105 protein-coding genes, 5 tRNA genes, 1 pseudogene and 1 riboswitch (2 of these 112 running past the window's edge) are annotated in these 115,343 nt (G+C 48.2%); of the genes and pseudogenes, 35 read left to right on the top strand and 76 right to left on the bottom strand.

Annotation, left to right across the window (positions count from 1 at the left end; all coding sequences use genetic code 11):
* Positions 1-102 carry the beginning of an IS630 family transposase gene (locus ACIDITHRIX25_RS82675; RefSeq protein WP_201731892.1) on the bottom strand. 924 nt of this gene lie to the left of the window's left edge, so 102 of the gene's 1,026 nt are visible here — the first part of the coding sequence; its start codon is at positions 100-102; its stop codon lies beyond the left edge, outside the window.
* A 133-nt stretch (positions 103-235) separates the two neighbouring features.
* Here ACIDITHRIX25_RS82675 and moaA point away from each other — a divergent pair, with 133 nt between their 5' ends.
* The 4 genes from moaA (at position 236) to ACIDITHRIX25_RS82655 (ending at position 2,637) form a co-directional block, all read left to right on the top strand.
* The gene (gene moaA, locus ACIDITHRIX25_RS82670; protein ID WP_052605810.1) at positions 236-1,243 is read left to right on the top strand and encodes a GTP 3',8-cyclase MoaA; all 1,008 of its coding nucleotides are present in this window, start codon (positions 236-238) and stop codon (positions 1,241-1,243) included.
* A gap of 61 nt (positions 1,244-1,304) precedes the next feature.
* Complete coding sequence (gene moaC / locus ACIDITHRIX25_RS82665) at positions 1,305-1,811, top strand: cyclic pyranopterin monophosphate synthase MoaC (RefSeq protein WP_052605809.1); 507 nt, start codon at positions 1,305-1,307, stop codon at positions 1,809-1,811.
* Positions 1,812-1,910: 99 nt separating this feature from the next.
* Positions 1,911-2,546 carry a hypothetical protein gene (locus tag ACIDITHRIX25_RS82660; RefSeq protein WP_052605808.1) on the top strand — a complete coding sequence of 212 codons (636 nt, stop codon included), beginning with the start codon at positions 1,911-1,913 and terminating at the stop codon, positions 2,544-2,546.
* Between the two features lie 18 nt (positions 2,547-2,564).
* Positions 2,565-2,637: transfer RNA gene (locus ACIDITHRIX25_RS82655), tRNA-Ala, on the top strand.
* A gap of 1,372 nt (positions 2,638-4,009) precedes the next feature.
* Here the strand turns inward: ACIDITHRIX25_RS82655 and ACIDITHRIX25_RS82650 are convergent.
* Positions 4,010-4,906: a hypothetical protein gene (locus tag ACIDITHRIX25_RS82650; RefSeq protein ID WP_201731891.1), complete on the bottom strand. Its 897-nt coding sequence runs from the start codon at positions 4,904-4,906 to the stop codon at positions 4,010-4,012.
* Positions 4,907-6,265: 1,359 nt separating this feature from the next.
* Positions 6,266-6,338 (bottom strand) — tRNA-Arg (locus ACIDITHRIX25_RS82645).
* An 889-nt stretch (positions 6,339-7,227) separates the two neighbouring features.
* Between ACIDITHRIX25_RS82645 and ACIDITHRIX25_RS82640 the strand changes: the two genes are divergently transcribed.
* Positions 7,228-9,294, top strand: a complete 2,067-nt coding sequence (locus tag ACIDITHRIX25_RS82640; RefSeq protein WP_052604906.1) for an FUSC family protein — start codon at positions 7,228-7,230, stop codon at positions 9,292-9,294.
* A gap of 799 nt (positions 9,295-10,093) precedes the next feature.
* A complete protein-coding gene (locus tag ACIDITHRIX25_RS82635; RefSeq protein ID WP_052604905.1) occupies positions 10,094-10,600 on the top strand; it encodes a MarR family winged helix-turn-helix transcriptional regulator in 507 nt (168 codons plus the stop codon).
* Between the two features lie 114 nt (positions 10,601-10,714).
* Here ACIDITHRIX25_RS82635 and prmC read toward each other — a convergent pair whose 3' ends face one another.
* The 5 genes from prmC to rho form a co-directional block, all read right to left on the bottom strand.
* Positions 10,715-11,545 (bottom strand): peptide chain release factor N(5)-glutamine methyltransferase, encoded by an 831-nt coding sequence (prmC, locus tag ACIDITHRIX25_RS82630; RefSeq protein WP_052604904.1) that lies wholly within the window; start codon positions 11,543-11,545, stop codon positions 10,715-10,717.
* Between the two features lie 65 nt (positions 11,546-11,610).
* A complete protein-coding gene (gene prfA, locus ACIDITHRIX25_RS82625) occupies positions 11,611-12,684 on the bottom strand; it encodes a peptide chain release factor 1 (protein WP_052604903.1) in 1,074 nt (357 codons plus the stop codon).
* Positions 12,671-13,798 carry a hypothetical protein gene (locus ACIDITHRIX25_RS82620; RefSeq protein ID WP_052604902.1) on the bottom strand — a complete coding sequence of 376 codons (1,128 nt, stop codon included), beginning with the start codon at positions 13,796-13,798 and terminating at the stop codon, positions 12,671-12,673. The genes prfA and ACIDITHRIX25_RS82620 overlap by 14 nt, the downstream gene beginning before the upstream one ends.
* A gap of 48 nt (positions 13,799-13,846) precedes the next feature.
* Entirely contained in the window at positions 13,847-14,074 is a 228-nt protein-coding gene (gene rpmE, locus ACIDITHRIX25_RS82615) for a 50S ribosomal protein L31 (RefSeq protein WP_082058518.1), read from the bottom strand.
* 82 nt (positions 14,075-14,156) lie between these two features.
* A complete protein-coding gene (gene rho, locus ACIDITHRIX25_RS82610; RefSeq protein ID WP_082058512.1) occupies positions 14,157-16,352 on the bottom strand; it encodes a transcription termination factor Rho in 2,196 nt (731 codons plus the stop codon).
* Between the two features lie 144 nt (positions 16,353-16,496).
* Here rho and ACIDITHRIX25_RS82605 point away from each other — a divergent pair, with 144 nt between their 5' ends.
* Positions 16,497-16,763, top strand: a complete 267-nt coding sequence (locus ACIDITHRIX25_RS82605; RefSeq protein ID WP_052604901.1) for a hypothetical protein — start codon at positions 16,497-16,499, stop codon at positions 16,761-16,763.
* 506 nt (positions 16,764-17,269) lie between these two features.
* On the opposite strand, the gene thrC is transcribed toward ACIDITHRIX25_RS82605, so the two are convergent.
* From thrC to ACIDITHRIX25_RS82580, 5 genes are all read right to left on the bottom strand, one after another.
* The gene (gene thrC / locus ACIDITHRIX25_RS82600; protein ID WP_052604900.1) at positions 17,270-18,343 is read right to left on the bottom strand and encodes a threonine synthase; all 1,074 of its coding nucleotides are present in this window, start codon (positions 18,341-18,343) and stop codon (positions 17,270-17,272) included.
* A 59-nt stretch (positions 18,344-18,402) separates the two neighbouring features.
* A complete protein-coding gene (locus tag ACIDITHRIX25_RS82595; protein WP_082058511.1) occupies positions 18,403-19,707 on the bottom strand; it encodes a homoserine dehydrogenase in 1,305 nt (434 codons plus the stop codon).
* A gap of 188 nt (positions 19,708-19,895) precedes the next feature.
* Entirely contained in the window at positions 19,896-21,179 is a 1,284-nt protein-coding gene (lysA, locus tag ACIDITHRIX25_RS82590) for a diaminopimelate decarboxylase (RefSeq protein ID WP_052604898.1), read from the bottom strand.
* A gap of 100 nt (positions 21,180-21,279) precedes the next feature.
* Positions 21,280-22,299 (bottom strand): arginine--tRNA ligase domain-containing protein, encoded by a 1,020-nt coding sequence (gene argS, locus ACIDITHRIX25_RS82585; protein WP_201731890.1) that lies wholly within the window; start codon positions 22,297-22,299, stop codon positions 21,280-21,282.
* Positions 22,227-22,901 carry a DALR anticodon-binding domain-containing protein gene (locus tag ACIDITHRIX25_RS82580; RefSeq protein ID WP_201731889.1) on the bottom strand — a complete coding sequence of 225 codons (675 nt, stop codon included), beginning with the start codon at positions 22,899-22,901 and terminating at the stop codon, positions 22,227-22,229. The genes argS and ACIDITHRIX25_RS82580 overlap by 73 nt, the downstream gene beginning before the upstream one ends.
* A gap of 159 nt (positions 22,902-23,060) precedes the next feature.
* Here ACIDITHRIX25_RS82580 and ACIDITHRIX25_RS82575 point away from each other — a divergent pair, with 159 nt between their 5' ends.
* Both ACIDITHRIX25_RS82575 and ACIDITHRIX25_RS82570 read left to right on the top strand, forming a co-directional pair.
* Positions 23,061-23,816, top strand: coding sequence for a class I SAM-dependent methyltransferase (locus tag ACIDITHRIX25_RS82575; RefSeq protein WP_201731888.1), 756 nt, complete (start codon positions 23,061-23,063; stop codon positions 23,814-23,816).
* Positions 23,817-23,998: 182 nt separating this feature from the next.
* Positions 23,999-24,070: transfer RNA gene (locus tag ACIDITHRIX25_RS82570), tRNA-Arg, on the top strand.
* A gap of 321 nt (positions 24,071-24,391) precedes the next feature.
* On the opposite strand, the gene ACIDITHRIX25_RS82565 is transcribed toward ACIDITHRIX25_RS82570, so the two are convergent.
* Entirely contained in the window at positions 24,392-24,751 is a 360-nt protein-coding gene (locus tag ACIDITHRIX25_RS82565; RefSeq protein WP_160291743.1) for a Clp protease N-terminal domain-containing protein, read from the bottom strand.
* 977 nt (positions 24,752-25,728) lie between these two features.
* Between ACIDITHRIX25_RS82565 and ACIDITHRIX25_RS82560 the strand changes: the two genes are divergently transcribed.
* From ACIDITHRIX25_RS82560 to ACIDITHRIX25_RS82550, 3 genes are all read left to right on the top strand, one after another.
* On the top strand, positions 25,729-27,270 hold the full coding sequence (locus ACIDITHRIX25_RS82560) for a UDP-N-acetylmuramoyl-L-alanyl-D-glutamate--2,6-diaminopimelate ligase (RefSeq protein WP_201731887.1): 1,542 nt from the start codon (positions 25,729-25,731) through the stop codon (positions 27,268-27,270).
* On the top strand, positions 27,263-28,168 hold the full coding sequence (locus tag ACIDITHRIX25_RS82555) for a glycosyltransferase family 2 protein (protein ID WP_052604893.1): 906 nt from the start codon (positions 27,263-27,265) through the stop codon (positions 28,166-28,168). The genes ACIDITHRIX25_RS82560 and ACIDITHRIX25_RS82555 overlap by 8 nt, the downstream gene beginning before the upstream one ends.
* A gap of 80 nt (positions 28,169-28,248) precedes the next feature.
* A complete protein-coding gene (locus ACIDITHRIX25_RS82550) occupies positions 28,249-28,986 on the top strand; it encodes an alanyl-tRNA editing protein (protein ID WP_052604892.1) in 738 nt (245 codons plus the stop codon).
* 117 nt (positions 28,987-29,103) lie between these two features.
* Here ACIDITHRIX25_RS82550 and ACIDITHRIX25_RS82545 read toward each other — a convergent pair whose 3' ends face one another.
* The 9 genes from ACIDITHRIX25_RS82545 to ACIDITHRIX25_RS82505 all read right to left on the bottom strand — a co-directional run bounded on the left by ACIDITHRIX25_RS82545 (position 29,104) and on the right by ACIDITHRIX25_RS82505 (position 39,374).
* Positions 29,104-29,781 (bottom strand): DedA family protein, encoded by a 678-nt coding sequence (locus ACIDITHRIX25_RS82545; protein ID WP_082058510.1) that lies wholly within the window; start codon positions 29,779-29,781, stop codon positions 29,104-29,106.
* Positions 29,782-29,923: 142 nt separating this feature from the next.
* Complete coding sequence (ctaF, locus tag ACIDITHRIX25_RS82540) at positions 29,924-30,316, bottom strand: aa3-type cytochrome oxidase subunit IV (RefSeq protein WP_052604891.1); 393 nt, start codon at positions 30,314-30,316, stop codon at positions 29,924-29,926.
* A complete protein-coding gene (ctaD, locus tag ACIDITHRIX25_RS82535) occupies positions 30,313-32,016 on the bottom strand; it encodes a cytochrome c oxidase subunit I (RefSeq protein WP_201731886.1) in 1,704 nt (567 codons plus the stop codon). The genes ctaF and ctaD overlap by 4 nt, the downstream gene beginning before the upstream one ends.
* Positions 32,013-32,798 (bottom strand): cytochrome c oxidase subunit II, encoded by a 786-nt coding sequence (gene coxB / locus ACIDITHRIX25_RS82530; RefSeq protein ID WP_052604889.1) that lies wholly within the window; start codon positions 32,796-32,798, stop codon positions 32,013-32,015. Before coxB ends, ctaD begins: the two co-directional genes overlap by 4 nt.
* A 135-nt stretch (positions 32,799-32,933) precedes the next feature.
* The gene (gene qcrB, locus ACIDITHRIX25_RS82525; protein ID WP_052604888.1) at positions 32,934-34,559 is read right to left on the bottom strand and encodes a cytochrome bc1 complex cytochrome b subunit; all 1,626 of its coding nucleotides are present in this window, start codon (positions 34,557-34,559) and stop codon (positions 32,934-32,936) included.
* The gene (locus ACIDITHRIX25_RS82520) at positions 34,556-35,461 is read right to left on the bottom strand and encodes a ubiquinol-cytochrome c reductase iron-sulfur subunit (RefSeq protein ID WP_052604887.1); all 906 of its coding nucleotides are present in this window, start codon (positions 35,459-35,461) and stop codon (positions 34,556-34,558) included. Before ACIDITHRIX25_RS82520 ends, qcrB begins: the two co-directional genes overlap by 4 nt.
* Entirely contained in the window at positions 35,458-36,354 is an 897-nt protein-coding gene (gene qcrC / locus ACIDITHRIX25_RS82515) for a cytochrome bc1 complex diheme cytochrome c subunit (RefSeq protein WP_201731885.1), read from the bottom strand. Before qcrC ends, ACIDITHRIX25_RS82520 begins: the two co-directional genes overlap by 4 nt.
* 9 nt (positions 36,355-36,363) lie before the next feature.
* Complete coding sequence (gene ctaE, locus ACIDITHRIX25_RS82510; RefSeq protein WP_052604885.1) at positions 36,364-36,963, bottom strand: aa3-type cytochrome oxidase subunit III; 600 nt, start codon at positions 36,961-36,963, stop codon at positions 36,364-36,366.
* 218 nt (positions 36,964-37,181) lie between these two features.
* Positions 37,182-39,374, bottom strand: coding sequence for a HelD family protein (locus ACIDITHRIX25_RS82505; protein ID WP_201731884.1), 2,193 nt, complete (start codon positions 39,372-39,374; stop codon positions 37,182-37,184).
* Positions 39,375-39,800: 426 nt separating this feature from the next.
* On the opposite strand from ACIDITHRIX25_RS82505, the gene hemE reads away from it, so the two are divergent.
* On the top strand, positions 39,801-40,910 hold the full coding sequence (gene hemE, locus ACIDITHRIX25_RS82500; protein ID WP_249685805.1) for a uroporphyrinogen decarboxylase: 1,110 nt from the start codon (positions 39,801-39,803) through the stop codon (positions 40,908-40,910).
* Entirely contained in the window at positions 40,907-42,352 is a 1,446-nt protein-coding gene (gene hemG / locus ACIDITHRIX25_RS82495; protein ID WP_201731883.1) for a protoporphyrinogen oxidase, read from the top strand. Before hemE ends, hemG begins: the two co-directional genes overlap by 4 nt.
* A gap of 42 nt (positions 42,353-42,394) precedes the next feature.
* Here the strand turns inward: hemG and disA are convergent, their stop codons facing one another.
* The 4 genes from disA to ACIDITHRIX25_RS82475 form a co-directional block, all read right to left on the bottom strand.
* Complete coding sequence (gene disA / locus ACIDITHRIX25_RS82490) at positions 42,395-43,489, bottom strand: DNA integrity scanning diadenylate cyclase DisA (RefSeq protein ID WP_201731882.1); 1,095 nt, start codon at positions 43,487-43,489, stop codon at positions 42,395-42,397.
* Positions 43,490-43,500: 11 nt separating this feature from the next.
* The gene (locus ACIDITHRIX25_RS82485) at positions 43,501-44,247 is read right to left on the bottom strand and encodes a magnesium chelatase domain-containing protein (protein WP_201731881.1); all 747 of its coding nucleotides are present in this window, start codon (positions 44,245-44,247) and stop codon (positions 43,501-43,503) included.
* A gap of 32 nt (positions 44,248-44,279) precedes the next feature.
* Positions 44,280-44,867 (bottom strand): ATPase domain-containing protein, encoded by a 588-nt coding sequence (locus ACIDITHRIX25_RS82480; RefSeq protein ID WP_201731880.1) that lies wholly within the window; start codon positions 44,865-44,867, stop codon positions 44,280-44,282.
* 254 nt (positions 44,868-45,121) lie between these two features.
* Complete coding sequence (locus ACIDITHRIX25_RS82475; protein ID WP_052604880.1) at positions 45,122-47,623, bottom strand: ATP-dependent Clp protease ATP-binding subunit; 2,502 nt, start codon at positions 47,621-47,623, stop codon at positions 45,122-45,124.
* A 534-nt stretch (positions 47,624-48,157) separates the two neighbouring features.
* Here ACIDITHRIX25_RS82475 and ACIDITHRIX25_RS82470 point away from each other — a divergent pair.
* Entirely contained in the window at positions 48,158-49,132 is a 975-nt protein-coding gene (locus ACIDITHRIX25_RS82470; protein ID WP_052604879.1) for a polyprenyl synthetase family protein, read from the top strand.
* 117 nt (positions 49,133-49,249) lie between these two features.
* On the opposite strand, the gene cobT is transcribed toward ACIDITHRIX25_RS82470, so the two are convergent.
* A complete protein-coding gene (gene cobT, locus ACIDITHRIX25_RS82465; protein ID WP_052604878.1) occupies positions 49,250-50,308 on the bottom strand; it encodes a nicotinate-nucleotide--dimethylbenzimidazole phosphoribosyltransferase in 1,059 nt (352 codons plus the stop codon).
* Between the two features lie 44 nt (positions 50,309-50,352).
* Positions 50,353-50,862, bottom strand: coding sequence for a GtrA family protein (locus ACIDITHRIX25_RS82460; RefSeq protein ID WP_052604877.1), 510 nt, complete (start codon positions 50,860-50,862; stop codon positions 50,353-50,355).
* A 1,556-nt stretch (positions 50,863-52,418) separates the two neighbouring features.
* On the opposite strand from ACIDITHRIX25_RS82460, the gene ACIDITHRIX25_RS82455 reads away from it, so the two are divergent.
* The 4 genes from ACIDITHRIX25_RS82455 to tesB all read left to right on the top strand — a co-directional run bounded on the left by ACIDITHRIX25_RS82455 (position 52,419) and on the right by tesB (position 57,628).
* Positions 52,419-54,299 (top strand): NHL repeat-containing protein, encoded by a 1,881-nt coding sequence (locus ACIDITHRIX25_RS82455; protein WP_201731879.1) that lies wholly within the window; start codon positions 52,419-52,421, stop codon positions 54,297-54,299.
* Between the two features lie 117 nt (positions 54,300-54,416).
* The gene (locus ACIDITHRIX25_RS82450) at positions 54,417-54,950 is read left to right on the top strand and encodes a sigma-70 family RNA polymerase sigma factor (RefSeq protein ID WP_052604873.1); all 534 of its coding nucleotides are present in this window, start codon (positions 54,417-54,419) and stop codon (positions 54,948-54,950) included.
* Complete coding sequence (locus tag ACIDITHRIX25_RS82445; RefSeq protein WP_052604872.1) at positions 54,951-55,643, top strand: anti-sigma factor; 693 nt, start codon at positions 54,951-54,953, stop codon at positions 55,641-55,643.
* A gap of 1,118 nt (positions 55,644-56,761) precedes the next feature.
* Positions 56,762-57,628 carry an acyl-CoA thioesterase II gene (gene tesB / locus ACIDITHRIX25_RS82440; RefSeq protein WP_052604871.1) on the top strand — a complete coding sequence of 289 codons (867 nt, stop codon included), beginning with the start codon at positions 56,762-56,764 and terminating at the stop codon, positions 57,626-57,628.
* 130 nt (positions 57,629-57,758) lie between these two features.
* Here the strand turns inward: tesB and ACIDITHRIX25_RS82435 are convergent, their stop codons facing one another.
* The 3 genes from ACIDITHRIX25_RS82435 to ACIDITHRIX25_RS82425 all read right to left on the bottom strand — a co-directional run bounded on the left by ACIDITHRIX25_RS82435 (position 57,759) and on the right by ACIDITHRIX25_RS82425 (position 61,084).
* Positions 57,759-59,027: a citrate synthase gene (locus ACIDITHRIX25_RS82435; protein WP_052604870.1), complete on the bottom strand. Its 1,269-nt coding sequence runs from the start codon at positions 59,025-59,027 to the stop codon at positions 57,759-57,761.
* 1,317 nt (positions 59,028-60,344) lie between these two features.
* Positions 60,345-60,785 (bottom strand): GNAT family N-acetyltransferase, encoded by a 441-nt coding sequence (locus ACIDITHRIX25_RS82430; protein WP_249685802.1) that lies wholly within the window; start codon positions 60,783-60,785, stop codon positions 60,345-60,347.
* 83 nt (positions 60,786-60,868) lie between these two features.
* Positions 60,869-61,084 (bottom strand): hypothetical protein, encoded by a 216-nt coding sequence (locus ACIDITHRIX25_RS82425; RefSeq protein WP_052604869.1) that lies wholly within the window; start codon positions 61,082-61,084, stop codon positions 60,869-60,871.
* Between the two features lie 497 nt (positions 61,085-61,581).
* Between ACIDITHRIX25_RS82425 and ACIDITHRIX25_RS82420 the strand changes: the two genes are divergently transcribed.
* The gene (locus tag ACIDITHRIX25_RS82420) at positions 61,582-62,271 is read left to right on the top strand and encodes an NUDIX hydrolase N-terminal domain-containing protein (RefSeq protein WP_052604867.1); all 690 of its coding nucleotides are present in this window, start codon (positions 61,582-61,584) and stop codon (positions 62,269-62,271) included.
* Positions 62,272-62,474: 203 nt separating this feature from the next.
* Here ACIDITHRIX25_RS82420 and ACIDITHRIX25_RS82415 read toward each other — a convergent pair whose 3' ends face one another.
* From ACIDITHRIX25_RS82415 to ACIDITHRIX25_RS82370, 10 genes are all read right to left on the bottom strand, one after another.
* On the bottom strand, positions 62,475-63,371 hold the full coding sequence (locus tag ACIDITHRIX25_RS82415) for a PAC2 family protein (protein WP_160291741.1): 897 nt from the start codon (positions 63,369-63,371) through the stop codon (positions 62,475-62,477).
* Positions 63,372-63,578: 207 nt separating this feature from the next.
* On the bottom strand, positions 63,579-63,818 hold the full coding sequence (locus ACIDITHRIX25_RS82410) for an NIL domain-containing protein (RefSeq protein WP_152625882.1): 240 nt from the start codon (positions 63,816-63,818) through the stop codon (positions 63,579-63,581).
* Between the two features lie 46 nt (positions 63,819-63,864).
* Complete coding sequence (gene larE / locus ACIDITHRIX25_RS82405; protein ID WP_052604864.1) at positions 63,865-64,674, bottom strand: ATP-dependent sacrificial sulfur transferase LarE; 810 nt, start codon at positions 64,672-64,674, stop codon at positions 63,865-63,867.
* An 82-nt stretch (positions 64,675-64,756) separates the two neighbouring features.
* Complete coding sequence (locus ACIDITHRIX25_RS82400; RefSeq protein WP_052604863.1) at positions 64,757-65,467, bottom strand: chlorite dismutase family protein; 711 nt, start codon at positions 65,465-65,467, stop codon at positions 64,757-64,759.
* Between the two features lie 156 nt (positions 65,468-65,623).
* Entirely contained in the window at positions 65,624-68,077 is a 2,454-nt protein-coding gene (locus tag ACIDITHRIX25_RS82395; RefSeq protein WP_200891194.1) for an AAA family ATPase, read from the bottom strand.
* Between the two features lie 5 nt (positions 68,078-68,082).
* The gene (locus ACIDITHRIX25_RS82390) at positions 68,083-68,766 is read right to left on the bottom strand and encodes a hypothetical protein (protein ID WP_052604862.1); all 684 of its coding nucleotides are present in this window, start codon (positions 68,764-68,766) and stop codon (positions 68,083-68,085) included.
* 233 nt (positions 68,767-68,999) lie between these two features.
* Positions 69,000-70,619, bottom strand: coding sequence for a chaperonin GroEL (gene groL / locus ACIDITHRIX25_RS82385; protein ID WP_052604861.1), 1,620 nt, complete (start codon positions 70,617-70,619; stop codon positions 69,000-69,002).
* A 396-nt stretch (positions 70,620-71,015) separates the two neighbouring features.
* A complete protein-coding gene (locus tag ACIDITHRIX25_RS82380) occupies positions 71,016-71,297 on the bottom strand; it encodes a MoaD/ThiS family protein (protein WP_052604860.1) in 282 nt (93 codons plus the stop codon).
* Positions 71,297-72,544, bottom strand: a complete 1,248-nt coding sequence (locus ACIDITHRIX25_RS82375) for a threonine synthase (protein WP_201731878.1) — start codon at positions 72,542-72,544, stop codon at positions 71,297-71,299. The genes ACIDITHRIX25_RS82380 and ACIDITHRIX25_RS82375 overlap by 1 nt, the downstream gene beginning before the upstream one ends.
* Positions 72,545-72,555: 11 nt before the next feature.
* Positions 72,556-72,642, bottom strand: a riboswitch (SAM riboswitch).
* A 172-nt stretch (positions 72,643-72,814) separates the two neighbouring features.
* Entirely contained in the window at positions 72,815-73,813 is a 999-nt protein-coding gene (locus tag ACIDITHRIX25_RS82370; RefSeq protein WP_201731877.1) for a glycerate kinase, read from the bottom strand.
* 131 nt (positions 73,814-73,944) lie between these two features.
* Between ACIDITHRIX25_RS82370 and ACIDITHRIX25_RS82365 the strand changes: the two genes are divergently transcribed.
* Entirely contained in the window at positions 73,945-75,345 is a 1,401-nt protein-coding gene (locus ACIDITHRIX25_RS82365) for a trehalose-6-phosphate synthase (RefSeq protein WP_201731876.1), read from the top strand.
* A 42-nt stretch (positions 75,346-75,387) separates the two neighbouring features.
* On the opposite strand, the gene otsB is transcribed toward ACIDITHRIX25_RS82365, so the two are convergent.
* Both otsB and ACIDITHRIX25_RS82355 read right to left on the bottom strand, forming a co-directional pair.
* Positions 75,388-76,209, bottom strand: coding sequence for a trehalose-phosphatase (otsB, locus tag ACIDITHRIX25_RS82360; protein ID WP_201731875.1), 822 nt, complete (start codon positions 76,207-76,209; stop codon positions 75,388-75,390).
* Positions 76,199-77,023 carry a LytR C-terminal domain-containing protein gene (locus ACIDITHRIX25_RS82355; protein ID WP_201731874.1) on the bottom strand — a complete coding sequence of 275 codons (825 nt, stop codon included), beginning with the start codon at positions 77,021-77,023 and terminating at the stop codon, positions 76,199-76,201. The genes otsB and ACIDITHRIX25_RS82355 overlap by 11 nt, the downstream gene beginning before the upstream one ends.
* A 295-nt stretch (positions 77,024-77,318) precedes the next feature.
* Between ACIDITHRIX25_RS82355 and ACIDITHRIX25_RS82350 the strand changes: the two genes are divergently transcribed.
* Positions 77,319-77,391 (top strand) — tRNA-Thr (locus ACIDITHRIX25_RS82350).
* A gap of 513 nt (positions 77,392-77,904) precedes the next feature.
* On the opposite strand, the gene rlmB is transcribed toward ACIDITHRIX25_RS82350, so the two are convergent.
* From rlmB to ACIDITHRIX25_RS82330, 4 genes are all read right to left on the bottom strand, one after another.
* A complete protein-coding gene (rlmB, locus tag ACIDITHRIX25_RS82345) occupies positions 77,905-78,735 on the bottom strand; it encodes a 23S rRNA (guanosine(2251)-2'-O)-methyltransferase RlmB (protein ID WP_052604854.1) in 831 nt (276 codons plus the stop codon).
* Between the two features lie 184 nt (positions 78,736-78,919).
* On the bottom strand, positions 78,920-79,411 hold the full coding sequence (gene ispF / locus ACIDITHRIX25_RS82340) for a 2-C-methyl-D-erythritol 2,4-cyclodiphosphate synthase (RefSeq protein ID WP_052604853.1): 492 nt from the start codon (positions 79,409-79,411) through the stop codon (positions 78,920-78,922).
* Positions 79,412-79,420: 9 nt separating this feature from the next.
* A complete protein-coding gene (locus tag ACIDITHRIX25_RS82335) occupies positions 79,421-80,110 on the bottom strand; it encodes an IspD/TarI family cytidylyltransferase (protein WP_201731873.1) in 690 nt (229 codons plus the stop codon).
* Positions 80,111-80,123: 13 nt separating this feature from the next.
* Positions 80,124-80,603, bottom strand: coding sequence for a CarD family transcriptional regulator (locus ACIDITHRIX25_RS82330; RefSeq protein ID WP_052604851.1), 480 nt, complete (start codon positions 80,601-80,603; stop codon positions 80,124-80,126).
* A 148-nt stretch (positions 80,604-80,751) separates the two neighbouring features.
* Between ACIDITHRIX25_RS82330 and ACIDITHRIX25_RS82325 the strand changes: the two genes are divergently transcribed.
* Positions 80,752-81,411, top strand: coding sequence for a Crp/Fnr family transcriptional regulator (locus tag ACIDITHRIX25_RS82325; protein WP_235347629.1), 660 nt, complete (start codon positions 80,752-80,754; stop codon positions 81,409-81,411).
* Between the two features lie 89 nt (positions 81,412-81,500).
* Here the strand turns inward: ACIDITHRIX25_RS82325 and lysS are convergent, their stop codons facing one another.
* The 12 genes from lysS to ACIDITHRIX25_RS82270 all read right to left on the bottom strand — a co-directional run bounded on the left by lysS (position 81,501) and on the right by ACIDITHRIX25_RS82270 (position 91,361).
* Positions 81,501-82,925 (bottom strand): lysine--tRNA ligase, encoded by a 1,425-nt coding sequence (lysS, locus tag ACIDITHRIX25_RS82320; RefSeq protein WP_052604850.1) that lies wholly within the window; start codon positions 82,923-82,925, stop codon positions 81,501-81,503.
* Positions 82,926-83,011: 86 nt separating this feature from the next.
* Complete coding sequence (locus tag ACIDITHRIX25_RS82315) at positions 83,012-83,836, bottom strand: type III pantothenate kinase (protein WP_052604849.1); 825 nt, start codon at positions 83,834-83,836, stop codon at positions 83,012-83,014.
* Positions 83,837-83,856: 20 nt separating this feature from the next.
* Entirely contained in the window at positions 83,857-84,717 is an 861-nt protein-coding gene (gene panC / locus ACIDITHRIX25_RS82310) for a pantoate--beta-alanine ligase (protein ID WP_201731872.1), read from the bottom strand.
* Between the two features lie 69 nt (positions 84,718-84,786).
* Entirely contained in the window at positions 84,787-85,299 is a 513-nt protein-coding gene (gene folK, locus ACIDITHRIX25_RS82305; protein ID WP_052604847.1) for a 2-amino-4-hydroxy-6-hydroxymethyldihydropteridine diphosphokinase, read from the bottom strand.
* A complete protein-coding gene (folB, locus tag ACIDITHRIX25_RS82300; RefSeq protein WP_201731871.1) occupies positions 85,296-85,709 on the bottom strand; it encodes a dihydroneopterin aldolase in 414 nt (137 codons plus the stop codon). The genes folK and folB overlap by 4 nt, the downstream gene beginning before the upstream one ends.
* Positions 85,710-85,715: 6 nt before the next feature.
* Positions 85,716-86,489, bottom strand: a complete 774-nt coding sequence (gene folP, locus ACIDITHRIX25_RS82295) for a dihydropteroate synthase (RefSeq protein ID WP_052604842.1) — start codon at positions 86,487-86,489, stop codon at positions 85,716-85,718.
* Between the two features lie 137 nt (positions 86,490-86,626).
* Entirely contained in the window at positions 86,627-87,214 is a 588-nt protein-coding gene (gene folE / locus ACIDITHRIX25_RS82290; protein ID WP_052604839.1) for a GTP cyclohydrolase I, read from the bottom strand.
* A gap of 59 nt (positions 87,215-87,273) precedes the next feature.
* Positions 87,274-87,831: a hypoxanthine phosphoribosyltransferase gene (gene hpt, locus ACIDITHRIX25_RS82285; protein ID WP_052604837.1), complete on the bottom strand. Its 558-nt coding sequence runs from the start codon at positions 87,829-87,831 to the stop codon at positions 87,274-87,276.
* 314 nt (positions 87,832-88,145) lie between these two features.
* The gene (gene tilS / locus ACIDITHRIX25_RS82280) at positions 88,146-89,039 is read right to left on the bottom strand and encodes a tRNA lysidine(34) synthetase TilS (RefSeq protein ID WP_052604835.1); all 894 of its coding nucleotides are present in this window, start codon (positions 89,037-89,039) and stop codon (positions 88,146-88,148) included.
* Between the two features lie 136 nt (positions 89,040-89,175).
* A complete protein-coding gene (locus ACIDITHRIX25_RS82275; RefSeq protein WP_201731870.1) occupies positions 89,176-90,240 on the bottom strand; it encodes an Rv3626c family coenzyme F420 biosynthesis-associated protein in 1,065 nt (354 codons plus the stop codon).
* Positions 90,241-90,529: 289 nt separating this feature from the next.
* Positions 90,530-90,769: a mycothiol system anti-sigma-R factor gene (gene rsrA / locus ACIDITHRIX25_RS000000104330; protein WP_152625880.1), complete on the bottom strand. Its 240-nt coding sequence runs from the start codon at positions 90,767-90,769 to the stop codon at positions 90,530-90,532.
* Positions 90,770-90,785: 16 nt separating this feature from the next.
* Complete coding sequence (locus tag ACIDITHRIX25_RS82270; protein ID WP_052604828.1) at positions 90,786-91,361, bottom strand: sigma-70 family RNA polymerase sigma factor; 576 nt, start codon at positions 91,359-91,361, stop codon at positions 90,786-90,788.
* 364 nt (positions 91,362-91,725) lie between these two features.
* Between ACIDITHRIX25_RS82270 and ACIDITHRIX25_RS82265 the strand changes: the two genes are divergently transcribed.
* On the top strand, positions 91,726-92,640 hold the full coding sequence (locus ACIDITHRIX25_RS82265; protein ID WP_160291739.1) for a DMT family transporter: 915 nt from the start codon (positions 91,726-91,728) through the stop codon (positions 92,638-92,640).
* 326 nt (positions 92,641-92,966) lie between these two features.
* Here ACIDITHRIX25_RS82265 and ACIDITHRIX25_RS82260 read toward each other — a convergent pair whose 3' ends face one another.
* Entirely contained in the window at positions 92,967-93,215 is a 249-nt protein-coding gene (locus ACIDITHRIX25_RS82260; RefSeq protein WP_201731869.1) for a hypothetical protein, read from the bottom strand.
* Positions 93,216-93,487: 272 nt separating this feature from the next.
* Positions 93,488-94,390 carry a transposase gene (locus ACIDITHRIX25_RS82255; RefSeq protein ID WP_201731868.1) on the bottom strand — a complete coding sequence of 301 codons (903 nt, stop codon included), beginning with the start codon at positions 94,388-94,390 and terminating at the stop codon, positions 93,488-93,490.
* 143 nt (positions 94,391-94,533) lie between these two features.
* Here ACIDITHRIX25_RS82255 and ACIDITHRIX25_RS82250 point away from each other — a divergent pair, with 143 nt between their 5' ends.
* The 4 genes from ACIDITHRIX25_RS82250 to ACIDITHRIX25_RS82235 all read left to right on the top strand — a co-directional run bounded on the left by ACIDITHRIX25_RS82250 (position 94,534) and on the right by ACIDITHRIX25_RS82235 (position 96,868).
* Positions 94,534-94,788 carry a hypothetical protein gene (locus ACIDITHRIX25_RS82250; protein ID WP_052607241.1) on the top strand — a complete coding sequence of 85 codons (255 nt, stop codon included), beginning with the start codon at positions 94,534-94,536 and terminating at the stop codon, positions 94,786-94,788.
* A 110-nt stretch (positions 94,789-94,898) separates the two neighbouring features.
* The gene (locus ACIDITHRIX25_RS82245) at positions 94,899-95,261 is read left to right on the top strand and encodes a hypothetical protein (protein WP_052607242.1); all 363 of its coding nucleotides are present in this window, start codon (positions 94,899-94,901) and stop codon (positions 95,259-95,261) included.
* A gap of 3 nt (positions 95,262-95,264) precedes the next feature.
* A complete protein-coding gene (locus ACIDITHRIX25_RS82240; protein ID WP_082058896.1) occupies positions 95,265-95,633 on the top strand; it encodes a winged helix-turn-helix domain-containing protein in 369 nt (122 codons plus the stop codon).
* A gap of 176 nt (positions 95,634-95,809) precedes the next feature.
* Positions 95,810-96,868 carry a WD40/YVTN/BNR-like repeat-containing protein gene (locus tag ACIDITHRIX25_RS82235; protein ID WP_201731867.1) on the top strand — a complete coding sequence of 353 codons (1,059 nt, stop codon included), beginning with the start codon at positions 95,810-95,812 and terminating at the stop codon, positions 96,866-96,868.
* Positions 96,869-96,984: 116 nt separating this feature from the next.
* Here ACIDITHRIX25_RS82235 and ACIDITHRIX25_RS000000104325 read toward each other — a convergent pair whose 3' ends face one another.
* On the bottom strand, positions 96,985-97,494 hold the full coding sequence (locus ACIDITHRIX25_RS000000104325) for an IS1595 family transposase (RefSeq protein ID WP_502756224.1): 510 nt from the start codon (positions 97,492-97,494) through the stop codon (positions 96,985-96,987).
* A 395-nt stretch (positions 97,495-97,889) separates the two neighbouring features.
* Between ACIDITHRIX25_RS000000104325 and ACIDITHRIX25_RS82225 the strand changes: the two genes are divergently transcribed.
* The 5 genes from ACIDITHRIX25_RS82225 (at position 97,890) to ACIDITHRIX25_RS82205 (ending at position 101,013) form a co-directional block, all read left to right on the top strand.
* The gene (locus ACIDITHRIX25_RS82225) at positions 97,890-98,693 is read left to right on the top strand and encodes a WD40/YVTN/BNR-like repeat-containing protein (RefSeq protein WP_201731866.1); all 804 of its coding nucleotides are present in this window, start codon (positions 97,890-97,892) and stop codon (positions 98,691-98,693) included.
* A gap of 143 nt (positions 98,694-98,836) precedes the next feature.
* Positions 98,837-99,703 carry a hypothetical protein gene (locus tag ACIDITHRIX25_RS82220; RefSeq protein ID WP_152626221.1) on the top strand — a complete coding sequence of 289 codons (867 nt, stop codon included), beginning with the start codon at positions 98,837-98,839 and terminating at the stop codon, positions 99,701-99,703.
* Between the two features lie 380 nt (positions 99,704-100,083).
* Positions 100,084-100,290 carry a hypothetical protein gene (locus ACIDITHRIX25_RS82215; RefSeq protein WP_052607245.1) on the top strand — a complete coding sequence of 69 codons (207 nt, stop codon included), beginning with the start codon at positions 100,084-100,086 and terminating at the stop codon, positions 100,288-100,290.
* A gap of 136 nt (positions 100,291-100,426) precedes the next feature.
* The gene (locus ACIDITHRIX25_RS82210) at positions 100,427-100,699 is read left to right on the top strand and encodes a ribbon-helix-helix domain-containing protein (protein ID WP_152626222.1); all 273 of its coding nucleotides are present in this window, start codon (positions 100,427-100,429) and stop codon (positions 100,697-100,699) included.
* A complete protein-coding gene (locus ACIDITHRIX25_RS82205) occupies positions 100,696-101,013 on the top strand; it encodes a type II toxin-antitoxin system PemK/MazF family toxin (RefSeq protein ID WP_201731865.1) in 318 nt (105 codons plus the stop codon). The genes ACIDITHRIX25_RS82210 and ACIDITHRIX25_RS82205 overlap by 4 nt, the downstream gene beginning before the upstream one ends.
* Positions 101,014-101,137: 124 nt before the next feature.
* Here the strand turns inward: ACIDITHRIX25_RS82205 and ACIDITHRIX25_RS82200 are convergent, their stop codons facing one another.
* Positions 101,138-102,583, bottom strand: a complete 1,446-nt coding sequence (locus ACIDITHRIX25_RS82200) for a neocarzinostatin apoprotein domain-containing protein (protein WP_502756223.1) — start codon at positions 102,581-102,583, stop codon at positions 101,138-101,140.
* Between ACIDITHRIX25_RS82200 and ACIDITHRIX25_RS82195 the strand changes: the two genes are divergently transcribed.
* Positions 102,470-102,772 (top strand): hypothetical protein, encoded by a 303-nt coding sequence (locus ACIDITHRIX25_RS82195; RefSeq protein ID WP_201731863.1) that lies wholly within the window; start codon positions 102,470-102,472, stop codon positions 102,770-102,772. The genes ACIDITHRIX25_RS82200 and ACIDITHRIX25_RS82195 overlap by 114 nt on opposite strands.
* Positions 102,773-103,673: 901 nt before the next feature.
* On the opposite strand, the gene ACIDITHRIX25_RS82190 is transcribed toward ACIDITHRIX25_RS82195, so the two are convergent.
* From ACIDITHRIX25_RS82190 to ACIDITHRIX25_RS82160, 7 genes are all read right to left on the bottom strand, one after another.
* A complete protein-coding gene (locus tag ACIDITHRIX25_RS82190; protein WP_349632174.1) occupies positions 103,674-103,955 on the bottom strand; it encodes a hypothetical protein in 282 nt (93 codons plus the stop codon).
* An 8-nt stretch (positions 103,956-103,963) separates the two neighbouring features.
* Positions 103,964-104,254 carry a hypothetical protein gene (locus ACIDITHRIX25_RS82185; RefSeq protein WP_201732154.1) on the bottom strand — a complete coding sequence of 97 codons (291 nt, stop codon included), beginning with the start codon at positions 104,252-104,254 and terminating at the stop codon, positions 103,964-103,966.
* 482 nt (positions 104,255-104,736) lie between these two features.
* Positions 104,737-104,919, bottom strand: coding sequence for a hypothetical protein (locus tag ACIDITHRIX25_RS82180; protein WP_201731861.1), 183 nt, complete (start codon positions 104,917-104,919; stop codon positions 104,737-104,739).
* 995 nt (positions 104,920-105,914) lie between these two features.
* Complete coding sequence (locus ACIDITHRIX25_RS82175) at positions 105,915-106,187, bottom strand: AbrB/MazE/SpoVT family DNA-binding domain-containing protein (protein WP_052604016.1); 273 nt, start codon at positions 106,185-106,187, stop codon at positions 105,915-105,917.
* Positions 106,188-106,738: 551 nt separating this feature from the next.
* Positions 106,739-107,131: a DUF2237 family protein gene (locus ACIDITHRIX25_RS82170; protein WP_082058359.1), complete on the bottom strand. Its 393-nt coding sequence runs from the start codon at positions 107,129-107,131 to the stop codon at positions 106,739-106,741.
* Positions 107,132-108,290: 1,159 nt separating this feature from the next.
* The gene (locus ACIDITHRIX25_RS82165; protein WP_052604020.1) at positions 108,291-108,629 is read right to left on the bottom strand and encodes a helix-turn-helix domain-containing protein; all 339 of its coding nucleotides are present in this window, start codon (positions 108,627-108,629) and stop codon (positions 108,291-108,293) included.
* A 570-nt stretch (positions 108,630-109,199) separates the two neighbouring features.
* Positions 109,200-110,726 (bottom strand): zinc ribbon domain-containing protein, encoded by a 1,527-nt coding sequence (locus ACIDITHRIX25_RS82160; protein ID WP_201731860.1) that lies wholly within the window; start codon positions 110,724-110,726, stop codon positions 109,200-109,202.
* Between ACIDITHRIX25_RS82160 and ACIDITHRIX25_RS82155 the strand changes: the two genes are divergently transcribed.
* Positions 110,727-111,008, top strand: coding sequence for a hypothetical protein (locus ACIDITHRIX25_RS82155; protein WP_201731859.1), 282 nt, complete (start codon positions 110,727-110,729; stop codon positions 111,006-111,008).
* On the opposite strand, the pseudogene ACIDITHRIX25_RS82150 reads toward ACIDITHRIX25_RS82155, so the two are convergent.
* The 5 genes and pseudogenes from ACIDITHRIX25_RS82150 to topA all read right to left on the bottom strand — a co-directional run.
* Positions 111,000-111,625 (bottom strand): annotated as a pseudogene (locus ACIDITHRIX25_RS82150) (IS607 family transposase). The gene ACIDITHRIX25_RS82155 and the pseudogene ACIDITHRIX25_RS82150 sit on opposite strands and share 9 nt — an antisense overlap.
* 216 nt (positions 111,626-111,841) lie before the next feature.
* Positions 111,842-111,917: transfer RNA gene (locus ACIDITHRIX25_RS82145), tRNA-Thr, on the bottom strand.
* Between the two features lie 37 nt (positions 111,918-111,954).
* Positions 111,955-113,034, bottom strand: coding sequence for a DNA polymerase III delta subunit-related protein (locus ACIDITHRIX25_RS82140; RefSeq protein WP_201731858.1), 1,080 nt, complete (start codon positions 113,032-113,034; stop codon positions 111,955-111,957).
* 90 nt (positions 113,035-113,124) lie between these two features.
* On the bottom strand, positions 113,125-113,742 hold the full coding sequence (tmk, locus tag ACIDITHRIX25_RS82135; RefSeq protein ID WP_201731857.1) for a dTMP kinase: 618 nt from the start codon (positions 113,740-113,742) through the stop codon (positions 113,125-113,127).
* Between the two features lie 10 nt (positions 113,743-113,752).
* Positions 113,753-115,343, bottom strand: partial view of a type I DNA topoisomerase gene (gene topA / locus ACIDITHRIX25_RS82130; RefSeq protein WP_201731856.1) — the 3' portion only. It continues 1,187 nt past the right edge of the window; the window shows 1,591 of its 2,778 coding nt (coding positions 1,188-2,778); the start codon falls outside the window, past its right edge — the gene reads right to left on this strand; the stop codon is at positions 113,753-113,755.

Below are 115,343 nucleotides of genomic sequence, written 5' to 3'. Positions count from 1 at the left end.
ATCTTCAAGGGTGAGAACTGCCAGCGCCCGCTTATATTCGTCGATGTTTTCAGTCTTCGCCATGAATGCTTCAATAGTGGCGAGTTCCTCGGGTGTAAGCATGTCATGAGAAGATTAACACACTTTACAAGAAATTAAAAGGGCTCATTGGAGCATTTCAGAGTGTTATGCGAATAGTGCCAGAACCAACCAAACACACTCCGAATTCCAACCATAGTGATAGGCTTTGAATACTATGCAGGAAAAAGCTTTGGTGGACTCATTCGGAAGGGTCGTAAAAGATCTAAGAATTTCAATTACCGATCGATGCAACTTTAGGTGCCTCTACTGTATGCCTGCCGAGGGGATGCAGTGGGTACGTCGAGAAGATGTGCTCACCTTCGAAGAGATCGTTAGAATTGCACGAATTGGAGTCGAAAGATACGGCTTCGACGGGATCCGCTTGACAGGCGGAGAACCGACAGTTCGCGCACAACTTCCACTCCTTGTGGAAAAGCTTTCGTCCTTGCGAAATCCGCTTACTTCAAAACCAGTCGATATCGCAATGACGACCAATGGGGCCACACTCTCCACTTTGGCTGAAGATCTAAAAAAAGCTGGGTTGAACAGAATCAATATATCCCTTGACACTTTGGACCGGAAAAAATTCGCTCAAGTTACCCGACGCGACCAGCTACTAAAAGTAATAGGTGGAATTCAAGCTGCAAAAGCCGTTGGATTCGATCCCGTAAAACTAAACGTGGTAGTAATGAGGGGAATTAATGACGACGAAATACTTGATTTCATCGAATTTGGAGTAGATCTGGGTGTCACACCACGCTTCATTGAATTTATGCCTCTTGATGCAGACGACGCTTGGTCTGAAAATAAGGTAGTGCCCTCCGATGAGATAGTCGACATTATAGCTAGCAAATACTCATTGACAAAGATAAACAACGGTTCAGACCCTGCTAGCCGATATCGCTTAGGAGATACCAACCACGAGTTTGGGGTAATCCCAACTGTAACAGAACCATTTTGTGAGAGTTGCGACAGAGTTCGCATTACAGCCGAAGGACAGTTTCGAACTTGTCTCTTTGCTATCGAGGAATACGATCTTCGTGAGATCATGCGACGCGGAGGCAGTGACGACGAATTGGCTGCGGAAATGGAACGAGCTGTGGGTCTCAAATGGGCAGGGCACCAGATCGGCAACGTCAACTTCTTACGTCCCAATCGTTCAATGAGCCAAATCGGGGGATAAAATCGCGCAAAGATCGCGCTAAGGCATCACAGTGCAAAAATACGATCTAGGCTTAACCCCTATGACAGACTCCGGATTGACCCATCTAGACCCACTTGGACGCGCTCGCATGGTAGACGTCACACCCAAGGAGCCAACACACCGACGAGCGGTTGCGCGCTGCCGGGTTGTGATGGAGGCTGAGACAACGGCTAAAGTTGCCAGTAACGCAATAAATAAGGGTGACGTGCTCGGTGCGGCACGAATCGCCGGGATTCAAGCAGCAAAACGAACTTCGGACCTAATACCCCTTTGTCATCCACTCTTGGTAGGGTCCATCTACGTAAACTTTCTTATTGGAGACGACTTCGTAGAGGTTGAGGCCCAGGTTGAGACGATCGATCGAACCGGAGTTGAGATGGAGGCCATGACGGCGTGTTCTATCGCTGCGCTAACGATCTATGACATGTGCAAGTCCATAGATCGATCGATGACCATAACAGATCTCGCTCTTTGGGAGAAGGTGGGCGGGAAATCTGGAACCTGGAAACGACCCGGCCACGATAAGCTCGCAGATCCGCTTTTTTAACGTCAATTAAAGGCTAATTCCAAAATAGAGATGGACAAACCTAATAAATTACACTAGTGTAATTTATTAGGTTAACGAGGAATTCCTAAAAGGCTGAAAATGAATATTATTTTGGTACTTTCAGGGTGGTTTATTGCCCTAGTTACAATTAGCGCTGTAAAAGTGCATAATAGAGGCGTCGTAACCTCAGTATCACAATTTCACGAACAATTGCTAGTACTTGGCAGGACCTCAACACTGCATAACGGTGAAGATAATTATTCCACGACTCACACCCTTTACATGCGACAAACCCACCTTCATAGCCATAATCATCAGCCTCATAGGGTCCTGACACAAAGCGCCACTGACTCAACCGTGAGAAATCATCCGATCACCGCAGTTGAGCGAAGAACTCGTACGCTTTTCGCACTCTTGACAGCACTGCTATTGATGACCCTAGCTCTTGTAATTTCTGCCTCATTTTTTGCACTTTTAGGATTTGTCGGAGTCTTGGCACTGGTAATCGTTTACATCTTGGCTCTACTTTCAATCAAGCGAAACCGCAAAGGATCCCATTATCGCCGGCAGAACGCCCAACTTCAATATCCGTCGCCGGCTCCTCGCTCGCCACGTGAAGATAGTCCGCAAAGAGCTCCATATCTGTCAAGACAGGCACTAAATGAGGATGTTAGCTACTTTGAGCTAGAGGGCCAACTCCAAAAAGGGGATCCTCTTAAAGTTGGTTACTACTAAGCTAAATAAGTAAATAACGGGGGTGTAGCTCAGTTGGAAGAGCGCTACGTTCGCATCGTAGAAGTCGGCGGTTCGAGTCCGCTCACCTCCACTCGTAATCTAACTAAAAACATTCCCCCTGTTAGACGCGCCATCTCTATTTCTGCTCGCGCTCATACCTAAACTTATTAGCTCCTAGGGAGGGACGAGTATCGCGCCTAACGGTTGCTATCGAATCTTCACAGAAGCGCCACTTTATTTGACAAATCCTAAAAACCCTTGGCTTCTAAACCCTATACGTTGCGGACTAACCACATCTGGGAAGTGAATCTCAAATTCGTGAGATCCTGGCTCAACTACCTTGAATGGAACATTTGAAAACCGGTGATTGCTACTGTGTGGTCGAGACCAAAAGCTTGAAAGCCCATTGGTCGATACCGTAAAAACACCATATCAAAAGGGCATGCGAGAGGTAAGGCCGGACTCTAGGGATCATTTGCGAGTTGAGGATTCTCTTCGGCTTCAAGCTCAAAAGACATATAGTTCTACTTGTGGCGGGAGATAAATCGAGAAGTTGGAAGAGGTGATATCAGTTTGCAAAACCTACCCGCAAGGCGTCCCGTCAACCTTGCGGTTGACGGGACGCTCACAAAAACGAATGCTAGAGGAAGTCCGGTCGTATCCTCGCGAGCTACGTGAGGCTTCTGGGATTGCCCATATCGCGTCTCACCGATCGACCATGGCGACATCAAACGCCTGCAGATCGACGCACTACGCAAATATGTCGAGGTGGTCGGTGGCAGAAAGTCGAGGTGAAAATTAGCGACGAATGTTTTTTGATCGCGTAATTTTCTACATAAGCAATCACCCAGACCGGATCCAACTGGGTTAGACGACGTTCTATCTTTGGCAAACGGTGGTAATTCTGCAGAAACGTGGTCACAATTGCTGGTGACGCCGTACGCGATTTTAGAGCCTAGAATCGCTCATGCCAAAGATTAACCCCAGTTCATCGGGCAGATTTGACTTAAGATTTGAGTAGATTCCTACTTTATCCACAATCATACGTTATTCACGATGAAGCCCACTTGCGGCTTCCGAACAATTCTTCTCATTCGCCAAGGATTCCGGATTTTATACTAACGGCTTCATACAAGATTATCACTCATCTTCAAGGTTTGTCACCTCAGGGTTCGCCAGATTGTGCTTTTATCCGCACCATTTACTTCGCCGATCATCTTCGAAGAGCATCGTCTTAAAATACTTTGATCGAATTTTCTGAGACCTCGAATCGACCTTCAGATGAGCTTCTTTGCCACGGTCACGCCACGAAACAGAGGCTCCGAATATATCCTCTGTTAAAAAAGAGAGCTCAAGGAACCGATCACGACCGGTCCTTGGGCTCTCTTAGTCCACTTGAATTGTCGAGCTAAAGCTCTGCCCCGCAAGGATAACGCTTTGATTCAGTCATGGAACCAAAATAATCAGTGATCACTACTAGAGGTCTTGCTCTTATCTACAGATGTAAAAACCTTAGGTTGACTCTCTGTGAGATGTGCGTTGATCACAGCATCATTGGCTTGTGCTACGGTAACGGCATATTCGTGCCCATTCCCACCAATTACATTGACATCAAAAACAGGTATATGTGATGAGCCTTCGGTATCCGGCTCAGTTTTTATAATTTGAACAGATCCTGCACCTGGTGCGTTAGCATTTACCCAACTTGTCGCTGCCTGGTCCGCTCCCGAAATTGTAGATAGCAAACTTGGCGCAACTGTAGAGCTAGTTGGCGCAACTGTAGAGCTAGTTGGCGCAACTGTAGAGCTAGTTGGCGCAACTGTAGAGCTAGTTGGCGCAACTGTAGAGCTAGTTGGCGCAACTGTAGAGCTAGTTGGCGCAACTGTAGAGCTAGTTGGCGCAACTGTAGAGCTAGTTGGCGCAACTGTAGAGCTAGTTGGCGATATCGAATTTTCAGCCAGATGCGCCGACAATATAGCATCGTTGGATGCCTGAACGGTAATTGAATATGTGTTTGCGTTGGCCGCAATCAATTTCACATCAAAGACCGGTGTGTTTAATGCCCCTTCGGTATCTGACTCGGTCTTTACAATAACGACCTGCCCTGTCCCAGGAGCATTGGTATTAGCCCAGTTAGTTGCAGCTTGGTCGGCGGCGACATTGGGAGTTAGCGAAGAAGTTCCGACAGTTGTAGCTGTCGAAGAAGCGAGCTGTATCCCAATGGTTGGTCCCGCAAAAAGGCCAACTGCTCCTAAAGCAGCTCCACCTACTAGAAAAACAAATGGCCGTCGCTTCATGGAGCTTCCAAGCCGATTAAAGCCGTGCGCTCTGGGCGCTTGTCCGTTTTTCATATCTTTCATTTATCAAACCTCTATCCACACAGGGGTCTAGGCCACAAAGACGAATCGATCCTCAAAAGATTCGACTAGCAAATTTCCTAGCCACTCTCATTATGCTCGCCCTAACAGTAAGAGACAGTGAACGACGTGTGAGAATCAATTTAGATTTGAAGTTATCATTTACTACCGGGTCCAGGCAAACACCAAAAACAATTAAGGTTATAGAACCTTAAAAGCTTATCCATGGACTGTATGCGGGCGAGTCCACTAAATTTCTACGTAATTTTATCTCTTCCAGCCATAGATAAAATTGCCAATGGCTCTCTCCAAAGGAAGAATAAACGTATTCCAAAGATAAATATTGCACCTAATGTCACATTGATCTCTTCTAAATGGAAGTTTCAACCCAAGCCATGAACCTTGTCCATCTTGGAGTAACTCAAAGTCTCAGTACATCCATGAACCGGACCAACCAAATTTGATACTCAAATTCTGCGCGCTTTCGGTCCAAAAATTACCGCGTCATTGGATGGTGAAAGCAATCTTCGATAGTCGTGAACGCAGCACAGGGCATCGTGGGACAGGACCGGACAACGTTATTTGTGCCCCCCATGCGAGTAGAATGCCCAACGAACTACAGCCATTTGGAAGAATCTATCTTTTCGCGATACATAAAAAATTACAAATCGAAATATCCCCGCAATAATCATTACGATTTCACCGAGGTAATGCGATAACGCTAACCAATCATGGGGTGAATTATGTAAAAATCACAGACTACCGATCCTCCTTTTGAAACAAGTCACGGCCATATTCATCGATGATCCATCGCTAAATGAGGATCGCTCCGAACAGGAAGAAGATAGGAAATTACAAATACCAACGACGGATATGGCCTACGAGAAGGAACAGCGGTCGCGGTAGCCGTTGCTTAGTCGAATGAAATTGAAAAGCAAACTGGAAACTACGTCTAACCTTGAACATTCATTATATAGGAACTGTGATTCACACAACTTACCTTGCGTCCCTAAATGTCTATCAAACAAATACGGCTCACAAGACATAGCTGAAAGGACTATCCGTCTCGCACAACCGGAGTGCAAGCAACTACTTCAACTGGAGAAGTAACCCTAGCAAATCAAGTATTGAGAAAGCTAGAAAGGTTATCCCAAACCTGAATAAAACCGCGCAGAACTAACTTAAGAGCACCCGAAGAGCACGAGGGAGCGGAAACTGGATCTCACCGACAACATTTCACTCTTCTCAGAAGGCTAACCCTCATTATTCATTGTTGCAGCGGGGAGACTCATCTAAATCATTGCGACAACGGGAAAAGATTCACTAAAACAAAGTGAAGAAACCTTAATAAGGGACGAATTGCGCGCCCGGAGGGATTCGAACCCCCAACCGTCTGATCCGAAGTCAGATGCTCTATCCGTTAAGCTACAGGCGCGTCAGACAACATCATAGCTGATTTACCCGGTGAATCCCGCTCACATGACATCTAAGAGACAAAGACGCAGCTATCAAAACGACTATTCAAATTGCCCCGAGAGCCTCAATCACCTCGGCGTTGGATATCTTTGGCAAGGAATTGATCCTATGTGTCATAACGATTATCATCACCTTAGAGCCTCTTATGCTTCAGATCTTCCCGAGTGAGATTTGCCTGCTCCTAGGGTACGATGGTTGGGTAAGATGGCACAATTTCTCGTCAACTCCCGAACTTGCTACCTCCTCGAAGCCAGACAATGAAGTCAACGGGAGGGCGAAGGTGTCTAAGGGAACGATAACATATCTCCACTTTGTCTCGAGATGCCTGCTTTGCAATCGCAATCTCTATTACAGGGCCAAAGCGTGCTTGCTCATTATGGGGTCACTAGCAGGAGTGTCAAATCCAAAGGGACAAGTACGACCGCTATGGCATTCGAGACATTGCCTCCAAAAGGTCCTGCCGAATTCTACGCTGAGTGACAACCCTTCGAGAGCAGATTTAGAGCAGTGGAAATCCTAAACTGGCTAAATGCTTATACTGGTAATCTCTCGATGTTGCCGAGCATATATCCATCACGTCGTTTAAAGATTATGCCAATGGTAGCATTTTTACCATAATACTTACCCCATTCTGAGTATCGACAAATCAATTAATCAAATCGTTGGCTGCCAAAACAACGCTGTGAAATTAAAATTACAAATGCGACTAACAGCCCAAACCCGAGCTCATCACCACGGACAGTTATTGATCCAGCCAAAGGAGCGGCAGCATTTCTATTGTAAACGAGATTAGAAGATTCGACTCGAGCAAGTTCTCACCAGGAACTGGACTTAGAGCAGCAGTTGGGATGGCTATTCCACTGGCCGTCGCAATATTAACTAAACATGTGCTTGGCGGCGTAACAATGGCTATTGGCGCACTAATTGCCGGAATGGCCTCGCTGCAAGGCACCTACCGCAGTCGAATTAACGTAATGCTTGCAGTAAGTCTGGGTATGGCAATAGTTGCATTCCTAGGTTCGACAATTGGTCGAACTGTAGGTATCGACCTCTTGGTTATTGCTTTACTGGGTCTTCTAGCAGGACTACTTAGTGCACTTGGTGCAAGCGCGACCACCGTTGGCGTACAATCAATTGTCGGCTTCGCCCTCTTTAGCCAAATTGTGCTAACTCCAAAAGCCGCCCTAATGCAATCGTTATGGATCTTTTCTGGTGGAGTTCTTCAGGCGGTCCTTGTCGCAATTATTTGGCCAGTTTCGCGCTTTCCGGTAGAACGAAAAGCATTGTCTGATGTCTTCAACTCGTTATCAAAATACTCCAGCGATCTTGGTGCTACACCAATTACAATGAACAGACTGCAACTCTCAACCGATATTCGAGCGATCCTAACTGATCCCAAGCCCTTTGGTGGGCGATCAGAGATGGCAGCCTATCGACAACTAGCAGATGTAACAGATCGCCTTCGAACCGAGCTCACAAGTCTGGCCCGTGCTCGAATAAGGTTAGATGACCTCGAGGGCGAAGCCGCTTCAGCCCTGGTGGGTGAACTTCTAGAAATTGTTGGCTCCATTCTCTCTGTGATCTCAGGTGCGATTGCCCAGGCTCGATCACCAGAATTACCTCGTGGGCGAATCGGAAGAATCATGGAAAAGCTAGACGAGTCTCTGGCTGCAAGTCAACAACCCTGGCTAAACGCTCAAATTAGCGAATCCATCAGAATCGCGAACTCGCTTACCGGCCAAGTTAGGCGTTCTGTAAGATTGGCCAAAGCAGCCTCTGGAATGACCTTGATCCCCTATAGCCCTGTCGGAAAAGCACCAACTTCGCCCAGCCCTCGATGGCTAAGAGCTAGTACCGTCTCCCTCTTATCCTCACTCTCCACTCTGCGTGCCAATTTAACACCGACATCTGGCCCACTGAGACATGGCGTCCGTCTCGCCGGAGCATTAGTAATAGCGCAGTCGCTTTCTCACATCTCCCCAATTGGTCATGGCTATTGGTTAATAGTTACGCTAGCACTCGTTCTAAAATCTGACTTCTATACAACTGTCACCTATGGTATTTCAAGAAGTCTAGGAACGGTTCTGGGGGTGACTTTACTAACCCTTTTGATTGCGCTCACTTCGCCATCACCTAGTGAGCTAGCCCTCATATCAGTGATTCTATATGCACTTTCAGTTAGTGTACTTGGCGCAAATTATACGCTATTTAGCGGATTAATGGGAGCACTGATCGTTTCTCTTTTATCTTTTACAGGGCAGCCGGACACGGCACTCGCTGGCGAAAGAGCGCTTTACACCCTCGGAGGCGTTGTGATAGCAATAATTGTCTATCTCGTCTTTCCCACCTGGGAGCGCGATTTCGTCCCTGAAATGTTAGCAACTGTTCTATCCAGCCACGGAATATACCTTCAACGGGTCCTAAATTACTGGCAAAGGGCCTCGGATGAAGATCGAGGAGCGATTCAAAGCGCTCGACTAGAGGCACGACTGTCCCGATCCAATGCAGATGCCTCTATGGAGCGCTGGCTCTTCGAACCAAAAAAACCAGCTCAGATCCAACCAAATATCGCAGCGAGTATCATCTCTGGTGCAGATCAGCTCGCATGGAGTTCTCTGGCGCTACGCGTCAGCGCTCCCAATTCAGATCTCAATCTCCCTACCCTTTTGGAACTCGCGAACGCAATAGATGAAGCACTTGGGATAATTATCGCGCGCATAAGAGATCAAAACGCAGCCACAGTCGTCTTCCCCGACCTCAGGTCCATTCAAATCGCGCTGTTTAGCGACCTAGAAAAAACAAGGAGAAACAGGAAGGACCTCGCAAAGATCGACTCACCAATTGCCGTACTATTGAGCGAAACAGACGTTATAGTCGACACCATCGATACAATCGCACATCTACTCAAATCTTGAAATCGGGCCAATTCTCCCTTGAATCAATAGTGACCCACTAAGTGCAATAAACCGCTTCCAACGCCAAATGGGCAGGCTCAACTATTCAAGCTCCACCGAGTACGACCAACCAACCTTTATCGGCCGCCCGCTAGACGCGATCTTTCAAGCAGCTCAGAAAATCATAGCCCGACCTCCTAAAAACTCAAGTACCAAAAATGTCGTCTTCCCCTTTTCAAATTCATAGGGAGGTCAGCAAAAGATCTCGATGTTGGCACCTGTTAATGGGCCACCGACAACGCAATAAAAGAATGATTTAGCCACATTAAAAGATATCGAGCGACACTACACCTTGTATCTCTTGCGATTGGCATAGAAATTAGTCCTTTGAATCAGCCTGCTTGTTCAATCGCACCTCTTCAAAATCTATTTTCAACTGCCGATTGTCCTAAATCAAATAGAATCCTCGCGGTCTTTAGCCGCAATGTTAAGCACCAATTTTTCGGTTCTGACTCCCCTCACCTTCCATGAAATCAAAAAACCAATCCCTAAATTCATAGGAATCTTAACTTGAATAATCGATCCAGCAAACCAGAAGAGCAAAAAGGCGGCCTTATAATTAGAGAATTACCCAAATAATCATCCCTAAGTTCAAGGGGGATACGATATCGGTCGACTACTTCAATTGTTGGACCCTTTTGAGCAGCTTTTACCCCTCGAGAGGTCCCAACTAGGAGAGCTTTATCGACTTGAAAGAATTATCAACCCAAATAGTCATAGGTGATTCGAGTCGCAATCGCTGAGCCATGGAGGAGGCATTTTGACAACAGACCTGATAGTAAGCGAGCGCGAATCAATGACTTGGCGCGCATTCATGAGAGCCAATCTTCTGCTTGACGCCTACATAGATGCCGGCCTGCAAGCAGCATCGGGAATAACTCACAGCGGATTCATCGTAATCTCCCTATTGGCTGAATCCAACGGATCTGGCAAGAGTATGACCGAGTTAGCAGCACATACCCAATTTTCAAGGAGTCGGCTGAGCCATCTTATTGGACGTCTCGAAACCTCTGGATGGGTGGAGCGTAAATCGTCGTCAAATGACCGCAGGTCACAAATCGCAGTTCTAACCGAAAGAGGGATGGCCATCTACGAAAACACGTCGCCCCTTTATAACTCCATAGTCAAGGAACTCTTTATCGATAAAGTGCCCTACGAAGGAGTGGAGCTTCTACAGCGGATCTTCATCAATATCGTAAACACCACTGGTCCAAAAGTAAGTGAAATAGACCGAGACCGGCCAACTTTTGAGATGGAACTCGGATGACTCTAGATCGATCTAAATGCCCATAAGTGCCAAACTTTAATTTACAAATCAAGGCGTGCGCCAAAGTAGTAATAGGGCTGATCTAATCATCCTAAATAAATCACGGAGACCAGGTCAAGAAGCTATAAGGTATCTATCCTTGCCGACAAGGTCACGCTCGATTCTCACAGATCGAAAACCAGCGCGATTGGCCAACGAGCAAGCAAGCTCCCCTTGTGATTCCCCAATCTCAAGAATTAAGATCCCATCTGGAGCCAGAAATTGAGGGGCACCGGCGACGATTGTCTCTATTTCAACCATTCCGGTACCACCTCCATCCAGCGCAAGGTGGGGTTCCATTCTCACCCGTGGATCTAAAAGATCCAACTCTGAAGTCGCGATATAGGGTGGATTAGAGACAATCATGTCGAATCGTTCGAACTCCCGGCCACTTAGCGCCTCGTACCAAGAGCCTTGTTCGAAGGCGACGCTGGCTCGAATCAATTCTCGATTCAGTTCCAAATTTTCCCGAGCGAGCTCAAGCGCATCATTGGAATAATCGACCAATACAACCTCTTCGCATCTGCCTGAGGCTCCAAGAGCCAGTCCGATCGCTCCAGTACCCGTGCCCAGATCTAAAACTGAATGAATTAATTTTGGCAGAAAACGATCCAATATCACCTCAAGGAGATATTCGGTCTCAGGCCGTGGAATCAAGGCCCGTCGATCACATTTAAGTTCAAGAGATCCAAATGGCCACGATCCAATCACGTATTGCAGAGGTTCGCCGCCGACATAGCGCGCTGAACGGTCTCTAACTTCTTTCTCTATTGCGCCATTCGACTCGATCTCACCAGAAACAACATCTTCGTATTGAATATGTGCCACTGCAGAGATAACCCATATAGAAGGCGTCAATCCATCAAAGAGATCGCTGTAGTGCCGCGCAAGATCAATCAATTTCAAAACATTCACCTAGCAGCTAAGGCCCATCGATAAGGTATAGGGATCAACGATACCGAGGAGGATTACTACCCCTCATTACCCGAAAGTTGCTTAGAGCGTTCGTCGATAAGAAGAGCATCAGAGACTTCGTCCAATTCACCAAGCAAGATCCTATCCAACTTGTACAAGGTCAGCCCAATACGGTGATCGGTTACCCTATTCTCCTTGAAGTTGTAGGTGCGGATCTTCTCACTTCGACCACCACCGCCAACTTGACTCTTTCTGGCACTTGAAAGCGCCTCAGCTTGCTTGTCTTGCTCCATCTTCAGCAGTCGAGCACGCAACACCTGGAGGGCCTTAGCGCGATTTTGAATCTGGCTCTTCTCATCCTGCATGGCAACCACCATTCCAGAAGGAAGGTGAGTAATTCGAACTGCAGAATCGGTTGTATTGACGCTCTGTCCACCAGGACCGGTTGAACGATAGACATCGATTCTCAGGTCATTTGGATCAATATGGACATCGACCTCATCGGCCTCTGGGAGAACTGTAACTGTCGCCGATGAAGTGTGGATCCTGCCTTGGGACTCGGTAACTGGCACCCTTTGCACTCGGTGCGGGCCACCTTCATGCTTTAGTCGGCGCCAAGCATCTTCACCTTTGACCAAAAGCGCTGCCTCGTTATACCCTCCACGCTCAGACGGGTCAGCCCCTAGCACTTCCACCTTCCAACCCATGCGATCAGAAAATCGGAGATACATATCGAGGAGATCCTTTGCGAAGAGGTTTGCCTCTTCGCCTCCTTCAGCTCCGCGAATCTCTAAAATAACGTTCTTGCCATCGTTGGCATCTCTAGGCAAGAGTAAGAGCTCAAGCTCCTCCTCTAGATTTCGTTGTTGGCCTTCGAGGTTTTTCAACTCGTCTTCCATGGCGCTAAGCTCGTCGGCCTCTGAGATCTGAATTATCTCTCGTGCTGAATCGATATCTTCCTTTATGGAGTTGAGCTTTCTATAGGTAAGGACTATCGCCTCTAGCTCTTTGTGGCGACGGCTCAACTCTTTGAAGCGCTTCTGATCTCCATAGACAGAGGGATCGCCAAGCTCTACTACGACGTTCTCATATTCTCGTTCGAGGCTCGCAACCCGATCACTGTATTCCAAAATCCACCACTTCCACTTCAAGCTTCTCTCGCCAAGAAGCCAAGATTTGCCAAAGTGTTACCTTCACCTTGGATAATTTTAATAAGTCAAAGAAGACGCCAACCTTAACTAACTCTACAGTTACGACAAGGTTAAGGCTCAAATCGCCATATAAAGAGCGAATCGAAGCGGCCGCTTGAAGCAGCTTGGCAAGAACAGATATGTCCATCGACGCGCTAATCGCAAATAGTTCAGCGTCTCCTTGGGCATTGACTCCGACTAAAAAATCTACAGGATCCCGACCCTGGCCAAAAAACCCCGACTTGATAGCTTCCAAGTCGCCAAACGGGTCCACGCCTTCGTGGCCTGCTAGATGAAAGTCAATTCGTCGAAACGAGACCATTGCAAAATCGCTCGGTTCCGAACACATACGAGATGCCAGCCACCGCGAACTTAGAGCTGTCGCAACTTCTCTAAAACCACCAGAGCGCCGGTCTCGTGCAATTACATCACGGCATGAACTCAATATTCGGTTCAAATTCCAATCATAGTTATTGACCTCTTCGATCAATTGAGCCTCTGCAAAGGAGACTCCTGGATAGATCTCGTTAGTTATTGCATCTATCCTGGCATAAGGGATACCCTCAAACTCTAGGTATCTCTCGCCAAAACGAATCGAGACGTCCCTGCGAAAGTCCTCTGGGACAAATGACAGCTCTAAGTCGGTAAAGTCTCGTGCTTCCAGCAGTGTAAGGCAATCGATCGGGTGAATAGATTCGATCGATCTGCCTTGATAAAATTGCACATCTAGGTCAAAGCCACTCATCTGAGCACGAAGCGAACCCGCCGCAAGTGTGATAGTCTGGCGATCAAAACGTTGAGCCCCAAGATCTAAAAATACTATCTCTAGCCGTCGAACAAAGCTTCTATGCGATGCGACCACCAAAGCGGTGGCATCAAATTTAATACGGCCACCCACTACAATAACCAAGGAGTCGCCACTGGCGACTCCGGCTATCTTTGAACTATTAATAAATTGCGATACATCGCCCGTGATACTTGAATAGCCAAGCTTGTTGGCCACAGATCGTGCAATGGATGCAAGGGCCAAGGCCGAAACATTGTTACCTTGCACGATGGACTTATCTCCCTTGAGCGCAATTTGACCCTAATAAAGAGTCACTTACTCAGCTGTAACAGGTGTCTGACCCCGACGAACACCATATCGACGCTGGAAGCGCTCTACGCGGCCTCCGGTGTCTACAAGCTTCTGCTTGCCCGTATAAAACGGGTGGCATTCATTGCAGAGTTCAACGTGCATTGAATCTTTGGTTGACTTAGTTGTAAAGGTGTTGCCGCATGAACACACAACCTGTGCGTCAGCGTAATGAGGGTGTATTTCCGGTTTCATAGCCTTAAGGAGTATAGTGGGAGAAATCAAAAAACCTTAGCTTTAGGGTCCAGGACTTCATTACCAACAAAAGTGACTCCTCCTATGCCCCTGGACTCTTAGCGATCTCAGCCAGAAAGTCGTTATTCGACTTGGTTTGCTTGATCTTGTCGATTAGCAATTCAAGGCCCGGAGCACTCGATCCTTCAGATGAAAGAGCATTGAGAACTCGGCGCAGCTTCCAGACTTGATTTAGTTGATCTCGCTGAAAGAGGAGTTCCTCATGACGCGTCGAAGATGAAATTACATCAATTGCTGGATATATTCGCCGTTCTGCCAAGCGGCGATCCAAACGTAGCTCCATATTACCGGTCCCTTTGAACTCCTCAAAGATAACTTCGTCCATCCTGGATCCGGTCTCCACTAAAGCAGTCGCCAAGATGGTGAGACTTCCACCCTCTTCAACATTTCTTGCCGCACCAAAAAACTTCTTCGGAGGATAGATCGCACCTGAGTCAACTCCACCTGACATTATACGACCGGTCGCAGGAAGAGCAAGGTTGTAGGCTCGGGTGAGCCTAGTTATACCATCCAAAATGATAACGACATCGCGCTTCATTTCAACCATTCGCTTAGCCTTCTCAATGGCTAATTCGACTACGGCTACGTGTTCCTCTGATGGTCTATCAAAGGTAGAGGAGACGACCTCACCACGCACAGATCGACGCATATCAGTGACCTCTTCAGGCCTCTCGTCAACGAGTAGAACCATTAGATATACGTCAGGATTATTCGCCTCGATACAATGGGCGATCTCCTTCATTATCGTAGTCTTGCCGGCCTTTGGAGGGGAGACTATCAGCCCTCTTTGACCCTTGCCGATAGGCGCTATGAGATCAATAATCCGAGCAGTAACATTGAGGGGGTCAATCGAGGATTCAAGTTTTAGCCGATCATCTGGAAAGAGAGGGGTAAGTTCTTCAAACTTTGCCCTCAGCTTCGCCTCATCTGGATCAAGACGATTTACCGTATCGAGGCGAACTAGAGCTGGATACTTTTCAGATCCTATCGCGCTTCGAGCACCACCTTCGAGCATGTCACCTCGCCTGAGGGAGTACTTTCGAACTAGGTTTACAGAGACATAGACGTCCTTTGGCGAAGGTAGGTAGCCATTAGCCCGGATAAACCCGAAACCTTCGTCGCGCAAGTCTAACAAACCAGAAAAATCGGTTAACTCTGCATTCGAAGCATCAACAGACCCCCTGGTCTCGCCATCTCGCCCTTCTTGTCTCGGGTTAGTCCTGCCATTGCGACGCTTTTCGCGACGCCTGGTTGAATTGGCATCAATGTCCCGATCGCCGCCACGGTCTGAATCCATCGAGCGATTTGAATCGTTCCTCTGACCATCATTTCTATTTTGGTTATCGCGGCTTTGGTTATCGCGGCTTTGGTTATCGCGGCTTTGGTTATCGCGGCTTTGGTTATCGCGGCTTTGGTTATCGCGGCTTTGGTTATCGCGGCTTTGGTTATCGCGGCTTTGGTTATCGCGCGAAAAACCCTCTCGAGCAAAACTCTCGCGGCCATTGGACTCCCTTTGGCTCTCACGTGGTGCCACTTCACCAAGGACGACCTCCTCGAGCGGTGAATTGCTTTCACTATCACCTTCGTTGGCCGACCGATCTTGACCACTTGTGCGATTATCGTTTCCACGGCGGCGAGGCTGCTGAGGATTCGAGTTAGTGCGATTGTGGTTACGTGACGGAGCGGTAGCTGGATCAAGCTCAACCACGATTGGAGGTAGAATCGCGACTGGTTCGAACTTTACCAGAGGCGATACAGTCGTCTTTACGAGATCGTCGTTCCAAACTGGAGCCGTCTCCACTACTGCATTCGCCGGTCGTTTCGAGCGAATTAGTCGTGCATTACGACTTTGATCCACAGAATCCTCTGAATCACCTACAACTGATGTCGTCGACGCCTTCTCTTGCTTTGGCTCAGTAGAAGAAAACAGATCGCCATCAGATAATTCAGCAACCGGGGCCCTCCTGCTTGCCATACCCGCTCGGGGCCTCGCAGGCCTATTAGCCTGTTCCTGGGGCGACTGTGAGGTGGAACCTTGATCAGATGAGGGAGAACCTACCGGCTGGGAGACAACTACCGTCGACACTATTAGCTCAACCAATTCAGCCTTTTTGCTTCTTGGAGATGGAGAAAGTCCCAACGAATTCGCTATTCCGATGAGCTCATCATTTTTCTTCTTCTCCAAAACGGCCTTATCGGAGATAGTAGGGGTTGTCATATATGAAACCTCAATTCACATTCGTCAGGCAAGAGATATTTGTCGTATTAGTTCTCTTAGCTCTGACGTCTAAACATAAAAAGTGCGTGTTCCAATGTCGCTTGAAAAACCAATTGAACTGTCCGTTTAGGACAAAGGAGCTTAGTGACTGATTCGACAGCCGCCAAAGACGGCTCGGTAAAACCGGGAGTCGTTCCAAATCAGGAACACTTACTATTTATTGAATATAACACAGTTTCTGAAAAAACCATCTTCTGGGAGGAAAAGTGGGGAATATTTTTAGTTCATCCGAGCACCCTGGCTCTGCGAAACAAACGAACAATTCAAAATTCTATCATTTGGAAAAGGTTTTCATTGGTCAGAGATAGGTTGCTTTGCTTAGATGCAACAGTTTGTGCGAAGGTTGAATAAGAGGCAAAGACCTGACAGCATTTACTTTCCACCGACAAGGAGTGTACGAATGTGTGAAGCTGTACAAGCAAGTCAAATAAAAACACAACACGCTATGGTCACCTTCATCAAGTTGACCATAACTTTGGTCGCTCCATCGTGTCGCGAGAGGTAAATGTTATAAGCGATTGGCGCATCTGTTCAGTCTCTCGGTTGATGGTCTTTGGTGCCTTAGCACCACCAGAATCGGAGCAATTTCGCTATTTTGGATTGAACACTCCTGAGACCCCACAATTTAGACAACTAATTGACGATATGTCTCCTTCGTGGCCATAGTGAAGATAGATAGCAAATCGTCACCATTTAATCAAGGAAGACCCACCGAGTCCAACCCCTATGGCAAATATCCCGAAATCTTATTGGTTTACCACTTCAGCTGTACTCCTAAGTGACAGTGGGGCCTTCTTGGTCGATCAGTCTTTTAATCTTTGACTAGGTCTTCATGGGAAAAACTCAGTTCAAGAATACTAGATACCTACAGCTTCTGAAATTGCCTCAATAGTTGCATCCAATGCTGTAGGTACCTGAATTTGTGAGATCGCAGTATCGGGATCCTTCAAACCATTTCCGGTCAGAACACAAACAACCCTGGCACCCGCTGGCACCTTAGACTTCAATAGACCAGCTACCGATGCAGCGGAGGCTGGTTCGCAAAAGATGGATTCGCGACTGGCCAAAAGGCGATATGCAGCAAGTATCTCCTCGTCGGTGGCGGCAAAAATATCTCCGCCAGATTCATCGCGGGCAGCAAGAGCCTGCTCCCATGAGGCTGGATTTCCAATTCGAATCGCAGTGGCTATGGTATTGGGCTCCAAAACTGGATGGCCTAGAACGATTGGCGCAGCGCCTGCAGCCTGCACGCCAATCATCTTAGGCAACGAGTGACTTAGGCCAGCCTTTTCATACTCTTTATAGCCACGCCAATATGCAGTTATATTGCCAGCATTTCCTACGGGTATGAAATGATAGTCCGGGGCAAAACCAAGTTGATCGATCACTTCAAAGGCGCCGGTCTTTTGGCCCTCAATTCGAAATGGATTGATCGAGTTCACGACAGTTATCGCCTTAGTCTCGCCAAGTTCTCGAACGATCTCGAGCGCTCGATCAAAGTTCCCTTTAATCTGGATCACCTTTGCTCCATAGATCAAGGCCTGAGCGAGTTTTCCAAGGGCAATGTAGCCAGCTGGAATAAGGACAAGACAAGACATATCAGCTTTGGCAGCATAAGCAGCCGCCGAGGCGGAAGTATTGCCAGTCGAGGCACATACGACTGCCTTCGATCCAGCTTCTTTGGCCTTAGTAATAGCCATTGTCATTCCGCGATCCTTGAATGACCCAGTTGGATTGGCTCCCTCAAATTTAAGATAGACACTTGCATTTGTCATCCCCGAGAGAACTGGCGCATAAATCAGCGGAGTTGCCCCCTCTCCAAGGGTAACCACCTCTACATCTGGAGCAACCGGAAGAAAGTGCCGATATTCATTTATCAGCCCTCTCCAATTGAGAGAAGATGAGGACAATTTTCCCGTCGAACTTTGCATTTCACACCCTTTTGGCCTTCGCCATCGATCAAATTAAGTTTTAGAAGCTTACTGGCTACCTAGCTAGGATCAAAGACTCGAATAAACCCTGCAACCCGACGTACCGAATCCAGGCTCCTAATTCCTTCTAACGTCGCATTTATAGCGCTCTCTGGAGCCATATGAGTAATAAAGACCAGTCTTGCTTCTTCGTTCATATCTAGCTGCTCCATAGAACGAATTGAGACGTTGTTCTCTCCAAAGAGGGAAGCAACCCCAGCTAAAACGCCTGGCTTGTCCACAACATCCACAGCTATATAAAAACGATTCTCCATCTCATGAATAGAGACGAGATGTGCTGGTTCTCTATCGAGTTGCCTTTCAGTAACGCCGTATCGTAAATTATGGGCCGCATCGATCACATCGCCTAAAACCGCGCTTGCAGTTGGAAGCCCTCCGGCTCCTCGGCCATAAAACATCAGCTCGCCAACCGCTTCTCCGGTGACAAATACCGCGTTGAACGAATCTCTGACCAGTGCAAGGGGGTGATCCTTAGGAACGAGGGAAGGATGGACTCGAACTGCAATCTTTTGCGATGAGTCGCCAGGCTGATCCAGCACCTCACAGATAGCCAAAAGCTTGATCTCAAAACCATGTCGCTTAGCAAAGTCGATATCCATAGAGGTTATCTTGGTAATTCCCTCTCGATACACATCCTCAAAGCGAACCAGCCGACCAAACGCCACAGTCGCTAAAATTGCCGCTTTGGCCCGAGCGTCGTCACCTTCGACGTCAGCAGATGGATCAGCCTCTGCATATCCAGCCTCCATCGCCAGCGCCAATGCATCTTCATAACTCAAGTCAGAGTCAGACATCGCTGAAAGAATGAAGTTTGTAGTGCCATTGACAATTCCAGCGATACGTCTAACTCGCTCGCCAGCCAAGCTGACTCTAAGCGAGCGTATCAGAGGAATTCCGCCAGCTACCGCTGCTTCAAAAAAGATATCTCGACCTACACTATTTGCGATCTGTGTGAGTTCAGCTCCAACCACTGCCAAAAGCGCCTTATTGGCAGTCACAACCGTCTTGCCACTCAAAAGTGCCTTTTCAATCAACTCTCTCGTAGGAGAGATTCCCCCCATAACTTCGACAACGATATCCACATCACTGGAGGCGACTACGTCCTCAGGACGATCTGTAAGCAGTTCACGATCGACGTAATCGGGACGTGGCCGATTTAAGTCCCGAACGGCCACGGCAGTAACAACGAATCGTTCACCTGTTTGAGAGTGAATCAATTCACTATCTCTGGTAAGCAACTTCAGAAGCTCTGCTCCAACGTTTCCACAGCCAAGAAGACCTATACGTACTGGAATTTGACTCACCGCCTGATCGATGAAATTTTATTAATTAGCAACAATTTCGCTCCTACTGGTGAAAAATCATAATCGCCAAAGCTCTAGAGCATGGTTAGCCTTCTCCTAAGAGCGATACCCAACGGGCCAAAATCGATCTCTAGGCATAGTGACAAGTAACGCCCAAGAAGATAGGAGCTTCCCTCCGAGTAACAAAACTAAATCTCGAGTCGAAGCAGATCCTCGTAGGTCTCTCCGCGAATTGCAAGTCGCGGGCCATCGCTATCGACAAAGACGACTGGGGGGCGTGGAACTCTATTGTAATTTGAAGCCATGGAATATCCATATGCGCCAGTAACAGGAGTTGCGATGATATCGCCTTCCGCCAAAGTCCTTGGCAACCAGGCATTCCTAATCAAGACATCACCGCTCTCACAATGCTTTCCGACGATGGTTACGCAGCTATCCCTGATAGCGCTCCCATAGCCTGGCATAAATGCTTCATATCCGCTGTCATACAGGACAGGGCGAGGGTTATCACTCATTCCGCCATCCACAGATACATATGTTCTAAGACCAGGCAAAACCTTGATCGTTCCGACCCGATATAGGGTTAGGGCCGAGGATGCGATCAAAGAACGGCCGGGCTCAACGATTATCTGCGTCTTTGAATCAACCCTAAGATCGCTCAAGGCGCCATAGAGGACCCTCGCCCACTCGTCAAATGTCGGTGTTAGTTCATCACCAAGGTACGCGACACCGAGGCCACCACCTAGATTCACTGTAGCGGGTTGGTAGCGTTCGATGATCCCCGAGAGCGCCTCCACCTCTTTGTAGTACGAATCCAGTAAAAATATCTGAGACCCAATGTGTGCATGGATTCCAACAAAGTCAAGAAAGTCAGATCGGATCGACCTCTCGATCGCTTGTTCGGCCTCTCCTGATTTGAGAGAGAAGCCAAATTTGGTATCTTCCTGACCAGTCATGACGAATTCATGGGTGTGTGCCTCTACTCCAGGGGTTATGCGAATCAGGATCCGCGCCACAACACCCCGGCTTCGACAAATTGACTCGAGTCGCTCAAGCTCCGTCATGGAATCGACCACGACCAACCCAACTCCGTAGTCAATTGCCTCGCTCAGTTCCAACTGCGACTTATTGTTGCCATGAAATATAATTCGCCCTGGATCGAGACCTCCAGAGATGACCACCGCGAGTTCGCCTCCCGAGGCCACATCCATCGACAAGCCCATTCGATCCAAGACTCTCACGAGCTCTCGACATAGAAATGCCTTAGAGGCATAAGCTACAGTCCAAGGAGCAGCACCCCTAGCTTCATTCGCGCGAGCTTTGATGTGATCTAAGTCGTAGACAAAGCAAGGGGTACCAAACTCCTTGGCTATATCTAGGAGCGCCACACCATGCATCTCCACCCTTCCATCTTCACGAATCGAACAGCCTGAAGGCAAGAGATGCGGTGAGATCGCGGTCGAATTGGTCATCAGACTCTATCCATTCAAATTAATTTCAAACCATATATATTTGGCCATCGCCAATAAAAGTAACTTCGCCAGATTGGACCAAGGCACCTTTAGAATCTAGCTACATCCGCTCCAGAGCCTCGACTCCAACTAATGAAAGAGCTACCTTGATAGCGACCTGAGCGCCCCGCACCATGCATAGGCGTGCTTGAGTCAACTCCGGCCCGTCCCCCAAGACAGAGCAATCGTGATAGAAGCCGTGGAAGGCTCCTGCGAAGTCCCGCAGCCAAGTTACAATCTTGTAGGGAGCTCGCTCTGTAGCAGCTATCGAGACCACTTCATCTAGGCGAGATTGTATCTTGAGAAGCTCCAACTCTCGGGGGTGCACTAATAACGAAAGATCGACATCTTCTATCTGTGGCTCTGGAATCTCTCGCTCAATGCGCATCCTCTCTATCGCAGCCATTCGAGCATGCGCATATTGGATGTAGTAGACAGGGTTGTCCATTGACTTAGAGGTCACCACTGCCAAATCAACTACGCTAGAGCGATCGATTGAAGTCTGTAACGACAAAAGCCGCATCGCGCTAGCGCCAATCTCTTTGGTCACCTCTTGAAGATCCACAACGTTACCTTTTCGCTTTGAAAACTTGACAACCTCATCCCCTCTTTGGAGAGAGACCATCTGACCAAGGAGTATTTCAAGGCGCGACGACTCACAACCTAACGCACTCATCGCCCCAAGGAGACTCGGGACTTGGCCCTGATGGTCAGCTCCAAAGATATCAATCGCATAGTCAAAGCCTCGGCGGACAAGTTTGTCATAGTGATAAGCAATATCGCCAGCTAAATAGGTATAGTCTCCGTTTGCCTTTGTCAAGAATCGATCACGATTGTCTCCATAACGAGTCGCCATAAAGACCGACTTACCATCTTGAATCTCTATGGCGCCATTTGCCTTCAAAAGCTCAACTACTTCGCCAACAGCTCCAGACTCTTCAATCGAGGCCTGGGAATACCAGGTATCAAAGGTAATCCCCAAATCCGACAAACTCTCTTTGATCATTACTAGGATCTTGTCGGATGCGAACTTACCAGCGGCAGTGACATCATTGAGGTCGCCATCGTAGCCTCTAGCCAATGTGGAGACGTACTCCCCGCTATATCCCCCTCGGGAACCGCCTCCCCTTTTGCGAGCGCCAACAGAGATTCACCTAGTGCGCGAATCTGTCCCCCTGTGTCATTTACGTAATACTCAGTCGATACGTCATAGTTCACGAAGGCAAGGAGTCGTCCCAAAGAGTCTCCATAGGAAGCCCACCACCCGTTTCCAAGATGAAGTGGCCCCGTTGGGTTAGCCGATACAAACTCTAGGAGAAGTCTTTTACCCTTGCCGATATCGCTTCGTCCATAGCCATCAACCCCCATAGATAAAGCAGCGCTCACGTCCTCATAGAGCCAGCTGTTGTTGAGTCGAAAATTGACAAAACCTGGTCCCGCTAGTTCAGCTCCCCTAAGATATGGGCTTGATGAGTTGAGAATCTGTTCCACAAGTCTGCTGGCTAAATCTCGGGGGTTGGTTCCCAATACCTTGGCGCCCACCATGGCTGCATTAGTGGCGAACTCTCCAAATTCCGCCCGAGCGGGTTCTGTGACATCAAAATTTACGGTGGAAAGGTCGACTCCGAGGTCGCCCAACGCCTGAACAACGAGTCCTCTTAGATGGTCTTTAATCCTTAACAAAGCGGTCTTCTCCTAAACATCTAAAAAATCATCCTATTAGGAAATTGCCTCTTTTACGAAGATCGAACCCCGATGACAAAAAAGCGTTATTTGTCGAGGTGCATCCGGTGACCACACTTGGATGTTATCCTTGTAAAAAAGCAAAAGGCGGTAACTTATTTGTTAAATGACTGGGATTCAAAGACCTACTCGACCCTAGAACTACCCCATTTGAATTGGGGCAAAAAAGCTATAGGCCACCTCGACTTAGCTGGGAATGAGACCATTGCAGACCTAGGAGCCGGGACTGGTCGAGATTCATTTGCCCTAGCCAAACTTCTACCAAAGGGAAAAGTCATAATGGTCGAGCGATCCCGGGCGATGCTAGCGACCCTAAGAGAGCAGCTAAAGGACCACCCTGGCACCTTTGAAGTTATTGAGGCCGACCTATTGTCGCCATTTGGACTGCCAAATAGCTGCGATGGAGCAATTAGCGTTGCTGCATTTCACTGGATTCACGATCATCTCACTCTTTTTAAAAATATCGCCGCGATCCTAAAAGACGATTGCCCTCTAGTGGCTGACTGTGGTGGGGAGACAAATATCGCTCAAGTCATAGCTTGCTATGAAGAGGTCTCTAAAACGAGCGCAGATGCAAAAGAGATTTGGAACTTTTCGTCAGTGGCTGATGCTATAGACAATCTCCAAGCCGCTGGTCTTTCTCCGGAATCTGTAGTTCTGGAGGAAGATCCACTTTATCTAAAGAACAAGGACGAGCTCGAGACCTTTCTTCGAACAATCGTATTAAAAGATCAGATTGCCAAATACGAATCAATAGATCAAAAAAAGATTATCCAAGAAGTGGCTGAGAAGTTACCAAACAAATCTATCGACTACGTGCGCCTCAAGATAATCGCCAAAAAACTAGGATCCTAGCGAGAATTTTGGTCCTATCTCAACCAAATGGCACAACCCTAAATGCCTCTTGAAGCAGATCAATATCAAAACAAGTCGTTGATCTGGTCTTTAAGATCTCTACGGGAGATTGCAAAAAGGCTCAAGTCCAAGTCACGAAGCCATTAGGATTGAAAAGAGATACTCCAAGGACTATTACGATTGCCCTCGTAGCTCAGGGGATAGAGCACCGGCCTCCGGAGCCGGTGGCGCAGGTTCGAATCCTGCCGAGGGCGCACTCTCATCCATTAAGTCAATTGCGCCAATTTACTTAGTAGAGCTCCACAAATTAAAATCAGCAATTTTTCAATTCATAAATCAATTCCAACCATTCCACTCCGCTATTGGCCTCTTGCCCTGATCTTCACAAAATAAATCGAAGAGTCCCCTATTTGTAGGCAAGTCGTTGTTTTAAAAGCCAGATTTACAGATGGAGAAACGATCCTTGCCAAATTGCGATCAAGATATAAAAAATATACACCATTGCTTGAGTGAACTCCGACCTAAGCAACACCTTGCCATCAATTTCAACCTCTATCGTATTTTTATTTGGACTCTCAGCTAAGCGCTATATCAGATTCACCTGGCCTTTGATGAAATTGACGCTCCTGAGTAATTACCCTTATGACAACCGACTCGGCCCGTCCACGCGTAACACCGACTTCCAACAAGATCTCCCCAGCGAGCGAGGTCCCCTGAATAATTAGTCCAAGCGACAGATGCTCCGTGACGATCCAATCGTGGCCCAGTCCTCTCGCAGCGCGTGCGGTCAGCTCAAGAACCTTTTTCGCCTTAGTTGTAGATGCAGGCCTATCAGGCGCCTCACCATCTCGGTCATCATCAAAAACAGACACAACCAGTGAATTAATAGTTACCCGCTTCTCTGAGATAAAACAACTACATATTGTCTTAGCCAAAAAGTCAACCATTGATTGTTTTTACTGGAGAACTATCTTCGAAGCCGCATTAGCCTTTTGAATCGGCAAAGAAATCTCCATGCGAACTTGAAATTTAGCCATCGTCGCCTTTACAGCCAACCATCGCCCAAAGGTCGATCGCTGGCTATAAAGAACTCTCTCTCAATGAAAAGTCAAGCCATAACCGCTCAGAATTATCGGCAGTTCAGACTCTATTAGAGACCAAAGGCAGCCAAATCCCTTGACAAAAGAAGATAGACCCAAATCCTCCAACACGAAAATGGGCTAACCTTAGAACGGCCCGGCCGCCCTCACACAGAAAGAACTAGGTACGCTCTCTATCTAAAGCGCCTAGTCCATGTGAAATGTGCCATCTAAAAAACAAACCATATTGCTCGCAGAAAATGAGCTATGCCCATTGTGCGGATGACGGAGATTTAACTCTTGTCTGGCTTCATCAATTCTCTTAACCTGGTAACAAATAATCATCCACCGCCACGAATCCTTGTACCGCATTTCTATGACGGCCTTGCCTAAAGGTCAATGCCTTGACTTTTAGGCAAGACTCTAGAGGTGAAGAAAACATCGATTCTTCAATAAGGAACAGTTGGCATTACAATAAATTTGGGGTCTTATTTGTCACAACAAATATGGGAAGACAAAAGAGCTTGACCCTGTGAGACAAACCCTTCCACCCCTAATACTTATGCGACTGCTAATTAGGCTTCCTTTGTGGATCCACGAAAAATCATCTATCAACTTATGGAAAAATTGCGACTCGCCACCAAGCACATCCACCTATCGATGGGCTTTTATCGATAAAGAGAGCCAATAGCATCAAAAAAATGGACGAAATAGCCACTTATGCGAATCGAATCCATCATATAAGTCTCAAATGACGAGATTTTCAGCTAATTTTAAATTCAGACAATAGGCTAGATTGAAGTATAAGCTTGATCTAGTCGGAAGCGCAATAAGTGGCAATTCTACTCTCCGAAATAGCAGCTCTGATTGATGGAGCAAGACTTATCGGTAGTGATCAGGTCGTGCATGGGATATCACACGATTCACGCAAGGTCGAACCAGGCTTTGTTTTCGCTGCGATGAAAGGTTCAAACCAAAACGGCTATAACTTTATCCAAACCGCACTGAACATGGGGGCGGTTGGAATAGTCGTCGCACAGGCAAATCTAGATACGATCTCTTTACTTGAGGAGATCTCAATCCTCATAGTTCCATCGGTTCGCCAAAACCTAGGTATTATCTCCTGTGCAATCTATGACAACCCATCCAAAAAGATCAACTTGGTTGGGATTACTGGTACTAACGGTAAGACAACAACATCTTTCCTTTTAGATTCAGCGCTATCGGCAAGCGGAATCCGCACTGGGGTAATCGGCACCATAGAAGTTCGATCGGCAAATAAGCGCTATGGCTCCACCTACACAACACCAGAGGCCCCTGATCTACAGGCGGTCTTGGCCGAAATGGTTGAAAACGATGTAGAAACCGTATCCATGGAGGTCTCTTCGCATGGCATTGACCAAATGCGCATCGAAGGCACGTCGTTTCGAATAGGAATCTTCACCAACCTATCCCCCGAGCACCTTGACTACCACGGAACGATGGAGCAATATTACTATGCAAAGTCCAGGCTCTTTGAAGCAAACCGTTGCGGCTTTGTGATCATAAACATCGACGACACATGGGGACGCCGCCTAGCTCACCAGGTCCAAGTGCCGAGGGTAACTTTTGGCACTTCAGCCGATGCTGACTATCGAATAGAAAACACCAAAGTAAGCACCGATGGCACTAAATTTTCATTGATCCATAAGGACTCAATCTTCGATCTCTCAACCCATATCGTTGGTTCAATAAATGCCCTAAATGCTACAGCCGCCTTCATCGCCGCCACCGAACTTGGCGCTCCTGCGGAGGTAGTCATCCAAGGAATCTCACAATGTTCTTCTGTCGATGGTCGATTCCAATTGGTTGAGGCCGGCCAACCCTCAATGGTCGTCGTTGACTACGCTCACACCCCAGACTCCATAGCAAATCTGATCTCAACGGTGCGCTCGCTCCTTCCACCCAATGGCAAGGTCTTTGCGGTTGGAGGCGCCAGAGGTGGCAGAGATCGCCTAAAACGACCAAGTCTCGGTGCTGCCCTAGCAAGTGCCGATTGCGCCATACTAACCACAGATAACCCAGGCAATGAAGACCCAGAAGCGATCATCACACAACTACTTCTTGGAACTCTCGATATGCCCCCACAAAAGGTCCACATCGAACTCTCACGGTCCAGCGCAATCGAATATGCCGTCATGAATGCATGCGAAAGCGACGGAGTAGTAATTGTGGGACGCGGCCACGAGACAACGATCAGAATCGGCGAAACCACCTCTCACCTCGACGACCGAGAAGAGGTGGCAAGGGCAGCTAGGTTGCTTGCCGCAAAAAACAAGAGCGACTTCAATTCAACATCGCAGCTCTCACAAAGCGACAACTGCGCTCATGCCTAATCCAGCCAGCGATCAAGAATCTATATCGGCCATAGTGACCTCCTATAATTCAAAAGGAACGATCGGCCCAGCAATTGAGTCAGTCCTAGCTCAGAGCTTCAAGCCCCAAGAGATTATTGTCGTAGATGACGGTTCAAGCGACGGCTCAAAAGAGATAATAAATAGCTATTCTGGCGAAATTCAAATTGCTTTTCGTGAAAATGGTGGACCCTCCAAAGCACGAAATCATGGGATAGAACTAGCCAGTGAAAGTTGGTTAGCCTTTCTAGATGGCGATGACATCTGGCACCCAAAAAAACTCGAATTACAGATAGAGGCATCCAGACAAAATCCCGATCTTCAAATAATTGCAACTGATTGGTCTAGAGAGATATCCAAGCTCGACGACCATATCAAATCACAAAGAAGATATTTTGCAGAAGATATTGCAATTCTAAATCGATTCCAGACCTCCACTGTAATGATGAAAAGAGAACTCGCTAGGTCAATCAATGGCTTCGATTCAGAACTGGACTCCGCCGAAGATTGGGACATGTGGCTTAGAGCTACTAAAGATAGATACTCTCTTGTCCTCGGAGCACCGTTGGTCTTTTACAGGGATAGCCCCCAAGGTGTATCAAAAGACCTTCGCAAACTGGCGCGCAAGGCAGATCAGATAATGCTCAGGGAATCTCAAAGCCAAGATCTAGATCCACAGTTGCTGAGAGAACTTCGAATCTGGCATCAACACCGCCTAATAATAGGTCAATTGCTATCAGAGCACCCCTTAGAAGCTTTAGGGATGATTCCCAATTCGATTCGGGCCGGTAGGCCCATGGACCAGATCGCCGCATTTAGACGATATACAGTTCCATTTCTGATGGAGCGGCTAAAGCGACGAACTAAACCAAAATCATAGATAACAAAACCCCAATGAGCGAGTGCAACCAGTCCACAACCTCTCTTGTAATCAACCCTGTGGGCTAAGATTGAAGAGTTATGAGCGACTACGAAGATAGAATTGGCCGAACAATCCGCCTGGAGCTATCAGACCCTGATCTATTGGAGTTCGAGGCCAAGGTGCTCCAAGCAACTCCAGAAGGTATAGTACTTGATCGTTCCGCTTTTTATCCCGGCGGTGGTGGACAACCTCCAGACGAGGGCACGCTAACCTTCGAGGACAAGACCACTTCAATAATCGGCGTCCAAAAAGAGAACGACCTCAGATTGATCCCAGCCCTAGGGGACCCCTTACCACAAGTCAACATGACAGTGACCGCTCGCATCAATGCTCCACGTCGGTTAGCTCTTATGCGCACTCACTCAGCGTTACACCTACTGTCAGGCGTCATCTTCCGTGACTTTGGAGCCTTGGTAACTGGTGGCAACATGGAACCACTATCGGCTCGCGCCGACTTTAATTTAACTGAAATACCTACGGGCTTCAAGGAGACGCTAGAGGAGACATGTAGTCGCGAAATTCTTGAGGACCACCAGATTCTAACCTCACGCCAACCCCGCGAAATCGCTCTTTCGATTCCCAACATCATAAGGACAGCCACCAACTTGCTACCGCCGGAGCTAGAGATCATTCGGATAGTAGATATTGTCGGTCTAGACACCCAAGCCGACGGAGGAACCCACGTAACCTCCACCTCCAAAATTGGCCAAATGACGATAACCAAGATCGAAAACAAAGGCAAGGGTTTCAGACGCGTGCGCTTCACATTGAGCTAACGGCGCCATCGAAGGCACTCCAAAATCACACCAAACGTACCTCAAAGGAGATGTCGACCAAGAACAGAAATCTAAGATATACCCTCTATCTGCTCAACTCTCCTTCGCCGAAGCCGCCTATTCCGCCTCGCTAGATCTCTCTTCGCCATCGTCTGGCCGACCGACGAAAATGGCTTCGGCCCCCAGCATTTTCCTGCCAACGCGCCGCTTTAGCAGGTAAGCAACGACCAAAATCACTAGTATCAAGGCCATGAGGACATAACCCGCAATCCCTGAAATCGATTGTACGCGATGAAAACTCGCTCCCGCTAAATATCCAGCTAGCGAAAATAAGATAGCCCAAGTAGCTCCGCCTAAGACATTAAAGATCGCGAAGGTCTTATAGCGCATACCCGTCATTCCAGCTAGACCAGGAACTATCGCTCGAAGCGTGGCAGCATATCGACCAATAAATATGCTCAGTCCTCCCCTGCGGGCGATAAAGTCTTCGGCCAGTTTAATATGGCGAGCTTTTACAAACCGACCGTATTTCGAAGCCAGGATTCGTCGTCCAAACTTCCTGCCAACGAAGTATCCAATTGAATCACCGATTATCGCTCCCATGACCGAGGCTAATAGTGCAGCCCATAGAGAGATATGGTGCTCATAAGCCAAGACACCACCGACTAGTACTGCTGTCTCCCCTGGAACGATAAAACCAAGAAATACCGAAGACTCCAATGCCGGCAAAAGAAAGATCAATGCAATGGCAGTCCAGCCGCTCAAGGTCAAAAGGTTATTTGTAATAAAAGACACATAGTAATGATAACCTAAAACAACTTTGAATATGATGAGAGGCTAAGGACGTATGTCCTTAGCCTCTCACTTGTCAATCGCCCAATCAAAAGGCGGACATAAAAGAAAAACCTAAAAGCCCGTGAGCAATCTCCAGTTAGGGCTACACTAGCCCGCCCCGCCTTGACTCAAGCACGACCGAGGTAGCTGCAAAGATCAAGAGCGCTCCACCTATAACTAGGGTCCAGGCTCCAAAGGCCAAGGATAGTGCACTAAAAAAGACACCCATACCGAGCACAAATGGCCAAATCGTATGACCTGGAAAGGTTCCGATAGTTCCTTGGCTCTCGGCGATCGTAGCATCCTTAGAATCCTCAGGACGAGGATCCATCCGCTTCCGCCACCAACCCATATAAAGGGCTGGCATAATTCCTAGACCTGCGGTGCCAAACAGCATGGTGGCACCACCATATTCTCTAGCCCAAAAGAGATAGATGGTAGTTATTACGAGGACAAAAAGCCCAATCCCTAGGTAAATTCGAAATTCTACCTTCATTGCTTCTTCGTCCTTTCTGAAGACTTCGAACCCTTGGGGTCGTGACTTTCGAGATAATCGGCATACTCGGGATGATTAGCATCCCAAACCGGCCTCTGGGATCGAATCGGAGGGATTGAGGTGAAGTTATGATGTGCCGGCGGAGAAGTTGTTGCCCACTCAAGAGTGTGGCCATCCCATGGGTTTCCACTCGCCTTCACCGGCTTTTTCCAGGAGACATAGAGATTTACCAACCACACAACGAAGGAGAGAAAGGTAAGGGCTGCCCCAAAGGTCGAGACCCGATTAAGAAAGGTTACATGATCGCTAACTAGATAGACAGGTACGCGTCGTGGCATTCCCCGCAGTCCGATCAGATATTGCGGTATAAATGTAAGTCCAAACCCAATAAAGGCTAGCCAAAATTGGGCTTTGCCCAGTCTCTCGCGAAGCATACGCCCCGTCAGCTTTGGATACCAATAATAAAAACCAGCAAAACCGGCAAAGACCGCTGTGCCTGCAAGAACCTGATGGAAGTGGGCAACCACAAAATAGGTATCGTGAACTGCAAAGTCAATCGGCGGAGATGCGAGCATGACTCCAGTAATTCCACCCATTACGAAAGTTACGATAAATCCAATAACCCATAACATAGGAGTATCAAAGGCAATATTTCCACCCCACATTGTTCCGAGCCAGGTAAAGACCTTTATACCCGTGGGCACCGCAATCAAAAGAGACAACGCCGAGAAGAAGGGGAGCAGAACCGTACCCGTAGTGAACATATGGTGTGCCCATACCCCTGTGGAGAGAGCAGCTATAGATAAAGTCGCAAAGACAAGTCCTTTGTAGCCAAAGACAGGCTTACGAGAAAAGACGGGAATAATCTCAGATACGATTCCAAAATAAGGCAGCGCTAAGATGTAAACCTCCGGATGGCCAAAGAACCAAAACAAGTTCTGCCACATAACAGGAGATCCTCCGCCAGCCACCGTGAAGAAGTGAGTACCAAGGTGACGGTCAGCATAGAGCATTATCATTGCTGCGGTCAAAATCGGAAAAGCGATAAGAATCAGCATTCCGGTCACGATCATATTCCAAGTGAAGATAGGCAGACGAAACATCGTCATACCCGGCGCTCGAAGATAGAACGCGGTAGTGATCAGATTGACTGCAGTGAAGATACCAGAAAAACCCGTAAGCGCAATCGCTATAATCCAGAGATCCGGGCCAACTCCTGGAGCGTTAGTATAACTCGAAAGAGGAGCATATGCCACCCACCCAAAGGCAGCAGCACCACCAGCTGTAAAGAACCCCAGCAACATCGTCGTTCCACCGGTCAGATACAGCCAGTAAGAGAGAGCATTCAATCGTGGAAATGCCATATCTGGTGCACCTATTTGCAGTGGGAGTATGAAGTTTGCAAATCCACCAAAGGCAAAAGGACCCGCAAATAGATAGAGCATTATCGAGCCGTGAATCGTAAACAACTCGTTGTAGGCCTGTTGGGAGATAAAGTGGTTGTTTGGTCCGGTGAGCTGAATGCGAATCAACATCGCCATAGAACCCGCGATCAAAAGAAAGACCAACGAAGTATACATATAGCTCTTACCAATGACCTTGTGGTCAGTGGATGTCAGCCATTGATAGATGCCTCTGGGCTCGTTATGGCCATGGTCATCGGAGCCATGATCAACTCTTTTTTCCTCAGCTATCGTCATGCCGTTGCCGCCTTCTGCTGTGTAAGCCAACTTTGGAACTGAGCGGGAGTTACAACCCGCACACTAAATAACATCTCGCCGTGGTACAGACCACAAAGCTGGGAACAGCGTCCCACAAATGTCCCTGTCGTCGTCGGATTGAAGTCAAAATAATTCGTAACCCCTGGTAGCGCATAGCGCGAGAAATTAAATGCTGGAATATAAAATCCATGCACCACGTCCTGGGAGACCAGAGTGATCTTGGTAGTCTCAGTTTCGGGTAAAACCAATTGCGGATAGTTCGCACCTTGCGAGACGATACTTACACCATTTGCATATGTAAATCGCCATCCCCATTGAAAAGCCGTCACCTTCACAGAGACATTCGGCGTAGAACTCACCGCTGTGATCTTATTCTCGGATCGAACTGTAAAGACAAAAAGGGCAATCACGATCAATGTCGGTATGACAGTATAGATCACTTCAATTGGAACGTTCGAATGGCGTTGGTGTGGAATTGTATCGGTCCTGCGTCTAAAGCGTAAAACGACATACAAAAGGCCGGAAAAAGTAATTGCGCCAACGGCAATAGCAGTGTAGAAAAACCCTTGGTACAGATGGAACATACTCTGACCCTGGGTGGTAGCACCTCGAAAGGCACCAAAAGTTGGACCACACGCACTAAGAATCAACCCGCCCAAAGCCAACGTGCCAAGCGTTCGCGTACGTTTTAATGGTACCCCAGAACCATCCAAAGCCTCTGACGTCTCATCGAACGCTGATTCTCTCTTATAAGAATTCACAGTTCAAACCAAACCCTTTTATATTCATTTCGCAACTTATAATTCACTATTCATAGCATCTCAGCGTCCATAGTTCTAGAGTTGTTAAATCGAAAAGCTAAATTTAGCAACTCTAGAACGAATGTCCGTAGTCTCTTATTCTCTTTTATCTCGCCTAGAAATGCGCCCTCGGGGGTCGCCCGTTCCACCCCTTGGAGTTCGAGGAATCTGATAGACTCCCGTCCCACCGCTTTGTAGCGGTCCAAGGTCGACATCGTTTGTGGAGATCGTTGATCCTCCAGAAGGGGCACCAACGGCAATCGCCGAAGCCAACTCTTCATGACCGTCTTTGATGGCGTGATACCTAATCTCTTCAGGAAGTTCCTCTATAACTTCCTCGTGCATTGGAGCTCTTAGCGCAGTCTCAGTAGTGGAAAACTCACCCTCAGACGAACGAGAGATAATGAGTATCCGTTTGCGTCGACCCGTAGTCGATACCGCACCCGTTTCGGAGGCAACCTTGTATGCGACAAATGCCGCCAGAGGAGGAACCACGAACAACAGGACTCTAAAGGCCCACAGGACAAAGTTCAGCGAGAGGCTGTAGCTATTAGCCAAGACGTCTGTGGAGCTAGCAAAGAATAGCACTACGTAAAAGGCCAATATTCCAACTCCAAGCGACGTCCGCCACGGCACATCTCTCGGATTGTCGAGCAAATGGTGCTCTTCATAGTCCTTGGTGATCTTGCGCTCAATCATCGGCCACGCACCAAGAAGTGTGAAAGTAATACCCGGCAATAGAACCGCTGGGAAAAAGACATTAGGGATCATATGGCCAAAGGCCTGTATCTCCCAAGAAGGCATCAGTCGCAAAGCGCCATCCAACCAACCCATGTACCAGTCTGGCTGAACCGCATATGAGACCCGATAGGGAACGTACTGCCCGTAGAGCCAAATCGGATTAATCTGGACCAATCCACCCAGCGCAGCAATGACCGCCGCAGTTACAAAGAAAAATCCACCAGCTTGAAATGCATATGCAGGCCACATCGCCACACCTACAACATTTCGATTGGTCTTTCCTTTACCCTTGAACTGAGTGTGCTTTTGATGCCACATAATAGCCAAGTGTGCCGTCAGCAGTCCAATGATCAATCCCGGAATAATTAGAATATGCAATGTATAAAAGCGTGGGATGATGGCATTACCAGGGAATGTCCCACCAAACAAGAAGAATCCCAAGTAACTTCCGACCACCGGAACGCTCAAAACAATCGAATAGGCGATTCTAAGGCCAGTTCCAGAGATCAAATCATCCGGCAAAGAGTAGCCGAGGAATCCATTGACAATTGCCAATACCAATAGTCCCGTTCCAACGAACCAGTTGATCTCTCGAGGCTTTCGGAAGGCACCCGTGAAAAAGATACGACATACGTGCACGATTATCGCAGCTATAAATACGTTGGCGGCCCAGTGGTGCATCTGGCGCATTACCAATCCCGCTCTAACCGAGAATGAGATATTCAAAGTTGAAGCAAATGCCTCCGAGACTTTGTGGCCTCGATCTGGGAGATAGGCGCCATGGTAGGTAATCAGCTTGCTAGAGGGTACAAAGAAGAAGGTGAGGAATACCCCTGTGAATAGCAATATCACAAAGGAGTACATCGCGATCTCACCGAGCATGAACGACCAGTGGTCAGGGAAGATCTTATTTAGAGATTTCCTCGTGAACTTAGCAATTCCTAAACGCTCATCAAACCAATCTGTAGTTTGAGTAATCATGGGCGCTCCCAATATCCGGGGCCTACAGGTTGGTCATAACCAGCCTGTGCGTGCATATTACCGTTTGAATCAAAATAAATCGGAAGCTGAGGAAGCGGACGTGGGGCGGGCCCAAAGACTGGAGTTGCTCCAGTTAAAACGTCAAACAACGACTGATGGCAGGGACAGAGCAACTGCTGTGTCAATTCCTCATATAGTCCTACGGGACAACCAGCATGAGTACATACCTTGGAAAAGGCCAGATATCCCAGTGGCCCCCAGGTCTCGCGCCCCGGTCTTGTGGTCCAGTTTGCCGTGCCCACTCTGATCAAGACGGTTTGTGAGATGGCCCCACCTACGTCATTTGATGGAAAGACAGTCATAACGCCACCGACCTCAAGGGTAGAAGAGGTAACTTGCTTTCCGTCTGGGCCAACTACTGCCGACCCTTTCCTCCAAGGTGTAGTCGTCAAAGCTTTCTTAGGTACGGGACCCAGTGATCGCAGAAAAGGAAACAGGTTTATCAGCCCAAAGAGGGCTATCGAAGCTCCCATGAGTTTTCCAAGGAAGGGTCGACGCCCGACCGCCTTGGAACCTCGATCAAGACTTTCCAAGAGAGCTTGACGCTCCAAGATCTCGCTCTTGATGGTATCGCGTTCCTGGACATATGGTCCTTGTGGAACTAGATACTTTCCCCAAGCAACCATTCCAACGCCTATTCCACCAAGTGTGGCAAATAAAAGTCCACCTTCAACTTGGGGTTGTCCACCAAGCCAGTAGGTAACAGCTAAACCAACGGTTGCCAAAACCGAGATCACAAAACACACCGCCACTAAGATCTCAATCGATCTTGTTGAGCGCTCTGGCACCTGTGAATTGGCAACCTCAGGGGGAGTAGGGGATTCGTTATCGACCTTGCTCATTTGTTCTTTCCTCCGATCCAAAAACCTGCGAGCATGATAGAGCCAAGTCCAACAAGGATTCCAACAAAACCTTCGGTAACAGGGCCAACATGCCCTAGTGCAATTCCGCCTCGATCATTAGGATGTTGGAGGTAACCAACATACTTTGCTAGATCGGCAACCTGTTGGTTGGACAGAGTTAAAGGACCAAAGCGAGGCATGTTTCCTGGACCAGTTCGAATGGCTTCAGCGATCTGAGTAGGAGTTGCGACCGAGAGGCTTGGGGCGTAAACCCCAGAAGCTAGCGCATCCCCAGCTCCAGTAATGGTATGACAGGCGGCACAGTTCGTAGAGAACAACGTTGCGCCCGCGGACTCACTGGCAAGAGATAGATTTACGTTGGGTATCAGCGGACCACCACTCGATAGTGAAGCTACGTATGCGTCGATGGCGAGAGTTTGACTCCGTGAAAACCGAGAGGGTTTCTGAACAGCTTGTATAGTAGGATCAGCTAAGGGCATACGCCCCGTTGAGACCCAAAAATCGACAGTCGCTGCACCTAGGCCTTGAAGGTTAGGCGCCCTGGAACTTCCCTGGGCTTGAGTGCCATGGCAGCTCGAGCAGTTCTCCAGAAAGAGCGACTTCCCCAATGGAATCGAGGAGGCGCTTAGAGTCAAATTAGTGATGGCAGCACTATTGGATGATCCGCCACCTGTCTTAGAACCATAGATATACGAACCGGTATAACCGTAGTTTGAAGCGTTATTTGAAAGATGAGAAGTGTTATTTGATTGAGCTGAACTAGCTTGAGGATAAAGGGCCAAAATGCTCCCACCCACAGTCAAGGTCCCAACAGCAATTGGAATCAAACCTGCTCTTTTCAGAAACGTCTTAGAGGTCTTGCGTATTGACATTCGCCACTCCTAATGAGTCAAGAAAAGCACGGCATATAGAGCAATCCATACGATGTCTACAAAGTGCCAATAGTAACTGAGCGACTGGATAACAGGCAGAGCGCCTGGATCGTCTGTTCGACCAGCCAATCTGCCAATCAAAAAGATCATTGCCACTAGACCTAGAATGACGTGGAGACCATGAAGGCCGGTCATCACGAAAAACAAAGATCCAAAGGAGTTCGTGGATGCGCTAAAGGCAACGTGCGTCCACTCAACAACTTGGTTGGCCACGAATGAACCGCCCATGGTGATCGTCAATACGATCCACCAAATAGCGGACTTTCTGCGACCATGCTCGGCCTCAAATACAGCCTTTTGCATCGTCACCGAAGACATAACCAAAATTATTGTAAAGATACCCGACTGAATGACATCCAATTTGATGCCACCAGGAGGCCATGGTCCCGTTGCGTTGGAGCGCAAGGTGAAATATGCAGCGAACAGACCCGAAAAGAACATCAATTCTGACGACAACCATACCATCGTGCCAATTCCAAGCATCGATGGACGATTAAAGCGAATTGGTTCGCTTTCAGCGCCACTGCGCGTAGCGATAGTTTGAGACATATACCCCATTCTTACCCGTAAAATACGTTCAAACTGACCTAGACGGCCACAGTCACCCCTAAAGCTGACATCTTGTTCAGTATTGCAGAATCTAGACTAACCCGAAAGTCAGGATCTCTGTTCTATAAAATAAAATCGTACTAAATCAATCAAACCTCTTTATGCCTATCAAATCTTACAAATAATTTCATATCGACCTGATCAGAGCAGCCTTTCAGTTAACTTCCAATAATCTTCCATTCCAACAATTTCGATCTCTCGTATTCGCCATAGATAATCGTTAACCTCTTGGTGGCACGAGTTATCGCTGTAAAGAGGGCGGCTTCCGCCGATGCCTCATCTTTGACCAAACAAGTGGGCTCAACTATCACGACACAATCGAATTCAAGACCTTTGGCATAATCGAGTTCCCTAATCTCAATTAAAGCTGACTCTTGGTGATCTTGCATCCATAGAGCTCTGCAATTTTCCAAATCTTCATATAGCTCAAAATTGGAGGGAACCACTACTCCAACTAGTCCACTACCAATCTCAGTGGCGGCAGCTTCAACCCAAGGCCAGATCGATTCACTTTCAACTTTGCCAGATATCTCTATGATCTTGGGCTCAACACCTGTAGAGCGAATCGACACCGTGGGCGCGAGACCCATGGAAGTTGGATCAAAGAGGCGATAGGCGAGGTCCGAGATCTCGATGGGAGTGCGATAGTTTATACTGAGCTCGTTATAGTTCCACTTTGAAATTGCGCCGCACAGCGGCGCTACTATCAAATTCCAATCCCGTTGACCATAGATTGATGTCGTCTGAGATAGATCACCTACCAAAGTAATAGAAGAGCTAATTGATCGACGCGCAAGAACGCGCGCCTCCATGTATGAAAGTTCCTGCGCCTCGTCGACGACTATATGGCCATAACGATTGACCTCAGACTGATGGCCCTTTCGTTTCAAAACTGGACCCAGATGCACATAAGCTTCGTCCGCCAGGGCAAGATCAAACCTCGAGAAGTAGCCTCTTTTGTGAGAAGAGGTCAAGACCTCAACCTCTTTCTCGTTTAGGACTCCTCTTGATGCCAAACGGGTCAATGCAGGGTGAGCAAAAAGGTCGTTCACCAATTCAAGCGAGGTCAGACGCGGCCAAATTCGGGTAACGATTCTAATAAATTCCGACTCAGATTTTATGGATCCTACGACCTCTGCTATCACGGCCTCGTCGTCTTCTTCGGGATCGACTGCCTCAATAATCAGGTCTTGATGCTCCTGGTCGTATGCTTGAGATTCTTCGTTAAACTTTGCTAGTTCATCTCTTTGAAACCTTGTTGTAAGCTCTATATAGATCTTGGCCAGCTGACGGGAGAGTACTGCCTCGACAATCTTTGCCCTCTCGTTGTGGCTTCCCGTTCTCCTTCTGGCCTGGCGTATAGCCTTCATCGACATCTCTCTGGTAACCCAAAGCTGAACCGAACCAAGATAAAAAGATAGATCCTTAGAGAGCGGGCGCTCTCGATCTAAAACTGCTTTAGAAATTACCGAAACCATCCTTTGGTCCGATTTAATCAGGGCCTCTTGATCGTTTGCCCGACGAAGCTCCACATTCAAGTCAATAAGATTCGCGATCGTTGTAATCTCTACACCAGTTTCACCAAGCGAAGGCAAGACGCGCTCGATATAACGCGCAAATGTGGCATTTGGAGCTACTACGAGAACCCCCTGATTTTCAAGCCTCGCGCGATAGGTATACAAAAGATAGGCTGCACGGTGCAGTGCGACTGCCGTCTTTCCAGTACCTGGGCCACCCTGAACGACAAGAACTCCAGGAAGTGGGGCACGAATAATCTCATCCTGCTCAGCCTGGATCGTAGCAACGATATCTCCCATTTGGCCAGTTCGAACACGGTCCATGGCGCTAAAGAGCGCACCTGCCCCCGAAAGTTCCACCCCTTGGCCACCAGAACTATCAAGATCACCTAGAAGTTCATCTTCTATCGCGATCAGCTCTCGATCCTTAATTTCAAAGTGGCGCCTTAGGGAAATACCCATAGGATTTCGAGCAGTTGCTCTATAAAAAGGTTCCGCGACCGGCGCCCGCCAATCGATTACCAAGGGCTCCATGTCAGAATCAGCGACAGCGACTCGCCCAAGATAAAAACTTTCAGATGGGCCAATGATATCTTTATCCCTGTCAATCCGGCCAAAGCACAGCGCCAAGATGCCAAATTCTAGATGTTCTAGGCGATCGAGTGTCGCTCGTACGACCATGTCTCGCTCCGTACGAGCCTGATGGGTTCCACCGCGCTCTTGCTCAAAAGCATCCGAAAGAGTGCTATTGAGGCCGGCACGGATCTCGTCCAAACGCTCATAGGCCCTTTTTATGTAGTCTCGCTCACGTGCGAGATCGGGATGAGTATTCAAACGAATTGATCCTCTCATGGGTCTTAAAGCCAAAACTCAAGCTGCAACCGATTTTCAAATAAATGCCCCGCGCTAAAAGAGGAGAGATGACCTCTTTGAAACCCCTTCAACAACACCGTCATAATTGCGCCATTAAAGGCTAGTTGAGCATTTAAAGTATCAGTCACTGACTTCTAGATGGCAAGGCCAGGCCGATAAGAGCAACTACAGGAATAGGCAAACAAAATGTCATGGATCATTTATCACTTGTTGGGCCTTGCCATCTAGAATATTGAAGATGGTTCTAAATGGCCAGGATCTCTTCGAAGATAGATAATTTAAAGACGTAGAAATCGAAGGCGCTCTTCAAAACTTTCTGATGGCACTCGCTCTCTAGAGGGTGTTTTGAATTTCGACCACCAATTTCCCATAAAAGGCAAGATACAGATGGATTCAACCAGCCAAATGGCTGACTTTAGCGAGTCAAACTTTATTCAGGCACTTAGCCTTGGCAAAACAGAAAAAACTCCCGTATGGTTCATGCGTCAAGCAGGACGTTCCCTACCTGAGTATCGAGCAATTCGGGGAGTAGGTTCGATCTTAGATGCAGTCGCAAACCCATCGCTCGCCGCCGAGATCACCATGCAACCGGTAAAAAGATACGGGGTAGACGCAGCAATATTGTATTCGGACATTATCGTTCCGGTCCATGCCTGCGGATTCGGTATCGATATTATTCCAGGTACCGGTCCAACTACCGATCGACCTTTTGAAGGCGAATCAGATCTAAAGCGCCTAGCCAATTTTGATGCCAAAACCGATACCGGGTATGTCCTTTCGACGATTGAGATTCTAAAAAAAGAGCTTGAAGTCCCGCTAATCGGCTTCGCCGGAGGTCCATTTACTGTAGCCAGTTACCTTATCGAGGGAAAGCCAAGTCGAAATTTCATAAAGACAAAGCAGATGATGTACACCCAACCAAAGCTCTTTGAATCACTCCTTTGGCGTTTGACAGAGATTACCGTGGACTTTCTCAGCGCCCAAGCTCAATCCGGAGTAAATGCAATTCAGCTCTTTGACTCTTGGGTGGGCGCCCTCTCTCCTAGAGAGTATCGTCGATTTATTACCCCCTGTGCCTCAGAGATATTCTCATCACTCTCAAAGTTCAACATTCCCATGATTTCATTTGGAACCAATACCTCTGAACTGCTCGGACTCTTCGTAGAGGCTGGGGCAAGTGCAGTTGGCCTCGACTCTAATACCGAAATTACAACTGCAACCAAACGCCTCGGCGACAAGGTGGCGATTCAAGGTAACCTCGATCCAGTAGTCTGTCTGACTTCAGTCGATAATATTATCTCACAGGCACGCCAAGTGCTTATGGATTCAGCGTTCGCACCTGGATATGTCTTCAACCTTGGCCATGGTGTGCTTCCAGAAACAGACCCCACAAAACTTGTTGAACTTGTGGAGTTTCTCCATCAAAACGGAGAAGAGATTCGAAAAAACGAAAGGGCTAGCGCAACTTTAGCCAACAGGGAGGAACACATCAAGTGAACTACCTTGTAGTTGGCGCCGGAATCACCGGCATAGCAGCATCGATAGAGCTAATCTCTTTGGGAGTCGACCCTACCAAAATTACCCTAATAGAGGCTCAAGATCGCTGTGGTGGAAAGATCCGATCAAAGATGATCGCGGGCATTTCCATCGACGTTGGCCCCGATTCTTTCCTCACCCGAAGCCAGGCCGGAATCGACCTCGCCAAGAAACTTAATATCCTCGATCAAGTCGTTCGACCCAGCACTTTCTCAGCAACCATCTTCGCCAAAGGGCGTCTTCATGATGTGCCCTCGGGCATCATGTTGGGTGTTCCAGTCGATATCAGGGCCTTTCTGGGTAGCGCATCGATGCTCAGCTTAAAAGGTCGACTTCGCGCAGGGTTGGACTTTGTACTCCCTAAGACAAAGATCGGTGATGACGCCACAATATCTCATCTAATCCGTGCTCGCTTTGGCCACGAAGTTGACGAACTATTGGTCGACCCCATGGTGGGTGGGATCAACGCCGGCTCCACCAAGTATTTGGGACTCGCCTCAGTAGCGCCTGCATTTTTAAAGTCTTATAACAGCCAAAGTGGACGTTCGCTAGCAAAATCGCTAATAAAGATCGCACCGCCTAAACCTTCGGCCGATGGGACAAAGAGTGAGATACCCTTCGCATCATTTGGAGGCGGCCTTGAAACTTTAGTTCAAGGAGGTGTCGCCCATCTTCTCAAAGAGGGAGCGACCATAATGACGTCTACTCAAGCTATAGCTCTGGCTAGCGATGGCATTAAATTTCACGTTAGAACCAAATCAACGGCAATTGCAACCGAGAACGACTCAGAGATAGCACAAGAGTTGAGCGCCGATGCTCTAATCCTTGCGCTGCCAGCCCCTCAAGCCACCACACTTCTTGGTGGAGTATCTCAAGCGGTCGCAGAACTAATTGGGAGAATCGACTACTCACAAGTGGGAATCGTCCTATTGGCCTACAAGAAGGGAAGCTTCAAAGCCCCTCTCAAAGGAAGTGGCGTCCTAGTTCCCAAGATAAACAATAGGCTCATCACAGCAATCACATTTGCAAGTCGAAAGTGGAGCCACCTCGATAATTCAGGCCTTGAGATACTAAAGGTCTCGATTGGACGCCACCGAGATACTAGGTTCGAATCGATGAGCGACGAAGATCTCACTAGAGCTGTCAGCCAAGAAGTTGGGGAGGTCTTAGGTGCCACAGTTGCACCGATAGAATCGGTCGTCTTTAGGTGGAAGGATGCACTTGCGCAATATCGTCCTTTTCACTCCCAGCTAGTCGCCTCAGCGAGAGAAGAGCTTTCCAAGGTCGGAGCTATCGAAATTTGTGGAGCTGCATACGACGGCGTCGGTCTTCCGTCTTGCATTGAGTCAGGCCAAAAAGCAGCACAACGCCTTCATGCAACGGTCGGGGCCAATAACCTCTAGCTCCCTGAAAGTAAATCGCTAATGGACTTTATTACTAAATTACTAATGGACTTTGGGGTCCTCGCCAGCAAAGATGTCGACCACAGCTCTAGCCCAGATCTGACTAACTCCTGGTATCTCTACCAAATCTTCAACCGAGGCTTCAGCAAGACTTCTCCCGGCGGGAAAGCCATCTAAAATGGCATATCGAACCGAAACGGGTAGCTCTTGGGCTTTTGCCATAACTCTCATTCCTCGTCCCGAGACCTGGCTCTCTTCGAGCCTGTGGTCGCGACGATCGAAGTTACCCCAGACCTTTGCGCACAGCGATATCCCAAGAAGGCCTTTGGCTACCTTTTCAAGAATCAAGAGATCGTCGGTCTCCATTGATCCCAAAAACTCTATTACCGCATCGGCCTCAGTAATAGAACAAGCACCCATATAGTCTTCGATAACCGCCCGATAGTTAAGCTCAAAACCACTTGAAAGTTCATTGAGTTGGAGCGAGACTAAGCGCCCATCGACACCAAGCTCGACGAGGGATGTCTCAATCTCCTCTGCAATCCGTCGAACCATCTCGTACCTTTGTAAGACAAGGACCACATCTCGAAAATGAACTTGGTTGGTATATTCCGATTGATCCAGTCGTGCCAATACCTCATCTAGGCGTTGTCCATAGCGTTCCAAGGTTGCTAGTGCTTGATTCGATTTCGAGAGCAGAGCCCCTATTGAGGCCAGAGAATGGCGCTTATCACCACGATATGCTGTTATTACCGACTGCTCCTCTGAGACGGATAATACCGGGATTGAAAGGCTTCTAGCGACTCTTTCAGCTGTGCGGTGGCGCGTTCCTGTCTCAGAGGTTACAACCTTTGGATCCGGCATCAAATGGACATTGGCCCGAGCGATACGGCGCGCATCCCCCGATAAAATTATGGCTCCGTCCATCTTGGCAAGCTCATAGAGACGCTGAGGGGAATACTCGGTGTCTAAGAGAAATCCGCCCGTACAAATCGAAAGAACGTCAGCGCTATCTCCAACGACGACCAAAGCTCCCATGCGGGCTTGCAGAATTCTATCCAAACCATCACGAAGAGGAGCACCTGGCGATACAAGCGCCAGCGTAGATGATATTTCGGGCCCCGTCTTAGAAAACATGTACAAGTATTCTAATGGTTTGTGGAGCTTTTATTCTTGATTAGAGAGAGCGACGCTAAGGCTTCATTCAGGGTTGTTACAGATCTTGCCCCACGGCTCGCCTCAGCGAGTCTCGGCACTATCGATCGATCAAAGCCGTGGCGCTGTAGTTCTGTAATACGCTCGGCGTCGCCGCTCACCCGCCGAACTTCACCCGTCAACCCCAATTCACCCAATACTCCAACATTTTGGGGTAGTGCAAGACCTAAAACTCCCGAAACAATGGCAGTTGCTATGCCAAGGTCCAATCCGGGATCGTCCGAGACAACGCCTCCGGTAAGTGAAACAAAGATATCGAACTTGTCGAGACGAATCTTTGCGAAATGTTCAATCAAACCTACTATCACCTGGCATCGTTGGCCACTGAGACCCAGAAAAGCTCGCTTTGGGATCTCACGCGAATTGAGGACAACTAAGGCTTGGATTTCAACCAACCTCACCCTAAGACCATCTCGAATGGCACTAATCACAGAACCGCTAGCACCCTCTAGTCTGTCTTGAAGCTGTGCTACTGAAGGATCAGGCTCATCCACAAGGCCCTGGTTGACCATCTTGAAATAACCGACCTCAGAGACGCGACCAAAGCGATTCTTCACGCAACGAATCGAGCGATCTTGCCCACTTCTCTCACCTTCAAGGACGAAAACGGCATCTACCAGATGCTCAAGCAACTTAGGACCTGCTATCGAGCCATCCTTTGTTACGTGGCCAAGAATCAAAACACATATCCCATTCGCCTTGGCAAGCTCATTTAGGGTTGTCGCACAGTGGCGGACCTGATTACCGAACCAACCATTCCTGTATTCTCGCCGTCGTAAATAGCTTGTATGGAGTCCACTATGAGCAGATCGTAGTTAGCGACTACCCCTAAAATCTCCTGTAGCTCTACGGCATGCAAAAAGTCAACTGCCCCTGAATCAAGGCCCATGCGGCTCGCACGACCTGCCACTTGAGCGCCAGACTCTTCACCGCTTACATAAAGTACTCGAAAATTAGCATTACCAATTGAATTGGCAACCACTAGGGCCAAAGTCGACTTACCGATTCCTGGTTCGCCACCGATTAAGGTCGTCGAACCCATGACAATTCCACCAGAGAGCGCTCGATCAAATTCACTCAGTCCGCTAGAGATCCGAACACTCGGACCATTTGCAACCTGGGAAAGAACACTCGGAGCAACCGAAACTCTTTTGTCGGCTCCACTTATGTTATTTGGCCGCACTATGGGTGCTATGGTATTCCATCCCCCACAGACCCCGCACTGTCCAAGCCAAGTCGCATATCCTGATCCGCAATCGCCACATGCATACTTGGGAGAGTTTTTCGAATTAGCTTTCATTGCCTTAGACGCTATCAGCTTGTTGTAACCCAATGGCCAAAACCAATGCGACCTTTCACTCTCAAGAAGTTACAAAAGAGATCTTAAAGAAAGCTTCCCCTCTCACAGATGTGAGAGGGGAAGCAATCTAAACATATTGAAAACCTGACAAAAATTTAGATCCTAATTCATCTTTTGGTCTCAAAGATTTATCTGAAGATCCATGCAAACTATAAAGATGCCAATTTCAGCGGTTCCTAAATAATACCTATGATCTATTGCTGTTCTTGTCCAGAACCAGTTTCAGCTAGCTCGATCTCTGGCGGTTGTAGACCCTCAACTCTCCTAAAGACCAACTCATCACCTTCGACATCCACAACTGCAGTATCGCCGGCGTTGAACTCCTTCCAAAGGAGCTTCTCAGATAGCGGATCTTCGATCAACCTCTGGAGCGCTCTTCGCAACGGTCTGGCACCAAGTGCTGGATCGTAACCCTTCTTTCCCACATATTCCTTCGCGCTAAGGGTAAGGACCAATCCAATTCCCATCGCCTCAAGCTGCGACTGAACACGCATGATCATTAGATCAACGATCTCTGTAACTTCTTCTTGTGTCAGCTCGTGGAAGACGATCACGTCGTCAATACGGTTCAAAAACTCAGGCTTGAAGTGAGCCTTGAGAGCATCGTTCACTCGACGCTTCATCATCTCATAGGTCACATCGTCACTTGATTTAGAAAAACCGACGCTGGACTTGCGCAGATCGCCAGTTCCAAGGTTCGAAGTCATAATCAAAACGGTATTTTTGAAGTCAACTGTTCGCCCTTGCGAATCGGTAAGACGACCATCCTCTAAGATCTGCAAAAGAGCATTGAAGACATCAGGGTGAGCCTTTTCTACCTCATCGAAGAGGACGACGGAGAACGGCTTTCGTCTGACAGCTTCCGTCAATTGACCACCCTCGTCATAACCGACATATCCTGGAGGCGAACCAACCAACCTAGAAACTGTGTGCTTTTCCATATACTCGCTCATATCGAGTTGAATCAAAGCATCTTGATCACCAAAGAGAAAGTCAGCTAAGGTCTTAGCCAGCTCCGTCTTTCCAACGCCTGTCGGCCCTAAAAAGATAAAGGAACCGCTCGGTCGCTTAGGATCCTTCAATCCTGCTCTAGTTCTGCGAATCGCCTTAGAAAGTGCCTTTATGGCCTCATTTTGGCCTATAACCCTCTTGTGCAACTCGTCTTCCATACGCAAAAGCTTGGCTGTCTCAGCTTCAGTTAGCTTGTAGACCGGAATCCCTGTCCAATTGGAAAGAACTTCAGCTATTACATCCTCATCGACAATGTCAAAGAGATCTTGACCGGAGGCTTTCCATTCAAGCTCTAGCGCAGTCTTTGCCTCTTGGCGTTCCTTTTCACGAAGGGCAATCCTCTTGGCGTCATCAAATGCTTGACGCTCGATTGCTGCCTCCTTGTCACGCTTTAGACCATTTATCTCGTCCTCGATAATCTTTAGCTCAGGTGGCATCGACATACGACGAATTCGCAGGCGGCTCCCGGCTTCATCGATTAGATCGATAGCCTTATCAGGAAGGAAACGATCAGCAATATAACGATCCGCCAAATTTGCAGCTGCTACTATCGCTTGATCGGTGATAGTGACATTGTGATGGGATTCATAGCGATTTCTCAAACCTTTCAAGATCTCAATGGTGTGCTCAAGGGCTGGTTCTCCCACCTTTATGGGCTGAAAACGTCGCTCTAGGGCAGCATCTTTCTCAAGATGCTTACGATACTCATCTAGGGTTGTAGCACCTATCGTCTGCAACTCACCACGCGCAAGCATAGGCTTGAGAATCGAAGCGGCATCTATAGCCCCCTCTGCAGCACCAGCACCTACCAAGGTATGAAGTTCGTCGATAAAGAGAATGATGTCCTTGCGGGTCTTAATCTCTTTTAGAACCTTCTTCAGACGCTCTTCAAAGTCACCACGATATCTGCTACCTGCTACCAATGAACCAAGATCCAAAGTGTAAAGCTGCTTGCCTCTAAGAGTGTCTGGGACGTCGTTAGCCACTATCTTTTGGGCAAGACCCTCTACTATGGCAGTCTTTCCGACCCCAGGCTCTCCGATTAGAACTGGGTTATTTTTTGTACGTCGCGATAAGACCTGCATTACACGTTCGATCTCTTTATCGCGACCCACTACAGGGTCCAACTCCTTATCGCGAGCCATTTGCGTCAAGTTTCGGCCAAATTGATCTAGAACTGGGGATCCCGTTGAATTTTCGCCCTGAGAGGTCTGTCCGCCCACGCTAGCTCCAGCGGTCTCTCGATTCTGATAACCAGAGAGGATCTGTATGACCTGTTGTCTAACACGCGAGAGATCGGCTCCAAGGGAGGTTAGAACCTGAGCGGCTACACCTTCGCCCTCTCGAACCAATCCCAGAAGCATGTGCTCGGTGCCAATGTAATTATGGCCGAGTTGAAGTGCCTCACGAAGTGAAAGCTCGAGAACCTTCTTGGCCCTCGGGGTAAAAGGCGGAGAACCGGCTGCTGGGCCGGCTGCTGGGCCGATAAGCTCCTCGACTTTAAATCTAACAGCATCCAAAGATATCCCAAGGGACTCGAGTGCCTTTGCGGCCACTCCTTCGCCCTCGTGGATTAAGCCCAGTAGGATGTGCTCAGTTCCAATGAAGTTGTGATTGAGAAGGCGAGCTTCTTCTTGTGCAAGCACTAAAACTCGTCTAGCTCTATCTGTGAATCTTTCAAACAAGACTTTGCCTCCCCGCTAGGGCTGATAGAACACTATCAATTGTAATTTCGATTTCGCTAAAACCCATATCAGACCTGTTCATTAACTATTCGTAAGTATTGAAACACTCACTTGGCTGTTTTCTTTCCCTATCGAGGAGATCTTTTCAATCAAAACCTCGATCTGACTCAAAAGGGTTAAAAATGCCAAACAAATTACCAAATTAGATCCTCTATGAATCAACAATAACGCACTATTCGCACCGGGCACCTACAGCTTTGCCATCGCCGAGAACCACCTTCTACCTAAGTATCGAACTTTTATCGACCTAGAGTAGAGCTCAGTTAACAATCAACTAACATTTTGCTGTGAAAGTTGACACACCTTTTGCTAGATAATCCATTTCAACGAGAAGTATTACCCCGATCTCGTCACTAAAACAATGGACTAAATGCTTTTTTTTCGCGCACGTTACTACTTTATGGTTAACTTCACATAGCCTAGAATACAGTGCATTTACTCTACGACATACCTATAGAAGGCTATCCCGCTCAAATGGATCGAATCGAAGCTTTACTAGCTCGATCTGTCGCATCTGATGATCCTCGCCTATCCGAAGTAGCCACCCATCTAATAAACGCTGGTGGCAAAAGAATACGACCTACCCTTGCGATGGCATCCGCGATCGCTGGCGGTTGTGAACTTAATGAATCGATACTCTTAGCCGGAGTGGCGGTTGAACTAGTACACTTGGCATCGCTCTACCATGACGACGTCATGGACGAAGCAACCACCCGTCGCAATGTAACCAGCGTAAATGCAAAGTGGGGAAACCTCATAGCAATCGTAGCTGGCGACTTCCTTCTAGCAAGAGCAGCTGGCATCGCAGCTCGACTTAGCCAATCGATAGCAGAACTCCTTGCAGACACCTTAGCTCGACTATGTGAGGGCCAAATCCTCGAAGTTAACTCGGCCTTTGAAACCAATCGGACCCAACAGGAATATTTCTCAGCTATCTCGGGGAAAACCGCCTCTTTGATGGCAACGTCTTGCAAGATCGGTGCGTTAGCTGCCGGGTTGGAGGACGATGTCGCTAAAAAACTCGATCGAGTCGGATATCTCTTTGGAATGGTATACCAGATAAGAGATGATGTATTGGACATTATAGGCTCTGACGACCAACTCGGAAAAGCCCCTGGCCAAGATCTACTTGAAGGAATCTACACACTTCCAACAATAATTGCCCTAGAAAACGCAGGCGAATCCTCAAAATTGCGACGGCTACTAGATTCCAACCGCCAAGGTGCCTTTGGTTTAGGTGAACTCTCCCTTGCGCGACGCGAAATTCTAATATCTGGGGCGCTAGAACAAAGCGTCGAGATCGCACGGACATATTGCGACGAAGCGGCCGAGATAGGACTCTCTCTCAATAACCCAGTTTCGCGATACTTGGGCGATCTCTCCCCAAATCTCCTAGATGGAATCGACGCTCTCATCAGCGCAAAACTTACAGCTGAGCTTGCTAGCTAAGACTAACCAAATCTAGTCAAATAAATGAATTGGTAACGGCCATTTGATCGATCCACCTATCCTAAAGATCTGCCAAGAAATAGCTTCGCTCCAAGCTCAAAGATTACTTTTCAAAGATTACTTTTCGGTAACTCCGGCTTGATCAAAGGTCGCCATATCCGCCAAGAGGTCTGTGGCACCTTGAATCAGTCCTAGCGCAAGGAGTGCGCCTGAACCTTCGCCCAAAGCAAGATCCAAATTCAAAAGAGGCTCCATGCCAAGCGCGGAATTAGCCACCTTGGCTCCAACTTCTCGTGATGCATGACCGGCAAAACAATATTGGAGAGATAAAGGAGACAACTCACGAGCAAGAAGTGCAGAGGAATTTGATATCACACCATCTAATACAAGTGGAACCTTTGAAAATGCAGCCCCGATTATAAAGCCAACGGTTGCGCCATGTTCAAAGCCTCCGATCGAACTTAGAACTCCCAATACGTCACTTCTATCTATCGAACTAGCAGTCCTAGAAACTGCGCTCTCAATGATTGCAACCTTCTTCTCAAACAACTCCGAAGAGATACCAGTACCATAGCCCGTCACCGATGCCACGGGGGCACCGACCATAAAGGCTACAATCGCGGCTGAAGGGGTTGTATTCCCAATTCCCATATCGCCCGCGATTAGAATGTCATGGCCATCTAAAACTAAGTCACAGGCGACATCAAAGCCAACTTGAATTGCTTTGGCTGCTTGTTCTCTTGTCATAGCAGCACCTTTAGCTAGGTTGGAGGTACCCTTAGCAACTTTCTGGATAATGAGACCCTCTGTTGGCACAAGGTCTAGAGCCACTCCAACGTCGACAACTAGGACCTTGGTCGATGTTCGCTTAGCCAGAACATTGGCAGCGGCTCCTCCGCTTAGGAAGTTTCCGACCATCTGGGCAGTCACTTCCATTGGCCATGGAGAGATCCCCTCTTCTAGCACACCGTGATCTCCGGCGAATATAGCCAGGGCTCCACGAGAGGGAGTTCTAGCCGGCACCAATGAGGCGATTCCACAAATTTGAGCCGCAACATCTTCTAAGGCTCCAAGCGCATAAGGCGGCTTTGTAAGGGTCAACTGCCTAGCTTTAGCTTCCTCGAAAGACTTGGTATCGATACCAACGACTAGCTTTGCAGCTTCAAAAACATCCATCAACTAACCTTAAAACAAACGCCAAAACTTTCGAATTTACCAGATCAGACCGCTTCAGCTTCAAAGGCACCACTGGCAACTAGGGTCGAGTTGATGTCATCATTGGTAAACATAAACTTATTAAAGATAAAGAACTTGCCAACCCAAAGAATTCCAAAGGCAAATATCGAAGCAAGATTTACCAAAATTGCTGTCTTAAAGTGGGTATAGCCATGAGTGGTAGCAAATCTTGTGGTCAGGGCGATCATACCCATCGATAGACCAAGGCCCAAAAACGCCAAGAACCAAAAAGGGAAGACTTCGCGCCAAAAGTGAGACTTTCCGCTTTTACCCCACGCCCAATTGCGATTCATGTAATAAGCAGGAACTGCCGAAACCCCAGTTGCGATGAAATTTGAGGTGGTGGCGCTAAAACGTCGAGTAAGACCAAAGCAAACAAAGAGAACGACCTGGGCAACTACTACGGAGACGCCAGAGGTCACAACGTATCGAAACGCCTTTACATATTTACCGGATGCTCGAACCTCAAGCAGCAGGGAACTTAACTTTTTCAAATTAAACACTTTCGATAAAACCTCGTCGGGCCCAAGATTCCATTACCACATTTTTGCGCCCACAGATATATGAATAATATCAGTCTAGATCAGAGTCGACAACTTTTGCGATTTTCTATAGCGATAATGTGAAACAATTCACGACAAAATGAACTCTTTATATCCTAAACACGGCGGTAGGAAGGTAACGAGTTGGAGAGTTGGAATTGAAAAACTCCTTATAAAGATTCACAGGTATGAACCATCTTGGAGTTTGGTTCTAGGATTGATGGCTGTAGGACAACAAAGCCACATCTTTTTGCAAGTCGCTCTACCAATGACGTTTCGCTGTCCATCGGTTAGGGCGATATCTAAAATTCCCCAATGGGTAACTTGCATATCTTCTTTTGCGGTCAGTCCGTGACGGTCTGACGATAAATTTTTAGTAATTTCCAATTTGAGGTGCTGCTCCATCTAATTATTGCATGCAACGATTCGTCCTTTGACAAAGTAGCCCATTGTGCAAATCCAAGTTCTTTGAAAACATTAACCACGCCTTAGATCGCATCAGGCTGGTCGGCTTCGTGTAGAAATAGTCTTGAAAATATCGACCCTTGACAAAAACATCTTCAGGTGATTTTGCAGAGGTACCTAGGGTGACCTGAACATAGCAAAGCAACCGCCACCCCAAATGCTAATTCATAGGCCACTGGGGAAATTGGTTTGGGTCGCCACTTTTCTTGCCCTTTTTACCCTGTCTTCACCTACGACTGATCCCTCAAGGCAAGAGCTCATCCACCTAGAAGACAATTGCAAAAGTAGATATTAAACCTTTTTGAATTCTAAGCCCCGCACCCACTGGCACAAAAGGAATAGCAACGGTAACTTGAGCCAAAAACTATTCCGAAATAATTAATCTTGGAATTGTGTACCGGTCCCATATGGGATTTTCTCCAAGTCCCTGTCAATAAATGGTTCTCTGCCACTGCAATATCTAGCTTGCTTAGCGTCAACCAGCCAGTATTGGATAAAGAAAAGTCAGGAAAAGACGCCACTTGGAGGGATTTGGCAGGTCGGGTCGACAACCTACCACGCTTGTTGTTAGATGACAGAAAGATGACAAAGATGTCTATCGGATATTGGGGTATGACTTTCTTGAAAGATAGCCCCGACGTCACACAACACTTGACTTGAGAAACGTTTGAAGTGTGGCGATCGAGGTGTCGCGTTTGTGGTAACGGACTACCTTCAGCTGAGGCAATATGGCCGGAGTCGCACTTTAGGTGACTAACGCCCATTTTTTATCGAAATCGAATCAAAAAATCCTTTGTACTTCTTACAAATCTAAGAGTGCCATAGGACCTCACCTATCCACTTGCCAGCTTCATCGAATATCTGATCAATCACGTCCAGCACCATTTTGGTCTCAGCAGAGGTAAGAGTTAGAAAGGTTGAAATGCATTTTGCAAAATATCCGTAAATTGATTGAACCTTTTGGCCACCTAAGACGTTGTTGGCCTATGAGAATAAAACCACACTCAACAACGCGGGCTAGGTCTGTCTCGAGGTTCGGCTTAATGCCGCCCCTTGCTGCAGCTGGCCTTACATCTATCGCTGGGCTAATTTCAGGCGCAGCTACTTTGGTGGCTGCCCCACAGATAGCATCTGCGACAATGGCTTCACCTAGCTCGATTCTTTCATCACTAGTTGATGTAAATATTGGCTCAACTATTTCGGCAAATGGCGATACAAATCCTTACGGTATCGCTATCGTACCTCAAAACTATGTGCCTACTTCAAATTCGCTTTGGCAACCTGGCGACGTAATCGTAAGCGATTTCAATAACAGCGCCGGTACTAATGGAGCAGGCAGTTCTATTGTCCGGATTAGAAATGGTGTTACGACAACCATTTCACAAGGGCAGCTCTTTGGAACAGCAGGGCTGGCCTTCAACGCTAATGGTGCGGCCCTTTGGACGAGTGATATTGGTCCAACTCCGAGTGGGATGCCAAGCGGCGACGTATCAATCGTTCTAGGCAACAATAACCCAAACGGAGCAGCGTTAGCTTCTACCAATGGTTCTGGAACCATAAATAACAAAACCACTGCATCCAATAAGGTAACCAACTCCTTCAACGGGCCATGGGGTCAGGCATTCAACGGCAACGGGTCATCTCCCGTCTTTTACTGGAGTAATGTCAACGACGGGAAGGTCTACTCTATCTCCAACCTCACCGCGCCAAACTTTGGCGCGGACAGAGTTACTCTTCTCGCCAGCCTTCCATGGGGACCAGCCCCTGGAAGTTCAAGTTCGTCGGCTACAAATTTAGGGCCATCGGCGATCGTCTACTCCAAAGCCAACGACACCCTCTATGCGACTGATGCATATAACAACAGCGTCTATGCAATTTCTGGGGTATCGACGTCGTCACCCACAACAAGCTTGGTTGTTAGCAACGGTGCTTTGAATGTGCCAGTTGGGATTACTATAAACCCCCTCAACGGTGACCTCCTAGTTGCAAATGGTGGAGTCAATACAATCGTTGAGATCAACCCCATGACCAAAATGGTTGACGCCATGAGAAATGTTGCTCCAAACGAACCACCAGGCAGCCTCTTTGGAATCCAAGCTGTCACTTTAAGCGATGGTTCGCTAGCTATCTACTACTTAAATGATACTCAAAACAGTGTCCACGAACTTGTAACTCGCAGTACTCCCGGTGGGTATCGATTTGCAAGTAGCGATGGCGGAGTATTTAACTTTGGAAATAGTCAGTACTATGGCGGGGCCGCCTCAATGAAGCTAAATAAGCCGATAGTTGGCATTGCTTCTACTCCAGATGGCAAAGGCTATTGGTTGGTCGCAGCAGATGGCGGCGTCTTTAGTTACGGAGATGCAAGCTACTATGGCGGGGCCGCCTCAATGAAGCTAAATAAGCCGATAGTTGGCATTGCTTCTACTCCAGATGGCAAAGGCTATTGGTTGGTCGCAGCAGATGGCGGCGTCTTTAGTTACGGAGATGCAAGCTACTATGGCGGGGCCGCCTCAATGAAGCTAAATCAGCCGATAGTTGGCATTGCTTCTACTCCAGATGGCAAAGGCTATTGGTTGGTCGCAGCAGATGGCGGCGTCTTTAGTTACGGAGATGCAAGCTACTATGGCGGGGCCGCCTCAATGAAGCTAAATCAGCCGATAGTTGGCATTGCTTCTACTCCAGATGGCAAAGGCTATTGGTTGGTCGCAGCAGATGGCGGCGTCTTTAGTTACGGAGATGCAAGCTACTATGGCGGGGCCGCCTCAATGAAGCTAAATCAGCCGATAGTTGGCATACTCGCAACCCCGTATGGTGGCGGATATTGGCTAATTGCCCAAGATGGCGGCGTCTTTAGTTACGGAGATGCAAGCTACATGGGTTCGACTGGTGGAATGGTTCTGGCTGCCCCAGTAGTCGGCTAATCAATTTTACCGTAAATCTTTAGCTAGATTGAAATAGGACACCCGTTTCGAGGTTAATCTCCACAACGGGTGTTCTATTTTCTTATACGGCACTCTGCGAGACGTTTAGGGGAACAATTGCTAGCATCAGAACGGGTGGATGTAGTTTGGAGGTCATGTTCAGATGATCTCGTTGGATATGCATTCTCACTCTGCGGTGATCGCAGTCAAGCTCTCGACGTCGTTCAGGAGAGTTTTGTGAGATTGATCTCACAACTTCAACGTTCGCCAACGCTATTAAATGAAGATAGCGCTCGACCGTGGCTCTTTAAGGTGGTCCGGAATTTAGTGGTGGACAACTTTAGACGTAAAGAAAACGTCTCGACTGCCACGACCGATACTGACCCAAACCATAGTCGTAACGGTGACAATGCTACAGAGTTGGATGGCTTCTACAACCTAGATACGATGGTTGTTGACCGTATCGTGATCAATAACGCACTAGATGCTCTATCGAGCGACCATCGCATAGTTATTGATTTAGTCGTAGTTGAGGGCCTATCGTTGTTCGACGCAAGTGAGATCTTGAAAGTTCCAATTGGGACAGTCAAGTCGCGCATTTATTATGGCTTGAAGAAGGCTCGAGAAAATATGGGCGAGGAGGTGAGGTAGGTGCAGATGGACGAACACCTCAAGTTCAAAGAGTCTCTTGGCGGCTATGTGATAGAAGGGCCGGGAAGCAATCCTGAACTCGAAGATCACTTAATGAGTTGTACTGAGTGCCAGAGCGAGATAGGTGAAATACGCTCCACAATCGCTATCATTCGAAGGTCGCATTCAGCGACACCTGCTTCTGTAGCACTCATAGTGCCACCTAGGGCTATTGAAGAACGATCATCTAAGGTCGACCGTGATCTGGCTCTCGTCGAGATTTCGAAGTTGCGAAGGTCAAATAGAAATATGAGATATGGAGCAATAGCAGCTTCGATAGTTGCAGTAGTCTCGCTGTCAACGCTTGCCCTGAGACCAAAGGCACCGTCTTACCTTGCAACAGTAACGTCCTCTCCATCATCGATGGTAGTAAATCTCGTCTCTAACAATAAGGCGGCTTCACCCGTGGGAACAATTGTGGCTGAACCGCGAGGATGGGGGTCGCAGTTGGTCTTGACAGTGGATGGGCTAAAGGCTGGCAAGACCTATCAGATTGTCGTTGAAAGCGGTAAAGTACAAGATGGGGCAGGTAGCTACATGGTTCCAAAAGCCGGAACTCTTCACGTTATCACGGCTTCATCCATACGCACTCCGATGATCACGGCCATAAAGATAATCGCTAACAATGGCTCAACTTACGCCAAGAGTCTTTGACTCCTAAAATTAGGTTGCCCAAAGCCTCTCTTTCCTACTCTCATAAGCAAGTGCTGCTATCTTTACTAGATAATTTCTCTTAGAAAAAGTTAGACAAGTTCCTTCGGACGCTCAGTTAGGAGGGTAGGCCATCTGTCTTCCTAATGACCAAAGAGATACCTATCAAAAGACTGAGCACCTCGCATGAATCATCTCTTGGCGCAGTTATGAAGCTTGAGAGTAGGCGACCTGTGGTCTCCTCAATTTTTTCTTTGGTAATTGCTCCCACTTTACCGATGAGGCTCTCCTTCGTAATTAGTCCCTTTTCTTTGATGTTGACTAGAGCTTCGTCTCCCTCTTGTTAGCTAAAGCCTCAAGTGACGGCGACGAAATCCTTTGGAATTCATCGATCAGTAATTATTGATGTGGATAGGCTTTGTCCAATGCCGGAAATTTCCTCGGTGGTTAGCGCACTGAACTGGCCAACATCCCAGTGTTTAAACAAAAGGCTGACCAGATGCCAGAGTAAGGCAATGCGCCATCCTCAACTCGCATTTGAAGAACTCTTTGGCCCGCCTGCCAACTTCGTAGCCGATCCGCTTGCGATGAAACGGAGTACAAAAAAGAACATTTCACCCGCTGCGTACACGCCAGCTTAAAAGATTCCAAAAGGATCTCTATCTACTCATCCCAAGGGAGGTGGATCGCTCAATATTCTAAATTGAAAGTGAATAAAAGATAGAAAGTGTCAATTTAATAGACGCCCTGTCAAGTGATGAAATTCGAAATACCGCACGCGTGGTACAAGTTTGGGTTAAATAAGGCGAATGGATGAAAGTCATATCGGTGGATGCAAATATGGTAGGCGGCAAAAGCTCCCTTACCACTGCAATTTGATCTCATGAACTTTTATCGGCTTCTTGCTAAGCGAAGTGCTCCATAGGTGCCAGAAATATCTACCTTGCCGCCTTCTTCAATCATATCCTCCAGTAAAGATAGGCTCCATTTTGCTTTCAGTACAGATAAAACTTACGAAACTTAGTAGTCATTTTGTAAAATATTAATTATTGAAGCGCAAAATCTCACCATGTTCTGAGTATTCCGACCGATGCTGCAGATTTTTAGGCAAAGATGTAGGTGTGACAGATTCTCTCGATGCGCTAATTACGCTACTTGATTTAGACCAAATAGAAGAAAATATCTTTCGGGGCTATTCGCCCGAAGAGCACAGAATGAGGGTCTTTGGCGGACAGGTGGCTGGACAAGCTCTTGTGGCCGCAGGACGAACCGTTTCTAAGGGAAACGTACACTCCTTACATGCCTATTTTCTAAGGCCCGGCGATCCCAGAATCCCTATCGTCTACCTAGTCGATAGAATTCGTGATGGCAAGTCCTTTACGACCCGAAGAGTCATCGCTCTCCAAAGAGGGGAAGCGATCTTTAACCTCTCTGCATCCTTTCATATTCAAGAGCCAGGAATCGATCATCAAAGCGAGATGCCCGACGTGCCAGATCCACTTTCGCTGCCTACCTTTAAAGAAAAGATGGCGCCATATGCCAAGAGGATGGGCGAGTGGTACTCTAGGCCACGGCCATTGGACCAGCGCTACATCACCGAACCAAACATGTTCAAGACCCAAGAAAAGCGCGAACCCTATCAAAGGGTATGGGTACGTGCAGATGGAACTCTTCCAGATGACCCACTTTTACATGCATGCGTGATAGCCTACGCCTCAGATATGACCCTTTTGGATTCAGTGATGCTTCCACATAAAGTATCTTGGGATCAACCTGGCGTAATGGTAGCGAGCCTCGATCATGCTATGTGGTTTCACCGCCAATTTAGGGCCGATGAATGGTTCTTGTACGACCAGGAGAGCCCAACCGCCTCTGGATCACGAGGACTCGCTCGCGGTCAGATCTTCTCGAGCGATGGTCGATTGGTCGTCTCTGTGGTTCAGGAAGGGTTAGTGCGAATCATAAATCAAGAGATTCAGGACTTCTAAATCACGATCCACCTAAAAACGCCAAAAGACCAGCGATAGTTGCAATTAAAACTATAGGGCTCCTTCAAAGACAAGGAGCCCTATAGCATTTAACTCACAAATAGGGCTACATCAACAAGTTGGCTCGAGGCTACCTCTGCTCAATAGTTACATAATTTCGCTCAGGAGCACCCGTATAGAGCTGGCGTGGCCTAACGATTTTAGCGTCTTGGTCCAAGAGCTCAGACCAGTGAGAAAGCCACCCAGAAATTCGCGGAATAGCAAAAAGGACTGGGAACATGTCAATTGGAAAGCCCATCGCCTGATAGATCAAACCAGAATAAAAGTCAACATTTGGATAGAGCTTTCGCGAGATAAAATAATCATCGCTCAATGCAGTCTCTTCCAACTTCAATGCGATATCTAGAAGCGGGTTCTTTCCCGTTACCTCAAAGACGTCATAGGCGACCTTCTTGATAATCCTCGCACGAGGATCATAGTTCTTATAGACACGATGGCCAAAGCCTTGAAGACGGGTCTTACCGGCTTTCACGGATTCAACAAAGGCGTCGACATTATCGATCGAGCCAATCTCGGTAAGCATCCTCACGACCGCCTCGTTGGCTCCGCCGTGGCGTGGGCCATAGAGAGCCGCACAAGCTGCGGCAGCTGAGGAGTATGGATCGGCATGGGCAGATCCTGCTGTACGCATCGCTGTCGTAGAACAATTCTGCTCGTGGTCGGCGTGAAGGATAAACAAGACGTCAATCGCTCTTACCAAAACCGGGTTCGCCTTGTAATGCGGCTCCGCAACCTTCCACATCATGGACAAGAAGTTAGCTGGGAATGGAAGCTCGTTATCTGGATAGACGAAGGGCATTCCAACGCTAAAACGGTGCGCTGCAGCCGCCAAAGTTGGCATCTTTGCTATCAAGCGCACGATCTGCTTCTCACGCACCTCAGGATTGTGAATATCCTTGGCATCAGAGTAGAAGGTAGACAGGGCGGCTACCGCAGAGACAAGCATACCCATCGGGTGTGCATCGTAATGGAACCCTTCCAGAAAGCGCTTTCTAACGTTTTCATGAATAAATGTGTGATGGGTAATATCATTCACCCAGGCGTCGTATTGAACTTTATTGGGGAGTTCTCCCTTCAGCAACAGATACGCTACCTCGAGATAAGTTGACTCTTCGGCTAATTGCTCAATTGGATAGCCGCGATAACGCAACACTCCCCCGTCGCCATCTAAGTAGGTTATCGCGCTCTCGGTCATGGCCGTAGTGGTCAAACCAGCGTCGAAAAACCAAGTACCGGGAAGAATACTTCGCCAAGCATCTGAAGATATTCCACCGTTTTCAATAGGGATCTCAACCGACTTACCGCTGCGGTTATCGGTGATCGTGATCGATTCTGGCACGACTAATGGCCTCCGTTTACTCTTTACGTGGAAATGCTCAAAACTTTTTTGAGTATAAACAAGTTTGGAATCACTCTGCAAATTACCGTATGATGTCCACCCCTAAGACTAAACACATTTGACGCATTTGACCAATTTGTCACAAAACATTTAAAAAAAAGGAGTCGGCATCAGGTGAAAACGCCCAGTCATCCACTTTGAACAAGGATGCCAAGATCTTGGTTCAATGCGTCTTACCACGCGCTTGCTCTTGGATCTATCGACCATAACTTTCCTGAGAGTAATATATTATTTGCCAAAATGGCGACCCGTTAAATCAAGTTAAGCTTCTTTCCTCAAAAATCCTCATGACCAAGCCACCGGCTGATTAAGCATCGTCGTACCTTTACCTGTAACCATGAGATCCAATGGCCTGCAGCAAAAAAGCGCTGGGTGGCGAAAGATGCGAGAAAGAACATTCCAATCAGAATAACTCTACGGCAAATACCATTCCGACTCCCCTAGAGTCAGGATTCACCAAAAAGTCAAAGTTCGCTTTGGCAAAGCCGCCCGACCATCAAAAAGGGATCTAAAGCACTAAAAGCCATCGCCGATGACCCAAGGCTCATCCAAGGGAAGTCCTAGGCTCAAAATCGAGATAACTTTCATTCTTTGAGAAAAAATCAATAGCGCAAATTGTTGCAGAAGGCCCGATCAGAAAATCGCCCAAACAGCATTCGATCTTTACTGCAAGTTGACGAATTAAAAACAGTTAATACAATCTTGCATTAACCCATCTACAGCAGACGCGGTCCCACTCTTTTTCAACCTAGCCCATTAAGTAAAGATATAGTTGATTCGAGCCGCACCTTCTTGGCGCCCAAGAATTTGGTCATTTGCGACAAAATCCACCACCTAAAAGTTACTTTATCGAATCAAATAGACAAATAGGTCAATAATATTGACACACATCTAGTCTCATCTATCAAAGTATTCGACACTAAATTACGCGAATTATTTATCCCTTATCTTATCCTAGGCACTTTATCATTGGCCCTACTCCGACTGAAGCCTATGGACATAATGCGCCAAAGAAACCCCTGGCCATCAACGTAGTTAATCCTTCGCAATGTTAGCCAGGGCACCCTTTATGAGGCAAATAACAGAGATAACAAGTACTGGCCGTAACCTCATCCCGCGGCAAAAGCCCAGCATTTTCCAGTCACAACCGCACTAGACACAACGTCACAAAATTCAACTAAGAGCTCCTAGTCGAATCACACTCTAGGATTCTGCAGGTTTATTCTGAATATAATGCTTGAAATTCAGCCCTTATCATTAAAAAGAAAAACGATAGACATTGGTTTCTCTGATCTGAAATCCCTTTCGGAGATAAAGTCGATTTGCTGACTCTCGATCCGGACGCGAAGTTAGGTCAACTGTCTTTGCACCCAACGAGAGAGCAAGATCAAGTGCAAAATCGACCAACTTGGCACCAATCGACATGCCACGCTTTTGACCATCCACAACCACATCTTCAATGATGGCCCGAATACCCGTAGGGATCGAGAAGGTTACCAACGTCAACGTCCCGGATATTTCACCGTTGCGATCGCGGGCCAAAAGGAGCGAGATATTATCATCATCGATCAACTTTTTTAGGTCTCCAACTTCGAGCGGCCTCGCCGAAGAAGAAAGTTGAGGAATCAAAGCGTTAAGCGACGCTAGAGTCTCACCATCAGCTGACCTCGCCAACTCAATCATCACATCTTCGGCCACCACTACCACCTTGGTAAATCACTTACTATCTCTAGATTCTCTCGGAGCGATTCGCTCTCGCATTGAATCAAACTTAGCGCCTCTTACTCATCTATAAGACTCTCTAGCGCCAGAGACTGACACTCTAGAGATCCAATAGATTGATGCCATTTAAAGTAGCCAGACCAAGAGATGTCCAACACTTCAAATACCACTCCAGATCCAAAGGCCGCAATATGGCCGATCTGGTTTACAAAATCTAACCGACCACCTGTGCAATCGGTCCCAATGGCGGTCATAGCACCTCGGGAATATCTCAAATTGAAAACTACCTCGGTGCAAATTTCTCCTTGTCTATGAGGATCCACACTTTTCATTCAGATCCCACAGGGGCCCAAACCATATTTCAGATGAAAACCATCCATTCATTGAGAACACCTAGCCATGGCTGAGCAAAGCTCCAAGAATCAGTGCCACTGCCACAAAAGAATGAACCATCTCTGCCACGATTAGAACCAAAAGAGGTAGTTTTCAATTCAGCGGGCAAGGATAAATGGCCTTTGGGTCCTGGCCGACAGCATTTGCATAGAGACTGGTTGATCAAACTGGAGGTTATTGCTTTATCTTATAAGTCGTCTGGGTGGCTTTATCCAAAGATGGCTTTTGAGCGATCCAGCCTAAATCGTTTGAGCCCCAAGATCGAATGGTAAAAAGTCGTCAATGACAGTATCGATTCAAAAATCCTAGTTGGGACGCTATCTGGAGATCTCTGGAATTATTGGACCGCAATTATAAAATCGTTGGTAGTTTTTGAGTTGTGGATATTTCTAGAACTACATTGCTACGATGGGCCGAAGCCCTCGGAGGATCAGCTCGGACTGGTCTCGGCTTTACAAAAAGCCTTTATGAGATCGAGAGGTTCGAAGAGATATTAAAGATTGCATCAGAGATACGAAGTTGCGCCCAAATCAGTGGCCTTGGTATAGACCCCGAGTCGAGCGGTGATGAGATTTTTGACCATTGGCTCCAATCCGTAGGGGATGGAATTCCAGGTTACGTAACTCCCAAAAGTGCAATCGCCACGATCGTCGGCAACGAAAAGGGCGAGATCCTCCTTATCCAAAGGTCAGATTCTGGAATTTGGCTATACCCTACTGGATGGGCTGACGTTGGATATTCGCCATCCGAAGTAGCCACAAAAGAAGTCAAAGAGGAGACTGGAATCGATATCGAGGTAGTTCGGGTCTTAGCCATTATCGATGGTATGCGAAGGGGATATACCGCGGTTCCCTTGTATTCAACTATGTTCTACTGTCGAAGCATAGGAGGAGAGCTCAAGGCGCATCCTCTTGAATGCCGGGACGTTGGTTGGTTTTCTCGTAACAACCTCCCTTCTCCAATGGTTCGCCCTGAATCGTGGATCCCTATGGCCTTTCGCGCAATAGACGGAATTATAGATGAGACCCATTTTGACACGGTGAGAACCCCCTTCTGGCGCGAAGAGTAAAGTAATAGAGCCAATACGAAGTTCATAATCAACCATGGCTACATGGCTATCTATGAACCATTGCTAATCATGAACAAAGAGTCACATCTCCCAAAGATAGATAGCTCCAGCAACAAGCCATCTTCCAAAAGGTCGCTTCGACCATCTAGCACCCGAGCTGCATCACCCGAATTGCATCACCAGATGAATCGAACTATCACCTATCACCTATCCGTATCACGCAGGATATAACGCAAATAGCTCTCGGCCTCATCAATCATTTCAGAGGCGTATGCAGTCGGATCCATGGCTGCAAATTCATCTTCGTCAGCCTCGTCATCATCGGTCTCAGAAATTCCGAGTCGGGCTAGATAATTAAATACTTCATCGTCGGATTCCACCAATTTGGTAATGGAATCTTCGTAATCGCTAACCGCCCCATCTAGCTCCGATGCATCAAGGGCGAGATGGAAAAGCTCGCCGATCTTTGCCACCAAAGCCTGAGCGGCCTTGGGTGAAGGCGTCTGTACTAAATAATGAGGAACAGATGACCACATGGTAGCGACAGAGGCACCTTTGCCATCCAATATTATCTGGGCGGCGCCCATCATAGTTGTAGGACCTACGAAGTTATCTGACATCAACCCCAAGGATCTCATCAGCCGAGGGCTATTTGATCGAACCGAAACTTCAGATGGCGAGGTATGTGGCGCATTCACAATTTGGCCACCCAAAAATATCGTGTCATTTGGATTAAAGGTATTGATGACATCCACGACCAACGCACAGTAGCTACGCCATTCAACGCGAGGCTCCAAAAAATGAACCAAGATAATATCGCGATTGCTCGAGACATCCTTGCCTTGGTAGATCTCAATCTTGGGCCATTCTATATGACGGTCGATCCCATCGGTAGTTGATATAAATGGGCGTGTTGAATCATAGTCCACGAAACGATCGACGTCGACTTCTGCAATTCTCACAGCATCAAATGCATCTCTCATGTACGCCAGCGCCATGAAACCACCGCGTGCCGGATCATCCTCCCCTTCAAAGGCCGCGATAAGCAAAGGATTCACCAATGCTGTCGGGTTCTGCCTAATCCACGAGACTTCAGTCATAACTACACGATAGCAAGAAGTTGGGAATTGAACTTGGAGTTGTGGGTGCAAAATAAGATATCCACCGACCCAGCCAATTAGACCAGCACCATGCATGCCATAAAAACCACTCTAAAGCGATCTAAAGCGATCTAAAGCGACCATTGGCTATGCCAAGAAACGACGGCTACGTCTGTGAAACCCATCTAGGTAAAAGCCGACCACGAATCAGGATTCGACTACGTCACCCAAGGATTCCACCTCAACGCCAATCTCAACCAGCCATGCCAATCCAGAGGTAAGGTCGATAGCATCGCCTTCTAGCTCGCATACCAACCAACCGGTGCCGTCTTCAACGTTGGCCCTTCTAATGTCGGCCATGACCCTGTGATCCAAAGCCAAGTGAGCCAATACGGGCTGAGTAACCAGACCAGGGGGGTAGATCAATTTAACGCGCTGATGTGCCATATTCAAGAGCTTAAACGGTCACGAGTCGCTTCTCTCACCTTATTTGTTATCGACCGATAGCTCGGTTAAGATTTCCCGAAACAAACCCCTCTAAGCTCAAGGTAACGTAGAGATAACCCAGCTTCTTTAGGGCCCGAACGACTTCATCTGCCTCCTGTATCAGCTGTGGCATCATCTCTATTTCAACCTCAATCCTCGCAGTCTCGTCAAAGTCCCTGACCCTTACTTGACGATAGCCCCGCAATCGAAGCTCCCGCTCAGCACGCTCAACCCGGCTAAGAACTGCGATTGTTATAGCAGTACCATATGGTACACGAGAGGATAGACAGGCAGAGGCTGGCTTATCATGAATAGGAATTCCCAGGGCAAGAGCGTGCTGACGAATCATCTCTTTAGACATCCGTGCCTCCAGTAGTGGAAACCTGGCTCCGGCCTCTCTTGCTCCAATTTGGCCCGGCCGATAATCACCCTCGTCGCTAGCGTTTACGCCCAGAATAACGACTGCGTCACGACTTTTAGCTATCGGACCCAGTCGATCCATTAGCGCTGACTTGCAGTAATAACATCGCAATTCATCATTGACTAGGTATTCCGCCATCTCAAATTCCCTCGTCAAGACTGCCTCGAAAGATAGACCTAGCTCCAGAGCTAGTGACTTAGCCTCTTCAAACTCACTTCTTGCCAAAGAGGGTGAATCCGCAGTTACAACGAGAACGTTCTCCGGGCCGAGCACCTTATTCGCAAAGACACCAAGATACGTGGAATCAATTCCTCCCGAAAATCCGACCACAACCGACCCCATGGCTAGAAGAATCTCCTCTAGCACATCAAGGGCACTATCTAGTTCATCAACCACGCCCCAAAACCCACTTTCTAAATAAATTTGCCCCTAGGGTGCTAATCCAGGGGCAAAAGGAAAAATCAACCACTATCTAGGGCTAGAAAGAGGCGGCTAAGACACTCTCGATGTCCCCGATCACTCCGGTGTAAAATGGGCCAAACTCGCCATAGAGTGCAGACGCTTCGTCGAAGCGCATCGTGTAGACAACTTCCTTTAGATCGTCGGGGCGAGCTCCAAAAAGGGTCACTCCCCACTCATAGTCATCCACTCCCGTGGAGCCAGTAACCAACTGGACGACTCTACCGGCAAAAGCTCTGCCAGATGCACCATGACCAAACATCATTCGCTCGCGCTCCTCGTATGACAAGGAGTACCAGTTATCCTTCTCGCCTCTCTTTTTCGACATACCATAAAAGCAAATATTGTACATCCCACTCGGAGGTAGGAGTGGATGAAGTCTGGGCTCCTTGCGATCCTTTGGCATGCCGCTCGCATACTCAGAGACCTCGGTCATAGAGACATAGGAGTCCACCACAGACAATCCAGAGCGCTCTAAATCACGTTGAAACTCCTTTAGTCGAACAAAACTAGGCCCTAGTGCTAGAAAACCAATCTGCGCCTTATGCCCCAAAAGGCCAAAGGGGATAATCTGATATCCATCGGCAACAGCCGACTTATGAGCTACCATGACGCTCGCGAAATCCAAGTTTGCAGTGCCTTTACAAAAAAGATGCAAAACAGACCAGCCCTCCTTGGGGCTAAACGATTCATCTTGGGAACTTAGGGGCGGAAAGACCACTTCAGACATAACTGTCTCCTTATAATATTGCGATCGATAAAATAACCTTGGTCACCCGCAATAACAGGGCGACCAAGTGCCTTGTAACTCGAAAACCTAGCTCGAAACCGTCTGTCCGCACCATGTAAATACTGTAGCTTCGTCTAAATGACACTGACTTACCGTCTAAGCCTCTTCAGGCTTAGTCATTGGAGCAACAACATCAAGAGCAAAGTCTTGAACAAGAAGGGTCGAATCGCCAGATATCAATGCCGCAGTATTAGGCGGCATAGGAAGGCTTACATCAGGAGTCCTATGGTCGCGATGAGCTGCTAACACAGCATTGTGATAGTGCTCCAACTTGGCTATAAAGGCTGAGTCACCATAGACCGATCCGTCAAGCAAAGGACCGCGTCGTCCTTCGATTATCGCGGTGATGTCCTCTCCTGTAACGGTCTTGTATGCCTCGAGTGCATGGGCTACAGAAAAAACTTTATCCCTATTGTCCTCGAGCAAAATCCGAACCCGACGGTAGAGTTCGTCCAATTTAGCCTCTATACGATCGCCAAGCATTACTGGAAGATCCTTGCCTTCGCGCCTACCGGAACCCTTGCCCCCTGGCCGTGCCGATCCGGTCCCTGATTTTTGAGATATAGCGTGAGAGGAGATCGTCGACCCCATTCCCCAATAGCCCTCCATGAGTGTCGCCACGGTTGTAGCCGACTCAAGGTCTCCAGAGACGCCCGAAGAGTTATCGCCATCAAAGAACATTCTCTCCCCGACCAACGAAGCTAGCGAGACCATAATGTCGGCTTCGTATTCGCTTCTCCAACGAGTGAACTGATCCTCTGGTGGAATCGATGCGACCAGACCAAGGAAATTACTTCCTTTTTCAATGGTTGCAATATCAATAGTTAGGTGCTGTCGAATCTTGACGGCAGCTACAGCGTGACACGCCTCATGGATGGCCACAGCATGGCGATCACGTTCGATATACTCGACATCGTCAGGCGGTCCGAACTCCTTGAGTTGCTTAGCTCGAACGACATCCCTCCAAGTTATCGAATCCCTGCCATCGCGAATCGAAATAATCAAAGACTCATTTACCAAATCCTTGATCGTAGCTCCGGTGGCATATGGAGTAATGGTTGCCAAGCGATCGATCTCGTCCTCAGTAAGTTCATGATTGACCTTTTCAAGATAACCTTTGTATGTTCTAATACGTCCGACCTTAGACGGATAACCCACTCGATATATTCGATCAATACGCCCAGGTCTAAGCAATGCCTCATCAAGAGACTCAGGCATGTTGGTGGCCATCATAATCAACATACGATACTTGGGCGGATCCTTGGGCTTTAGGCCAAAGGCCCGTCGTACTGTACGATTAAAAAATCCACGAGGCTTCTTGAGGCCTGAAATCTCAGTCAGAAGGGCCTGAAGGGTCCCGGAACCACCCATGCCACCCCCACCCATGCCACCTGCGCCAGCAATAAATCTGGATAACCGACCCCTAGAATCTGGCTGGTCTGCTATGGAATCGCCTTGATAAGAACGCAAAACTTCTGCTAGAGAGGCTGGACTTAAGTATGAGCTGCCATTACAGGCCGTTACATGGGACGAAAAAGAGTGTCTGTTGCTTGCATTTCCCTGCACACCAGATAGCGACCCTCTAGAACCAAGGGAATCCGCTTCATCGAAGAAGACAACGACCCCGCCGTAACGTACCGCCAATCGGCGCAGTTTGCGAAAAAGGCCTTTGACCTTCATCACGCCTACGCCCATAAACATGTTGATGAATGCTCCTGGGTCTACAAAGACAAAGGGATTCTCGGTCTCACCGGCCACCGCTTCAGCCATGAGGGTCTTACCGGTTCCAGGCGGACCCCATAAAAGGATACCTCCTGGGACGTATCCACCCTTTTCTTCTATAGCATCAGGATCTTTTAGAAAGATGATGTTCTCTTTGATGCGCTCCAAAACAGCATCTTGGCCCCAGACGTCAGAAAAACGAGTCTTTACGTCACCCGGAAAATAGACGTCTACTCCACCCTTGGAGAGAAACCAAAAGAGGCCTACAAATTGAAGAATGACAAAGACGAAGCCGAAGGCCAATTGCAATACCAAGGGCATAGAGGAGGCTAGAGCAGCTGGAGCTTGGAACAGAGCAGTAAAGACCGAAAGGTGGTAATGAGCTGCTAGAAAGATATCGAGAATCGCTAGAACCCCAATGTATTTTAGGGCTCTGCTCATCCTATATTTAGTCCAATCGTTCATATTCGCGCTGCGTCGCTGAACTCCTGAAGAAAGTACTTGGCTAAAAAAGGTGTTCCATTCTGGGGACTGCTCGGCCACGAGGTAGTGAAGTTGTCGAATCCCTTCGATGGCAAATAAAAGAACCAACCACCAAGCGGCGTTAGCCTCATGGATTATCGACTGCCACGTTGACATTAGCGGATTCGCCGAAGAAGCCCCAACAGTTAGAAACAAAAACAGAATTCCTAAAATCAAAAGAAACTTGATTCGGTCCCAAAGCTCCATCTTGGGGCGTGTCTTCATCTCTACGTACTCTGGCGAGTCGAAATCGTCATCGTCATCGTATGGATTACCCATACCTCGACGACCATTTTTTGGCCTCATCAATTTCAGCTCCTAACATTCCAAGAGTTAACTATTACATTGATCGTTGCCTTATTAGCTTTGTAACACGTCAAATCGCATCCAACGCCAATTAGGTAGACCCAATTTGTTCCGGAATCAACTTCGGCGACCTGATCTAGCACTGCGGTGGGCTTCCCAGCTTGCTTTATGTAAACAAGCATCTTCGACCCCCGCATTCCCGATGGTGTCACAAATTCACTATAACTTTGTGACGAATATGTTGCCCCAGAGTATGTATTACTCGAAGAGAGCGGGTCAACTGGCAACAACAACTTCCTCATACCGGCCAATGAGAAGGTGTCTCGCTGGCTCGCAGAAAGTTTTGTGGCTTGGCTGATTCCAAAAGGCTGATTAGAAAAGACACCGTTCAAATTGGCTATGTTGCTAATTTTCTGCGCCGTGAATACATTCGCCCAGTTACCCGTCTCGATAGCCGACAGTTGACTTTGAGAGATCGTCGTCTGGGTAGTAGAAAAGACTTGCCTTGGTCCAAAGTCGGTCCAATTCGATGGAACCTTAAAGTACATATCGGCGCCAGCCGCGCTTTTGAAGTTATAGAACCCAAAGCTAGAACCACATGCGCTCAATATTACTGGGGCCAGGCCAAATAGACCCACGCCAAACAGTGGGCGCCATAGGGGCCGTAGCGGCAAAAACTTCTTTGTCACCTTGCGGATCCTATAGTCGGACAAATTCAACCTTTTCCGAAACCCTTGTGTCGAATATCATAACTCAACGATACTCAACCCTGCACACTAATAGATAGTGGCATTTACTGTAATTCTGCTGAAAAATCAATCAAAGTTAAAAAGACTTTGTGGGTAGGAACAAACAAGTTCCTACCCACAAAGATCAAGTAATTTCGAATAAAGAAGCGCTCAAAAAAGCACTTGAGCTACTCCTAGTAGTCTTCCATGCCACCTTGAGGCATTGCTGCACCCTTTGGCTCTGGCTTGTCTACAACAACTGCTTCAGTTGTCAAGAACAGTGCGGCGATCGAAGCGGCGTTTTGAAGAGCTGAACGAGTAACCTTGACGGCGTCGATAACACCAGACTCAAAGAGATCCTCGTAAATTCCAGTTGCCGCATTTAGCCCCTCGGCACCCTTGAGGTTCTTAACCTTGTCAACTATTACGCCACCCTCGAGGCCAGCGTTTATAGCGATCTGCTTCAATGGCTCTTCTACAGCCTTTGCTACGATTCGAGCACCAGTAGCTTCATCGCCTTCAAGCTTCTCAGCTCGCTCTAGAATAGCCACTTGCGATCTTAGAAGGGCTACGCCGCCGCCAGGAACAACGCCCTCTTCAATAGCAGCCTTTGTAGTAGAAACCGCATCTTCAATGCGATGCTTCTTCTCTTTGAGCTCTACTTCAGTAGCGGCGCCTACCTTGATGATTGCAACGCCGCCCGAAAGCTTCGCTAAGCGCTCTTGCAGCTTCTCTCTATCGTAGTCAGAATCTGTATTGTCGATCTCTGTCTTGATTTGGCTTACACGACCCTTGATGTCGTCCTCTGAGCCTGAGCCTTCGATTATCGTCGTCTCATCCTTGGAGATTTCAACTCGTCTGGCATGACCAAGAAGATCTAGAGTTGTATTCTCAAGCTTCAATCCAACTTCTTCGGAGATCACTTGACCACCCGTAAGGATTGCTATGTCTTGCAACATAGCCTTACGTCGTTCGCCAAAGCCTGGAGCCTTGACCGCTACTGACTTGAAGGTTCCGCGAATCTTGTTCACTACTAGAGCTGCTAGTGCTTCACCTTCGACATCTTCTGCGATGATGACTAGTGGGCGCGAGGTCTGCATTACCTTCTCAAGCACGGGCAGAAGGTCTCTAACCGAAGAGATCTTCGAAGAAACCAACATGATATAGGGGTTATCCATTGCGACGGTCATCGTCTCTGGATCGGTAACGAAATAGGGCGAAACATAGCCCTTATCAAAACGCATACCCTCTACAAGATCCATCTCCATGCCGAAGGTCTGAGACTCTTCAACCGTGATGACTCCATCTTTTCCAACTCGATCGATCGCCTCAGAGATAAGGCCACCGATTTCATTGTCTGCAGCTGAGATCGATGCGACCTGTGCGATTTGGCTCTTGGACTCGCTTTGGCGAGCAAGCGCCTTGAGAGAGATAACAGCTGCTTCTACAGCTTCCTCAATACCTCGCTTGAGCGACATTGGGTTCGCGCCAGCAGCAACATTTCGCAGACCTTCACGTACCATCGACCATGCAAGCACGGTCGCCGTGGTAGTTCCGTCTCCGGCAACATCGTCGGTCTTCTTGGCGACTTCTTTTACGAGTTCAGCGCCGATTCTCTCATATGGATCCTCAAGCTCTATCTCCTTGGCAATAGAGACGCCGTCATTAGTAATAGTGGGAGCTCCCCACTTCTTTTCGAGAACAACGTTTCGTCCCTTTGGTCCAAGGGTAACACGTACGGCATCAGCTAGCTGATTCATTCCGCTCTCTAGGGCTCTTCGAGCCTCTTCATCAAAAGCAATCAATTTTGGCATTTATTGCTCCCTCCATTGGGTCACCGTTTAGCACTCTCAATACTAGAGTGCTAATTAAAATTTAATGTAGCTTTCTCTAATAAAAGCTCGCCAACGCTACTTCCTCTGAAATCTAGATATGTGCAACCGACACTGCAAAACCGACTAAATCCCAGTGGTGCTTACAACTTCACCCACACCACTGGCATGCGACACCCATTGCCACCATGGAACTTACCTAAAAAAGTTGATAACAACGCCGAAGGTTCTGAGATAGGAACTATGGATCACCATGGTACCTTCCATGTGCCTGGATCTTTAATCACCCAAGAGAGTCAGAAATTCTTCGCTCAAGGCCGCTCAAGGCCACAAATCTCAAAGCAACTCGATCTGAATCTCAATGCTTGACAATCAAGGTCAAAAAGCACCGCCAGCCACCGCTGGCACTATTGAGATAACTTGGGAATCGCTCACCTTGGTTTGTGGGCCATCGAGAAATCGCACATCTTCATCGGCCAAAAAGATATTGACGAATCTCCGGATCGCACCTGAATCATCAAAGATACGATCACTCAATCCCGGAAATTGATCTCCTAGATCGGCTAGTGCTTCACCTACATTTTCGCCATTTACTGTTACCTCTGACACACCGTTAGTAAGACTTCTAAGTTGAGTAGGTACACGAACCGTAATAGCCATTATTTTGAGCTCCTTCTTTGTGAATTTAAAAAATCAAAAAACCCATCGAGTGAGGGGCCAATTGTGATGGTGGGACCCGTCGTGGGGGCCAACGCCTCTACAGTCTTTAGGCCATTGCCTGTCACGTAAGCAACGGTCTTTTCCCCCTTTTGCACAACGCCCGCCTTGACCAACTTGGCTAACGTCGCGATAGTTACACCACCTGCGGTCTCTGCGAAGATTCCCTCAGTTCGTGCTAGAAGCCGGATACCATCTAAAATTTCATCATCGCTTACCGATCCAAAGGCTCCGCCGGTCTTTCGCACAATATCTAACGCATAGTAGCCATCTGCTGGATTACCAATCGCTAGCGATTTAGCGATTGTATCTGGTTTCACTGGGCGAATAACATCCACGCCTTGATCAAATGCCGATGCCACCGGTGAACACCCGGCGGCCTGAGCTCCAGATATCCTGACCTTAGGTTCCTTATCCAAGAGGCCTACGCGATAGAGCTCGTTGAACCCCTTGTGGATCTTTGTCAGCTGACTTCCAGATGCAACCGGAACAACAACATGGTCAGGACTTTGCCAGCCAAGCTGCTCTGCAACTTCAAAGGCTAGAGTTTTAGAGCCTTCAGAGTAATAGGTTCGAACATTTACATTGACAAAAGCCCAATCTGGAACTTCAGATGCAATCTCTGCACAGAGTCGATTTACATCGTCATAGTTTCCATCAATTGCAATTAAGTTGCCGCCGTAGATGGCGGTAGTAATAATTTTAGCTCGCTCCAAATTGGCTGGCACAAAGACGTAAGAGTCCATATTCGCCCAGGCTGCGTGCGCTGCTACGGAGTTAGCCAAATTTCCAGTCGACGCACAGGCGGCGACCTTTAATCCGAGTTCTCGAGCTCTAGTTAATGCAACTGAAACTACACGATCCTTGAAAGATCCAGTCGGATTCAAGGTGTCATTCTTGATCCAAAGGTCATCTAGGCCAAGGGCCCTCCCCAGACGTTCAGCTCGAACCAGCGGTGTAAATCCTGCCCCTAATGAGACATAGTCGCTCCCCTCTACGGGAAGAAGATCACGATAGCGCCAAATCGAAAGCGGTCCGCTTGCAATTGATTCACGAGATATAGAACGAGAGATCGCATCGTAGTCGTAACTAACCTCAAGAGGTCCAAAGCAAAATTCACATACGTGATACGCCTTAGCCTCGTAATTCTGACCGCACTCTTTACAGGTCAATGATTTTACGTATGACAAGTACGTCTACCTCCTCATCGGTCGGGCATTGGCACCTGGTATTAACACTGGTTGCCGCGGTTTCTTCGGGCCCGTCCCTCAACCGCTCTGGATGACATTTAGTTTTATTTGACCAAATAGTTTACTGCCTGATTTGGCAAATGATGCACACTATACCTCCATGGAAAGATGCCTCAAAAACGATCTAAAAAGCCTCTCGATTCACGCAAATGAGCTGAGACAAACATCAAAGATGGCATAAAACCCTAGATCCAAAACCTCAAAAGCGAGCTAGTCTAACGAGACGGCGCCAATGGCATCTCTCAAGCATTCTTTGGTATGGATAATAGATCGATCCTCGCCGTAGCGTTCTGCCAAAGAGACAAGTTCGACGCCCTCACTTAAATGATTGCGATCAAAATCACTCGCAATCATTCCAACGACTACTACAATCCTGCGAGACAGGTAGGTACATCTCTCGATGATTCGCCCAACCACCTTGCCGTTGAAACTCTCATTGTCCAAGCACCCCTCGCCCGTTAGGACTAAGTCTGCCTCCAATATCAGCTCCTCTAGGCCAAGAAGCTCGCTCAAGTAATCAAAGCCAAGTTCAAGGTCACCCCCGGCGCAATAGAGCATTCCAGCAAGCCCACCTGCGGCGCCCGTCTTGGGAAGACCAAGGGGACTTCTTCCGAATCGATCCAAAAGTTGACCGGCAATAGCCAGCTGACGTCGCTCCAAAAACCGAACCTCTAGAGGCGTGGCCCCTTTTTGGGGAGCAAAGTCAGCCGGTGCATCCAAAAAAGTCGTCTCTACGTCAACCAACGCAGTCAATTTCAAGCCTGGAAGATCGATCTTTGGCCCCAACGCCACAAGCGCGCCCCAGCCTCCATCGGTTGTTGCCGATCCACCACAGCCCACCACAATATGAGTAGCACCGTCCTCGATCGCAGCCCTAATAAGCTGCCCTGTCCCATAGGTAGAAGCTGCAATAGGATCATTTTTTGTTGCCCCGCCGATAAGTGCCAGCCCTGAGGCCAGTGCCATCTCAACAACTGCGTCGCCATTTCGAAGCAGATGGTAACGGGATTCGACATCTTTCCCTAGCGGACCTCTTACCACCAAGGGGCGCGATCTACCACCAACTGCCTCTAAAAGTCCTTCCCCGCCATCGGAGATCTGCCTTGCGATCACACTATGGCGTGGGGTCAAAGCTGCTGTCGCCACTTCAATAAAGTCACCTGAAGTCAAAGTGCCACGAAACTTGTCAGGAAGAATCAAAACCTTCACTCATCTAAGGCTATTCGATTCCAAAATGACATTCGTGGTTCGAGTCACTAGTGTGTCGTGCTTTTAATAAATTGAACCTCAATTGCATTTGCGAATGGATCGAGTGGTGATTGCACTAGCTTTTAGGGGATATGGATCCATTAGTTATCGTTTCAAATCGTGGTCCCGCTTCGGCCAAAGTCACTCCCAGCGGGGATGTTATTCTCTCACGGGGCGGCGGCGGACTTGTGAGCGCGCTTAGCCCTCTGGCACAAGATGGCGCCATAAAATGGTGCTTTCCGATCTCATCCCAAGCCGAACTCGACGCACAGAGCCATGGTCTCTTTGGCAGATTCATGCAAGGGCTAGAGCCAATTGAAGTAGCCCCTGACGTTTACGACGCCGCCTATAACGACATCTCCAATAAGGTTCTTTGGTATCTCACCCATGGAATGTTCCAAACCTCAAGAAATCCCTCCTTCGACAGTGTCTTTTACTTAAGTTGGAAAAAGTACCTCGAGTACTCCAGCGAAATTGCCAAAAGTGTCGCTGAAATCGCTCCAAAAGGAGCGCGGATTATCCTTCAGGACTACCACATGTTCATGGTGGCACACTTTCTTGCACCACTTCGGCCTGACTCCTCCCTGGCGATGTTCTTACATACACCATTTTCGTCTCCGTCTGAACTTGACGTCCTTCCTAATGAGATAGCAAAACAAATTCTAGAATCGCTTTCAAACCTTGATCATCTTGGCTTTCATGCTGCCAAATGGCAGCAAAATTACTTAGATTGCGTAAGTTCCTTTGGGGCCAACCAGGCCAAACATTCTTGGGTTAACCCACTCGGTACCGACGCTATCGACATAGTCAACTTAGGCAACACGCCCCAAGTTGAAGAGGCAGCAGACAAATTAGGGGCCTTGGCTAACGGACGGAGAATAATTGCACGAATAGACAGGATGGAGCCATCCAAGAATATCCTCCGGGGAATCGATTCAATAGTTGAGATGTATAAGTTCTATCCATACCTTCTAGCTACCACAGTGCACTTTGCAAACTGCTACCCGAGCCGGGAGGCTATTCCTGACTATGGCGAATACGCCAGAGAGGTCCACGAAAAGGTTGAAAGCGCCAATAAGTACCTCCGTGAATTGGCACGACCGCTTAAGATAGAGTTGGAGAGCGACCCAATCGTACTTTTCTCGGAAGATAATTTTGCCCTATCGTTAGCAATCCTTCGAAGCTACGACGTCTTATTGGTCAATCCAATCAGGGATGGCCTCAACTTAGTCGCAAGCGAGGGCACAATACTGAACGAGCACGATGGAGTACTGGTCCTTTCCAAAAACGCCGGAGTTGCTGAGATCGTTTCCGAGATCATCCCCCTCGTCAACCCATTCGATATCAAAGAGACAGCTCTTGCAATCTCGCAGTCGCTTGCGCTCAACAAAGAACAAAGAAAGTCTCACAACTCGCATTTGAAAACTCGATTCCTAGAGTTCAATCCACAGTTGTGGCTTTCTAACCAGATCAATTGGTTCAATGCACCTTAGGTAAAAGCAAAGCCATCACAACATCCTGGGGCTTTTGACTAGTTAGCTTTGGTCCAAAAGCCCCAGTAATCGATCGATAACCAAAGCCAATTCAGCAGGCGACTGTGTCTTTAAATCGCACGTCTCGGCCAATTCGTCTGGGGTCTCACTTGCATTCGCCACAAGGATAGACAAGCATCGCTTCGAGTAGTTATCGAGGCGTAGCAATCTAAAGACTCCCAGATCTCCATAGTCATCACCACTAAATACAACCCTCGGAGTAAAGCTAAGCAACTCATTTACGACGACTTCTTTGGATGGCATTGATGCTGGAGCAACTTCAAAGACCATCTTGCCGGGACGAATTATCAATCCTTGCAGTTGTGCGAGCTCTTGAGAGATCCATGCGCCCAAAGGCTGGCGTATCTGTGGGGCGCCTCGATAGTGAAGACCAAAAGAGACTCCCTTATCCTCAAAGGCAACTTCGGGGAAGCTCATGCGCTTCCATCGATTCCTAAATTCCTCTAGTTTCTCCAATTCTCCAGCAGGGATCACTCGACGCTCAATCGAGAGACCCTCTAAATCAGAACTTTCAAAGCCATAGTGGCCAAAGAGACGAACCCGAAAATTTCTCGTTTGCGAAGCTAAAAATTTGAACTGCTCGAGGAGAAAATCTATCGGCCTACCCGAGACAATTGCTAGATCATACGAAGAAATTATCCTTCTCAGCAATGGGACGAAGAGAGGGTGCATTCGAGCCTTAGATGGCGATTCAACAATAGGCGCCAAGGTGCCATCGAAATCGAAGATAAAGCCTACCGACTCACCCACAGTTCTTGATGCATTGGCAAATTCCAAAAGCACCGCATCTAGGTCATCCAGCAATGTCTGAGCCTAACACAACGTTTATATCTGAAGGACTTGCAGCGCCGATTGGAGCTTGGGTCGAATATGGAACGGCATCAGAGACTGGAAGACCCAAAATCCTAGCAACAGCCTGACCCGCTACAACAAAACCCGAATAATAATAGACCGTAGTTGTGCTCAGATTTGACGCTCCTGCATTTGTGGGAGCTAAAACATTAAAGCCAAGCGCCGCCAACTTGGAAGTTATCGTACCAGCTGCTCCCGCAACCGATGTTGCGTTGGCAACCCTTACCGTTATCAAGGCGTTCGCCGGATTAACCCCAGCCGCAAGAGAAGTAGTCGGAGAGGTAGTCGGAGAGGTAGATCTCGATGATGCCCCTCGAGTTGAGCCCAAAATTCCAGTAGTTGTCGGGGAGGATGCAACTCTTGGAGAAGAAGTGGTTGCATGCTGTGGCAAGGTCGTAGGCGCAGAATCTTTGGCACCTCCAGCTACGGAGGAAACCGATGAAGTACCACTTTGAACGCTCGATTTAGATGACGAAGACGACGGGGAGGCGGAAACAATCGTAGGCGAAGGTTGGAGAGGTGGAGCGGCCGACAGCACGGTGCTGGTTGTTGTTGTTCGACTTGACGAAGCGTTAATATTGGGTATGCCAAAGGCTAAAAGGGCTATAAAGGCCAAGATAGCTACCCCTGTAACGGCTGATCCGGAGGAGACTCCCACCTTACCCAAACGGGAACGAGAAGGGTTAGGACTAAGATGCTTCGGCCTTTTTCCGGGATCCAACGGATTCTTGAAGATCTCGTCGTTGGGGAACCTACCATCAACCATTTACTTCCCCCTGTTTCACCGTCAAATTAAAAACAGTCAGATTTACCGAACTTTATAAGCATATTTAAAAATGAATATTCAATAATAACAATACTGTAATTTGAAAGACACTAGACAGCCAAACCAGAGATATTAAAGCCAAACCGAAAACGATAAGAATAACGCTGGGTCGATAAAAGCAAAAGTCGCAACGCCACCAAGGCGCTATCACCCAAGAGTTGGCCTTAGGGAAAGAATTTACTTTGATGTCTACGGAGCCAAAGTGGTCACCTAACGCTAGAATATTTTTCTCAATGCCGGTGTGGCGCAGTTGGTAGCGCAGGCGATTTGTAATCGTCAGGTCGTCGGTTCGAGTCCGACCACCGGCTCATTCAACCAATGAGGCCGACAACTAAACAGGGCAGATGCCACCCTCGGCTCGCAACCCAAACAATTCTGACCAAAATAACTATGACCAAAATAACTATGACCAAGTGACTTGACGGCTCCGCCATAACCGCTTAACAATGGCATGAGAAATAGGCCTTAGACTAGATCGCTAAAGTTCAGAGTCAAGGCCATCACGCTAAGGCCACCTTATAGGCTCAGTGATGGACAGCGACGACTGAACTTTCAATTTCACATAGCTGCTTGGGATATCTAAGGTTGACTAAGGGACTATCAACCACGCCGAGAAAGCAACATCCCCCCCTCTTCGCCTCGGAGGTATCGACAATGACCCACCAAAAGACTTCAAGGGTTCGCGTGTTCCAAAATATCTCTACATTGGTGGAGAATTAAAGAGTGCTTGAATTGATATTAATAAATCAAAACAGACGACCAAAGGCTAGGGCTGCAAAAGACACGCCCTCGCCCAAATCGATACCTTGGCAATCAACAGATTATCCGGGGGTGGCGGCTGACCTCAATCTGGCCACCTCAAAAAGTGAAATCGCGGCCGCCGCTGACACATTCAGAGAATCCAATCGACCCGCCTGGGGAATTCGAACCAACTCGTCGCACCGTTCAGATGTCAAACGCGACAATCCTTTGTCCTCTGAACCCAAGACTAGCGCTAGTCTATCCACCACCATAGGACTTATCGAAAATACGCTGGATTTTCCTCTTACATCAAGTCCTGCTCTAAAAACACCCAGCTCTTCAAGGCTACGAAGGGCACTAGGGACTCCAGAGACCAAAGAAAAGTTCAAGTATTCAACAGCTCCAGCTGCTGCTTTGGCTACAGTGGGGGTTATATGCGTAGTACGATGTTGTGGCAAAACAATACCGGTTACACCTGCTAACTCGGCAGAACGTAGAACTGCGCCAAGGTTGTGTGGGTCTGTAATTCCATCTACAACTACCAAAAACGGCGATTCCACTCCATTGACTAGATCCTCAAGATCAACGTCACGAAGTGCTGCCGCCTTTGCTAATATTCCTTGGCTACCTTCAGATCTAACCTCAGATTCGAACTTGCGTCTTGAGACTGTGAGTAGCGGAATTCTACGATTTAGCGCCAACTCTACAATCTCGGTGACTATACCCTTTCGCTCTACAGTCTCTTCGATCCAGATGTATTCGACAGTTCGCCGCTTGGCGATCAACAACTCTCGAACGGCCTGACGTCCCTCGACTTGTTCACCTCCCAAGGAGCGTCGTTTTTGAACGAAAGATTGTTGATCTCGGCCCCGACGATCTCTGTTTACTGGAGGTCTATTACGTTGTGCCATTGACTCTAAGTTTCCTAACGATTGAGTGGAGCCATAGGGCCCATGTTTGAAAATGGTCCTTAATGGCCATGCGCTACAACACAACCAAAAAGTAATAAGCGACGCCAACCAGAGGTTTCGCTTATTAAAAAATATTTAGATAGATCCTAATGTCCTAGATAGCATTGTCTCGACCTCGTGGAATTTAGGGGTTGAGATACCCCAGAGCGACAGCTTGGGCTACCACTGCCTCATTTCGTCCGAGCGAACCCACGTGTTCAGGGCTCTTAGCCTTTAGAGATACAGGGACCTTCAACAACTCGCTCAATGCTCCCTCGATCATACTTCTATAAGGCGAGATCCGAGGTGTTTGAAGGATAACCGTTACATCCACATTGATTACATACGCACCACGATCTGTCACCATATCAAGACATCTCGCCAACATCAAGGTACTCTTGGCATCCTTCCACTGTGGATCACTAGCTAGAAAATGATCACCGATACCTCCAAGGCCGACCAACCCCAAAATGGCATCTGCTATTGCATGGCAGACGACGTCTGCATCGGAGTGGCCCATTGGCCCACTGCCCGAGGAGATCTCCACTCCTCCAAGGTAAAACTTGCGTGTTGGATCATCTGAAATCGGGTGCAAATCATACCCAGAACCAATGCGCAACTTTGAGAAATCCACCATTACCGCCTCTCAGCTTCCGGGTTGGGCGCCTGATTCTTTTAGTCGGAGGTAGTCATAGAGAGCTCTGGCCACTACCAAATCAGAAGGCACCGTGATCTTAATATTTGTCGTCTCACCCTCTACGTAGGAGACCTCCAAGCCAAGTGCCTGTGCCGTTGAAATATCATCTGTCTGATCCAAAGTCGCCTGGGCAATTGCTCGTGCACTATTAAAATCAAAACCTTGTGGTGTTTGTGCCCCAAAAAAACCACTGCGCGAAATAGATTTTACGTGCCCGAAGTCGTCAATTGACTTGAGAGAGTCCGTGATTGGAACAACGGGAACAACCGCTAAAGCTCCATCGTCAATCTTTGCTATTACCCTACGATAAAGAAGCGAACTAGCTAGGGGTCGAGCCCCATCATGAATAAGAATGCTCCTAGCGCTTTGTGGAACAGCCATGACTCCATTACTCACCGAAGCACTGCGGCTTGGACCGCCGCTAACGACGATGTCGGCCATAGAGTCAAAGGTAGCCAATAAGTTCCCAGGCACAACCAAGACCACCCGATGCGAGTTATTTCGTGCCTGTTCCATCGAGATCTCCAGAACCGATTTTCCCTCAATCAGCTCAAGCATCTTTGGAGAACCAAACCGTAAGGAAGATCCTCCTGCCACAACCACGGTCCAGACTTCACCCCTTGTGGAAGTTTGAGCCATTTGCCAGCCTCTTCTAGGCCAATGCTGCGTCGAGCTTAGACTCGGCTTCGGCCTCGGCAACGCCTAGAGCGAACGTCAATTCAGAGACTAAGATCTGGCGGGCCTTCGAGAGCATCCTCTTCTCCCCTGCACTGAGACCTTTATCGTTATCACGAATCGTCAGGTTCCTAACGACTTCGGCGACTTGATAGATATCACCGGATTTAAGTTTTTCAACGTGGTTCTTATAACGACGCGACCAGTTAGTTGGCATACGCGCGTCTTTCTTCTTCAAAACGGCAAAAACCTCTTCAACTTCTTCGTCGTTGATTACCTCGCGGATTCCCACTTCTTCGGCCTTATCAACCGGGACCTTCAATGTCAGATCCCCAAAAGCTAACTTTAGTACGAGGTACTCCTTGGTTTCTCCAAGAAAGTCCATCTCCTCGCGCTTTAGAATTATGGCAGCTCCGTGGTGGGGGTAGACAACTTTGTCGCCAACCTCGAATTTCATATTTCTCCCGAAGCTAGATAGATTTACCCCTTAATTTTAGAGCTAAATTTCCACCTTGATCCCAAATACTTCATCTATTCGTCAAGGATATCCAATCATATACTCTTTTTTGCCACCTTAATCGGAAAAAAGTCGCTAACGTGTCTTTGTGGACATTGTGGAGCTTCTAGCCAATACATCGCTCTTTAGATCGCTAGACAATCAAACGATGGCACTCGTCCTAGCGAGCCACCGACGTATCAAACTCAAACGTGGGGACGAAATCTTCCATGAAAATGATCTCGCCGACTCGCTTTACATAGTAACTTCTGGAAGAATCGCAATCTTGAAGGCATTTTTAGATCGCAAGGAGTCCATGGTGGCGATCATGGAAACTGGAGATCTCTTTGGCGAACTGGGCCTATTCGATGGACAAGGACGATCTGCTACCGCAAGGGCAATTGAGCGCTCAGAGGTGGCTGCCATCTCCTACACGCCGATACGAAGCGCAATTGAGCATCGACCCGTCTTACTCTGGTCACTCCTTGAGCTATTGGCGAATCGCCTACGCCAAACCGATGACGCCCTCACAGATGCAATGTTCCTAGATGTCACCGGTAGAACCGCAAAACGACTCCTGGAGCTGGCAGCCAATTTAGACGAGTTCATAATTCCACTCACCCAAGAAGAACTCGCGGGGCTAATCGGAGCTTCAAGAGAACGAGTCAACAAGACACTTGCGGCCTTCGTGCGGGCTGGTTACATCGACATAAATGACCGACTATATAGGATCAAAAATAGACCACAGCTAGAGATCATCGCCGGATAAATTTTGCCCTATCGATTTGATAGGGCAAAATCACCTCTACTCGATCGCAATCAGGTCATCCCAAACGACCGAGCTTGTCTTTTGTAGATCTATAGCGTTTCCTTGCGCAGAGCCGGAAAAGCTATCACTTCGCGAATCTGAGAGGCATCACACAGCAGCATCGCCAAACGATCGATGCCAATTCCAAGTCCTCCAGTTGGAGGGAGGCCATATTCGAGGGCGCGAATATAGTCTTCATCCATATTCATTGCCTCATCGTCTCCGCCTTGAGCAAGTTCAACCTGATGGGCAAAACGCCTTCTCTGTTCGATCGGGTCATTTAATTCAGAAAATGCGTTTGCTAGCTCTCGCCCAGCTACTATGGCTTCGAAGCGCTCGACCCGATCCGCCTTGGACCTGTGGTCCCTAGAAAGTGGTGACACCTCCCTGGGGAAGTCCATAACAAAAACAGGATCCCAAAGGCTTGACTCTGTCGTTCGCTCGTATATCTCCAGTAGATATTTCCCGGAACCCCATTTGCTATCGCCCACAATTCCAAGTCCATCGGCGATCTCTTTGAGCTTTTCAATAGGGGTCTCGAGCGAAATCTCATACCCGAGAGATTCACTCGTTAGGTCTTCTAAGGTAGCTCTACGCCAAGGCGTTGTAAAATCGATCTCTCTGTCTTGATATGAAATCTTTGTCGTACCAAAAGCATCAAATACCAAATAGGCAACCAAGTTTTCAGTCAAGGTCATCATATCTTGATAGTCCGCGTATGCCTCGTAAAGTTCTAGCATGGTAAATTCAGGGTTATGACGAGGAGAAATTCCCTCGTTCCGAAAGACCCTTCCAATTTCAAAAACTTTATCGAAGCCACCAACGATCAATCGCTTTAGGTAGAGCTCAGGAGCAATCCTAAGGTATAACTCCATGTCTAGAGAGTTGTGGTGAGTTATGAATGGCTTAGCTAAAGCGCCTCCGGCAATTGGATGCAATAGAGGAGTCTCTACCTCTATAAAATTCAGGTCCTCGAGGTAACGTCTCATCTTCGACACCATGCGAAATCGTCGAGTCAGTGCGACTCGGGTCTCTGGGTTAGCCCAAAGATCCACATAGCGCTGGCGATATCGAGTATCTACATCTGAAATTCCGTGCCATTTATCGCCAAAGCTCCGTTGCGCTCTTGCAAGCAAAACAAAGCTATCTATAAAGAGTGAAAGTTCTCCCTTTTTGGTCTTACCTACAAAACCCCGAGCGCCGATCCAGTCTCCCAAATTCAAATCGCCAAAAGCATCAAATCGCTCAAGATCATTCGATCGCGCAAAGAGTTGGATTGCTCCATGCTGATCTCTCAGTTCAGCAAATGCAACCTTACCTTGTCTACGAAGAAGCATTACACGCCCTGCTAGGCTGTGGCGTTGCGTCGTAACCTCGCCATCGGCGATATCTCCGAAGGTGTCACGAATTTGCTTTGTCGTCATGTCGGGGTCGAAAGTATATGGAATCTCAATATCAGAGATATTCTGCGCCACAGGAGCCCCTTTGGAATACGAAAATTAACTGTCATCTAGCTTTAATTGCCAGTCTAAAACGCGTACGAGCCAAATGAGCAAAATCGTCAACGCACCGGTGTGAAATTCTTCTCGTATAAAAGTCGCAGTCCGTGCAATGTAAGCCATGGCTCCACCGCATCCACCTCTTCGCAATATGGCGCTACCACCACTGCAAGACCGCCGGTTGCAATCACTTTAGCCTCTTGACCCAACTCCGCTTTAAAGCGCCGGGCCATTCCATCGGTTTGAGCAGCAAAGCCATAGAGAGCACCGGACTGGATCGATTCAACGGTGGATTTGCCAATGACACCCCTTGGAGCGACCAACTCGACCTTTCTAAGTGCCGCAGCCCTCGATACCAGCGCATTCATGGAGATCTCAACCCCCGGACAGATTGCTCCCCCTAAATATTCTCCTTTGGCAGAGACCGCATCAAAGGTCGTGGCTGTCCCAAAGTCAACGACTATAAGTGGCGAACCATAGAGATCCATTCCGGCCACAGCATCTGCTATTCGGTCAGCTCCAACCTCTTTAGCGTTATCGTACAAGATCGGCATGCCTGACCTAACTCCAGGTCCAATTATCAAGGGTACGACACCGAACCAATTATCCGTCATCTCCCTCATGGTCTGAGTGACCGAGGGAACCGTAGAGGAGATGACAACTCCACTGATCGAGCTCAATCGATCGAGCCCTTTCATCCCTAGGAGTTGCACCAATAAGAGCGCGTATTCATCCGCGGTCTTCTCTGCGACTGTAGCGACACGGAAATGATGAGTCAAGCCGAAATCAGCACTCCGCCCAACCTTTACCTCACCCATTACGAGGCTTTGAGACTCATAAACTCCAATTACGGTGTTGGAGTTACCAACATCTATCACGAGAAGCACTGACGCCTAGCCTCCAAAACTTACTTATCGAATACCCCAATGTTATCGATAAGACGAACTCCGTCGTAACTCGCCGCTATAAAAAAGCGAGATCCATCTTCAAATAGCGATATCTCTTCGAGACTCTCACCTCGCACATGTGCAACATAATCGACCTTGCATTGGGCGCCTTCGCCCCCAGCGCGATCGATCAAAATATTAGTCATCGATTCAAGTACCTCATCTGAAGGTTCGTTTTGAATCGCCAAGCCACGGCCAAATGAAAAAGCAGCATATATTCCAGCTGCAGCATTCCTAGCTCGAGGCGTCAAGAGAAGGTTTCGCGAAGACATAGCCAAACCATCCACTTCACGTAGGGTTGGCACCACAAAAATCTCAATTGGAAAATGAAACTCGCACACCAGCCGATTGATCACCTTGACCTGCTGGTAATCTTTTTCGCCAAAGAACGCCGTTGCGGGACCAATACAATTGAAAAGCTTTCCAACCACATTGGCTACGCCATCGAAGTGACCCGGCCGAAACTTACCTTCGAGGCCCTCAGAGATGCCCTCTACTCTAAAACCTATCTGCATTGGCTTTGGGTGCATCTCATCTTCGCTTGGGGAAAAGACCAGCGCAACCCCAGAATTCTCAAGCAAACTTAAGTCGCGTGCCAGATCTCTTGGATAGCGCTCAAAGTCCAAAGGGTTATTGAACTGCAGTGGATTCACAAAGACCGAGACAACAACCAAGTCGCACTTTTGCTTAGCGGCCAAGACCAAGGAAAGATGGCCTCGATGCAACGCCCCCATTGTCGGCACAAAGCCGATCTTCAAGCCTTGGGCTCGGCTCTCCTGAGCAAAATCAAAGAGCTCTTCGCAATTGTCTATTACCTGCAACCTTTATCGCCTACCTAAATCAATTGGATTTAACCAAATAGCACACAAGGATCATTGTTCGCCAGGACTCTAGCTATACCAGCTCGAATCCGAAGACCTAATCACATAGGAATCTGCCATCGCCGGCTCATCGTCGGTAATTGCCATCGTAGCCGACAAGTCAAAACGCCCCTTGAGGTCCAGCCTAAGTGCAATCTCGGGCGACAACTCATAGAGTGGCGCCAATACAAAGAGTCGCTCATGAGCTCTAGGGTGTGGAATCACAAGATCACTATCGTTTAGCTCACCGCCACTCCAATAGATAATGTCGATATCCAAAGATCGCGGAGCATTAGGATAGGGTCGAACTCTTCCTGCGCTTTCTTCGATTCGATGCAACATCTCAAGCAAGAGATGAGGTTCCATGTCGCACTCGATCTCAACGGCGATATTGTAAAACTCCGCCGCCTCATCGCGCATTTGCATCGGTGAGCTTCTATACAAAGAAGAGACGGCAACGAGGAAGGGAATTTGATCCAAACCCAACCGTAAAAACTTCCTGCGATCTCCTAAATTGGAGCCCATGGACAGAAAGTAAGTCAATCGGATTCTCCATTTCTGTTCAGGGTCACCTCAACACCCACATAGGCCAAATCAGAAGGCATAGGTGGGCGCAGTTTCTTGACCAAGACCCAAATCGACAAGATAGTATCGAAGCGTTCCATCAAAGTCAGGGCAATTACGTAACCCAACCTTTCGACCAGATCAAAGCTCATCCCTTGGACGATCTCTTCTACTATCGTCGCTGCTAGCGAATAGTCTATGGTGCCACTGATATCGTCATAAAGAGCCGCATCTTGGATGCTCAGCCTCATCTTGAGACTGATGGAAAAGTCCTGGGGTGTCAGGCGCTCCGAGGGTAGCAACCCGTGAATTCCCCTTACAACTAAGTCCCTGACCTCAACGACTCCTAATTCAATGGCAAAAGAGGAGCTGTTAGTACCTTTCGTCATAAACAATTAACGGTAGCCGGCAAGACGACAAAGATCGATGGTCTCTTTGACATCATGCACCCTCATGGCTGATACACCGTGGCGATAACACCATGCCGCGGTGGCCAGCGACCCCTCCAAACGATCCTTTGGCGGGGGGATCTCACCTTCATATCGCGCCGCTACTTTTCCTATAAATGTCTTACGCGAGGTGCCTACCAGAACCGGAAAGTCACAATCAGCAAGAAAGTCAATCTCCCTCAGCAAGGCTAGATTATGCTCAATTGTCTTGCCAAAGCCAATCCCTGGATCAATCCACACTTCGGAGATTCCTAGACGTCTCCCATATTCGCCGCGTTCAATTAGAAAGTTCCTAACTTCGAAGACGACGTCACTATAGCGAGGATCGCGCTGCATTATCTCCGGTGAAGCTTGCATGTGCATGGCCACCCATCCCACCCCCAAATCTGCGGCCACGTGCGCTAGCCCTGAAGAAATGTCGTTGATCAAAGTTGCACCTGCCAAAACGGCACGCCTTGCCACTTCCTCCTTGGTGGTATCAACTGAGACTCGCACAATGGGGCTAAGTGCCTCAACGACTGGAATTATCCGTCTCATCTCTTCGCGAGCATCTATCGAAAGCGCCCCTGGACGGCTAGATTCCCCGCCAATATCCAAGATATCTGCACCGGCTTGAGCCAAAGAAAGCCCGCGAGAAATCGCCTTTTGTGTATCGAAGGTCTCTCCACCATCGGAAAAAGAGTCGGGCGTGACATTTACAACGCCCATAACTAACTTCATCTTTAATCACCCCTCAATTGACCTTTAGCCATGGCTCTGACCAACCATCGGATCTCTTCTTCCAATTCCATAAACAACTCGACAAAGGAGCCAGAGTTACTTCCTTGCAAAATCACAATTCCAATCCAAGTGAAAAGCTAAAGATCATCTGAGTCAGATCGGAAATCATCCATGATAAGAGATCTAGCTTCACGGCGTAGATCGCTATTACTGGTTAACACTCCCCTGGATGCCACAGTCACAAGGCAAGAACCTGTGTCTTTAGTCTCACGCATTGTCATGCAAAAATGAGTACCTCGCACCACTACCAAAACTCCGGCTGCACCTATTCCATCTTCAATAGCCTGGGCAATCTGACTTGAAAGTCTCTCTTGAATTTGGAGGCGTTTTGAAACTACTTCGACGACTCGGGTCAGGTTTGATGCACCCGCGATCAACCCTGCCTCTCCCGGAAGATAACATAAGCTGACTTTGCCGTAAAATGGCAGCAAATGATGTTCGCACACTGAATGAAAGGTAATGTCATTGACTGCGATCATTTCATGGAACTCACCGCCAAATCCGCCGTTTAGGTATCGTGATGGGTCATCGCTCTCTCCTGAAAGCAAATCACACCAGAGCTCGCCTACCCGTCTGGCAGTAGCAGTACGCGCCTCATCGTCGAGGGGAACCCCTAGGGCGTCCAGAAATGCATCTGCCGCCTGAACGACACGTTTAACATCCACTGGTAACCCCTAACCGTCTCATAGAGCAACCCTGGAGCTTTTAGTAAATAGATCCACAATCAATCGGTCTTATGCGTTGCAATATATGGCAAATTCCTATATTTCTCCGCGACGTCTAAACCATACCCAACGACAAATTCATTTGGAATTGTAAATCCAACAAAGCCAAGATCCAATTCGGTCGCGTCAACACCCTCTTTTACCAACAAAGCGCAGACTGACAAAGAGGCCGGATTACGAAACTTCAGATTACGAATCAGATATGACAAAGTAAGGCCGGAATCAATAATATCTTCGACGATCAGGACATGGCGATCTGTAAGATCGATATCTAGATCCTTTAAGATTCGAACTATTCCCGAGGTCTTCGTAGCCGATCCGTAAGAGGAGACCGCCATGAAATCAAATTCCACCGGTACTTCTATCTGGCGCGCCAGATCTGCCATAAATAGGAATGCTCCTTTGAGAACCCCTATCAAAAGCAGATTCTTGCCTTTATAGACCTCTGAGATCTCTTTACCAAGTTCTCGAACGCGGCGATTCAAATCTTCCTGCGAGACTACAACACCAACCAAATTGGGGTCGTTGCGACTCCACACTTCAGGACCGGACACCATAAAAATCCCAACTGCTCATCATAAATGATTAATCCTAGAAGATCCTAGGCAATATCCGCGGACGATCTCTTGTTCAGATCCTCAAATCCCAACATCTCGAAGAAGAATTCAACAATTACGCATTGATTTTTCTGGCGGAACTCTCGCTTTAGGAGAAAACTCATCGCCTAAAGCTAAGGACCCCCATCCCGAATACTTTTGCTTAGAGAGTCTCGTCGCTTTATGAACCTGCTACAACGCAATGAGCCCATAAATCTTAATTAGTTCAAGATCAAGGCAAAGAAGAGTCTCGGCTATTTGAACGCAGATTTAATCTACTCAATCGTCTTATAGTCAATGACTCCTCGACGCCCCGCTATCTCCAAGCCCCGGGGCAATTGAATCCTAAAATCCAAACGTCCCAAAACTTTACCTTCTAGCTCCTCTATCTGTGCTAACGATGGCGGGTATCCAGTTCGCCGTTCGATCTCCAACCGCAGAGCTCGACGCCTCAGAATTGAATCGGCACCACAAAGCGCTATTGTACTTGTCACATCAAGGCAAAGAGCAAGACTATCTAGATACCGATCTTCATCGAATAGAAGAGTTGCGGTTCTATCAAAAATCGGAACTATGTCACGGTGCGCAATTTGCGCCAATAGAGGAATGACCTCATTTCGAATTCGGTTCCGTAAAAAATCAGGTGAAAAATTAGACGAATCTATAACTGGATTTAGTCGAAGTGCAGAACAAATAGCGATGGTCTCGGACTTCCTCAACGTTAATATAGGCTTAGTCGGATCTCTCGCCATTGCGCTCAAGCCTCGCATCCCACTTCCTCTGAGCAGATTTAGCAGTAGCGTTTCAGCTTGATCGTCCATGGTATGACCCGTCGCGATCCCCTGGGGAAATGCACTTTTACGTTCGTTGCGAGCACGAGCTTCAAGATTGGATCGCCCTTTAACGCTTACTTCAACCAGTTGGAATTGAGCCCCAATCATCTCAGCAAACTCGCTCACAAAGTGTGCTTCTTCGAAAGAGGAGTCCCTAATCTTGTGATCCAAATGCCATATTTTGATCTTGTGACCCGCCGCGACCGCCAAAGAGGCTAGACAGAGCGAATCTGAGCCTCCCGAGACTGCCACATTCAAAATCCCATTCGATGGATCGGGGAAAAAACACCGTTTCAAGATCTGATCGATGGGCTTAACCTCAAGGGAGATTGCCATTCGAATGACTCTTTGCGATAAAATTCGGCTTTGGCTCGATACGATCGACATAACTCAACCATGCTAATGCAAGCAGTGTGAGATGTGAGGAAAGGCGAACTAAAAACGGCGGATAAAAGGCTAGATCAAATCAAAATCAGGACTTGACCAATGGCGTCAAAACTCGCTCCATCCAGCGATCTGGCCTAGAAATCTCATCCAAAGTCGGCATATTTTCACTCGCCATAAACAGAGTTTTGATGCCATCTCTGCCAGCTGCGTCGTCGATGGCTTCAAGGAACGATCTTCCGGCCGCATACTGTTTCACCTTGGCATCTAGTCCATAGAGCTGCGAAACGATTTTGCTAACAAAGTTCGGAGATTCACGTCGATCATGAAGTACCTCCTCGAAGTGATCGGCCTCTTCAATTATCCCTCTTGCTGCACGAGCCATTACAAAATCGGCATGTCCTTCGAGAACGCTCATGAGGCCACCTATCTTCGAGAGCGACTTACGTTGTTCTTCGGAGACAAAGATTCCCGCTAAACCCGCCTCGGCAAGGGGATTTCTACCCACTCTAATGTCCTCTGCTACGCGTACAATCGCCCCAAAAAGATCCGATGGACCCAAGTTGACGCCGTCAATCAAGGAAGATATCAGTGAACGATAATAACTATTCATCCAGCTAACAGATTCAAATTGGACCTTGTGTGTTAACTCGTGCAACAGAACCCATCGCTCAAATTGAGCTCTTGGGAAGCCAAATTTAGCCTCTAGATCCAATATGTTAGAACCAACCATATAAATTGGCACAGTCGTATTCTCGTCAGGGTTTACGTTGGCAAAGAGCGCCGCATCATATTGTCCCAATACCCTTTTGGACATCCATCCAAACAAGAGACCAAACTGAACCGCACCTGCGTTGGCGGAAATGGTTGAAAGACCGCCTGGAAGCTTGGGTGCAAACTTATTCAACATTGGATCCATTAGCGAAGCCATGGACAAAACATTTGAATCTACCCACTCGGATCGAGTAGTACATCTTACGGAAATAGTCTTATCCAAAAGAGTTAGCCCGCTCACATTCTCAACGAGATCAAGCGCTTGACTTCCAAAATCGGATAACGAATCGCTCATTCGCTCGAGCGCGACCTTATCCTCTTTTGGAAAAGTTGAAATTAGACCTTTGGCAACCTTGGCTGCCGTATCCCACGCTATCAAATTAGCACCTCCGTTGCTTTGCCTAAACTAGTCTCGTAGGAGCCAACGAGGCTTATCTAATTGATCTTACGCCCCCTAGTGCGCGGCACTGTAAGGGGCTGATGAGAGTAACAAAACTTTCCACTGTTGTATATGGATAACTTTGTGTCGCAGTTTACCTCTTTGCATATCCGATCTTTTGGATATGCCTTAGAAGGTCTCGACAGTCCGCTTGCCGGGGCTCCACCCACCGCTTCAGTTCTATTTGCCATATTAGGACTAACTCAAACTAAATAAAAATATTCCGCCTTTATCGGGCGGATCCTCGCTCCGAATCGATCAAATTAGAAATCCTTATCCGGAGGCTATCTGGCACTCGATCTCGGAGTCGATTGGCGACCATCTGTCTCAACTCGGATTCAAATTCAAAGGCTTCTAGACACGGTGAACACTCATCTAAGTGATGACGAATCTTAATGCGACGCTCCTCCGTGAGCTCCCCATCTAGAAATGTATACAACCTAGATATCACTTCTTGACACTCGATCATAGAGTTGCTATTAAAACTAATTCCCACTTCGGCCTGCTACCAATCCTCGATTCGTACCAAACTGATACAACTCTTTTTGAAGCGCTTTTCTTCCACGATGAAGCCTCGACATTACGGTTCCAATTGGAACATCCATAATTTCAGCTATCTCTTTGTAGGAAAAACCCTCCACGTCGCTCAATAAAACGGCTAAACGAAACTGGTCAGGAAGCGATTCAATCGCCGCCTTTACCTCATCGTCGGTAAATGACTCTAGCACTTCCTCTTCGGCGGAGCGCCCTGCTTGGGCTGCCTCCAATCCTCCGAGTCTACGATATAGATATAGGTCCTCTACGTCGTCTAGATCACTTTCGTCTGGTCGTCTCTTTTTTGCTCTGTAGGAGTTGATAAATGTATTTGTCAGAATTCGATAGAGCCATGCCTTCAAATTCGTGCCTTCTTGAAATGAACCATACCCCCTGTAGGCTTTAAGGTAAGTTTCTTGAACGAGATCTTCGGCTTCAGCCGCATTTCGCGTCATACGTAAAGCTGCTGAAAATAACGCGTCCATAAACCCCATCGCGTCTTCAACAAACTTGATTTGTTCTGCCATGGTTAAACATCCTACGGTCTTTTATAAGCAGATCCTGTGAAAGGTACCGGTCGTCCAAAATTCATAAAGGCGCTCTCACCTTTAAAAAATCCTCAAATAAACATTAAAGCTGATCCTGAGCCTTAAAGTTCCCACTATTGGAAGCTAGTGCTAATTTCTCGCAATTTGGTCTCACTTTATTTCTTCTCAACTATCAAAATCCCAAGGATCCCGTCGTGTACATTCCGCCAAAACTCAAAGTTGATCCGCATAGGACAAAAGACGACTTGGGTGACTTGATTGGTTTCCCACCAAGACTAATCCGGATTTTTATCCCAAGCAACTACGCCATTTGGTTCCAAAACCTCGCTCTAGAATGGATGACGTGTTTAATTCCCCCGCTCGACGTGGATTCGTATCTCTTGCCAGTGCATCTGTAATTTGGGGTGGGATGTACGTAGCAAGCGATGCGCTAATGCGACAAATTCCTCCCTTTGTCGCTTTAGAACTAAGGGAATTATTAGCTGCAATAGTTCTAATCGCCATTGCAAAAAGGCGTGGCCTGTTGCACGTGCAGCGCGAAGACTATCTTTCGTTCTTTGGAGTTGGCCTCGTGGGATTTACCATCTCTATCGGGTTTCAATTTACTGGAACCCACGATGCCGGTGCGGGCCTTGGATCTCTGGTCACTGCATCCTCACCTATCCTGATCGCAGTGTTGGGCGTGTTGGTGTTAAAAGAACACGTTCCACTATTGCGGTGGATCGCCATTGCAATAGCCTTTGTGGGAGTGATAGTCGTCCTTGGAACCCCCTCTGGAGGTAGCCAAGCGACCAAAGGTATCGTACTTTTATTAATTGCCATGGTTGCCTGGTCGATCTATACGATTTGGAGCCGTCGCCTTCTCGATCGCTACCACGCAATCACGGTCGTTGCCTTAGCGTCGGCAGTCGGAGCAATCACCAGTTTGCCTTTGGCCCTTATATCTGCCGCCAACACCAACTCGCCACTTCCAACGACCCTTTTAGGTTGGGGCGAAGTCGCCTATATCTCCATAATGGGCATGGTCATTGCCTTCTTTCTTTGGGTTTCGGGCTTCAAACACGTTGACGCTTCAAAAGGCGCCGTGATGCTACTGTTCCAGCCATTGACTGGAGTCATCCTGGGAGCAGTAATCCTCGGTGAACATATCAGCCAAGGAACGATCATCGGCGGTCTCCTGATTAGCTTGGGCGTTGCTGGCGCGATCCTTGTGCGAGATAAAAAGGTTGAGCGCCAAGCGTCTCCAACCTTAAATTAAAGACTGAAAGCTCGACCCCTATACTGTGACCAAAGTTATCCCGGCATCCAAGCTAGCGTAGCTTTAACCTGAATCCACAGAAATGGACCAGCTTGAGCCCCTCGGTGTGAATCCAAGTCGGTTTTTAGGATCTGATTTAGGTTTGACGGAGGGTCTATGGCTTAAATCTGGTTTCAGAGTGCCAAATATGACCTATTCCCTTTGTGGTTGAGCCTGTTTGGTCATTTTTGAGATTGTGAAATCTCATTTTGGGTATAGCGACCTAATCCCTTGTCTTCTAGCGCAGTTCCTTCAAGTAATATTCAGTGTGTTAGGTAACCAGATGTTCAGGTGATGGCGATCTCAAACTTTCTGATCCGATCAAGAGCCTCTAAGAACTTATCCTTATAGTGCCAGTGTTCTTCAAGATGCAGTATTACTTTTCTAGCTGAACGAGTGATATGTCCTGCGATCTGAAAGTAACACCGTCGAAGCTTTGGTGTGGTGATAACAGTTTGTGTAATAGCACCTATTCGTGCAGTGAACCGTGCCAGGTTGTGTGCAGTTGCACCGTGCCAGGTTGTGTGCAGTTGCACCGTGCCAGGTTATGTAGTTACACAAATAACTAACCAGACCAGAGCTAACCAGACCAGAGCCAACCAAACGGCATTAGCGTTCATGTATCTAGATGGAACATGATTCCATCTAGAACCTCCTTTGAGATCCTTGATGACTAGTTCGATCTGGGCATGTGCTCGGTGATCAGCCTCAAGGAAAAGCGTTTCGCCTTGTCGATCGGTAATAAATGCGTGATAGTCATAGTCACTAAATAGTGCCAGCTGAGACCCTGGAGTAGGCTTTGTTCTTCCTACGATAAGACGAACGTCTTGTCTATCTCTTGCAAATGCGCGATATTTCCCTGTATTTCCCTGTATTCAACTTCGGCTACATCAGCTCCACCTTCAAGCCAATAAGGAATTGAAGTCCATGTTTCTTCTGGTATGGCTGCAGTAACCTGCTTCAATCGTTTTGACATCCGTGTTGTAATGCAAAAGCGAACATTGCCTTGGCTGGCTGTGTCTCTTACGGCTCTTGAGTAGAACCCAGAGTCAAAACGCATGGTTATTTCACCAGTTGCTCCAGCGGCTCTGGCATTGTTGATTACCTGGGTTACAAACTCCCCGGCACCACGAGCGGTATTGGCATTGCCTTCACGAGTCACTATTCCAAGAATGTCACCTGTTTTACCAACTGCTGCTAGGTGTGGGTGATACCCCCTTAGGTTGGTATAACCAAAGTAAGCTCCTTCTTTTTTGTTTCCATATACCTGACATATCGTGGAATCAACATCAATGGTGAGCGGCTCATCACCTGGACCTGCTCCAGCTAGCCAGGCTCGTTTTAGCAACAAAGCTGCAACTCGTTCAACATCTGCGATGTCACTGGTCTCAAAACTACGCAAGAAGACACCAAACCTAGATGGTGCTGGCATTATCTGACCAAGAATCACTTGTGCATTTGGGCTTTCAAGGATTGCAGTGTCATCAATGCAATCACCACCGGCCAAGATAGATGCGACGATAGCCATAGCTTTTCTGCCAACATTTGCTCGTCCAGGACGATCCTCTAGGTCAATGTGTAAATCAAAGAGATCCCTAAGGCCAAGTCTCTCAGCAAGGGTGATAGGGAGTATTAATCCACTGTTGGAAACTGCGTTCGAATCGTCAAAGGTGACTATCAAACACTCTAAAGCACTAGCAGATGCTCGCATCTAAAAGGTGCTCCTTGAACTGATAGATTTGAAGTGTCTTCAAACATCATTCAACATGTTCAGAGCACCTTTTCTATGTCTAAATCAAAGTCGATCGGCTAAATTTTCGGTGGATCCAGGTTTAGTAGTAAGGAAGTCGGTTGATGTCACCTGGATTCGCAACCTCGACAGGTGCGTGGGACGAGGAGGCACCGGATGTCTTCATCCTGGGTGCGGGGATTTCCTTAGCCGTTGATTTATCATTCCCTGACACTGATACATTGGGAACTAGAGCACTTGACAAAATTAGTCAAGCAAACCGTTTGGGTATTGACCTTTCTATTCGGCCGGAGCAGGTGAACCTCCCCGCCCTTACGGACGGGGCTTCTGGCTCCGTCTGTTTGGTTGGGGTTTCCTAACATCGCTTCCATCACGCCACCTGACTATTCCGATTCTTTGCCAGCACTCCAGTGGTCGTCTGCGGACTTTTACGCTCACTTACTTACTTCCCGGTCTTATCGGCGTATTTGTGCTTTTGGCTTCAGATCAATTGGGTCTTCCAAGTCAGCTTTCCCACCTTTTAGCTGTGGCGGTGATTATCTGCATTGCTGGATTTGCAGCCCGCAGTCAGATGCTTGCTCTATTTGCAGGACTAAGTTTCTTCGTCGGAATCGCACTCTCTAGATGCTCTAGTGAGTTCTTTAGCCGACTCAATATCTGGATACCTCCAGACTCGATCAGTGATATGGCTGCCGGACTAGTTCTCGTTGCTGGAGCGGCACTTCTTTACAAGCGAAGAAGACCGCCGCTTGTTGCAGCTAGTTGTCTAGGTGAGCCAGAAGAAACCAAATACCGCCAGCCAAATTGCCTCGATCAACCTAAAGGTGAATGACCAATGTCAGACTCAACAACTCCAAAATCAGTAATCAACTTATCCGATGCAGTACATCAGCGAAGTCGCCTCGCCATCCTTGCGGTTCTTTATGAACTATCAAGGGCAGACTTTCGCCTCCTTCATCAGTCAACAGGACTGACAGATGGGAATCTCAGCAGACATATCCAGGTGCTTGAGAATGCCGGTCTGGTAATTGTAGAGAAGGGCTATTCCGGGCGCAAACCGCAGACCATGGTGGAAATAAGCCCAGAAGGCATCCGAGCATTAGAGGCCGAAGTGGAGGTTCTGAAAGACTTGATCTCCGGAGTCAGCAAACAAGCAACCAAACCGATCAAGAAAAAGAAGAAAAGCCTCCAACGCTCCATCTAAACAACTGATCCATAGACCCTGCTTCGTCCAATTGAAGGTTAATCTGAGATAATAGGTGAGCTCTTTCTGAAGTGAGACGGGACCCCATACAGTTAGAACCGTCGCCGGAATATCAAATCCACGGGTAAGACTAATTTAGCTAAAACATACAAAACGACTTAGCAAGGAAGGTATTGATGCGAAGAGAGCCAGGGACTGCACTATTGCTCAGCTTTGGACTGATAATCGCAGCATGCGGTAGCACTTCGGCAGCGTCCCCGAATCCATCTACCTCTACCACTGCCGTCATAAAGCATGAAAGCACCCTTCAAATATCGGCCAACAAGTCTTCGTCGATCGTGGCTGGGAAGAACGTTCCACAGCAGGTAAATGATGCTTTCTATCTCTCTAAATCGATTGTTTACGTGTCACAGCAGAATGGTTCGGGTCCCACCTCATCTATTTTGCTGAGCAAAAATGGAGGTACCAGCTGGAAAGACCTTTCATCTGTACCAGGTACAGTTTCTTCAATCGATTTCGTCACTAATAAAATCGGCTATCTCGTTTCACGTCCGGTCAATGGAGGAGCGAATAACTATATTTACTCAACCACAAATGGTGGCAACTCCTGGAATCAGATATTTGCCGGTTCGATTTCAACAATAAAGTTTCTATCTCCAACTACCGGATTCGCCATGCTTCGCACTCCCAGTTCTAGCTCCCAGCCATACTCAGCTGGAATCTACAAGACCGTAAATGGTGGCATAAGTTGGTCACTCATTCCATCCCCGCTCTATTCCGCAGCTACATACGGATCGTTTAGTTTTAGTTCACCTAGTGATGGATGGCTACTGGTTGGAATCCAACCCTCAGCAGGCTCAGAGAATAAGTATCTGTACAAAACGACAGATGGGGGATCAAGCTGGAGCCTGGCGGCTCAATCTAAATTCTCTAGTAGTCAGACCCTAGTTACTAGCGGAGTGATGCCTGCCACTGGCTATGTGACGCAGCTTCAATTCATCTCACCCCAACTGGGCTTTATGGCACTTGCACGCTCCGGCATGTATGCCACCGACAATGGTGGGCTGACTTGGAACCTTATGAGCAAAACTCCAATGAGTGCTCACTCTCTACGCAATGTGGTGGGCTTTTCCGCCTGGAGCCGAACAGACTTTTCGTTTGTAACAGCAAATTCCAATTCATACTTATCAAGTTTCGTAAGCAAGAGCCATTTTGGAATCAGATTCGCGGAGTAGCGGATGTGGAGACGCAAACACACATGTATTGAGAAGTCGCTCTACCAAGGACATTTCAAAGTGCCTTCGGTTGAATCGGTATGCGAATTCCTCGAGGCATAAGTTGCTTATGTTCCTCACGTCCGTGGTATGTTCCGTCGATAAATTTCTTGCAGTTCCCTATCAGGATGTTGAGCCATTTGAATGTTACATGTGCTTGTTCGTCTTTGGATAGAGTGATCGAATGCGCTAGTCCAAGGTCTTTCAGCACATACCCCGTAACTTGGGTTACCATCACTTATCAGCTTGGTATCGGAATCTAAACGTCTCACAAAAACATCTTTGGGTGATTTAGCAGTGGTATCTTTGATTACTTCCATGAAGCAATGAGTAGGAGCACCATTGCTAATCGACACTCCAATTAGGACATTGGTTTGTTTTGTTCCCTTTCCTCTTCTGCCTTCGCCATGGCTCTCACCACCTAAAAAGAACTCATCTACCTGGACGTTTCCTCCAAGTTTATATAAACCATTTCGGTCAGCCATTGCTTTTCGTAGCTTATTTAGCATCAACCAGCCAGTCGAATAAGATACTTGAACGAATTTAGCAATGGTAGTAGCCGAAAGACCACGCTTGTCGTTGGACAATAGATAGATAGCGGAGAACCACTTGGATAAAGAGATATGGCTTCGATGGAAGATGGTTCCGGAGGTAACGCTAGTTTGACGGTGACAAGATTTACATTGAAAAAGTGGAGCTCGAGATGCTGCATTTCTTCGATGGTTTGGCCTGATTAAGGTAAACTGGTCAGAGTCACACTTTGGGCATCTAAATCCCTCATAGCAATAGCAATTTGATCAAATGATCTTCACATGCTTCCTCTGAAGCGAAGCGTACCATAAAGCCTGAGATATCCACCATGCCACCTTAGTAGAACATCTGTTCTACTAAGGATTAGCTCCAATCTGGTCTCGGTGAAGGCGAAACTTACGAAATTTGATAAGTATGTTCCAATTTCTGGCAGACCAATTCTTCAGGACGGATGACACTTGTCTATCCTCCCTATAGCGCGCAAAGCATCTTCGAAGGTGCAACCGGATTGTACGCGCTATCGCCTAGTCAGGGGATTTCAACAATAGGTAACACCAGCTCAGTGCAGAGACTTGGCAATGCTCCTACCGGAATTACGGAAATTGACCCCCTTAGAAAAAAGCTTTTGGCACTTGGAACTAGTGGCCTCTATCAGAGTACCAGTGGCACGAACTGGAGACGGATTCCACTTCCCAAGGGATGGTCTTTGCTTCAAGGGAAGTTTGTCAATTCCAGTTTGGGCTTTGTCGTTGCCAACAATAATGGTCCGGCCGGTTCAGCGGCAATTGACCGGACAACTAATGCGGGCACTAGCTGGAATAAAGTGAGTACTCCTTTTAGACCACTGGTTGTCGATCCAATTTCTAAAAACGATCTGTGGGTATTGGGAGGAACCAAGGTTCCTGCTACCAATAATCCGACAAAGAACGTCTACCAAATGGAGTGGAACCTCTATAACTCAACCAACGGAGGAAAATCTTGGAATGAATTTGTCACAAATTGGCAAACCATTGGTGGGATTGATTTCCTGAGCACTCAAGACGGTTACGTATGGGCCGGTAATTATCTCTATCACACTTCTAATGGTGGACATTCATTTGTTCGCTACACCCTGCCGTCCACTTTGGCAAACCAGGGCATATTATCGATGGCATTTGCGCCGGGCAAGAACGGCTGGGCTCTAGGTAATTCCCAATATCCGATATATCGAACTTCCAACAGTGGGGGGCTTGGGGACTTATCCTATGACATTTGAACCAATTGCAGACCGAACTTTGCAGTCTCACCGGGGATTCAATGGGATTGTAACGAGTGCTTAGAGAGTGGGGGAAATGGGGCTATTCTGCGATGAGATGAAAAGGGCCTGTTGCGGTGCCAGTGAATAGAAAAATATGGCCATTGAAACTTTATTTTCTGCTGCTATTAGTTCCAGGTGTTATGGTTTCTGACTGTGGAAATACGGCTGCCTCCAGTAAAGCAGGATTACCCAGCAGAAGTGCGGTTTCAAATACTTTATATGTCCAAAAGGTTGCCTTGGGAAACCTTTCAATATCACCCATTCAAAAAGGTAATGCAAACGCAAAGTCGAATATATCCTGGAGCGAGTCAGAGTCAATATTTAAAGCAGCTTCGGCTGTCCAGGGTAGCCATCAGATTGCCATCTTGGGATATGGGTTAGCGACGATCCGCTCTATGACACTGCCTCATGGGTTACCTGCAATTGCTGGTACGCCCGCTTGGATAGGTATTGCCTGGGGAGGTACAACTGGCTGTCCAGCTCAGAGCGTTTCCTCTCAGAAAGCAAGCCCAAATACGGAAATAGACCAGATATATACTGCAGTGATTATTAATGGTAATTCAAAGAGCAATTCGGTGGTTTATAAGAATCAAGGTCCGCTTCCCTGCGCAGGCAAGGTTGTAGGGCCAACTATTGAGCCCCTTAGCGTGGTGGAGTCAGTTAATTGGCAGGAACTGAGCGGCTCTACTAGTCGAAAGCTTTCCATTAGGTATGACTCAAGCTCCTGTGAGAAGCTGTTTTCGGCCGCTGCTAATGGCAATATGAAGACTGGAAACTTTCAAGTTTCGATAGAGGTCGCCAAGCCAATAAACGTTTCAGGTTGTATTGCTGATCAGAAAACGACTGAAGTTAGATTATTTCCCGCGGGCCAACGTGGAATAGGTGACTTTCCTTCTAGTACACAGGTATCTCATGCTCCGGTTGGACTAATAAGCGTGTTGCGAGTCTCCAAGGTCTATGGAAGTTGACCCACATGGCGTTCAATTGTTGTAATGCCAGTGAACCTAATATGTCGAATTTTTTACGGAATGAAGTCGAGCCTCTCTGGCAGTGACACATGGAATGGTTCGGTAAATATTATGGGGAAAACATTCTAAAAGGGGCTTCTCGCAAAAGCGTAGCAAAGTGAAACTCTTGCTATTTCGGTTGACATCTTGAAGCAACCTATTTGATGAAAATGCTCAGTATTTTCTGAAGGGCTATCGATGAAACGACACCTCTAATTTTTATGCGTTTTAGAACTGCAAAGGTGTGGTCACATTAGAGTCTTTGAATTTCTCCCCTATTCCAGCCCCAATGCCACCTTCACAAAGGCAATTTCGCATCAACTTCTGATAATCCTGCATACATGTTCAAAAGAGATATTCACAAAGCAGTCAACACCAATAAAGAATTTGCCGAGGCGCTCATACTTGCGCGACCGGCCTACATCTCAGAAATTGAACAAGGCGCAGCAATTGCCGAACCAGCTTTTGAAGCCGCCGCCACTGCATATACCGATCAAGCTCTAACCACATGTGCCATTGCCCAGCTCAGATTCAACCTACGCTGTTAGATGGCCCTAAAAGTTGTAACCTTTTCGAAAATGTTACGGACGCTAATCCGTCACGGTTCGTAAATCTATGAGAACTGCAACCGTCACACCCGCCATATGTAATTTCTCTCATTCATTGGAGGATTCAGTGTGTACAATGTGTATACTTGTATTCATGAGTCAGCCTATAACAGCTCGCCTAGACGAAGATGTTGTCCAAGCCATCGACAATGCCGTGGCTTGTGGGGTCGCTCCTAACCGAGGTGCGATAATATCTCGAGCTGTACGGGAATGGCTGAGCCATCACTCTGAAGAGGCAATAAAGGATTCGTACCGGAAGCGCTACGAGGCTATAGACCCTGACGAGCAGGAACTGATCGCAAAGTTGGGGATAAGTTCGGCAACGATAGCGATTGAAAGCAATAAGTGATCTTCAGAGGGGAAATCTGGGATGCCGAAATACCCGGAGTGGGTAGGCACCCAGTTGTTATTGCAACTAGAGATACCGCAGTTCCTCTCCTTACCAACCTAGTTTGCGTGCTGGTGACCTCGAAATACCGAGGCCATGTCGCTGAAGTTGAGGTTGGTCGCGAAGAAGGACTTTCTCACACATCAGCGACAAACTGCGACAATATCTTCACATTACCAAAGACCATGCTGACAAGAAGACGTGGATGCCTCGGACCTGTGGCTTTAGAAGCCTTCAACTCTGCTCTAGAGATTGCGCTGGGTTTAGGCAACTAGCCCTAGATTTCCGCACCGGATTTCGTAGGCGACCCGATACCCGCTTTCGTGCCATGAGAGTTGAGCACGATAAACCAACACCTACCAGCGCAATAATGTTTAGGGAATCGGCGAACAATAGGACTCAGCTGAAGGCGGTTTTCGTCCAGTGCAGTCCGCCATCATTGGTCCTCCATATGGAGTGGGGGCCACTGATCCATCTACCGACCAGTGAAGTCTCGACTCCCAGCCAAGCCGGAATACCCATTTGAGTGATCTGCTGCGTATCGGTGGCTGCGGTAGTCCAATTTTGGCCTACGTCAGTCGAAACCAGGAGTCGGGCCGTGAAAGTTCCACTGCCCCCGGTTGAACCAGTGGAGACGACAATGACAGAGGGACTTACCATAGCAATCTGGGTCAGATCCTGCGTCTTCGGCAGAATTCCGGCAATATTCCAGGATTGGCCGTCATTGGCAGAGCTGACTACGAAAGTGGCGAACCCGCTATGTGGACTGCATAGGCCGGCAAAGTGGCCTTGCGGTGCTGCGGCCAGATCAATCAGGTCCTCCTCTTGCCCTTTGCCGCTAGGGCCAAGACCAGAACATGGATCGTTCATAGGCTGCCATGAAACACCGTTGTCGGTTGAGCGGTAGACAACAGCCTGCGCCAATACCGGTCCCGCGGAGCTGCCATATAGGGCAACGAGTATGGCTGAACCAGAGCTGACGATCTGCGCTGTGGCGCTGCGGTCCGGGCTGGTGAGCTGGCTTATCAGTGTCTTCCAAGAGGTGGAACCAGGCTCTGACTCTTGCAAGGTTGGCGCGCACGGACCTGGACACCCCGTCTGGCTGTAAGCGATTCGGTACGCCCTGCCACTCGATACCTTCAACGTCTCCACATTCAGGCCGTGCTGCACTTGCCAGGTATGACCTCCATCGGTGGTCATTAATAGTCCAGGCCCAAACAGGTACCCGATTTTTGAACTCGCGAAACGTACATGGCTTACGCAGACTGCTTTGGAACAATTGACTGGACCGCCCTGGACCAGGGCAGGTGGATCCGGTAGCGGCTGCCAATGCGCCCCACCGTCGGTGGTGTGCTCGAGGCGGACGCACAAACCTGTGACACATGGCTGGGAGGCCATCGCCCAACCCTCGGTTCTACTTATCCAGCTCAAGTCCTGTAGAGATGCACCATTGAGGCCCTGCGTCCCCGTGGTTGAGAATGACAACGGAGACGTAGCCATCGGTGGTGGGCTAGGAGGAACTCCTGCGCCCTCCTTGATCACCATGCCAACCAAGACGCACTGATCCTGACACGTCGATTTCGACTGTGCGCCACCCACCGACGGTTGCGCGATGAATAGCCCCGATGCACCTCCACTGCTTGCGGTATACAGGTAGATAAAGCCACTACACGTATTCGAGTTGGTGGCCGATGCTGCACTTGCGCACTGGTAGACCATGACAGTGGCATCATGGGGGAACCCGGATATGCCTACCTGCAGCTGCTGACCGCCGACAAGACCGGTGTCCGGAGAGACACTCAGACTGAGCCCAGAAGACGCAGTTCTGCTGGTCGTGGTCGCCACAGACTCACCAGCAGGCGTATTCCCACTGGTGGTGCCACAACTGGCGGCCAGCAGTGCCTAGCCGACAGCGAGGAGTCTCATCCGGTGGGTACCAGACAGACGATACCCCAAAATCAGAATCTGCAATTTTTCCACCTGCCAGCTCCACTTTTGGAAATATGTGACGCCCTGAACTTTCCACAACTTTGAATGAAACGGGCCATGGCCAAAATCATATATCTAATACACTGTGCTCTTCCATTACGTCTTCGAATGCTACGTACAATTAGTATTCATCGTGGAACTGAGGTATCTCCTGGGCTAGGTCGCTTCAGCATCCTGTGTCGACATTTGTCTTAGGACATTTTGGATAAGCACCTCATTCTGGCCCCTCGATCGAAAAAGATAGCTAAGGGTCGCATTCCACACATTTGCCGTCGAATCGAGGATGGACCTTGAGATAACAAGAGGATCATTCCAAAGCTGAGAACCCAATCACAGGTGATCAGTGATTGCCAAAATGCACTCTGAGATATTTCTATTACATATTAAGATCCTATGACTACAACAAGTCCTAATGGACTGTGGATTTGTGGACCAAGAATATTACAGGTAGTCAAATTTGTAACTTTCGCCTACCGAGTTGAAATCGGCGACTCTTGGTCAACAAGACCCACAGCCCGTAGCTACTACTAAATCAACAAAAAGTTCTTCCTTTCCTAATCATCAAGATGCTGCCGTAGCATTAGCCCCACGTCCTAGAACCAACAATCCAATTAATTCGAAGACCAATACTTATGGATCATGACCGTTTGGGCCAAAGACTATAACTATGAAGCCATAGAGCCTCGAGTTGATCCATGGATATACGACAACCAGTGCCTTGCCTAAGTCCTAACGCCTAAATGGATAAGTTTTCCAAGCAATCCAATTCAACCAGTCAAGATTTAACCCAGTGGCAAATGTCAGTTATCGCAGTGGACTTTGACCCAAGAGAATTCAAAAATCTACAACCAGCGATATCTCAATCTGCTCAAACGCACTACCATGAATGGGTGGGGTGGGTCAAAAATAGGTTGCTGGCAACAGTCGTCGGCAAACCTCGAGACGATCATGTCGCTCCGTGCATGCTTGTATCTCCACTGTCGGACCCAGCGGTCAAAGACACAATGAAGGTACACGTTAGCGAGCATGGTGAAACCGATGCCCCTTGTGCTGATCCTTCGGTCGTCTTTGTGCACTTCGCATCCTCGATGACTCCTGCGGCCAACCATTTGTCGATCAGTCGCAGGATTCTTTTATCCGCAATGCGATGCTCGAGAAACTTCCTCAACCACGTTCGATCCAACTTGGAGAAGAAGTCGCTGATATAAGCGTCGAGTATCCAGTTCACCTTTTTCTCTAAGATCCCGACCGCCAGCGCATCAAGCGCATCGTGGGGGCTACGTCCTGGTCGGAACCCGTAGGAGAATCCGAGAAAGTCTTCTCGTATATAGCGTTCAACACCTCCACCACCCAACGTTGGATGATTTTGTCCTCCAGCGTTGCGATACCGAGTGGGCGTTGTCGTCCATCTGGTTTTGGTATGTATACCCTACGAGAAGGGCTTGCCCGATAGGCACCGTTGTGGACCCTTTGAAGAAGATCTTCGAGGTTCTCCCTCAGATTCTCTTCGTAGGAGTGCCATGTCACGTTATCGATTTCATGGCGCAGCCTTCGGGTTAATCGCTAAATAGGCGGCCTTCAGGCGGTCTGAGTCGATGTGGTGCAATAAGTGCTGTGAACTTTGCTTGCTTGTCCTTTCTTGCTACTTCGCGCACACGATCCAGCCCGTTTGACACACCTTGTCCGCAAGTGGGTCCGGTTCTGAGTCCGGGGCGTGTTAGGTCGGTCGTGTTCCCCTTGGCCAACCCCCTTTCCTCCACTACCTCCTTTCCTCCACTACCTCCGCTACCGGTCCCCCGGTTTTGTTCGACAGCTTCGTAGGTAATATGGGGTTGTCTGACTTCCCGCGCTCGTTCATCTCAGGCGTACGACCTTAGCCTTTCCTGAGCGGCCCACTGGGTGATCAACCCGACTGGCGAGCGCGGGATCTCCCGGTTCTCGCGCATGGAGGTTCCGTAGGTGCCATGGTTCTCTGACCGCGCGGGGCCCACAAGCAACTTGCGATAGCGCTAGCGGTGGTGTTGCCTTCCGCTTCCATAGACAGCGTCGGCACCTCGAATTCTCTGATTACGCGCCTCAATAGCCTGGCCTGCACGTGCCCCTGTCAACGCTTCGCCTGCGTCCTCGCGGACGCCGACGCATGACTCGGGGTCATCGTGGTTCGCTAGACCTTCGATGTAGAGCTCTTTCATCTCTTCCTCCATACCGGTTTATCCCGGCGCACCTACGGATCAGAACGCCAGGGGTTCGAATCCCTCCGAACTCGCTACATATGTCCAGCTAAAAGCCTATTTCTAGGGGAGCCCGTCAATCTTTGACTTTCGTTTGGTCGGTAGTTGTGAGTTTTTTCTAATGTAAGAGTTCGGTACCTCTGTTACACATTGGCCTTACCACCTGTTTTACACTTTCCAGATCGGCTTTGGTAGCTGGGCGACACTGGCTCCGATACCTGTGTTACAGTTTTTTCTTTGAAAATTGGCGACGCAATCACTTGGATTGCCTAATACTTGGCCATCGAGGAGGTCGCCATGTTGGTGGAGCTAGCTGTGACAATGAGCGTCGGCGCATGTTCGGAAATTCGTATAGTTGATGGTGGCAAAGTATTAGGTAAGAGTGCGGACAAGCGGTGCCTGACCATAGTTTGCAGTCCAACCTGGTTCTAGACAGAACTTGCCGCTTACCGCGTAAATGCTCTCAGGTGCACCAGGTGAGTGGTGTCGGGGAATTCTCGTTGAAAAGCTACATGCTGTAATTTCGCCAAAAAGAACTGCAAACGTGCACCTTTTGACTGCCAGTTATAAGTTACAGGGCTTTTACCAGGAACGATTCGAGTGTACTTTCGTGCAATACCTATCGTGACCTACTATTAGCGTACAAGGATAATATTTTCCCAACTACCGACCAAATTTATCGGTCATAGTGTTTTGACCAAGTTAGTAACCGCTTGGTTCCATCGTCTGCTCTCTCAAACGTTAGTCTTAGTACAACACTCGCGGACGCTGACCATGATCCACTTCGGTCGCCTTCAAGTTTATGCACCCGGACGGAAGGGTGTTTCTCGTTTTCGTCGAGAAGGCGTAATGCTTTTAGGAAAGTTTTGCGATCGGAGGGGGTAAAATCCCGAGACGCGAACGTCAGGAGGAAGGTTTCTGTAAATTCGAGAGATTGATATTCGTGGAGCACTTCCTCAGCTACCTAGAGATTCCAGGTCCTCTTCGCTAAGTCTCTTGACGCGGCCCTCTTTGGAATCTCGATGTGCCCTCTCCATGAGTTCACGGTGATCAGGAGTGTACGCCCAAGCATCTTCTAACCTTAGGTAAACGACTCGTCGTAAGACAAGGGCTTCTTGCTCCATGTCCACCTCGATCTCGAGCTCCGTGCCCTCGGTCAGTCCAAGCTGCTTTCTTACAGATGCTGGTACCGTCAGTCTTCCCGATCCATGTACAGTTACAGTTTCCATAACCTCGAGTGTACCTTATTGCCAGAATGGCAGTAATACAATTCGGCATAATGGTGATTAGCCAGGTAAGTCCAAGCCAAAGCAATACGAGTTTACCTTCACGACATGGGTGGAGTCGTCGGCTTGATAACTTGGCAATCCAAGGTTCAAGTTATGATCTTGAACCAGCAACATTACAAATTCAGGATGCCTCAGGGAAAGAAAGAAACGGATGAAGCTAGGTCCTATTTAAAGTAGCTTTAATAATAAGGAAGTCGGTTGGTGTCACCTGGATTCGCAACCTTGACAGGTGCGTGGGACGAGGAGGCACCGGATGTCTTCATCCTGGGTGCGGGGATTTCCATAGCCGCTGATTTATCATTCCCTGACACTGATACGTTGGGAACTAGAGCGCTTGACAAAATTCACCATGCAAACCGTTTGGGTATTGACCTTTCTATTCTGCCGGAGCAGTTCAGACACGGCCTGTTTGGGGTATGGCTGGCTCAGATTGCGGAAGATCAACCGTCCTTCTCAAGAGGGAAAAACAGCGCCGAGTCGAGCAAATATAGTCAACCCGTGAGATAATCCGGTCCTTCTGGAATGTCGACTGCATGCTCTTGCAGCACGGCGAGCGGCACGATGTCCAGGACGCGCTCGTGGGTGGATGCGAGTACCACGTAGGCCGCAGCACCATCGTGGTGGGCCCGGAACCAGTTTGCCGCGGTTACGCACCAGCGGTCTCCGGGAATCAAGCCCGGGAAGCGATACTGCGGAGCTGGAGTGACGAGATCGTTGCCGATATTGCGCTGATGTTCGAGGAAGTCGGCTGTTACCACGGCACAGATAGTGTGGCTACCCAGATCTTCAGGTCCGGTGGAACAGCATCCATTCCGGTAGAAGCCGGTGAGCGGATCGGTGCCGCACGGCTCCAGTTCACCACCCAACACGTTGAATTCGCCCATCCATGAAGTATAACACAACAGACTCGGCGCACCTTGGTGCTTCGAAGCTTTTGGTGGCCGCAAGTGAGTTATCAACCCATCGATAGTGACCATACGCCGACACCCGAGCCCAGAAACCAGACGTGTCCTAACCCGTCAATGACTGTAAACAACGACGACGCCCATGGGGCCTTGACCTTCCTGTTGCCAGCAACATTAAATTGACCCAGGATCAGCAACATTAAATTGACCCACCCTCCAGTAAGACTTGTCTGTGGAACATTCAAAACCACGGAGGAGTCATCAAATGCTGAAGGGCAGGACATTAATGAATTTAATTGAATTAAGATCACAAGGACACAGCTATCACAAAATAATTATGTATTTTCTTATACTGGTGTCAATCGGAAAGAGTAAAAACGGCTTCTGGACTGGAGCCCGAGAGGAGATTCGAACTCCTGACATGCTCATTACGAGTGAGGTCTATATCAGATCAGAAGAAACCTTAAATTACAAAAACGCATGTCATAGGCGGTGTCCCAACTACATATGGACAACCAAGAACGCTATTGTTTACAAAAATTATGTACTGATTTATGTAGTGCTGATTTTTACGGGAATAATAAAGGCCCTCTTCACCCTTGATCGGGAGCTCCCCCGATCTTCCTGGACTCATTGAAACCTCCGTCGACCACTTGAGTAGGTCATCGGCACTCCAAAGCAGCGGGCTACTGTAAGTCAGAGGTGGGCTTTCCGTAAATGGGCTTCAATGTTTTCCGTAATTCTTTCCTGGTACTTGTGTGCTACATCTTAAAGGAAAACTACGCGTTTGTTTGCTACAGACACTAGTGCGTGCATGAGTGCGATATGCATCCGTATTCGCGCAACAAGGTCGCCACCTGTAATGGAGCCTAAGACCTGACTCTCACCGAGAATCTGCGGAATTATAACCTTATTTCATCCAGTCGTTTCGATGCAATACCCTCCAAGATTGCGGTTTCCAGCTTTGCCAAAGACATTGATATTCTTTCGCTTAGACCCGTGAGGCTTCCTAAAGCCGCTGATCTTGATAACGCGTACCCTACTTGCTTCCACCCGCGACCAACGCGAAACACTTACCTGCGAGTGTGCACTCCCAAACCCTATGAATCCCTGGGAGAGTTCGCCAGGCTGCCCGCAATCATGCTGATGCTTTCGTTGACCCCTCGACTTCTAACGATCCCAAATGGATGCTTATATTGAAGTCAATCCCAAGTTTCTCTGAAAGTCGTCTGAGCATATCTATACTCGGGTTGTGTTCTCCTTCTTCAAGTCTCGCAATAGCAGGTTGGTGCATCCCGAGCCTTCTACCCAACTCCGTCTGAGAAATGCCATGCTCCACGCGGTACTCGATTACTCGAACCGCCACGGCACGCGCCAAGGCAGTACGTTCCCACTCCTCCTGAAACTCGGGATCCTTGAGAAGACCCTCTAAGACCTCCTTGCCAGTCTTTGTTCCTTTTGGTGTCCTATCCATCATTCTCCGTACTCCTTAAACCCGCTAAGACGCTCCTCAGCCAACCTAACACTCCGTCGGAAACCTTTCGGACTCACCGAGGCCTCCGGTCCAACCGCTCCGATTGCAAACAGCTCAGGCCCTACGCGTCGGTAAAAAACCCGCCAACGGCTTCTCCCTCCTCTTGGTCGGAGCTCTCTCAGGCCGTCAGTTTCCGAATTGAACTCTGATGGGGGAAGGGTAGTCCACTACCCATTGTCTCTAATTTCACTTGAGCATCTGCAATCGCTCTTTTCTCACTGACCGGCAGCGTTTCGAATTCGGCTACCGCTTCTTTGCACCACAGCGTTTCTGCCATACTCTCCCACTGAGTTTTTGCCTAAGATATTGCTAAACATAACAACTTTATTATATTCTAAGTACTCTCGTATACTTCCTGACCCGCTCAGCTTCCTACGCAAGTTTGGAATCTCTGCCAATGCTTTCTCTCTGCCCACAGAAAGACCGCTAAGATCTACTTGATCCGCTCCAGAAAACCTAGGCATTTCTAGGTATCCTTTTATTTTCGCTCTCCAGCCGCTGAGTCTCCCCCGTTCACACCGTGTGCTCGGGACTATGCGAGTCGGTGGCATCGAAAACATTACCACCTTCCACAACGGGCTTGCGCCTTCGTGGTTTGCTTGGAGTCCTGCCGTGAGCGGTAGCTCTGTCTTCGATACACGCACCCTGGACACCGTTGCCGGTGATCCCCTGAAGGACGATACGTGCTCCAACTCGGCTTTCCTTTCGGCTACGGAACCTCTCGTTCTGGATCACCTTCACCTCGGTGTAGGCGGTGAAGACACTGATCTGTCGATCAGTGAGTCTGGATTTGAGGTTCGTGGCGGCTACGTGGTCTGCATCACCCTGCCAGTTGCAATCCCAATATGGATTGCGCCAGTGAAACGTGTCCCCCTGGCGGTTGTCCGATGAGACATACCCCCAGGTCGGTTCGGGACACGTTTGGCTGGTGTAGGCCGCGTTTACCGTTTTGGCATCGACACCGCCGATGCTCGTATGCACCACCATACGACCTTCGTTCTCGGATCGCATCCATGTGGAACATATCCGAGACATCTTCTTTGACTTGGCCTTGCCGCGCAAGTACGAGAGGTCTTCAGTAGCGAGGAGGCGCGGGCGCTGTGTTGGGTCTTGGGGAACCTTACCCCTCGCCCTGGTCCGGTTGCCTTTTCCGTAGATAACCTCTTTTGTCGCCTGACCCGACAGCGTGCGTACGCTGGCCTGGGCACGTTCACGTCGACGAGCCTGCTTCTTGTGGCCGAGGTTGTTCCTCGCTATCCTGGGGGCCTTCTTCGATTTGGTGTTTACCTTGCGAAGAGACCTGGTCCTCGCATGTGCTTTGCCTCGGACCTTGCCTGTTGCGTTGTTCTTTTCACTGAACTCTTCAAGGATCTCACCGAGGCTGATCCCGTGCTTGTGTCCTTTTGAGTCCGTGCACACCTCGGTAACACCCCAGTCGATGGCATCAATTGGTCCGGTCGCCTTCTCCGGGGCCTTGATGCCATAGACAACATGGACCGTTGCGCACTTCGATCCCTTTTCCGCCACGAGACGGATGTCGCCCGACACGCGTGAGACCCCAACAAGTGAAAGTGCGATCCGTGCATTGGTCTTGGCTCCGATGATCTTCACGTACTGCGAAAGATGGGGCTGCCTGCACCTGCGGTCTTCGGGGTTACAGGTATGGTTCTTGGGAATTGCCATCGTGGTGAATGTCGCGTACAGGGTTTCTGCCAGAGCCATCGACCGCATCGCGTGTGCCCTCGGGTTCTTGTGCTTGGAGAGTGCCTTACGCAGTACCCGATGCAAGTAACGCACAACCTGGGCGCGTTCCTTTCCTCCTAAGCCGACAAGTACCTTCAAATTGATAGCAGGAACTCTACCTTGTGTGATTTCTCCGATCCATGCGTAACGAGTGAGACAGGTATAGGCAAAATGTTGCTGCATCTCGTTGTCTCTATAGTGCTTATGGATCTTGGCCTTCACGTTTTCTATGGCCAGGACTGACTCGATGTGGCGCACCCAGGTGTCCACAGCGTCGAAGGCTGCCTGGTCTACCAAGTGGACGTTGACGTCCTGTGGGTAGACGTCCGCCTTCTTCATAGCGTCTCGGAAGTCCCGCTTGGAATCGAGGAAACTCCACATCCCCATAGGAGCCAACTCCACCAAGAAACGATCTTTGGCATCTCTGTAACTGCGGAGCGCCTCGTCTATCTGCGCACGCTTATGTGTGGACAGAGGGAGCGTTCCGAGTCGTACGGTCCTCTTTTTAGCCTGGGGTATGGATTTAGCCTCAATACCATTCAGTTAAGCACCAGCACACAGATACACCGCTCATGGTGAGATCTCCCTGGCTTTCGCTTGGAGTGTTTCCATCACTTTTTGGTTCTTGTTGCTTTTCGACCCGCACAACCTGGCCGAGAAGACGGTTACGATCTCGATGACATGTCTGCTAGGTCTTCTCCAAAGGTGGAATCCTCGCTAGCGTTGATGATAACGACTTCAACTCCGAAATGCTCACAAAGGGACAAGACGAGTTCTGACCCAAAACGAAGCAGTCGATCCTTATGGCTAAGCACAAGCCGACCGACCTCGCCTGAACAGATCCTGGAGATAAGCTGTTTGAGTCCCCGCTTATGGTAGTTGAGTCCTGATCCCACATCGGAGATGACCTCGTAGATCCACCCGTTTGCCGCGCAGAAGGATTCGAGCAGTGCCACCTGGCGCACCAGGTCGTCCTTCTGTTGGTTTGTGGATACCCTGGCATAGGCAATCGTCGCTCTCGCTGATGGTCTCTGGCGTGGAGCGAGGTGGTGCATCTTGGCTAAGTCGTAGCGTCTTCTGCCACCAGCAGTGCGCTCGGCTGGAACTATGCGACCCTCTACTTCCCATCGCCGAAGTGTGTCAGGATGCACGCCAAGCTCTTTTGCTGCTATGGCGATAGGTACCAGTTGTCCCATGACCTAAAGTACAATACATCAGTGCGACACTGATAAGTACTTATGTCTGCCGAACTAGATGCGAACAGCTTCGTGCCCCGTCACAGGATCGAGGCCGGCGCTTACCCGCAGTTTCCAGACGCCCGGTCGTATCTCTTTCTTGTGGCCTGTCACAAAACAATTATGTATTTTTTATGTACTGGTGTCAAGTAAAAAGAGTAAAAATAGTCTCTGGCCTGGAGCCCGAGAGGAGATTCGAACTCCTGACCTGCTCATTACGAGTGAGCTGCTCTGCCGACTGAGCTACCCGGGCATTATCGCCGTATTAATCATAGCGAACTTTTAGCGATTTAGCGTCTCTGGCCAAAAAGGCTAGCTAGTGCAATGGTTTCTGAAACCCCGGCATTGAGTTGGCGCAATGTCGTCCTCGAGGCGTCAACAACTTTCTGATAGTTTTCCGCTGCTTGGACGGGGTCTGCGCCTTCAAAAAATTGGGATCCACGATAATATGCTAGAAATATAGAGATCCCTGCATCGAATTCAACCTTCCGTCTAAATCGCAAAATCCGCTTATGTTCGTTCTCGACTTCCCTAAAGATCCCTTTCATTCCTGAACTCTTTTGATTCGTAGCCTTGAAGCTAGAAAGCTCTATCTCCTGTTGTTTTTTTAGATCAGCCGTAACGCTATCGATAAGATTGGTTACACGTGACGCATCTAAAATCAGCTCTTTTGCATTTGTGTAGCGTTTGCCAGCTGGCTCCCCCCACGCCTCAAGGCGATTCTCCAACCTTCCATCAAGACCTAAATCTCGAGCTAAATCAAGATTTCCTCTAGCAAAGGATGAAGTAAGCTTCGCCTCTTTAGAACCCAGTCCTTGATCTTCTAACCACTGAGTGACCTCCTGGTCTAAAAGGCCCGAGAACTCCACCCGAACACACCTAGAGGCGATTGTGGCCAGGGCCTTGTGGATGGTGCGAGCCACAATAATGAAGACAGTAGATGCCGGCGGTTCTTCTATAACTTTCAAGAGCACAGGGGCTACCTCTGCTATGTTGTCAAACTCTTCGATGATGACAACCCTACGAGAAGATTGGTTTGGCGACAAAACAGCCAATCGGATTATGTCATCGCGGATTGTGTCAACCGAGAGCGAGCTCTTGAACTTCTCAAAATAGTTCAGATCCGGAGATCGCCGTGCAAGGGTCGCAAGACAGATCCCACAGCTTCCACACCCTCCGCTGGAACACAGAAGTCCCGCCGCAAAGGCCAAAGCCCAAAGCTCTTTTCCGCTACCAGGCGGACCATAGAAAAGGTAACTATTATTCGGATGAGATAGGTGAGCACCTAAAACAGGTGCTAAATCACGGTGGACAGAGACCGACTTCAATACCGGCGAAATTACGAGCGAATCGCTTTCAAAATCTGACATAATCCATCACTATCCACAGTTACTAAGGAAAATTCTAGGCGAAGCTAGTAACTTTCACGAAACAACGTCACAGATCTGACAAATAAGCACCTATGGATCCGATCTATGGCCGTCAATAACGTTAAGAATCCGATCTCGAATCTCAAAGACTTCACCATCACCGTCTATGCAAACCCAACCAGATCTAAGTGCAAGTTGACCAAAGCCATCCCTGACACGCGACTGAAAGGTCTGTCCCTGACCCTCAAAACGATCCGAAGAAGAGAGCTCTCGCATTGCTCGATTCGTCGGTTCCATTATATAAAAGACCATTTCTGGAACCAGAGAGTCGGTGGCAAAGGAGTCCAAAAGCATCAACTTGTCAAGGTCAATCCCATAGCCAAATCCCTGATAAGCCAAGAACGACCCTGAAAAACGGTCGCACACGACCCAAGCCCCACGTTCCAGTGCCGGCAAGATCACCGATTCACAATGTTGGGCACGAGCACTCGCCATCGCCAAGGCTAGCGCTCTAGCTCCTATCTTATATTTTCCAAAGATAAGATCCCGAAGTGCCTCGCCTAGGGGTGTTCCACCTGGTTCACGCGTTTCAACCACCTCGACCCCTCGTTGGCGCAACGCTTCAGAGACAAGTTGGGTTTGGGTGGATTTACCAACACCGTCTAGGCCTTCTAAAACAAAAAAACGTCCCTTGAGCTCCTTGGCCACGACCTTATCCTTAGGAGTTCTTACTTTTGGGAGTCTTTGGGGTGGTTGCGCGAGGCGCTCTAGCAGAAACCCTTGCGCCGGTAGATCTCGTAGATCCTTTAGCGGTCGATGTGGCTTTAGCGGTCGATCTAGTTGTGCGCTTTTTAGGTTTTACGCCTTCTCCATCTTCGTTCGAAACCTCGGGCATCGACCCACGCTTTTCGGCTAAAAGCTCGACTGCCCGCTCCATGGTTAGACCCTCATCGACTTCAAACTGCTTTACCGTACAATTGATAGTTCCATCGGATACATATGGTCCAAAACGTCCCGAGCGAAGGACGATTGATCGTCCATCTGGATCGACCCCAAGTTCGATCGATGTGGCAGTTCGTCTACCGCGACCCGTAGCCGGTTGAGCCAAGATAGCTACAGCATCTTCCAGACCAATAGATAGAAGTTGCGACTCACTAGTTAAACTCCTAGAGAGACGCCCTCTTTTGACGTAGGGGCCGAACTTCCCATTCGACACCACAACGTCATCGCCTGTCTCTGGGTCACGCCCTACAATTCGAGGAAGCGAGAGAATCGAAACTGCATCTTCAAGAGTCACGGTCTCTGGGGTCATGGTAGAAAACAGAGAACCCGTCTTTGGCTTTTCACCTTTGGGTAGGAGTTCGGGATCTCCCAACTGTATAAATGGGCCGAAACGCCCTACTTTGACGAATATCGGATCGCCTATCTCCGGATGAAGACCTAGAAAACGATCGCCACTGCCTGCAGCCAACAATTCAATCGCTCGTTTTGTTGTCAGCTCATCTGGCGCTATCCCATCGGGAACTGGGGCCGTTGTGTCGCCTACGCTCAAATAGGGGCCGAAACGACCAACGCGAACTACGATAGGATTTCCCTCTTCGTCGTCGCCTATTGAAATTGAGTTAATAGCCCGAGGGTCAATTGCGTCAAGTTGACTATCTACCAAGAATTTTAGACCTTGATCATTTGCACCGAAATAAAAGTCACGAAGGTACGGAACCGCGGGTATATCGCCATTGGCAATCTTGTCCAATGAGTTCTCAAGTTCGGCAGTGAAGTTATAGTCAACAAGTTCGCCGAAATATTGCTCCAAAAGTGCAACTACGGAAAATGCTACAAACGAAGGAATGAGGGTATTGCCCCGCTTGAAGGCATAACCTCTATCTTGAATCGTTGAGATAATACTTGCATAGGTGCTAGGCCTACCTACCCCATATTCCTCTAACGTCTTTACGAGGGAGGCCTCTGTAAATCGAGGCGGAGGGCTCGTCGTGTGACCTTCATAATTTGTACTTAGGACGGGAACCGCTTCACCTTCAACAAGAGGGGGAAGAATGACGTCATTTTCATCAGAAGATGTATCGCCATCGTCGCTATCTTCTACATAGACGCGCAGAAAGCCAAAGTGATCGATGGTTCGCCCGCTAGCAGAAAGTAGTGCGCGAGTGGGATTCAAACGTGCGCCTTGGTCACTTCCTATACTTTGGTCCAAAGCTAAGGGTGCACTCAGCCGAACCGAAACGGATGTACCCGTCGCATCTGTCATCTGTGAGGCTATCGTTCTCTTCCAGATCAACTCATAGAGACGG

Source organism: Acidithrix sp. C25, from assembly GCF_904848545.2.
This window is presented reverse-complemented; position numbering and strand designations above follow the sequence as displayed.

What these genes read in the sequence shown, in the direction of transcription:
- thrC (WP_052604900.1), bottom strand. Translation starts at nt 18,343, where the DNA reads ATGCAAAGTTCGACGGGAAAATTGTCCTCATCTTCTCTCAATTGGAGA.
- folB (WP_201731871.1), bottom strand. Translation starts at nt 85,709, where the DNA reads ATGACGAAAGGTACTAACAGCTCCTCTTTTGCCATTGAATTAGGAGTC.
- ACIDITHRIX25_RS82140 (WP_201731858.1), bottom strand. Translation starts at nt 113,034, where the DNA reads ATGTCAGATTTTGAAAGCGATTCGCTCGTAATTTCGCCGGTATTGAAG.
- qcrB (WP_052604888.1), bottom strand. Translation starts at nt 34,559, where the DNA reads ATGATTACTCAAACTACAGATTGGTTTGATGAGCGTTTAGGAATTGCT.
- ACIDITHRIX25_RS82555 (WP_052604893.1), top strand. Translation starts at nt 27,263, where the DNA reads ATGCCTAATCCAGCCAGCGATCAAGAATCTATATCGGCCATAGTGACC.
- ACIDITHRIX25_RS82225 (WP_201731866.1), top strand. Translation starts at nt 97,890, where the DNA reads ATGACACTTGTCTATCCTCCCTATAGCGCGCAAAGCATCTTCGAAGGT.
- ACIDITHRIX25_RS82480 (WP_201731880.1), bottom strand. Translation starts at nt 44,867, where the DNA reads ATGAAAGCTAATTCGAAAAACTCTCCCAAGTATGCATGTGGCGATTGC.
- ACIDITHRIX25_RS82455 (WP_201731879.1), top strand. Translation starts at nt 52,419, where the DNA reads ATGCCGCCCCTTGCTGCAGCTGGCCTTACATCTATCGCTGGGCTAATT.
- rpmE (WP_082058518.1), bottom strand. Translation starts at nt 14,074, where the DNA reads ATGAAACCGGAAATACACCCTCATTACGCTGACGCACAGGTTGTGTGT.
- ACIDITHRIX25_RS82330 (WP_052604851.1), bottom strand. Translation starts at nt 80,603, where the DNA reads ATGAAATTCGAGGTTGGCGACAAAGTTGTCTACCCCCACCACGGAGCT.
- groL (WP_052604861.1), bottom strand. Translation starts at nt 70,619, where the DNA reads ATGCCAAAATTGATTGCTTTTGATGAAGAGGCTCGAAGAGCCCTAGAG.
- ACIDITHRIX25_RS82365 (WP_201731876.1), top strand. Translation starts at nt 73,945, where the DNA reads ATGGATCCATTAGTTATCGTTTCAAATCGTGGTCCCGCTTCGGCCAAA.
- disA (WP_201731882.1), bottom strand. Translation starts at nt 43,489, where the DNA reads ATGTTTTCTAAGACGGGGCCCGAAATATCATCTACGCTGGCGCTTGTA.
- ACIDITHRIX25_RS82660 (WP_052605808.1), top strand. Translation starts at nt 1,911, where the DNA reads ATGAATATTATTTTGGTACTTTCAGGGTGGTTTATTGCCCTAGTTACA.
- rho (WP_082058512.1), bottom strand. Translation starts at nt 16,352, where the DNA reads ATGACAACCCCTACTATCTCCGATAAGGCCGTTTTGGAGAAGAAGAAA.
- ACIDITHRIX25_RS82640 (WP_052604906.1), top strand. Translation starts at nt 7,228, where the DNA reads ATGGCTATTCCACTGGCCGTCGCAATATTAACTAAACATGTGCTTGGC.
- ACIDITHRIX25_RS82170 (WP_082058359.1), bottom strand. Translation starts at nt 107,131, where the DNA reads ATGGGCGAATTCAACGTGTTGGGTGGTGAACTGGAGCCGTGCGGCACC.
- ACIDITHRIX25_RS82550 (WP_052604892.1), top strand. Translation starts at nt 28,249, where the DNA reads ATGAGCGACTACGAAGATAGAATTGGCCGAACAATCCGCCTGGAGCTA.
- moaC (WP_052605809.1), top strand. Translation starts at nt 1,305, where the DNA reads ATGACAGACTCCGGATTGACCCATCTAGACCCACTTGGACGCGCTCGC.
- ACIDITHRIX25_RS82255 (WP_201731868.1), bottom strand. Translation starts at nt 94,390, where the DNA reads ATGCGAGCATCTGCTAGTGCTTTAGAGTGTTTGATAGTCACCTTTGAC.
- rlmB (WP_052604854.1), bottom strand. Translation starts at nt 78,735, where the DNA reads ATGGCACAACGTAATAGACCTCCAGTAAACAGAGATCGTCGGGGCCGA.
- ACIDITHRIX25_RS82395 (WP_200891194.1), bottom strand. Translation starts at nt 68,077, where the DNA reads ATGAGGCCAAAAAATGGTCGTCGAGGTATGGGTAATCCATACGATGAC.
- ACIDITHRIX25_RS82180 (WP_201731861.1), bottom strand. Translation starts at nt 104,919, where the DNA reads ATGAAAGAGCTCTACATCGAAGGTCTAGCGAACCACGATGACCCCGAG.
- ACIDITHRIX25_RS82470 (WP_052604879.1), top strand. Translation starts at nt 48,158, where the DNA reads ATGGATCGAATCGAAGCTTTACTAGCTCGATCTGTCGCATCTGATGAT.
- ACIDITHRIX25_RS82400 (WP_052604863.1), bottom strand. Translation starts at nt 65,467, where the DNA reads ATGTCTGAAGTGGTCTTTCCGCCCCTAAGTTCCCAAGATGAATCGTTT.
- hemE (WP_249685805.1), top strand. Translation starts at nt 39,801, where the DNA reads ATGGATTCAACCAGCCAAATGGCTGACTTTAGCGAGTCAAACTTTATT.
- folP (WP_052604842.1), bottom strand. Translation starts at nt 86,489, where the DNA reads ATGAAGTTAGTTATGGGCGTTGTAAATGTCACGCCCGACTCTTTTTCC.
- ACIDITHRIX25_RS82650 (WP_201731891.1), bottom strand. Translation starts at nt 4,906, where the DNA reads ATGAAAGATATGAAAAACGGACAAGCGCCCAGAGCGCACGGCTTTAAT.
- ACIDITHRIX25_RS82195 (WP_201731863.1), top strand. Translation starts at nt 102,470, where the DNA reads ATGGGGGAACCCGGATATGCCTACCTGCAGCTGCTGACCGCCGACAAG.
- ctaF (WP_052604891.1), bottom strand. Translation starts at nt 30,316, where the DNA reads ATGAAGGTAGAATTTCGAATTTACCTAGGGATTGGGCTTTTTGTCCTC.
- ACIDITHRIX25_RS82520 (WP_052604887.1), bottom strand. Translation starts at nt 35,461, where the DNA reads ATGAGCAAGGTCGATAACGAATCCCCTACTCCCCCTGAGGTTGCCAAT.
- ACIDITHRIX25_RS82165 (WP_052604020.1), bottom strand. Translation starts at nt 108,629, where the DNA reads ATGATGGATAGGACACCAAAAGGAACAAAGACTGGCAAGGAGGTCTTA.
- lysA (WP_052604898.1), bottom strand. Translation starts at nt 21,179, where the DNA reads ATGACCAATTCGACCGCGATCTCACCGCATCTCTTGCCTTCAGGCTGT.
- ACIDITHRIX25_RS82210 (WP_152626222.1), top strand. Translation starts at nt 100,427, where the DNA reads ATGTGTATACTTGTATTCATGAGTCAGCCTATAACAGCTCGCCTAGAC.
- ACIDITHRIX25_RS82240 (WP_082058896.1), top strand. Translation starts at nt 95,265, where the DNA reads ATGTCAGACTCAACAACTCCAAAATCAGTAATCAACTTATCCGATGCA.
- ACIDITHRIX25_RS82415 (WP_160291741.1), bottom strand. Translation starts at nt 63,371, where the DNA reads ATGACTGAAGTCTCGTGGATTAGGCAGAACCCGACAGCATTGGTGAAT.
- ACIDITHRIX25_RS82380 (WP_052604860.1), bottom strand. Translation starts at nt 71,297, where the DNA reads ATGGCTATTACGGTTCGTGTACCTACTCAACTTAGAAGTCTTACTAAC.
- ctaD (WP_201731886.1), bottom strand. Translation starts at nt 32,016, where the DNA reads ATGACGATAGCTGAGGAAAAAAGAGTTGATCATGGCTCCGATGACCAT.
- ACIDITHRIX25_RS82215 (WP_052607245.1), top strand. Translation starts at nt 100,084, where the DNA reads ATGTTCAAAAGAGATATTCACAAAGCAGTCAACACCAATAAAGAATTT.
- ACIDITHRIX25_RS82270 (WP_052604828.1), bottom strand. Translation starts at nt 91,361, where the DNA reads ATGGCAGAACAAATCAAGTTTGTTGAAGACGCGATGGGGTTTATGGAC.
- ispF (WP_052604853.1), bottom strand. Translation starts at nt 79,411, where the DNA reads ATGGTGGATTTCTCAAAGTTGCGCATTGGTTCTGGGTATGATTTGCAC.
- ACIDITHRIX25_RS82175 (WP_052604016.1), bottom strand. Translation starts at nt 106,187, where the DNA reads ATGGAAACTGTAACTGTACATGGATCGGGAAGACTGACGGTACCAGCA.
- rsrA (WP_152625880.1), bottom strand. Translation starts at nt 90,769, where the DNA reads ATGATCGAGTGTCAAGAAGTGATATCTAGGTTGTATACATTTCTAGAT.
- ctaE (WP_052604885.1), bottom strand. Translation starts at nt 36,963, where the DNA reads ATGTCTCAAACTATCGCTACGCGCAGTGGCGCTGAAAGCGAACCAATT.
- moaA (WP_052605810.1), top strand. Translation starts at nt 236, where the DNA reads ATGCAGGAAAAAGCTTTGGTGGACTCATTCGGAAGGGTCGTAAAAGAT.
- hpt (WP_052604837.1), bottom strand. Translation starts at nt 87,831, where the DNA reads ATGGTGTCCGGTCCTGAAGTGTGGAGTCGCAACGACCCCAATTTGGTT.
- qcrC (WP_201731885.1), bottom strand. Translation starts at nt 36,354, where the DNA reads ATGTCAATACGCAAGACCTCTAAGACGTTTCTGAAAAGAGCAGGTTTG.
- ACIDITHRIX25_RS82335 (WP_201731873.1), bottom strand. Translation starts at nt 80,110, where the DNA reads ATGGCTCAAACTTCCACAAGGGGTGAAGTCTGGACCGTGGTTGTGGCA.
- ACIDITHRIX25_RS82235 (WP_201731867.1), top strand. Translation starts at nt 95,810, where the DNA reads ATGCGAAGAGAGCCAGGGACTGCACTATTGCTCAGCTTTGGACTGATA.
- tilS (WP_052604835.1), bottom strand. Translation starts at nt 89,039, where the DNA reads ATGGCAATCTCCCTTGAGGTTAAGCCCATCGATCAGATCTTGAAACGG.
- ACIDITHRIX25_RS82410 (WP_152625882.1), bottom strand. Translation starts at nt 63,818, where the DNA reads ATGGCACATCAGCGCGTTAAATTGATCTACCCCCCTGGTCTGGTTACT.
- ACIDITHRIX25_RS82355 (WP_201731874.1), bottom strand. Translation starts at nt 77,023, where the DNA reads ATGGTTGATGGTAGGTTCCCCAACGACGAGATCTTCAAGAATCCGTTG.
- cobT (WP_052604878.1), bottom strand. Translation starts at nt 50,308, where the DNA reads ATGGATGTTTTTGAAGCTGCAAAGCTAGTCGTTGGTATCGATACCAAG.
- ACIDITHRIX25_RS82250 (WP_052607241.1), top strand. Translation starts at nt 94,534, where the DNA reads ATGTCACCTGGATTCGCAACCTCGACAGGTGCGTGGGACGAGGAGGCA.